General features: G+C 70.2%; 69 protein-coding genes and 11 pseudogenes. 46 read left to right on the top strand and 34 right to left on the bottom strand.

Annotated elements, in window-relative coordinates:
• Positions 1-427 precede the first annotated feature (427 nt).
• On the top strand, positions 428-1261 hold the full coding sequence (locus ACLZN2_RS20100; protein ID WP_416979908.1) for an alpha/beta fold hydrolase: 834 nt from the start codon (positions 428-430) through the stop codon (positions 1259-1261).
• A 172-nt stretch (positions 1262-1433) separates the two neighbouring features.
• A pseudogene (locus ACLZN2_RS20095) lies at positions 1434-1598 on the top strand ((4Fe-4S)-binding protein); the annotation flags it as partial.
• Positions 1599-1602: 4 nt separating this feature from the next.
• Here the strand turns inward: ACLZN2_RS20095 and ACLZN2_RS20090 are convergent.
• A pseudogene (locus tag ACLZN2_RS20090) lies at positions 1603-1881 on the bottom strand (NAD(P)-binding protein); the annotation flags it as partial.
• Between the two features lie 137 nt (positions 1882-2018).
• Here ACLZN2_RS20090 and ACLZN2_RS20085 point away from each other — a divergent pair.
• On the top strand, positions 2019-2645 hold the full coding sequence (locus tag ACLZN2_RS20085) for a TetR/AcrR family transcriptional regulator (protein ID WP_416979906.1): 627 nt from the start codon (positions 2019-2021) through the stop codon (positions 2643-2645).
• Positions 2646-2968: 323 nt separating this feature from the next.
• Here the strand turns inward: ACLZN2_RS20085 and ACLZN2_RS20080 are convergent, their stop codons facing one another.
• Positions 2969-4156 carry an MFS transporter gene (locus tag ACLZN2_RS20080; protein WP_416979904.1) on the bottom strand — a complete coding sequence of 396 codons (1188 nt, stop codon included), beginning with the start codon at positions 4154-4156 and terminating at the stop codon, positions 2969-2971.
• A 200-nt stretch (positions 4157-4356) separates the two neighbouring features.
• Positions 4357-7575, bottom strand: a complete 3219-nt coding sequence (locus ACLZN2_RS20075; RefSeq protein WP_416979902.1) for a bifunctional cytochrome P450/NADPH--P450 reductase — start codon at positions 7573-7575, stop codon at positions 4357-4359.
• A 379-nt stretch (positions 7576-7954) separates the two neighbouring features.
• On the opposite strand from ACLZN2_RS20075, the gene ACLZN2_RS20070 reads away from it, so the two are divergent.
• From ACLZN2_RS20070 to ACLZN2_RS20060, 3 genes are all read left to right on the top strand, one after another.
• The gene (locus ACLZN2_RS20070; RefSeq protein WP_416979900.1) at positions 7955-10300 is read left to right on the top strand and encodes an ATP-binding protein; all 2346 of its coding nucleotides are present in this window, start codon (positions 7955-7957) and stop codon (positions 10298-10300) included.
• Between the two features lie 655 nt (positions 10301-10955).
• Entirely contained in the window at positions 10956-12137 is a 1182-nt protein-coding gene (locus ACLZN2_RS20065; RefSeq protein ID WP_416979898.1) for a hypothetical protein, read from the top strand.
• A 98-nt stretch (positions 12138-12235) separates the two neighbouring features.
• Positions 12236-13618, top strand: coding sequence for a fructose-specific PTS transporter subunit EIIC (locus ACLZN2_RS20060; protein ID WP_416979896.1), 1383 nt, complete (start codon positions 12236-12238; stop codon positions 13616-13618).
• Positions 13619-13723: 105 nt separating this feature from the next.
• Here the strand turns inward: ACLZN2_RS20060 and ACLZN2_RS20055 are convergent, their stop codons facing one another.
• Positions 13724-14692 (bottom strand): alpha/beta hydrolase, encoded by a 969-nt coding sequence (locus ACLZN2_RS20055; RefSeq protein ID WP_416979894.1) that lies wholly within the window; start codon positions 14690-14692, stop codon positions 13724-13726.
• A gap of 366 nt (positions 14693-15058) precedes the next feature.
• A complete protein-coding gene (locus ACLZN2_RS20050; RefSeq protein WP_416979892.1) occupies positions 15059-16012 on the bottom strand; it encodes an alpha/beta hydrolase in 954 nt (317 codons plus the stop codon).
• A 263-nt stretch (positions 16013-16275) separates the two neighbouring features.
• On the opposite strand from ACLZN2_RS20050, the gene rhaI reads away from it, so the two are divergent.
• The 6 genes from rhaI to ACLZN2_RS20020 all read left to right on the top strand — a co-directional run bounded on the left by rhaI (position 16276) and on the right by ACLZN2_RS20020 (position 24001).
• The gene (gene rhaI, locus ACLZN2_RS20045) at positions 16276-17442 is read left to right on the top strand and encodes an L-rhamnose isomerase (RefSeq protein ID WP_416979890.1); all 1167 of its coding nucleotides are present in this window, start codon (positions 16276-16278) and stop codon (positions 17440-17442) included.
• Positions 17443-17496: 54 nt separating this feature from the next.
• Positions 17497-19533: a bifunctional aldolase/short-chain dehydrogenase gene (locus tag ACLZN2_RS20040; RefSeq protein WP_416979888.1), complete on the top strand. Its 2037-nt coding sequence runs from the start codon at positions 17497-17499 to the stop codon at positions 19531-19533.
• Between the two features lie 169 nt (positions 19534-19702).
• Positions 19703-21193, top strand: a complete 1491-nt coding sequence (locus tag ACLZN2_RS20035; RefSeq protein WP_416979922.1) for a rhamnulokinase — start codon at positions 19703-19705, stop codon at positions 21191-21193.
• Positions 21193-21948, top strand: coding sequence for a (Fe-S)-binding protein (locus ACLZN2_RS20030; protein ID WP_416979886.1), 756 nt, complete (start codon positions 21193-21195; stop codon positions 21946-21948). Before ACLZN2_RS20035 ends, ACLZN2_RS20030 begins: the two co-directional genes overlap by 1 nt.
• Entirely contained in the window at positions 21945-23372 is a 1428-nt protein-coding gene (locus tag ACLZN2_RS20025; protein WP_416979884.1) for a LutB/LldF family L-lactate oxidation iron-sulfur protein, read from the top strand. Before ACLZN2_RS20030 ends, ACLZN2_RS20025 begins: the two co-directional genes overlap by 4 nt.
• The gene (locus ACLZN2_RS20020) at positions 23369-24001 is read left to right on the top strand and encodes a LutC/YkgG family protein (RefSeq protein WP_416979882.1); all 633 of its coding nucleotides are present in this window, start codon (positions 23369-23371) and stop codon (positions 23999-24001) included. The genes ACLZN2_RS20025 and ACLZN2_RS20020 overlap by 4 nt, the downstream gene beginning before the upstream one ends.
• Positions 24002-24013: 12 nt before the next feature.
• Here ACLZN2_RS20020 and ACLZN2_RS20015 read toward each other — a convergent pair whose 3' ends face one another.
• The gene (locus ACLZN2_RS20015; RefSeq protein ID WP_416979880.1) at positions 24014-26269 is read right to left on the bottom strand and encodes an MMPL family transporter; all 2256 of its coding nucleotides are present in this window, start codon (positions 26267-26269) and stop codon (positions 24014-24016) included.
• A 193-nt stretch (positions 26270-26462) separates the two neighbouring features.
• On the opposite strand from ACLZN2_RS20015, the gene ACLZN2_RS20010 reads away from it, so the two are divergent.
• From ACLZN2_RS20010 to ACLZN2_RS20000, 3 genes are read left to right on the top strand one after another with little or no spacing between them, the layout of a single operon-like run.
• Positions 26463-27191, top strand: a complete 729-nt coding sequence (locus ACLZN2_RS20010; RefSeq protein ID WP_416979878.1) for a response regulator transcription factor — start codon at positions 26463-26465, stop codon at positions 27189-27191.
• Entirely contained in the window at positions 27185-28240 is a 1056-nt protein-coding gene (locus ACLZN2_RS20005; protein WP_416979876.1) for a sensor histidine kinase, read from the top strand. The genes ACLZN2_RS20010 and ACLZN2_RS20005 overlap by 7 nt, the downstream gene beginning before the upstream one ends.
• 28 nt (positions 28241-28268) lie before the next feature.
• The gene (locus ACLZN2_RS20000) at positions 28269-29099 is read left to right on the top strand and encodes an SDR family NAD(P)-dependent oxidoreductase (RefSeq protein WP_416979874.1); all 831 of its coding nucleotides are present in this window, start codon (positions 28269-28271) and stop codon (positions 29097-29099) included.
• Here ACLZN2_RS20000 and ACLZN2_RS19995 read toward each other — a convergent pair.
• On the bottom strand, positions 29053-31872 hold the full coding sequence (locus ACLZN2_RS19995) for a glycoside hydrolase family 78 protein (protein WP_416979872.1): 2820 nt from the start codon (positions 31870-31872) through the stop codon (positions 29053-29055). The genes ACLZN2_RS20000 and ACLZN2_RS19995 overlap by 47 nt on opposite strands.
• 609 nt (positions 31873-32481) lie before the next feature.
• On the opposite strand from ACLZN2_RS19995, the gene ACLZN2_RS19990 reads away from it, so the two are divergent.
• The 6 genes from ACLZN2_RS19990 to ACLZN2_RS19965 all read left to right on the top strand — a co-directional run bounded on the left by ACLZN2_RS19990 (position 32482) and on the right by ACLZN2_RS19965 (position 42024).
• Positions 32482-33900 carry an MFS transporter gene (locus ACLZN2_RS19990; protein WP_416979870.1) on the top strand — a complete coding sequence of 473 codons (1419 nt, stop codon included), beginning with the start codon at positions 32482-32484 and terminating at the stop codon, positions 33898-33900.
• A 94-nt stretch (positions 33901-33994) separates the two neighbouring features.
• Entirely contained in the window at positions 33995-36430 is a 2436-nt protein-coding gene (locus ACLZN2_RS19985) for a beta-glucosidase family protein (protein ID WP_416979867.1), read from the top strand.
• Between the two features lie 55 nt (positions 36431-36485).
• Positions 36486-37112: a TetR/AcrR family transcriptional regulator gene (locus ACLZN2_RS19980; protein WP_416979865.1), complete on the top strand. Its 627-nt coding sequence runs from the start codon at positions 36486-36488 to the stop codon at positions 37110-37112.
• A 297-nt stretch (positions 37113-37409) separates the two neighbouring features.
• On the top strand, positions 37410-38213 hold the full coding sequence (locus tag ACLZN2_RS19975; RefSeq protein WP_416979863.1) for an SGNH/GDSL hydrolase family protein: 804 nt from the start codon (positions 37410-37412) through the stop codon (positions 38211-38213).
• Between the two features lie 110 nt (positions 38214-38323).
• Positions 38324-40714 carry a SpoIIE family protein phosphatase gene (locus ACLZN2_RS19970; protein ID WP_416979861.1) on the top strand — a complete coding sequence of 797 codons (2391 nt, stop codon included), beginning with the start codon at positions 38324-38326 and terminating at the stop codon, positions 40712-40714.
• A 404-nt stretch (positions 40715-41118) separates the two neighbouring features.
• Positions 41119-42024, top strand: coding sequence for an IS481 family transposase (locus tag ACLZN2_RS19965; protein WP_416979920.1), 906 nt, complete (start codon positions 41119-41121; stop codon positions 42022-42024).
• 550 nt (positions 42025-42574) lie between these two features.
• Here the strand turns inward: ACLZN2_RS19965 and ACLZN2_RS19960 are convergent.
• Positions 42575-42973 (bottom strand): HAMP domain-containing protein, encoded by a 399-nt coding sequence (locus ACLZN2_RS19960; RefSeq protein WP_416979859.1) that lies wholly within the window; start codon positions 42971-42973, stop codon positions 42575-42577.
• A gap of 627 nt (positions 42974-43600) precedes the next feature.
• Here ACLZN2_RS19960 and ACLZN2_RS19955 point away from each other — a divergent pair.
• Both ACLZN2_RS19955 and ACLZN2_RS19950 read left to right on the top strand, forming a co-directional pair.
• On the top strand, positions 43601-44113 hold the full coding sequence (locus ACLZN2_RS19955) for a DUF6232 family protein (protein ID WP_416979857.1): 513 nt from the start codon (positions 43601-43603) through the stop codon (positions 44111-44113).
• A complete protein-coding gene (locus ACLZN2_RS19950) occupies positions 44110-44241 on the top strand; it encodes a hypothetical protein (protein ID WP_416979855.1) in 132 nt (43 codons plus the stop codon). The genes ACLZN2_RS19955 and ACLZN2_RS19950 overlap by 4 nt, the downstream gene beginning before the upstream one ends.
• Positions 44242-44450: 209 nt before the next feature.
• Here ACLZN2_RS19950 and ACLZN2_RS19945 read toward each other — a convergent pair.
• The 4 genes and pseudogenes from ACLZN2_RS19945 to ACLZN2_RS19930 form a co-directional block, all read right to left on the bottom strand.
• A pseudogene (locus tag ACLZN2_RS19945) lies at positions 44451-44585 on the bottom strand (IS256 family transposase); the annotation flags it as partial.
• Positions 44586-44621: 36 nt separating this feature from the next.
• Positions 44622-44921 carry a hypothetical protein gene (locus ACLZN2_RS19940; protein ID WP_416979853.1) on the bottom strand — a complete coding sequence of 100 codons (300 nt, stop codon included), beginning with the start codon at positions 44919-44921 and terminating at the stop codon, positions 44622-44624.
• 115 nt (positions 44922-45036) lie between these two features.
• A pseudogene (gene folE / locus ACLZN2_RS19935) lies at positions 45037-45373 on the bottom strand (GTP cyclohydrolase I); the annotation flags it as partial.
• A gap of 311 nt (positions 45374-45684) precedes the next feature.
• A complete protein-coding gene (locus ACLZN2_RS19930; RefSeq protein ID WP_416979851.1) occupies positions 45685-46383 on the bottom strand; it encodes a hypothetical protein in 699 nt (232 codons plus the stop codon).
• A 199-nt stretch (positions 46384-46582) separates the two neighbouring features.
• Between ACLZN2_RS19930 and ACLZN2_RS19925 the strand changes: the two are divergent.
• The 7 genes and pseudogenes from ACLZN2_RS19925 to ACLZN2_RS19895 all read left to right on the top strand — a co-directional run.
• A pseudogene (locus ACLZN2_RS19925) lies at positions 46583-47595 on the top strand (hydroxyacid dehydrogenase).
• A gap of 113 nt (positions 47596-47708) precedes the next feature.
• On the top strand, positions 47709-48824 hold the full coding sequence (locus ACLZN2_RS19920; protein ID WP_416979849.1) for a LacI family DNA-binding transcriptional regulator: 1116 nt from the start codon (positions 47709-47711) through the stop codon (positions 48822-48824).
• Between the two features lie 121 nt (positions 48825-48945).
• Positions 48946-49320 carry a helix-turn-helix domain-containing protein gene (locus ACLZN2_RS19915; RefSeq protein WP_416979847.1) on the top strand — a complete coding sequence of 125 codons (375 nt, stop codon included), beginning with the start codon at positions 48946-48948 and terminating at the stop codon, positions 49318-49320.
• 150 nt (positions 49321-49470) lie between these two features.
• Positions 49471-50943, top strand: a pseudogene (locus ACLZN2_RS19910) (aldehyde dehydrogenase family protein).
• 41 nt (positions 50944-50984) lie between these two features.
• The gene (locus tag ACLZN2_RS19905) at positions 50985-51260 is read left to right on the top strand and encodes a hypothetical protein (RefSeq protein WP_416979845.1); all 276 of its coding nucleotides are present in this window, start codon (positions 50985-50987) and stop codon (positions 51258-51260) included.
• Entirely contained in the window at positions 51199-51423 is a 225-nt protein-coding gene (locus tag ACLZN2_RS19900; protein WP_416979843.1) for a hypothetical protein, read from the top strand. The genes ACLZN2_RS19905 and ACLZN2_RS19900 overlap by 62 nt, the downstream gene beginning before the upstream one ends.
• Positions 51424-51793: 370 nt before the next feature.
• Positions 51794-51982, top strand: a pseudogene (locus ACLZN2_RS19895) (aldo/keto reductase); the annotation flags it as partial.
• A 44-nt stretch (positions 51983-52026) separates the two neighbouring features.
• Here the strand turns inward: ACLZN2_RS19895 and ACLZN2_RS19890 are convergent.
• Positions 52027-52629, bottom strand: a complete 603-nt coding sequence (locus ACLZN2_RS19890) for a TetR/AcrR family transcriptional regulator (protein ID WP_416979841.1) — start codon at positions 52627-52629, stop codon at positions 52027-52029.
• Positions 52562-53734 carry an ABC transporter substrate-binding protein gene (locus ACLZN2_RS19885; RefSeq protein ID WP_416979839.1) on the bottom strand — a complete coding sequence of 391 codons (1173 nt, stop codon included), beginning with the start codon at positions 53732-53734 and terminating at the stop codon, positions 52562-52564. Before ACLZN2_RS19885 ends, ACLZN2_RS19890 begins: the two co-directional genes overlap by 68 nt.
• Before the next feature lies 1 nt (position 53735).
• On the opposite strand from ACLZN2_RS19885, the gene ACLZN2_RS19880 reads away from it, so the two are divergent.
• Positions 53736-53921 carry a hypothetical protein gene (locus ACLZN2_RS19880; protein ID WP_416979837.1) on the top strand — a complete coding sequence of 62 codons (186 nt, stop codon included), beginning with the start codon at positions 53736-53738 and terminating at the stop codon, positions 53919-53921.
• Here the strand turns inward: ACLZN2_RS19880 and ACLZN2_RS19875 are convergent.
• From ACLZN2_RS19875 to ACLZN2_RS19860, 4 genes and pseudogenes are all read right to left on the bottom strand, one after another.
• Positions 53841-54008, bottom strand: a pseudogene (locus tag ACLZN2_RS19875) (FAD-binding protein); the annotation flags it as partial. The gene ACLZN2_RS19880 and the pseudogene ACLZN2_RS19875 overlap by 81 nt on opposite strands.
• Before the next feature lie 49 nt (positions 54009-54057).
• Entirely contained in the window at positions 54058-54198 is a 141-nt protein-coding gene (locus tag ACLZN2_RS19870) for a hypothetical protein (RefSeq protein ID WP_416979835.1), read from the bottom strand.
• A gap of 1147 nt (positions 54199-55345) precedes the next feature.
• Positions 55346-55546 (bottom strand): annotated as a pseudogene (locus ACLZN2_RS19865) (glutamine synthetase); the annotation flags it as partial.
• A 231-nt stretch (positions 55547-55777) separates the two neighbouring features.
• Positions 55778-56350: a MarR family winged helix-turn-helix transcriptional regulator gene (locus ACLZN2_RS19860; RefSeq protein ID WP_416979833.1), complete on the bottom strand. Its 573-nt coding sequence runs from the start codon at positions 56348-56350 to the stop codon at positions 55778-55780.
• 190 nt (positions 56351-56540) lie between these two features.
• On the opposite strand from ACLZN2_RS19860, the gene ACLZN2_RS19855 reads away from it, so the two are divergent.
• From ACLZN2_RS19855 to ACLZN2_RS19830, 6 genes and pseudogenes are all read left to right on the top strand, one after another.
• Entirely contained in the window at positions 56541-56729 is a 189-nt protein-coding gene (locus ACLZN2_RS19855; RefSeq protein ID WP_416979831.1) for a ferredoxin, read from the top strand.
• A 2-nt stretch (positions 56730-56731) separates the two neighbouring features.
• On the top strand, positions 56732-57940 hold the full coding sequence (locus ACLZN2_RS19850; protein WP_416979829.1) for an NAD(P)/FAD-dependent oxidoreductase: 1209 nt from the start codon (positions 56732-56734) through the stop codon (positions 57938-57940).
• Positions 57941-58107: 167 nt separating this feature from the next.
• Positions 58108-58701: pseudogene (locus ACLZN2_RS19845) on the top strand (amino acid permease); the annotation flags it as partial.
• 127 nt (positions 58702-58828) lie between these two features.
• Positions 58829-60335: pseudogene (locus tag ACLZN2_RS19840) on the top strand (aldehyde dehydrogenase).
• A gap of 11 nt (positions 60336-60346) precedes the next feature.
• Positions 60347-61060 (top strand): gamma-glutamyl-gamma-aminobutyrate hydrolase family protein, encoded by a 714-nt coding sequence (locus tag ACLZN2_RS19835; RefSeq protein WP_416979828.1) that lies wholly within the window; start codon positions 60347-60349, stop codon positions 61058-61060.
• A gap of 7 nt (positions 61061-61067) precedes the next feature.
• On the top strand, positions 61068-61973 hold the full coding sequence (locus ACLZN2_RS19830; RefSeq protein WP_416979827.1) for a hypothetical protein: 906 nt from the start codon (positions 61068-61070) through the stop codon (positions 61971-61973).
• 52 nt (positions 61974-62025) lie between these two features.
• Here the strand turns inward: ACLZN2_RS19830 and ACLZN2_RS19825 are convergent, their stop codons facing one another.
• Positions 62026-62718, bottom strand: a complete 693-nt coding sequence (locus tag ACLZN2_RS19825) for a bifunctional methylenetetrahydrofolate dehydrogenase/methenyltetrahydrofolate cyclohydrolase (protein WP_416979826.1) — start codon at positions 62716-62718, stop codon at positions 62026-62028.
• Positions 62719-62830: 112 nt separating this feature from the next.
• Between ACLZN2_RS19825 and ACLZN2_RS19820 the strand changes: the two genes are divergently transcribed.
• Both ACLZN2_RS19820 and ACLZN2_RS19815 read left to right on the top strand, forming a co-directional pair.
• Positions 62831-63112 (top strand): TetR family transcriptional regulator, encoded by a 282-nt coding sequence (locus tag ACLZN2_RS19820; protein WP_416979825.1) that lies wholly within the window; start codon positions 62831-62833, stop codon positions 63110-63112.
• Positions 63009-63428, top strand: a complete 420-nt coding sequence (locus ACLZN2_RS19815) for a hypothetical protein (protein ID WP_416979918.1) — start codon at positions 63009-63011, stop codon at positions 63426-63428. The genes ACLZN2_RS19820 and ACLZN2_RS19815 overlap by 104 nt, the downstream gene beginning before the upstream one ends.
• Positions 63429-63631: 203 nt before the next feature.
• Here ACLZN2_RS19815 and ACLZN2_RS19810 read toward each other — a convergent pair whose 3' ends face one another.
• The 5 genes from ACLZN2_RS19810 to ACLZN2_RS19790 all read right to left on the bottom strand — a co-directional run bounded on the left by ACLZN2_RS19810 (position 63632) and on the right by ACLZN2_RS19790 (position 69989).
• Positions 63632-65143 carry an aldehyde dehydrogenase family protein gene (locus tag ACLZN2_RS19810; RefSeq protein WP_416979824.1) on the bottom strand — a complete coding sequence of 504 codons (1512 nt, stop codon included), beginning with the start codon at positions 65141-65143 and terminating at the stop codon, positions 63632-63634.
• Positions 65127-66146 carry an ornithine cyclodeaminase family protein gene (locus ACLZN2_RS19805; protein ID WP_416979823.1) on the bottom strand — a complete coding sequence of 340 codons (1020 nt, stop codon included), beginning with the start codon at positions 66144-66146 and terminating at the stop codon, positions 65127-65129. The genes ACLZN2_RS19810 and ACLZN2_RS19805 overlap by 17 nt, the downstream gene beginning before the upstream one ends.
• A gap of 21 nt (positions 66147-66167) precedes the next feature.
• The gene (locus tag ACLZN2_RS19800) at positions 66168-67067 is read right to left on the bottom strand and encodes a dihydrodipicolinate synthase family protein (protein WP_416979822.1); all 900 of its coding nucleotides are present in this window, start codon (positions 67065-67067) and stop codon (positions 66168-66170) included.
• Positions 67068-67153: 86 nt separating this feature from the next.
• Positions 67154-68539: an NAD(P)/FAD-dependent oxidoreductase gene (locus ACLZN2_RS19795; RefSeq protein ID WP_416979821.1), complete on the bottom strand. Its 1386-nt coding sequence runs from the start codon at positions 68537-68539 to the stop codon at positions 67154-67156.
• A 106-nt stretch (positions 68540-68645) separates the two neighbouring features.
• Positions 68646-69989, bottom strand: a complete 1344-nt coding sequence (locus ACLZN2_RS19790) for an MFS transporter (RefSeq protein ID WP_416979820.1) — start codon at positions 69987-69989, stop codon at positions 68646-68648.
• A gap of 311 nt (positions 69990-70300) precedes the next feature.
• Here ACLZN2_RS19790 and ACLZN2_RS19785 point away from each other — a divergent pair, with 311 nt between their 5' ends.
• The 5 genes from ACLZN2_RS19785 (at position 70301) to ACLZN2_RS19765 (ending at position 75965) form a co-directional block, all read left to right on the top strand.
• Positions 70301-72154, top strand: coding sequence for a helix-turn-helix domain-containing protein (locus ACLZN2_RS19785; RefSeq protein ID WP_416979819.1), 1854 nt, complete (start codon positions 70301-70303; stop codon positions 72152-72154).
• Positions 72155-72202: 48 nt separating this feature from the next.
• A complete protein-coding gene (locus ACLZN2_RS19780; protein ID WP_416979818.1) occupies positions 72203-72874 on the top strand; it encodes a GntR family transcriptional regulator in 672 nt (223 codons plus the stop codon).
• Between the two features lie 340 nt (positions 72875-73214).
• Positions 73215-74144 carry an ABC transporter substrate-binding protein gene (locus tag ACLZN2_RS19775; RefSeq protein ID WP_416979817.1) on the top strand — a complete coding sequence of 310 codons (930 nt, stop codon included), beginning with the start codon at positions 73215-73217 and terminating at the stop codon, positions 74142-74144.
• Between the two features lie 35 nt (positions 74145-74179).
• Positions 74180-75136: an amino acid ABC transporter permease gene (locus ACLZN2_RS19770; RefSeq protein WP_416979816.1), complete on the top strand. Its 957-nt coding sequence runs from the start codon at positions 74180-74182 to the stop codon at positions 75134-75136.
• Between the two features lie 22 nt (positions 75137-75158).
• Positions 75159-75965: an amino acid ABC transporter ATP-binding protein gene (locus tag ACLZN2_RS19765; protein ID WP_416979815.1), complete on the top strand. Its 807-nt coding sequence runs from the start codon at positions 75159-75161 to the stop codon at positions 75963-75965.
• Positions 75966-75989: 24 nt separating this feature from the next.
• On the opposite strand, the gene ACLZN2_RS19760 is transcribed toward ACLZN2_RS19765, so the two are convergent.
• Together ACLZN2_RS19760 and ACLZN2_RS19755 are read right to left on the bottom strand one after the other, a co-directional pair.
• Positions 75990-77051 (bottom strand): maleylacetate reductase, encoded by a 1062-nt coding sequence (locus tag ACLZN2_RS19760; RefSeq protein WP_416979814.1) that lies wholly within the window; start codon positions 77049-77051, stop codon positions 75990-75992.
• On the bottom strand, positions 77048-77917 hold the full coding sequence (locus ACLZN2_RS19755; RefSeq protein WP_416979813.1) for a dioxygenase: 870 nt from the start codon (positions 77915-77917) through the stop codon (positions 77048-77050). The genes ACLZN2_RS19760 and ACLZN2_RS19755 overlap by 4 nt, the downstream gene beginning before the upstream one ends.
• Positions 77918-78287: 370 nt before the next feature.
• Between ACLZN2_RS19755 and ACLZN2_RS19750 the strand changes: the two genes are divergently transcribed.
• Positions 78288-81416: a GH92 family glycosyl hydrolase gene (locus tag ACLZN2_RS19750; protein ID WP_416979812.1), complete on the top strand. Its 3129-nt coding sequence runs from the start codon at positions 78288-78290 to the stop codon at positions 81414-81416.
• A gap of 89 nt (positions 81417-81505) precedes the next feature.
• Here the strand turns inward: ACLZN2_RS19750 and ACLZN2_RS19745 are convergent, their stop codons facing one another.
• The 3 genes from ACLZN2_RS19745 to ACLZN2_RS19735 all read right to left on the bottom strand — a co-directional run bounded on the left by ACLZN2_RS19745 (position 81506) and on the right by ACLZN2_RS19735 (position 86654).
• The gene (locus tag ACLZN2_RS19745) at positions 81506-84799 is read right to left on the bottom strand and encodes a GH92 family glycosyl hydrolase (RefSeq protein ID WP_416979811.1); all 3294 of its coding nucleotides are present in this window, start codon (positions 84797-84799) and stop codon (positions 81506-81508) included.
• Between the two features lie 161 nt (positions 84800-84960).
• A complete protein-coding gene (locus tag ACLZN2_RS19740; RefSeq protein WP_416979810.1) occupies positions 84961-85992 on the bottom strand; it encodes a hypothetical protein in 1032 nt (343 codons plus the stop codon).
• Between the two features lie 212 nt (positions 85993-86204).
• Positions 86205-86654, bottom strand: a complete 450-nt coding sequence (locus ACLZN2_RS19735) for a hypothetical protein (protein WP_416979809.1) — start codon at positions 86652-86654, stop codon at positions 86205-86207.
• Positions 86655-86965: 311 nt separating this feature from the next.
• On the opposite strand from ACLZN2_RS19735, the gene ACLZN2_RS19730 reads away from it, so the two are divergent.
• Complete coding sequence (locus tag ACLZN2_RS19730) at positions 86966-88648, top strand: helix-turn-helix domain-containing protein (protein ID WP_416979808.1); 1683 nt, start codon at positions 86966-86968, stop codon at positions 88646-88648.
• A gap of 328 nt (positions 88649-88976) precedes the next feature.
• On the opposite strand, the gene ACLZN2_RS19725 is transcribed toward ACLZN2_RS19730, so the two are convergent.
• The 5 genes from ACLZN2_RS19725 to ACLZN2_RS19705 form a co-directional block, all read right to left on the bottom strand.
• Positions 88977-89423 (bottom strand): hypothetical protein, encoded by a 447-nt coding sequence (locus ACLZN2_RS19725; protein ID WP_416979807.1) that lies wholly within the window; start codon positions 89421-89423, stop codon positions 88977-88979.
• Positions 89423-92092 (bottom strand): multicopper oxidase domain-containing protein, encoded by a 2670-nt coding sequence (locus tag ACLZN2_RS19720; protein ID WP_416979806.1) that lies wholly within the window; start codon positions 92090-92092, stop codon positions 89423-89425. Before ACLZN2_RS19720 ends, ACLZN2_RS19725 begins: the two co-directional genes overlap by 1 nt.
• Positions 92073-93374: a TIGR04053 family radical SAM/SPASM domain-containing protein gene (locus ACLZN2_RS19715; RefSeq protein ID WP_416979805.1), complete on the bottom strand. Its 1302-nt coding sequence runs from the start codon at positions 93372-93374 to the stop codon at positions 92073-92075. The genes ACLZN2_RS19720 and ACLZN2_RS19715 overlap by 20 nt, the downstream gene beginning before the upstream one ends.
• Before the next feature lie 380 nt (positions 93375-93754).
• The gene (locus tag ACLZN2_RS19710; protein WP_416979804.1) at positions 93755-94258 is read right to left on the bottom strand and encodes a hypothetical protein; all 504 of its coding nucleotides are present in this window, start codon (positions 94256-94258) and stop codon (positions 93755-93757) included.
• A gap of 89 nt (positions 94259-94347) precedes the next feature.
• On the bottom strand, positions 94348-94653 hold the full coding sequence (locus ACLZN2_RS19705; protein ID WP_416979803.1) for a DUF2249 domain-containing protein: 306 nt from the start codon (positions 94651-94653) through the stop codon (positions 94348-94350).
• Positions 94654-94990 lie beyond the last annotated feature (337 nt).

Here is a 94990-nt window from a genome sequence, read left to right as displayed (position 1 = left end):
CCCGCGGGGCCCGCTCCGATCACACACGTGTCGTACTGGATCTCACTCACCAGCCCGCCTCCTTGCAGCGATGTCCCGGGTATTGCATGGAACCTACGCAGGTCCGGACCGACGGGAACTGCCCCGCGCGGCCACGGAGGGGACCTCAACGGCCAGCGGAGTGCCCCTGCCGCTCCTGCCGGGCACTCCTGTCGAGACGGACAACAGCATCTGAAGACGGAGAGATCCCTGCCCGGTTCTCGTGGCCCGGCGCGGAGGACGAAGATCGATGATCTAGGCTCCGATCGACACCGGGACGGCGAGAACGGGACAGCCGAAGCAGAGCGAGTGACTCGGCCGCGTCCATCGCGAAGGAAGCGATGGACGCGCCATCCCGGGTCGGCTCGCCGGGGACAGACCCCGATTGATCCACAGGAAGGATTCACTCGTGATCGAGCTGAGCATCTCCACCGCTGCGGGCGCGTTCGACGCCCTCGTGGCAGGCCCGCCCGAGGGCCGCCCGGTCCTGCTGCTGCACGGTTTCCCGCAGACGGGACGTGCGTGGGAGCGGCAGATCGAGGCCCTTGCCGCACAGGGCCACCGCGTCGTCGCACCGGACCAGCGCGGCTACTCCCCCGGTGTGCGCCCCGAGCGGCCCGAGGACTACCGGCTCGACATCCTGGCCGACGACGTGGTCGCGATCACGGAGGAACTGGGCTGGGCGGCGTTCGACCTCGTCGGCCATGACTGGGGAGGCGCGGTCGCGTGGTGGGTCGCCGGTGCCCACCCCGGCCGTGTGCGCACTTTGGCGGTCGTCTCGACACCACACCCCGGCGCCCTGGCCGAGACCCTGAGCACCGACGAGGACCAGCGCAAGCGATCGCAGTACATGATCGACTGGCGCGAGGCACCGGCGACCGAGAACCGCATGCTCGCCGACGACGCCGCGGAGCTGCGCGCCGCCTACGCGGGCAGGATCCCGCAGGCAAGTGCCGACGCCCACGCCCGGCACCTGTCCCGGCCGGGTGCCCTCACCGCGGCACTGAACTGGTACCGGGCCGGCCGCCCCGACGGCGAGGTCGGCGTCATCGACGTCCCCACGCTCTACGTCTGGAGCACGGACGACGCCGTGTTCGGCCCGGTGGCGGCGCGGGACACCGGCCGGTGGGTCGGCGGGCCGTACCGCTTCGAGACCCTTGAGGGCGTCAGCCACTGGATCCCCGAGGAGGCACCCGAGACGCTGAGCAGCCTGCTCCTCGAACATCTGCGGGCGCACGGCTGACAGGGACGCGTCGCACGCCCCGCCGACCGTTTCCCGCGGCGCCCGGTTCGAGAGCCCCGGACCGGGCGCAGGTGCGGGATGTGCCCAGCCGGCGGCGGGCGTACCACCACGCCCCTGGTCGAAAGCGGCCAGGCAGTCGTCGAGCCCGGCCGGGAAGGGATCCTCAGGCCAGCGCGACCGGGGCGAGATCCAGGAGGTCTTCGAGCAGGAGACGAGCCAGTGGGGGCGCCCCGCATCCAAGGGCCTCACCGACACGCCCGCCGAACTCGCCGAGGCGGCCCGGCTCCATCCGCGTGAGAAGTTCCTGCGCGCCAAGGTCGGCGTCTCCGGCGCCAACTTACGAACGACGTCAGGCAGGACAGGACCTGCCGATGCGGCGGGTAGTCCGCGAAGTGGTCCGGCATGGGGTATCCGCCGAAGCCGGAGAGCGTCCTGCTGGAGATGAAGTGGGCCGACTCGTACATCGGGCTGCCGGGATTGTCGATGTCCCAGAGGCCACCGGGGCCCGTGTGCCGTTCGATGTGCGTGTACGGCAGATCCCGCTCGGCCAGCGCCCTGGCCACCGCGAGCCCCGCGGGGCCCGCTCCGATCACACACGTGTCGTACTGGATCTCACTCACCAGCCCGCCTCCTTGCAGCGATGTCCCGGGTATTGCATGGAACCCACGCAGATCCGGACCGACGGCAACCGATCCGCATTTTCACCCGAACTTGATCGATCGACTCAATCAGAGGACCAAGTCGCTATAATGTCCCCATGGCTCATGTGCCCGCGGCGGAGCGCCGCCCCCAGCTGATCAACGCGGCCATCGACCTCATGACCAGGGAGGGAGTAGCCGCCGGAAGCACCCGCGCCATCGCCGCCGAGCTGGGCGTGGCCCAGGCGACGGTGCACTACACATTCGGTACCAAGGAGGATCTGTACCGGGCCGTCATGGAGCAGTTGACCCATGATCTGATCGAGCAGGTGGAACACGCCGTACCGGAGGGCGCCGGTTTCGAGGAGACGGTGGCCGCCCTCGCCTCGGCGCTCTGGCGGACCCTGCGGGAGCAGCCGACCAGTCACCAACTCCTCACCGAACTGTCCATGTTCGCACTGCGTACGCCCCGCCTGCGGGAAGCCCTGGAAGGCCACTACCGCGAGGTCATGGCCGTGACGACGAAGCTCGTGACCGAGGCCGCCGAACGCACCGGACACCAGCTCGCCCAGTCCGCCGAGACCATCGCCCGGCTCTTCCTGGCGGGCTTCGACGGTCTGTCGGTGCAGCATCTCTCGCTGCGCGACGAGGAGGCCGAACTCGACTGTCTCCAAGCGCTGGTCTCGGCGGCCGTGGCCCTGGCCGGAGGCCGCCTGGAGCTGGTGGCACTGCCGGACGGCCCCTGACGGATCACACCGCGGCCCACCGGGACCCGGCGGGTGCTCCCGTTCGCCCCAGGCCACCCGAGCGGCCCGGCGTGGCGCACGCAGTCAGCCTCGAACGGCTCGTAGGGCTGCGCGGCGCGTCGCCTGACGGGCCACGCACGACACAGCAGGGCCACCCCGCACCGCACATGGCGGCACGGGGTGGCCCTGGCATACGAGACTCCGGCGTACGCGCTCCGAAGGGTGGGGCCGGTCGGACCCCGCGTGACGCGACCCGACCGCCTCGGCCTCGGTCCCTCCGCGGACGGCCCCTCTCCGGGGCCGGCCGACGTGGACGGCGTCGGTCACCCCACGGGCGAGGCCACCGACCGCCGGTCCTCCGCGGCCTTCGCGCTCGCCACCGTCATCCTCATCAGGGGGATCGAGGACACCATGGTTCCGCATGCCAGGACGAGGCTCAGTATGCCGGCGCCGGCGCCGTCGAGGATTCCTCCGACCACCAGAGGTCCGATGCCGGTGCCCAGGGCACCCGCCCCGCTCAGGGAGGCCACCAGACGTCCGGTCGGATCGATGAGCGCCGCGGCGGCGAGCATCTGCACCAGGACTGCCAGCTGACACGCCTGCCAGAGAACGGCCGCGACGACGAAGAGCACGGGATCGTGGGTGAAGGTCAGGAGCGCCATCGCGAGAGCCTGGGCCGTGACGAAGCCGGCCATGGACCGCATCCGCCCGAAGTGCCGGGCAGCGATGGGCCCCACGACGGCGCCGGCCAGCCCCACGACGCTGGAGCCGGCGAGGACGGCCGCGACGGCGGAGTGCGACATCCCGGTGTGCTGACGGCCCAGGACCGAGGCGTACGACCACGCGCCCTGGGTGACCGCCCACAGCAACGCGGTACCGACGAGCAGTACCACCGAGGGCCTGCCCGAGGCCGCCTCGGCCGTGCCGGAGGATTCCGGGCCCGGTGCCGGAGGGCCGTCGGGGAGCCGACGAACCAGGGGCCAGGCGAGCAGGCAGCACAGTGCCATGAGCAGGAATCCGGCACCCTCCGCCAGGTCGTTGTTGGCCACCGGAACACCCATGATCAGCAGAGCGGTCGCAGCTACCACGCCGCAGACCGTGACCGCGGACGCCTTGTCGGCGTCGTCGGTGGCGGCGAGTGCCGCGGTGGCCGCCGCGTAGACCGCGCCGAGCCCCGCGCCGAGGACCAGGTTGGCCAGGATCAGGGTCACCGGGTCGGTGGCCAACGCCGCCCCCAGGAAGCCCGCTCCCGACAGTGCCAGGCCCAGACGGGCCATCCGTACGCGCCCGGGGCGGGCGGCCCGCCGGGCCAGCAGCAGGGTGACGACCGCGGTGGCCATGAGCTGGGTCGCCGCCACAAGCCCGGCGCCGGAGTCCGACAGCGTGAAGCGCGAGGCGAAGTCGTCGACGAAGACGGGCATCACGTTCGCTCCGCCATTGCCCAGGGTCACTCCGGTGACAAGGGCCACCGCGACGCCGAAGGTCAGGGCGGCTCCGCCGCGGGCGCTCACCGGGTGCTCGCCTGCGAGGAGCGGGCGACGGCCGGCGATCCTCGGCGTGGTGCCGAACGTGCAACAGGCATGGGAACCTCACGAGTTCGAGAAGGAGCGGGACATGTGGCGGGAAAGGGGGCCACGGACGTGCCGCACGTCCGTGGCCCCGTCGGTCGGCGAGGCGGGTGCGAGGACCGGTGGCCGTCGCGCCCGGGGCGTCAGCCGGCCCAGACGTCCTCGACGTAGCGGCCGGACTCGATCATGGCGCTCAGCCAGGCGGTGGCCTCCTCGTCGTCGGCGCCGGTGTACTTGCGGTAGGTGGCCATGAACGCCTCCCGCACGGCGGGGGCCATGCGGCGGCCGTCACCGCAGATGTACACCCGTCCGTCGGCCTCCAGGGCCGCCCAGACCTCGTCGTTCTCCCTCGCGATGCGGTCCTGGACGAAACGGGCGCCGTCCTCAGGGGCGTGGGAGAAGGTGGGCCGCATGCTGACAGCCCCGGCAGCCTCCGCCGCCTCGAACTCCTCGCGGTGCAGGTAGTCGACGTCCGGGTGGTCGCAGCCGAAGTAGCACAGCAGGGTTCCGGTGGACCGCGTGTGGTGGCGGTCGAGCACGGCCCCGCGGAACGGCGCGAGCCCGGTCCCCGCGCTGACCAGGATCACGGGTACGGACGGGTCCTGCGGCAGACGGAAGTCCTCGTTGCAGGGCAGGACCCTGGCCTGGACGGTGTCGCCGGACCGGACGGTCCGCAGGTGGTGCGAGGCGATGCCGTGGAACGTGCCCTCTCCGCCGCGGTGCGGTGCGGCGAGCAGCGACACCATCAGGTCCACCTCATCGGGTGCCGCCGTCGCGGAGGAGGAGATCGAGTAGTGGCGAGGGCGCAGGACCGGCAGCAGTTCCAGGAAACGCTCGAAGGGCAGCTCGCAGGCACGGTAGCGCTCCAGCAGGTCCAGGACGCTGCGCCCGGCGGCCGTCACCTGCTCGCGGAAGCCCTCGGGGTCCATCGCCGCGAGTTCGGACAGGGGGCGCTTCTCGGGCGGGCAGGCGGTGTGCTCGGCGAGGACGGCTACCTGCTCCGGTGAGGCGGGGTCCTGCAGTTCGACGAAGTCGGTGAGCAGGCGGCGCAGGGTGAGCGGGCGGTCCACGGGCAGCGCGCCCCGGCTGCGTCGGCGGGCCCGCAGCCGGACGGTGCGGTCCAGGTCGAGTCCGAAGCGGTCGGCGACCCGCCGGACGAGGGAGGCCGGATTGCTGGGGAGGACGGCCATATGGTCGCCGGTACGGTAGGTGACGCCCTCGGGCAGCCGCAACCGCAGGAAGCGCTTCGAACGCCCCAGTTCATGCTCCATGTCGACCAGTTCGCGGGCTTCGAGTACTTCCATCGGCTGGACGCCGTGCCGTGCCGCCAGTCCACCGATGACGGAGTCCGTCGCGTCCTCCAACTCGTAGAGCCCCGTCTCCGCTCCGGTGTCCGGCTCCGTCGTGGCCGCCTCCCCGGTGGCGCCGTACCGCTCCAGCAGTACGGTCCACAGGTCGTCGGTCCACCGGTCCACCGTTCCGGCGAAGTCGCCGGAGGCGTCTGCGGCGCCACGCTCCAGCAGTGACGTCGCACCGGCCGCGGCGAGCCTCTCGTCGATGAGGGCCGGGACACGCTGGTAGGTGGCGGCCCAGTTGCGGTCGCCCACACCGAGGAGGGCGTAGTGGAGGCCGTCGAGCGAGCCGGGCTCAAGCCCCTCCAGCCACTCCATGAACTCGGCGGCGTCATCGGTGGGCCTGCCATTGTAGGAGGCCGCCACGATCACCACGGGTCCGCCGGCGGCCGGAAGCTTGCCCACGGCGTCGTTGAGCGAGGTCACTGACGGGGAGAAGCCTCGTTCGCCGCTGTCCGCCGCCAGGTCGTGTGCGATGCCCGCGCAGGTGCCCAGGTTGGAGCCGTGCAGCAGGGTCAGCGCGGTTCCTGTGGCACGCCGTGTCGTGGTCCGGTCGCCGGCCGCGGGAGCGCCGGCGGCGGTGGCCGCGGCGATGGGCAGGCGTCGCTCGCCGCTGGTGCGCCGGGCGAGGGTCAGCGTGAACTCGTCGGGCTTGAGGGTCAGCGACTGCTTGATCTTCAGCTGGTAGTCGGTGTGGTCGATCAGCCGGTAGCGATGGATCACCAATGCGAGGACCAGTGTCGCCTCGTGCAGCGCGAACTGGCGGCCGATGCAGGCGCGTTCACCGCTGCCGAACGGCTTGAACAGGTGCACCGGACGCTCCGCCTCCCGCTCGGGCAGGAAGCGGTCAGGGTCGAACAACTCGACGTTCTCGCCCCAGGCCGGGTCCCGGTGCAGCCGGGGGATGAGCACCTGGATCGACTCGCCCTTGCTCACGGCGTACTTCCCGCCGATGACCGTGTCCTCCAGCGGCTCCACCGCATAGGCGGGAGCCGTCGGCCACAGCCGCAGGCCCTCGTTGAGCACCTGACGGATGTACGTCAGCTTCCCGACGTCCCCGTAGTCCGGCTCGGGGGCGTCGGTGTCGCCCCACAGCGCGTCGACCTCCGCCTGCGCGCGGGCAAGGACCTCGGGGTGCTTGGTCAGGTAGTACAGGGCGAACGACAGGGCGCCGCTGGTGGTCTCGTGGCCGGCGATGAGGAACGTGATCGCCTGGTGGCGGATGTTGACGTCGTCCAGGGGTTCGCCCATCACCGCGTCACGGGTGTGCAGCATGCGGCCGAGCAGATCGTCGGTGGCGGTGTCCCCGGAGGCCCTGCGCTGCCGGATCACCTCGTCCACGAGGTCCCGCATCACCGTGACGTCGGCGCGGAACCGCTCGGCCTGCCGCCATTTGAACAGTTCCATACCGGGGATGGACTCCCCCTTCGCCTGGGCGAAGCCGAGCGCGCGCGTCAGCGCGGAGACGAAGGGGTGCGCCTCCTCCCGGCCGAACGACTCGAAGTCGTAGCCGAAGCCGCACAGCCCGATCGTGTCGAAGGTCAACCGCGTCATGTCCTCGGCAACGTCCACGGGCTCCGTCCCCGCCGCCCGGTCCCACTTCCCGATCAGCTCACGGGCCACCTTGAGCATCGTCGCGTGATAGCCGCGCATCGCGCCGAGGGAGAACGCCGGCATGAGAACGTCGTGCGCCTTGCGCCAGTTGGGCTCGTCGTTGAAGGCCGTGAACAGCCCGTCGCCACCGATCTCCCGCAGGATCACGAGGTCCGGATGCACGTTCTTGCGGAACCTGGTCTCGTCCGCCAGCTCGGTGACCAGGTCGAGGCCGGAGGCGAAGTTGATCTCATTGCCGAAGACGCGGAGTTTGAACAGGGGGCCGAGCTCCTTGGCCTCCTTCATCACGTAGAGCAGACCGTCGGCGCCACCAGGAATGTCGAAGGCGTGGCCCACCAGAGGCAGGGCGGGGCGCTGGGGGATCGGTTCCGTTCCGCGCACGTTCGCATGAGTCATGAGCTTGCCTTTCGTTCCGCGCAGGCTGTCGTGACCAACCATACAGGCGACATTGTCAGTTGACAATGTCGTACGATTTTATTGGTCGACACAGTCGATGATGGAACCCCAAGGAAACGGAAGACCGCCATTCGAACCGGCCTCGCGCACCCGCCCGCTCCCGGCCACCGGACAGCCGCCCTCGCGGCACGGGACCGCCGCCACCCGAGCCATCGACCGTCGTCGCGCGAGACAGGAAGCGGGGCCCGGCCGACGGCGACCAACGCAGACCTTCAACAAACCCCGAAATCACCCCTTACCGCCCGCAAGGTCAGCAACTGAGATCTATTAGCATCTGACCCTGTTTGCACGACACATCGAGAGGTGCAGCGTGACCGGCATGATCACAACCGCGGGCAATCTGCCCGCACCCCTCACGAGCTTCGCGGGCAGGCGCCGCGAGGTCGCCGAGATCCGACGCCTGCTCGGCGCGGTGCGGCTTCTGACACTCACGGGAGCCGGCGGGGTGGGCAAGACCCGGCTGGCCCTGGAAGCAGCCACCGGGTTGAGCAAGTCGTTTCCCGACGGCTTGTGGTTGATCGAACTGGCCCCGGTCCAGGACCCCTCGATGGTGGCGCCCACCATCGCGAGCACCCTCCGGCTACCAGATCTCGGCACCAGACCCGCCCTCGACCAGATCACGGATCACCTCACCCACAACCGGGCACTGATCGTCCTGGACAACTGCGAGCACGTGGTCGACGCATCCGCCGAGCTGGCGAAGAAGCTGCTCCTGGCCTGCCCGGGGCTGCGCGTCCTGGCCACGAGCCGTCAGACGCTCGGGGTCACGGGCGAGCACGTCCTCACCGTCCCCCCGCTTCCGATACCGGACGAGGCGATCGAACTGCTGCAGGAACGGGCCATCGCCGTCCGGCCGGACTTCCGCATCACCGACTCGAACCGCGCTCAGGCCGTCCGGCTGTGCACCCAGCTGGACGGGCTGCCCCTGGCCATCGAACTGGCCGCCTCCCGCCTGCGCACACTCCCCGTCGACCAGCTGACGGATCGTCTGCGAAACAGGTTCGCCCTGCTCAACGGCGGCTGCCGGACCACGCCCCCACGCCAGCGCACGTTGCACGGCATGATCGAGTGGAGCTACGACCTGTGCGCGCCGGCCGAGCGCCTGCTGTGGAACCGGCTGTCGGTCTTCGTCGGCGGCTTCGGCCTGGACGCCGCCGAGGAGGTCTGCGCGGGTGAGGGCATCGCGGAACACGAGGTTCTGGACCTGCTCGACCGGCTGGTGGCCCAGTCCGTCGTACTGGCGACCGAAGCCGAGGGGCTGCCCCGCTACCGTCTGCTGGAGACCATCAGGGAGTACGGAAGAGCTCGGCTCACCGAGTCGGGAGGAGAGCAGCGAGCGCTGCGGCGGCACCGGGATTTCTTCCTGGCCCTCGCAGAACGGACCGCAGCCGCGTGGTTCGGCCCGGGCCAGGAGGAGACCCTGGCCCGGCTGCGCGCCGAGCACAGCAATCTCCTGGCGGCACTGGACTTCCGCGGGTCGGCGGTCATGGAAGTGTCGGAACACCCACAGGCCCGGCCGGAACTCCCTGGACCGGAGGAAACGGAGCAGGTGGATCAGAATCAAGCAGACGCGCAAACCACACTCCGCCTGGCCACGGCGCTCCGCTTCCACTGGTGTGCCGACGGGTTCCTCGGCGAGGGGCGCCGTCAGTTCGAGCGACTGCTGGCGGCGGCACCCGAGCCGACCCCTGTCCGGGCGAGAGCGCTGTGGGCGGCCGCCTGGGTGGCACTGCTGCAAGGCGCTCTCGCGACGGCCGACCGGTGGCTGGACGAAGCCGAGGAGCTGAGTGAACGGCTCAACGATCCCTCCGTCCTGCCGTACGTGCACGGCTTCCGCGGTGCGTCGGCGGCGTTTCGGGGCCGGATGGCTGAGGCCATACCCCTCTACGAGGAGGCCCTGGCCGCCCACCGGGCGGCCGGCGAGGGGCCCGAGATGCTGTTCTGGCAATTCCAGGTGGCCATCACCCAGGCCCATCTCGGAGACCCGCGTTCGGCGGACACCAGCAGGCGTGCGGTGGAGGTCGCGAAGGCCCACGGGGAACGGCTCTACGGGTCCTACGCACTATGGGCGCTGGGTTACGCGCTGTGGGCGGACGGCGACACGGAAGAGGGCCTGTCGTTGACCCGGGCCGCGTTGGAGACCCTCCGAGGCTTCAACGACTACGCCGGGACCGCGGCGGCACTGGAGGTGTTCACCTGGATCACGGCGTCTCGCGGCAATCACGAGCGGGCGGCTCAGCTGCTGGGCTCCGTGTACGCACTGTCCCGGGAGATCGGCGCCTGCCCCGTCTCCACCCTGGGCAAGCATCGCGCACACTGCCGGGAGACGGTCCTCTCCGCACTGGGCGAGACCGGATACGACAAGGCCGTCGCGGAAGGCGCCAGGCACGACAGTCCGGCTCAGGCCATCGCCCTCGCTCTGGCCCCGGGAACCGACACCGGACAAGGAACCTCGGCCACGGCCACGAGCTCGCTGACCTGCCGGGAACGTGAAGTGGCCGCGCTGGTGGCCAAGGGCATGACCAACCGGAAGATAGCGACCGTGCTCAGTCTGTCTCCGCGCACCGCGGACCGCCACATCGAGAACATCAGGGCCAAGCTCGGCGTCAGTTCCCGCGCCCAGATAGCGGCCTGGTGGGTGGAGAGCCGGGGGTCCCTCTCGTAGGAGCAGCAGGGTGAAACTACCCATCCCGCCCGACGGGGGAAGTACCCATTGAGCCGCGGGAACCCTGCGGCGATGCTCCTCACATGAAACACACAGGCGGAGTCCGGAGGCGCGCCAGGCCTGCCTTCGGTCCGCGAGCGCCGACGAGGCGCGGCCACCGCCCTCAGCGGCGGCTCGTCGCGCAGGGCGCACCCCTGAGACGGTTCACCCGTGCCGGACCCCGCTCGGCGTCCGGCTGCGAGTCAGCGATCAACAGGCCCGGCGGATCCCGGACCTCACCGTCCGGGGACACGGACCGACCCGCAAACGTCCTGGGCGATCGCGATCCGATTTCGCGCTGAAATCCGCGGACGAACCCGCCGCCTCCCGCATGTGCGGCCGGTGCACGGCCGCACGGTGCACAGTGCCCGGGTGCGCGACCCCAGGTAACGCCCCGACCGCCCGCAGCGCTTCTTGGGAGCGCTCCCGCAGTTCGGTCAAGCAGGGAACAAATGCGCATGAAAATTCCTCCGATCCGGCCACCCCCTGCGGTGGAGGGTCGGAAATCTCCCGATACGAGACGGCTGACCGAAAGCCTCTTCCCCCTTCGGGAGAAACGACGGATCCCTGGTTCTCCACACGTCCAAAAAGGGGAAAAGTGAGAAGAAACACAAGAATGAAGCGTCTCATCGGAGTGACGCTCGCAAGCCTCATCGCATTCGCATTTCCGATGACGGCCGACGCCACGGCGGCGGCCTCCCCGGAAGTATCGCAGAAGGCACCGAGCCAGACGCAGCTGCAGCAGCTCGACAGGGTCGCCACCGCGCACTCCGCACTCGGCGTCTTCGGCGAGACCGGCACGTCCAACCCTCTGCTGGTGCTGCCCTCCGGGACATCTGCTGCCGAGAAGGCCCAGGTCAAGGCGAAGATCCCAGTCGGCTTGAAGGTCAGGATAAAGATCAGCAAACTCACCAGGAACGAGGTCTCCGGGGTCTTCAAGACCCTCAAGGAGGCCAAGTGGCACAAGGACGCGCGCAAGTACGGCGTCGGCTACGCCTATGACGGCGAGAAGGACAAGGTAGTCGTCAACCTCGAGGCACCCAGGTCCGCGGCCAGTTCCTTGCAGTCACGGTTCCCAAACTCGGTCGAAACGATGCCCGGCCGTTTCACACCGAACAACAACCGGTTCAACGACTACTCCCCCTTCTGGGGTGGAGGTGCGATCAACGGCGGTGGAATGACTTGCACGGCCGGCTTCACCGTCAAGCACAAGGTGGACGGCCAGAAGCAAATGATCACCGCGTCGCACTGTTTCGACTGGAACACAGAGGTCAGGACCCCGACCGGGAATTCGCTCGGCCGTGTCACGCGAATCCACCAGTGGATTGACGCCGAGGCAATCACGGGCAATAACTACACCGGGCGCATCTACACCGGGGGCTATGCCGCGAGCGAATCCAACGCCTGGGTCAGCAACTACACCGACTGGATGTACTGGGGCCGCAAGCTCTGTGTGAGCGGGCAGACCACCTTCAACCACTGTGGTCACCCGATCTCGTACTCCACTTACGGCTTCTGCTACATGTGGTTCGGCAGCTGGCACTGTGTCGACCAGAACGACGCCTTCCTCATGGACCGTGGAGGGACCAACAACCCCTGCTACTGCAACGGAAACTTCACCAAGCCCGGTGACTCGGGCGCGCCCGTCTACGAGCAGGGTGCCTGGGGAGACGCCATCATCGCGGGCATTCACCACGGCGCCGCGTGGAACTACAACGGCGCCGACCGCATGATCAACATCAGGGCGGCCACGATCCTTCGGTCGATGAACGCCGACATGGTGTACGGCGACAGCTGAGCCTGCGTGTCGGCCACGGGGTGGCCCCGGATCACCGCGGGCCACCGCGCGGCATCATCGCTTCAGCCTCTCGTCCCTGTCCGCAGGACAGCAAGCCCATGAAGGACGGCCTCTGGCCCGGGCCCGGTCACGACCAGGCCCGGGTCACCCTCCCTGCGGACACCGTCCCTGTCGCCGAGCGGCCCCGCATCTTTCCGGTCGCTCCCCAGCCGGTCGCCGACGCGAAGCGTCACCACTCCGTCGAACCTCCTGCCGGCCATGACACAGCAGCCGCCCGCAAGGCGCTGCCCCCACGCACCTGGAGTCTCACCATGAAACCCTCCGGCCGCCGAGCCACCACCCCATCGAGCGCCCGCACGGACCACGGTTCCGGCCACAGTGGACATGTCGGCATCCGGATCGGTGGATGGCTCGCCGCCAGCACGCCCTATGTGGCGCCCCTGGCCGCCATCGGCGGGCTGCTGACCGTCCTCGCCTTCGCCATCGGCGGCCCCGACATCACCACGACGATGTCCACGCTCCTGAACGACGGTTCGTGGACGGACCCCGACACCTGGGCCGCGCTGCTGCTGCAGACCGGCGTCAGCGCACTGGCCCTCTTCGCACCGCTCGTCGCCGGGTACGTCGCCTACGGCATGGCCGGACTGCCGGCGCTGGCCCCCGGTGTCATCGGCGGCATGGTCGCCATGAACTTCCAGTCCGGCTATCTCGGCGGTCTGGCCGCCGGCGTGACAGCGGGCACGGTCACCCTGCTTCTCCAGCGGATCACCGTGCCCTCCTCACTACGGAACGCCGCGTCCATGGTGGTCTGCCCGTTCCTCTGCACAGTGGTCACCACGGCGGCGGTCTATGTGGTCGCCGGACCGCAGATCGCCTCCCTCGCACAGTGGCTGAACCACGAACTGCCGCCACTGACCTGGGGAAGCACCGCCGTGTGTGGCATGGTGCTCGGTCTGATGGTCACCTTCGACCTCAGCGGAACCATCAGCAAAACGGCCATCACCTTCGCTGTCGCAGGCATCGAGACCGCGCCGAACAGCCTCAACTTCACCCTCATGGCGACGGTGGTGGCGTCCGCCATGGTCCCGCCACTGGCCCTGTCCCTCGCCACCCTGGTGCGCGGTTCCCTGTTCACTCCGGCCGAGCGGACCTACGGAAAGGGCGCCTGGCTGTTCGGGGCGGCCTTCGTCCCGGAGGGGGCCATCCCGTTCGCGCTGGCCGACCCGTTGCGCGTGATCCCGGCCTCCATGGTGGGCGGCGGCGCCGCCGGCGCCCTGACGATGACCTTCGGCAGTACCCTGACGGTGCCCTACGGCGGCGTCTTCGCCGCAGGGCACCTCGGCGGGCCCTTGCTCTTCCTGGCGGCCGTGGTGGTGGGCGTGCTCGTGACGACAGCCCTCGTGCTCGTCCTCAAGGGTCTGCCACGTACGGCGGCCGGGACAGTCCCCGTCGTCCGCGCGAAGGTCGGGGCGGCACGCTGACCACTTCCACCTTCAGCCCGGCCGAGTGCGGTCCGCACGCGGCCGGGCGAGTCGTCCGCGCGGCCCGGAGCCACTCCCCCGCCGGCGCGGCCCTTCGCCCCGGGCTCAGCCGGCGGTGGCGTGCGACCGCCAGAACGCGACCGCGTCGTCGAGCCAGCCGTCGGCGGGCGTACCGACGCCGAGACCGTATCCATGTCCTCCGGAATCGGTCCTGTGGTAGTCCACCGCGACACCGCTGGCGCGCAGGTCGTCGACAAGACGATCGACCTCGGGCACCGAGATCACCTCGTCGTCCGCGGCGACGGTGACGAAGTACGGCGGAAAGGACGCCGAGCAGGGTCCGAACGGGGTACCCGGATATGCGGTGATGATGGCGGCGGGAGGGTGGAACCCGTGCGCCCTGGCGCCCAGCGGTCCGTCGGTGCCCCAGCTCGACACGAGCCGTCCCCCGGCCGAACTGCCCCAGACCGAGTAGTCGTCCAGGCTGAGACCCCATGCGTCCGCGTGTTCGGCGAGCAGGATCATGGCCCGGGCCATGTCCTCGTTCGCGCGTGCCAACGGCACCGAGACGTCGTCGTTGCCTTCCTTGCCGACGCGGTACTTGAGAACGGCGACGTTGTATCCGAGCGCGTGCAGGGCCTTGGCGTGGGGGAAGGCTTCCTGGATCGAGGCGACCGAGGTGAATCCGCCGCCGGCGGCGACGAACGCGAGCGGTCCGCCCGGGACACCGGGGACGAAGAACAGACCTGCCGCCGCCTTGTCCGGTTCGGCGGCGATCTCGTCCCCGCTGTAGAGGGGACGGAAGATGGTCCTGCCCTGGTTGACCTGGTCGATGAGGAAGTTGAGACCGTCGACCATGGTCTGGGGATCCCAGGCACCCAGGTGCGGTGCAAGTGCCTCGATGGTGAGCGGGCGGGTGATCTCGGCGTACTCGCCGGACTCCCAGGGCACCATGTAGTCGCCGAAGCCCGCGAACGCCGGGTGGTTGACGATGTCCGCGAAGGTCGAGTCGGTCGACAGCTGCGCGAACGAGCGGGCGCTTCCGGTTGGGGGTGCGACGTCAGGGTTGGTCATTGAGGTCCTCCAGGTCGTAGACGCGTCGTACCACACGGCGGGCTCGTGCGATGTGTGGGGTGTCAGAGGTCGTGAGACCCGGCGAACACGGGCCGAGCCGCGGGGGCCATGCCTCGTGAAGAGCCCTTCGTCTGGGCAACGGCTGGTTGCGACATGCCGACACACCCCGTCACGGGCTCCGTGAACAAGGTCTCGGCTGTCCGCCGTTCGCGATGCCTCGCAGCGGGCGGCCGTTCTGCGGCACTCGGCCGGCCGCGCTGTCGGCGGCGGCACCAGGTATGAATGGCACCGCGGTGTCCTTCGAACGCCGGTCGCGGGGGAACCCGAAGTGCCTCGGCTCGCGATCTCAGGCCGGGCGAGCCGCCCTCACAGAACTTCTTCGAGGCTCGCCGGACCGCCCAGCAGAGCCGGCCCGTCGACGAAGCGGCCGTCGGCGACACGCCGCACGAATGCGGCGGTACGGTCCACCGCCTCGGTCGCCTCGGGCAGGAACCCGGTCCCCGCCTGCCACACGTGGAACATCTTCGGCCACACCTGCAGTTCGACCTCCACACCCTCCCGTGCCGCGCGGTCGGCCACCGTCAGCGAGTCGTCGAGGAGGCGCTCGGCGCCGGAGACCTGGAGGAACAACGGCGGCAGACCAGTCATGTCGGCGAGGACGGGACTGACCAGGGGGTCGTCAGCGGAGTGCCCGGCCAGGTAGTCGTCGTGCATGGCCTGGCCGAGCTCGTCCGGCAGCAGCGGGTCGGAGTCCGCGTTGTCGGCCCAGCTCCCCTGGGAGAACCGTTCTTTTCGCAGGTCGAAAACGCCGCCGTAGAGCACTCCGGCGAGGATGCCGGGGTGGTTCTCCGACGAGCGGCTCAGCAGAACCTCGAGCGCGAGGTTGGCGCCCGCGGACTCCCCGGCCACCACAACCCTCGGCGCCAGCGAAGCGGCATGGTCGAACGCGGCCAGGCAGTCGTCGAGTCCCGCCGGGAAGGGGTCCTCGGGAGCCAGCCGGTACTCGGGCAGCAGCACCCGCGCCTTGGTCCCCAATGCCAGGTGCGCCGCGAGCCCGCGTGATCCCCGGGCCAGCCCGGAGCGGAACCCGCCGCCGTGGATGAAGAGGATCACCAGGTCGTCGCGTGCACCGTCCGGAGTCATCAGGTACGAGCCTGCCCGGAGCACCTCGGCGGACTCTTCGACAACGCCCGGCACCGGGCGGTACATGTCCGCGAGGCCGGCTGCCTGCTCGCGCTCCGCCGTGAGATCCATGGGCCCACGCTGGGCCGCGGACTGGTAGAACCAGCCCTTCATCAGGGCATAGGTGGCACTGGGCATGACGGACGGCTCCTTGTCGGCACCCCTGGCGGGGTATCCCTGTCGTCACATCGGTGGTGACGTCGTACAGAAGGGATCGTATCCTTGAATCCCGAATAGGAGTAGGTTTTCATTGCCGGGGGCACGCCGGAACACTCCGGTCGCAAGGCCGACCGAAGGGCGCACGGCCACAAGGGGCTACTTTCACCACAGCAATGAATCGATTCAACATTTCGCAAATCCACCGGTCCCGTTCCGGGGCCGTGTCGCATCCCGAGGTTGACATGCCTGACATCTCTGCAGTGAAGGCCGCACTCACCGGCCAGCGGATCGAGACGCCGTCCTGGGGGTACGGCAACTCCGGCACCCGCTTCAAGGTCTTCGCCCAGACCGGCGTCCCCAGGACGCCCTACGAGAAACTGGACGACGCCTCGCGGGTCCACGCGTTCACGGGAGTGGCGCCCAAGGTGTCACTGCACATCCCCTGGGACAAGGTCGACGACTACGGCGCGCTGGCCAAGTACGCGCAGGAGCGGGGCCTGGGGTTGGGCGCGATCAACTCGAACACCTTCCAGGACGACGACTACAAGCTGGGCAGCGTCTGCCACCCGGACTCGAAAGTACGGCGGAAAGCCGTTGACCACCTGCTGGAGTGTGTCGACATCATGGACGCGACCGGCTCGACCGACCTCAAGCTATGGTTCGCCGACGGCACCAACTACCCGGGCCAGGACGACATCGTGGCCCGGCAGGACCGGCTGGCCGAGGCTCTGGCGGCGGTGTACGAGCGGCTGGGAGACGAGCAGCGGATGCTGCTGGAGTACAAGTTCTTCGAACCCGCTTTCTACACCACGGATGTCCCGGACTGGGGCACGGCGTACGCGCACTGCCTCAAGCTCGGGCCGAAGGCGCAGGTCGTGGTCGACACCGGGCACCACGCGCCCGGGACCAACATCGAGTTCATCGTCGCGACGCTGTTGCGGGAGGGGAAGCTCGGCGCGTTCGACTTCAACTCACGCTTCTACGCCGATGACGACCTGATGGTCGGCTCTGCGGACCCGTTCCAGCTGTTCCGGATCCTGTACGAGGTCTCCCGGAACGGCGGCTTCGAGACCCGGACGAACCTGGCGTTCATGCTCGACCAGTGCCACAACATCGAGGCGAAGATCCCTGCGGTCATCCGGTCGGTCATGAACGTCCAGGAGGCCACGGCCAAGGCTCTGCTGGTCGACCGGGAGGCGCTGCGTGCCGCGCAGCAGGCGGGTGACGTGCTGGAAGCGAACGCGGTACTGATGGACGCCTACAACACCGACGTACGACCGCTCCTCGCCCAAGTCCGCGAGGACGCCGACCTGGACCCCGACCCCGTTGCCGCCTACCGGGCCTCGGGGTGGCAGGAGCAGATCGCCGCCGAACGCGTCGGCGGTACCCAGGCCGGCTGGGGCGCCTGACTTCCCCGCCCCCGCACACCCGCAACGTCCCCTATGCAAGGAAGACACCCGCTCATGGCTATCCATCCTGAAGCCGCTGCCCTGCTCGCCCGGTCTCGTCGGCTCGGTGCTGACCCCCGTAATACGAACTACGCGGGTGGTAATACGTCCGCCAAGGGGACCGACACCGACCCCGTCACCGGGGGTGATGTCGAGCTGATGTGGGTCAAGGGGTCCGGGGGCGACCTGGGAACCCTGACCGAGGGTGGGCTGGCCGTGCTGCGGCTCGACCGGTTGAACGCGCTCAAGGGTGTGTATGGGGTGGAGCGCGAGGACGAGATGGTTGCCGCGTTCGACTACTGCCTGCACGGCAAGGGTGGGGCGGCGCCTTCGATCGACACCGCCATGCACGGGCTGGTCGACGCCACGCACGTGGATCACCTCCACCCCGACTCCGGGATCGCACTGGCCTGTGCCGCCGACGGGGAGACGCTGACCGCCGAGTGCTTCGGGGACAGCGTGGTGTGGGTGCCGTGGCGGCGGCCCGGATTCCAGCTCGGGCTGGACATCGCCGCCGTGAAGGCCGCGAACCCGCAGGCCGTCGGCTGCATCCTTGGCGGACACGGCATCACCGCATGGGGCGACACCGCAGAGGAGTGCGAACGCAACTCGCTGCACATCATCCGTACCGCCGAGGCGTTCCTCGCCGAGCGGGGGAAGGCCGAGCCCTTCGGGCCGGTCATCGAGGGGTACGCCGCCCTCACGCCCGAGGAGCGGCGTGAGCGCGCCGCCGCGCTCGCCCCTTACGTTCGCGCCATCGCCTCACAGGACAAGCCTCAGGTCGGGCACTTCACCGACGCGGACGTCGTGCTCGACTTCGTGTCGCGTGCCGAGCACCCCCGGCTCGCCGCGCTCGGTACCTCCTGCCCCGACCACTTCCTGCGCACCAAGGTCCGGCCGCTCGTCCTCGACCTCCCGGCGTCCGCTCCCCTCGACGAGGCGATCGCGCGACTCAAGGAGCTGCACGCCGGGTACCGCGAGGAGTACGCCGCCTACTACGGACGCAACGCCCTGCCCGACTCCCCCGCGATACGCGGCGCCGACCCGGCGATCGTGCTGATCCCGGGCGTCGGCATGTTCAGCTTCGGCAAGGACAAACAGACCGCGCGGGTCGCGGGCGAGTTCTACGTCAACGCGATCAACGTGATGCGCGGGGCCGAGGCGGTCTCGACGTACGCGCCGATCGAGGAGTCGGAGAAGTTCTGGATCGAGTACTGGGCCCTTGAGGAGGCCAAGCTCCAGCGGATGCCCAAGCCGAAGGCGCTGGCCACGCGGGTCGCGCTGGTGACCGGTGCGGGCAGCGGGATCGGGAAGGCCATCGCCGAGCGGCTGGTCGCCGAGGGGGCGTGTGTCGTCGTCGCCGATCTCAACGCGGAGAACGCCGCCCAGGTGGCACAGGAGCTGGGCGGGCCCGACAAGGCCGTCGCCGTGACCGTCGACGTCACGTCCGAGGAGCAGATCGCCGCGTCCTTCAAGGAGGCGCTGCTGGCCTTCGGCGGTGTGGACCTCGTCGTCAACAACGCGGGCGTCTCCATCTCCAAGCCGCTGCTGGAGACCTCGGCCAGGGACTGGGACCTCCAGCACGACATCATGGCCCGGGGATCGTTCCTGGTGTCGCGGGAAGCGGCCCGGGTGATGATCGCCCAGAAGCTCGGCGGGGACATCGTGTACATCGCCTCGAAGAACGCCGTGTTCGCCGGGCCGAACAACATCGCGTACTCCGCCACCAAGGCCGACCAGGCCCACCAGGTCCGGCTGCTCGCCACCGAACTGGGCGAGCACGGGATCCGCGTCAACGGCGTCAACCCGGACGGTGTGGTGCGGGGCTCGGGCATCTTCGCCGGCGGGTGGGGCGCCCAGCGGGCCGCCACGTACGGCATCGAGGAGAACAAGCTCGGAGAGTTCTACGCCCAGCGGACCATCCTCAAGCGGGAGGTGCTGCCCGAGCACGTGGCGAACGCGGTGTTCGCGCTGACGGGCGGGGAACTCACCCACACCACCGGGCTGCACGTACCGGTCGACGCCGGCGTCGCGGCCGCGTTCCTGCGCTGACGGTCGCCGTCGGCGCCCACGCCGCCACCCCACGCCGACGGTCGGCCCGGGCGGGAGACCTCCACCACCGGACACCTTCACCTTGCCTCGCTCCCCACCCTGTTCGCCCCACTCTCCTTGTCCTCCTCAACCGACCGTGCACACCGCAGAGGTACCCCACGTGAGCACCATCCCGCCGTCCTCCGCCTTCCCCTCCGCGTTCGCTGCCGTCGACCTCGGGGCGACCAGCGGTCGGGTCATCCTCGGCCGGGTCGGACCGGACAACCTCGACCTGACCGAGTCCCACCGGTTCGCCAACACCCCCGTCCAGCTGCCCGACGGACTGCGCTGGGACGTCCTCGCCCTGTTCCAGGGCATGCTCGACGGACTACGCGAGGCCGCCCGCGCCGGCGGCGTCAGCTCCGTCGGGGTGGACAGCTGGGCCGTGGACTACGGACTCCTCGACGCCTTCGGTTCGCCGGTCGGCCACCCCTTCCACTACCGCGACAGCCGCACCGACGGGGTCGCCGAACGCGTCTGGTCCAGGGTCGGGCCCGCGGAGCTGTACGAGATCACCGGCCTGCAGCATCTGCCGTTCAACACCGTCTTCCAGCTCGCCGCCGAAGGAGGAGGTGCGCGACTCGCCTCGGCACGCTCCCTGTTGCTCATTCCGGATCTGTTGATCCACTGGCTGACGGGATCGATCGGGGCGGAGGAGACCAACGCCTCCACGACCGGGCTCTTCGACGCCAGAGCCGGTACCTGGTCCAAGGACCTGCTCGAACGTCTCTCCATCGACCCCAGTCTGCTGCCGCCGCTGCGGGCGCCGGGCGACCCGGCCGGGGTCCTCCTGCCGCACGTCGCCGCCTACACCGGGCTCGACGCGAGCACGCCCGTCACCACCGTCGCCTCGCACGACACCGCGTCCGCGGTCGTCGCCGTGCCGGCCACGGAGCCCGCCTTCGCCTACATCTCGTGCGGCACCTGGTCGCTGGCCGGGCTCGAACTCGACAGCCCGGTCCTGACCTCGGCCTCCCGGGCCGCGAACTTCACCAATGAGCGTGGAGTCGACGGCACCGTCCGCTACCTGCGGAACATCATGGGCATGTGGCTGCTGGAGGAGTGCCGCCGCACATGGACCGGGCAGGGCCTGCCCTCGTACATCCCGAGCCTGCTCGCCGACGCGGGCCGTGCCGAGCCGTTCGCGGCGGTCATCGACCCGGACAGCCCCGAGTTCCTCCCTCCGGGCGACATGCCGAAACGCATCCGGGACTACTGCCGCCGCACGGGCCAACCCATCCCCGGCGATCAGGGAGCTGTGGTCCGCTGCATCCTGGAGAGCCTGGCCCTGGCCCACCGCCGCACACTCCGTCAGGCCGCCGAGCTCGCCGACCGTGACATCACCCATGTCCACCTCGTGGGCGGTGCCTCCCGCAACGACCTGCTCTGTCAGCTCACCGCCGACGCCACCGGCCTTCCCGTGATCGCCGGCCCGACCGAGGCCACCGCGCTGGGTAACATCCTCGTGCAGGCCAGGGCCGCCGGCCTGGTCGGTGACCTGCCCGCGATGCGCCGGCTCGTCGCCGACACCCAGCACCTGCGGCGGTACGCCCCTCGGGGCGACACGGCCGTCTGGGACGCCGCCGAGGCCAGGCTCACGCCCACCGGAAAGGACTCGTGATGCGCGTCGCGCTCTTCGCCACCTGTGTCAACGACGCCGTCTACCCGTCCACCGCCATCGCCACCGTCAAGCTGCTCGAACGACTCGGCGTGGAGGTGGATTTCCCCTCCACACAGACCTGCTGCGGTCAGCCGCAGTTCAACACCGGCTACCGCCGGGAGACCGAGCCGCTGGTCCGCCGCATGGTCCGCGCCTTCGAGGGTTACGACCACGTGGTCACCCCGTCGGGGTCCTGCGCCGCGATGGTGCGGGACAACTACCCGCGCATCGGCGCCAGGGCGGCCGGGGAAGGACGCGGTGGAGAACTCGCCGACGGTGCCGCGTCACTCGTGCCGCGGACATACGAACTGACCGAGTTCCTGGTGGACGTGCTGGGCGTGACCGATGTCGGAGCCTACTTCCCGCACACGGTCACCTACCACCCGTCCTGCCACGGCCTGCGCATCCTGGGGTTGGGCAACCGGCCGCGCAGGCTGCTCCAGGCCGTCAAGGGGCTGGAGCTGCGCGAGCTGCCCGGGTCCGACGAGTGCTGTGGCTTCGGCGGTACGTTCGCGCTCAAGAACTCCGATGTATCGGCGGCGATGGGCGCCGACAAGGTGCGCAGCGCCGAGTCGACGGGCGCGGAGGTGCTGTGCGCCGCCGACAACTCGTGTCTCATGCACATCGGCGGCACCATGACCCGGCTGAGCACCGGGATGCGGCCGGTGCACATCGCGGAGATCCTGGCGAGCACGGAAAAGGAGCCCCTGGCATGAGCGGCGGGACGTTCGTCGGGATGCCGGCCTTCCCCAAGGCGGCCCACGAGGCGGTCAACAACCAGACCCTGCGGGGAAACCTGCGCCACGCCACCCACACCATCCGCGGGAAGCGGGCGAAGGCCGTCGGCGAGATGTCCGACTGGGCCGAGCTGCGGGAGGCCGGCAAGCGGATCAAGGACCACACGCTCCGTCATCTCGACCGGTATCTCGTGCAGTTGGAGGAGTCGGTCACGGCGGCGGGCGGGACCGTGCACTGGGCGGCCGACGCCGAGGAGGCCAACCGGATCGTGGCCGATCTGGTGAAGGCGACCGGTGAGTCCGAGGTCGTCAAGGTCAAGTCCATGGCCACCCAGGAGATCGGGCTCAACGAAGCCCTCGAGGCCGAGGGCATCCGTGCCTACGAGACCGATCTCGCCGAGCTGATCGTGCAGTTGGGCAAGGACCGGCCCTCGCACATCCTCGTCCCAGCCATCCACCGCAACCGGGGCGAGATCCGGGACATCTTCGCGAGGGAGATGGGCGAGTGGGGGCGCGCGGCGCCCGAGGGGCTCACCGACACGCCCGCCGAGCTGGCGGAGGCGGCCCGGCTGCATCTGCGGGAGAAGTTCCTGCGGGCCAAGGTGGGCATCTCCGGCGCCAACTTCATGGTCGCCGAGACGGGCACCCTGGTGGTCGTCGAGTCCGAGGGCAACGGGCGGATGTGCCTGACCCTGCCCGAGACCCTGATCTCCGTCGTGGGCATCGAGAAGATCGTGCCGACCTGGCGGGACCTGGAGGTCTTCCTCCAGACCCTGCCCCGCTCCTCGACCGCCGAGCGCATGAACCCGTACACCTCGACCTGGACCGGCACGACGGACGAGGACGGTCCGCACCACTTCCATCTGGTGCTGCTGGACAACGGCCGCACCGACACCCTCGCCGACGAGGTCGGCCGCCAGGCCCTGCGCTGCATCCGCTGCTCGGCCTGTCTGAACGTCTGCCCGGTCTACGAGCGGGCCGGCGGGCACGCCTACGGCTCCGTCTACCCCGGCCCGATCGGCGCCATCCTCAGTCCCCAACTGCGGGGCACACAGAGCGAGATCGACGCCTCGCTGCCGTACGCCTCCTCGCTGTGCGGCGCCTGCTACGAGGTCTGCCCGGTCGCCATCGACATCCCCGAGGTGCTGGTGCACCTGCGCGAGCGCGTCGCGGATCAGGGCGGGGGCGGACACCGGCTGGAGAAGGCCGCGATCAAGGCCGCAGGTTGGATCCTCGACCGTCCGGCCGTGCTCGCGGCCGGTGAGCGGCTCGCGTCCAGGACCCGCGGAGTGCACCCCAACCGGCTTCCGGGCCCGGGCGCCCGTCAGTGGACCGAGAGCCGCGATCTGCCGAAGATGCCTGCCGAACCGTTCCGCGACTGGTGGAGGAAGAACCGCTCATGACCACCTCCCGTGACCGAGTCCTGGCTCGGGTACGACGCGCGCTCGCCGACGCGCCCGATGTCCCCGAGGTATCCCGCGACTACCTCGTCAGCCATACTCCGGACGCGCCCGCCGCGATCCTCGACCTCCTGCACGAGAACCTCGCCGACTACCGGGCCGTGGTCCACCGCAGCGCGGAGGACCAACTCCCGGCCCTGATCGGTCGCCTGCTCGCCAAGGACGGGGTCGGCAGCGTCGCCGTCCCACCGGGGCTGCCCGCCGCGTGGCTGACGGACACCGACGCCGAACAGTGTCCCGACGACGGTGCGTTGTCCCCGTACGAACTCGACGGCATCGACGCCGTGGTCACCAGTTGTGCACTGGCCATCGCCGAGACCGGGACCATCGTCCTGGACGGCGGTCCCGGTCAGGGCCGCCGTGCCCTGACCCTCGTCCCCGACCTCCATGTGTGCGTCGTCCGCGCGGCCGACCAGGTCGTGGCGTCCGTGCCCCAGGCACTGCCCCGTCTCGACCCCACCCGCCCGCTGACATGGATCTCCGGACCTTCCGCGACCAGCGACATCGAACTCCACCGGGTCGAAGGCGTACACGGCCCACGAACCCTGCAAGTGATCATCGTGACCGGCTGAGCGGGGCGGCGGCTACGCGTCGCCTCCGCCGGTGCGGACCGTGATGCGCTCCGCACCTGCCTGTCGCGGCAGCGTGGCCGGAGTCGAGCCCCCACCGGTCATCCCGCGGGTCAGTCGCTCCCCCTCGATGTCCACGTCGGGCAGGACGCGGTTCAGGAACCTCGGCAGCCACCACGCCCGGTCGCCGAGAACGGCCATCACCGCCGGTACGAGCGTCATCCGGACGACGAACGCGTCGAGCAGCACCCCGACACCGAGGGCGAATCCCATCCCCTTGATGACCTGCATGTCGGCGAGGACGAAGGAGCCGAAGACGGCGATCATGATCAGGGCGGCGGCGGTGACGACCTTGGAGCCGTGCCCGAAGCCCCGGATCATGGCGTCGGTCGCCGGTCGCCCGTGGGCGTACTCCTCACGCATCCGCGAGACGAGGAACACCTCGTAGTCCATCGCCAGGCCGAAGAGGATCCCGACGAGGAGCATCGGCAGGAAGCTCAGGACCGGTCCGGTCTCCTTGATCCCGAGGAGACCGGAGAGCCAGCCCCACTGGAAGACTGCGACCAGCGCGCCCAGGGAGGCACCCAGCGACAGCAGGAAGCCCAGGGCCGCCTTCAGCGGTACCGCAATCGCGCGGAAGACCACGATCAGCAGGACGAGGGCCAGGCCCATCACCAGCAGGCAGTACACGGGCAGGGCGGCGGAGAGTTTGTCCGCCACGTCGATGTTGACCGCGGTGGTGCCGGTGACGTCGATTGCCGTGTCGGTGCGGTCCTCGACGGCGTCGCGAGCATGCCGGATCTCGGCCAGGACCCGCTGGGTGGCCTCCGTCTCGGGGCCGCTGGACGGGGTGACGCTGATCAGGGCCGCGTCTCCCGACTTCGCGGGCACCACGGGGGACACGGCGGCCACACCCGGCAGCCCCTTCACGGTCAAGGTGACTTCCTCTGCCGCGGACGCCACCGCCTTCTTCCCGCCTTGGACGAGGACGACCAGGGTGCCGCTGTAACCGGGACCGAAGCCGTCGTCGACGAGCTTCTGGGCGCGGGCCGAGGAGGTGTCGGCGTCCTGTGTGCCGCCGAGCCCGAGCCGCAGGTCGGCCGCCGGAACGGCGAGGATTCCCAGGCCGAGCAGGGACACGACGAGGACGGTCCAGCGGCGCCGCGCCACCAGGCCGGCCCAGCGCACACCCGTGGCGGGGCGGTCCTTCCGAAGGGCGGCGCGTTCGGTGGAGCGCCTCAGCACCGGCACCGAACTGGTGGCGATCCTCCGGCCGATCAGGCCGAGCACGGCGGGGAGCAGGGTGACGGCGATCAGTACGGAGACCACCACGGTTGCCGCGGCGCCGAGGCCCATCACCGTGAGGAACGGGATGTGGACCACGGAAAGCGCGGCCAGCGCGATCACGACCGTGGCGCCCGCGAACACGACCGCGCCGCCCGCCGTGGCGGTCGCGAGCCCCGCGGACTCCTCGGGATCCATGCCGCCCCGGACCTGCGTCTGGTGGCGGGAGACGATGAAGAGGGCGTAGTCGATGCCCACGGCGAGCCCGAGCATCACGGCGAGGATGATCGACGTGCTGTCCATCGTGACGACGCTCGTCAGGGACATCAGGCCCAGGACGCCGACGGCCACACCGACGAGCGCGGTGGCCACCGGGACGACCGCGGCGCGCAGGGAGCGGAAGAACAAGACCAGCACACCGAGGGCGATCAGCACGCCCACCGCTTCCCCGGGCCCCATCACCTCGACCTTGGCCTGGGAGAACGCGTCACCGCCGAGTTCCACGGTCAGCCCGGCCCGGCGGGCACCCGATGCGGCCATCTCGACGCCCGCCTTGGTGGCCTCGGGCAGGGTGTCGCCCTTCTTGGCGGAGAAGGTCAGCTGGGCGATGCCCGTCCTGCCGTCGGCCGACACCGTTCCCGCCTTCACGTCCGGGGCGGTGGCCGCTGTCACGCCCGGGACGTCGGCGATCCGGTCGACGGTCCGGCGCACGGTCTTCGCGCTGTCCCCAGTGATGACGGCCGCGCCGTGCGGCGTCCGGAACACGATCTTCCCGGTCGTGTGCCGGTCGTCCGTGGGGAACTTGGACCGCACCACGTCGAGTGTGCGCTGGGCCTCGGTGCCCGGAATGGTGGTGGCGGAGGCGAACGGCCTCATCAGACCGAGCGCGGCCACGACCGCCATGAGAAGGAGGACGGACCATGCGCCGATGACGGACCATTTACGCCGGTAGGCGAAACGGCCCAGGCGGTACAGAAGCGTGGACACGCGAGAACTCCCGGATGCCAGGAACGGAGAAGGGATCTGTGTGATCCACGCTAGGAACGCGGCGCCCGCTTCCCCGCCGATACGGCCTCCGAGAGCCGGTCTTCACACACAACTCCCATGAACGGAGGCACGGCGATCCGACATGATCGAACAACACCACGGGGTGCGGTGCGCGCGACGGGAGACAAGCGACATGAGTGACCGGACGTCCACTGACGACGCCGCGTCGCCGCCGCGACTCGGACGGCTTCTGCTGGTCGACGACGAGCCGGCGATCCTGGACTCCGTCGGGCGGTTCCTGCGGTTCATCGGGTACGACGTCCGCACCGCCGCCACGGCGAAGGAGGCCCTGACGGCCGCGCGGGACTTCCTGCCCGAACTGATCCTGCTCGACGTGATGCTGCCGGACGGCGACGGTTTCGAGGTGATGCGGCGCCTGCGCGCGGACGGTCTGCCGCACGCCGTCGTCTTCCTCACCGCCCGGGACACCCGGCAGGACCTGGTCAGGGGCCTCACGGCAGGCGGTGACGACTACATCACGAAGCCCTTCGGCCTGGACGAGGTGGCCGCCCGGATCGGTGCCGTGCTGCGCCGTACCCGGCGTACCGGCCGAGAGGACCCGGTCCTGCGGGTGGCGGACCTGGAACTGGACCAGGCCACGTACACCGTGCGGCGCGCCGGGGCCGCCATCGACCTGTCCCCCACGGAGTTCCGGCTGCTGCGCTACCTGATGCTGCACAGCGGACGGGTGGTCCCTCGTGCCCAGCTCCTCGAGCACGTCTGGTCGTACGACTTCAACGGAGATGACACCGTGGTCGCCACCTACGTCAGTTATCTGCGCCGCAAGCTCGACCCGCTGGGCCCCCCGCTGATCCACACGCAGCGCGGCGTCGGCTACAGCGTCCGGGAGCCGGGGTGCTGAACCGTATCCGGCGGTGGCCGCTGCGGACCCGGCTCGGCACGCTCGTCACCGCCCTGTGCGCGTGTGCCATGGCCGCAACCGCGTTCGCCTGGGTCGTCAGCGGGGACGCGGCCGTCATCGTGACCGTCGAACTGGCCGGGCTGACCGGCGTGGCAGTGGTCAGCACCGCGGTGGTGCGCCGCGAACTGCGCCCCCTGGAGCGGGCCGCGGACACCGCCGACGCGATCGCGGCCGGCGGTTTCGGCCACCGGCTCACCGTGGCCGCCACGGACCCGACCACCGAGGTCGGCCGGCTCACCGAGGCGCTGAACGGCATGCTCGAACAGATCCAGGCCGCCCTCAGCGCACGCGAGCGGTCGGAAGAGCGGATGCGCCAGTTCGTGGCCGACGCCTCGCACGAGCTGCGCACCCCGCTGCAGTCCCTGCGCGGCTACGCCGAGCTCTACCAGCGGGGCGCGCTGCCGGACACGGCCGCGGTCGACGAGGCCGTGGAACGCATGCTGTCCGAGATCCACCGGATGACACGGCTGGTCGAGTCCCTGCTGACGCTGGCCCGGTTCGACGTGGAGGACGCGGCGGACCTGGAGCCGGTCAACCTCAGCCGGATCGCCCACGACTCCTGCCGTGACGCCGCCGCGGTGGAACCAGAACGTCCGTTCCGGTTGGCCATCGAGGCCGAAGTGGTCGTCCTCGGCGACGAGGCACAACTGCGGAGCCTGCTGGCCAACCTCCTCGGCAACGTCCGTATGCACACGCCCGCCGACACGCCCTGTCGCGTCGAGGTGCGTACGACGGGAGACGAGGTACTGCTCCGGGTGGAGGACGAGGGACCGGGCATCCCCGAGGACGCCGTCGCCCACGTCTTCGACCGCTTCTACCGTGCCGACAAGGGGCGCAGCCGCACCCGCGGGGGCAGCGGGCTCGGTCTGGCCATCGTCGCCGCCGTGTCGGAACTGCACGGCGGCCGGATCCACCTCGACAGCGGCCCCGGCCGCGGCACCCGGCTGGATGTCGTGCTGCCCCTCGTCGATGACCGACACTTCCCGTGAACGCCATCCCTGCGAACAAAGGAACACCATGGCCAGGATCACGGACAGGACGGTCCTGATCGTCGGGGCCTCGTCGGGAATCGGCGCGGAAGTGGCGCGCCTGCTCGCCCCCGGCGGGAACCGGTTCGTCCTCACGGCACGGCGCGCCACCGAACTCGCCGCGGTGGCGGATGAGGTGCGTGCGGCGGGCAGCGCCTGTCTGGACCTCCCCGCCGACGCCCTGGACCCTCGGGCGGCCGCCGAAGTGGTGAAGGCAGCGGTCGCGGAGTTCGGCGCCGTCGACGTCGCGCTGCTCAACGCCGGCCAGGGCCCGGACATGCCGATGGACCAGGTGTCCGTTGCCGACGTCTCGCGGATCATGGCACTCAACTACGACGTGGTGGTCAACTACCTCGTCCCGCTGGTCGGGCAGATGGGAGGCCAGCCGGCCGGAGGCCTGATCGCGCACACCAACTCGCTGGCGGGTCTGATGGGCCTTCCCCGTCAGGGTCCGTACTCGGCGGCGAAGGCAGCCGCGCGCACGCTCCTCGACGCGGCGCGGGTCGAACTGGAGCCCCGGGGCATCCGGTTCACCTCGATCCACCCCGGCTTCGTCGCCACCGACCGGATCAGTGGGGACGGCTTGCCCAAGCCGTTCCAGATCAGCCAGGAGCGAGCGGCACGACACGTCGTACGGGCCCTGGAGAGGGAACCGGTGCAGGCCTGCTTCCCGTGGCCCACAGCGGCGTTGGTACGCACGCTGCGAGCTCTGCCCACGCCGGTGTCCGCGCTCCTGCTCAGGAGGTTGGCCTCCGGCCAGGAACGCGGCGCCGTCAGGCGTGTCCCTCCAGTTCGGCGAACTTCGCCTCCAGGTCGCTGAGGAACTTCTCGCTGTTCGGGATCATTCCCGCGATCGTCCGGACCGTGGTGCCGGCGGGGGCGGGCCCCGATCCGCCCTCGATGAACTCGGCCGCCTCCGGGATGTAGGAGATCAGCAGGTCCTTGAAGACACGGGCGGCCTCCTCGCGGTCCATCAGGGCGTCGATGTCCATGTCCACCGACAGCGGGGGCAGTTCGGCCGCCTCGGAATCGAGCGTCACCGTCCAGCTGTAGCGGCCCGATCCGACCCCGACGATCTCGTCGCCGTCCGGCAGGAGGACCTCGGCGGTGGTGTTGGGCGGCACGAGCGCTTCGACGGTCAGTTCCGTCCCGGTCAGGGTCCAGGAGACCGCGGCCTCACCGTACGGGGTGCGCAGCTTCGCGCCCGCGTGGGTGAGGTCGCCGCCCGGGCGGGGCTGGATGCGCAGGCGCCGGTAGCCGGGGGCGGCGGGGGCCAGGCCGGCGACGGTGCGATGCAGCCAGTCGGCGACGGCGCCGAGGGCGTAGTGGTTGAAGGAGGTCATCCCGCTGGGGTTGACCGTACCGTCGGGCAGCAGGCTGTCCCAGCGCTCCCAGATCGTGGTCGCGCCCATGGTGACGGGATACAGCCAGGACGGGCACTCCTTCTGCAGGAGCAGGCGGTACGCGGTGTCCGTGTGGCCGGTGCGGGTCAGGGCGTCGCAGATCAGCGGGGTGCCGACGAAGCCCGTGGCGATCTTGTGGCCGTGGCCGCGGACCAGCTTCGCGAGCCGCTCGCCGACGCGGGCGCGCTGGGCCTCGGAGTCCAGCAGCTCGAAGCAGATCGCCAGGGCGTATGCGGTCGGCGCGTCGGACATCATCCGGCCCGCGCCGGTGACGTACTCCCGCTGGAACGCCGTCCTCACCTCGCCGGCCAGGGCGCGGTAGCGTTCGGCGTCCGCGGTGTGGCCCAGGATCCCGGCGGTGCGGGCGAGGAGTTCGGCGGAGCGGGCGAAGTACGCCGTGGCGACCAGCTCGCCCGGGGTCGCGGCGCCGTCGGGCCGCCCGGCGGGGGCCGTCGGGTCGAGCCAGTCACCGAACTGGAAGCCGCTGTCCCACAGCCGGCTGTCACCGGCGAGCGAGGCCACGTGCTCCACCCAGGCCCGCATCGAGCCGTACTGGGCGGCCAGCACACCGGTGTCGCCATAGCGCTCGTGGAGCACCCAGGGCACGAACACGGCCGCGTCGCCCCAGGCCGCGGTGGGGGTGTCGGCACCGGCCACCCCCACTCGGGGCACCACGAACGGCACCACGCCGTCCGCGCCCTGCTCGACGGCGAGATCGGCGAGCCACGAGCCGAGGAAGCCGGCGCTGTCGTACAGGTACGAGGCGGTCGGCGAGAAGACCTGGATGTCGCCGGTCCAGCCCAGCCGCTCGTCACGCTGCGGACAGTCGGTCGGAACGTCCAGGAAGTTGCCCCGCATGCCCCACACCACGTTCTCGTGCAGGCGGTCGACGAGCTCGTCGGAGCACTCGAACGATCCCGTGCGCTCCAGATCCGAGTGCACCACCACGGCGCGTACCGCCGAGGGATCGAAGCCGTCCGGCTGTCCCGTGATCTCGGCGTACCGGAAGCCGTGGAAGGTGAAACGGGGTTCGAAGACCTCCTCGCCCTCCCCGCGCAGGACGTAGCTGTCGGTCGCGGCTGCCGTGCGCAGCGGTCTGGTGCACAGTTCCCCGTCCTCCAGAATCTCCGCGTGCCGCAGGGTGACACGGGTGCCGCCCTCTCCGGTCACGGTCAGCCGCAACCGGCCCACGAGGTTCTGGCCGAAGTCGAGGAGCGTCCTGCCGGCGGGGGTGGACGTCACGGAGACCGGGGCGATCTCCTCGATCCGGCGCACCGGAGGGCCGTCGGGCGCCACGAGGGTGCCGAGGTCGCGTTCCAGGACGCGCACCCCGCCCCAGCCGGACTCGTCATGGCCGGGCCGCGACCAGCCGGAGCGCTCCAGCCGGGCGTCGTACACCTCGCCGTCGTAGATGCTGGAGGAGAGGAGCGGACCGGTCGCCGCGCGCCAGGACCCGTCGGTCGTGACCCGCTCGGTCGTACCGTCGGCGTACTCCACCTCCAGCTGGGCCAGCAGGGCGAGGCGGTCGCCGTAGACCGCCCGGGTCTTGCCGTCGAAGCCGATGCGGCCCCGGAACCACCCGTCGCCCAGGACCGCGCCGATCGCGTTGCGACCCGGCCGGAGCAGGTCGGTGACGTCGTGGGTCTGGTAGCGCAGGCGCTTGTCGTACGCCGTCCAGCCCGGGGCGAGAACCTCCTCGCCCACCGTGGTGCCGTTGATCTCCGCCTCGTACACGCCGAGCGCGGTGGCGTACAGGCGTGCCCTGCGCACGGGGCCGCGCAGCTCGAACTCGCGGCGCAGGTACGGTGAAGGCTGGTCCGCCTGCGGGTCCTCGTCCCAGTCCGGTGTGACGAAGACGGCCGACCAGTCGCCCGGAGCGAGCAGCCCGGCCTCGACCGGCGCCGAACCGCTCCACTGGGAGACCTCGCCGTCGGAGCCGGTGACGCGGACCCGGACGGCGGCCCTGCCGCGCGCCGGGAGCGGGTCGAACGGCCAGGGCACGAGCACGGAGTCGGCCGACTCGACCCGCGCCGTGACGGCGGGATCGTCGCCGTCGGGCACGCTCAGCTCGATCTCGTACGCCGTCTGGGTCCAGTCCGGGACCTCGGTGAGCGTGGTCCACGACAGCCGGGGGCGTCCGGTTCCGAGACCGAGCGCATCACGCACGTGCTCGAACCGGACGTCGCTCACGACACCCGTCCGGTCAAGGGCTACCTGACTCACAGTGGTCCTCACTCTCGTGCCTGGCACGACCGCGTGCCTGTATACAACGTAAGCCGCCGCATTGAATCGATTCAAGACTCGCGGGCGAGGACAGGCCGCCCGACAGGGGTGGCCATAAAGATCCAGACAGCGACTCAAAAAGTTATGGACGAAACCCTAGCCATGAATCCCGAACGTAGCTAGGTTTCCGCCATGTGAACTTCTCGTTCACGCTAAATCCCACCGGCTCAGAGGCCTACGGGAGCCGCACCCGCCCTCTTGTCCGCCCCGCCCTCGCCTCACAGCAGAACAGCCGAGACGAGACAGGTTGACAAGCCGAGATGCCACTCCCAGCATGACCGCCACGGAATTGAAAGGTTCCAACCAGCGGGCACGTTTGCGCCGCTGCCCACCCCTCGGACGCGTCGTTCGTCCCGTACGAACCTCCCCCACCGTCACGACGAGGTCCCCCAGGCCCCACCGCCGCTCACCACCCTCCCTCCGAAGAGAGGCCACATCGCCGTGCCTTCCTCCACCACGCCCTCGCCATCACCCGCGACCACACCGGCACCAGCGGCCAAGACCCCCCGAGCCGGCATGGGCGCCCGTCTCGCTCTCGTCGCCCTCGCGCTGATGTGGCCCACCCAGCTGCTGTCGCTGGCCGGCCTGCTCGGCGGCAACGCCCAGGCCTCGGTGGCGATCCACTTCCGCACGACCGAAATCGCCTGGTTCATCCTGGTCAACGCGCTGGTCGGCACCGTGATCGCGCCGTTCGTCGTGAAGCTCTCCGACTTCTACGGCAAGCGCAACGTCATGATCGTCATCACCGTCGTCGGTCTCGTCGGCGACATCATCGCGGCTCTGGCCACCAACTACACCACGCTGCTCGTCGGCCGTGGCATCGCCGGCTTCTACGCCCCCATCGCGGCCCTGGCCTACGCGTCCGTCCGTGAGCTGTTCCCGCCCAAGCACGTGGGCGCGGCCAGCGGCATGATCGGCAGCGGCATCGCCTTCGTCGCGATCGGCGGCCCCTTCCTCACCGGCTGGGTCATCGACACCTTCGGGTGGCGGGGTGTCATGTGGTCGCTGGCCATCGCCACGGCCATCGGTCTGGTGCTCCTGCTCACGATGGTCCCGGAGACCCCGCACCGCGCGGAACGGACCAAGGTGAACTGGCTGGGCGGCGTCCTCCTCGGCGGCGGCGCGGCGGCACTCACGTACGGCATCGGCAGGGGGGGCGAGTGGGGCTGGACCGATTCCAGCACCCTGTCCTACATGTTCGGGGGCGTCGCGGCGATCCTGCTCTACGTCGTCTCCGACCTCAAGGTCGCCCACCCGCTCTTCGACCTGACGATGGCGTCCCGTCGTGGCGTCTGGTCCGTCTTCCTGGCCACCGCGCTGATCGGCGCGACCATCTTCGGCACCGGCATCATCGGCCAGCTTCTCGTGCTCTACCCGAAGATCCCCCAGGTCTCCGACGGGCTCGGCATGACCGCCACGCACTACGCGGTGATCGGCATCCCCGCCAGCATCCTCATCCTGGTCGTCGGCTTCGGCACCGGTGTCGCACTGCGCAAGATCGACGCCCGCCTGCCGCTGGCGCTCGGTGCCGCGTTCGCCGCCGTCGGGTTCCTGCTCCAGCGGAACTGGCACTACACCAGCGTCCAGCTCATGCTGCTCGGGGTCTTCTCCGCGATCGCCATGGGCCTGATGGTGTCCTCCATCCCGGTCCTGATCATCGAGGCGGTCAGCCCCGAGGAGCAGGCCACCGCCAACGGACTGCAGAGCATGGCCCAGGGCGTATTGACGACCATCGTCACCCAGATCGTCTACGTGATCCTCGCCAAGGACAGCACGGTGCTCCAGGGCACCCGCTTCTACCAGGACGCCGGCTACAAGAACGCGATGCTGTTCGGTGCCGTCCTGGCCGTGGTCGGACTGCTCTCCGTCGCCCTGGTCCCGAAGCTCAGGCGTGCCGAGGAGGTCGAGGCGGGCGAGGCCGTGGCCGCCGCCTGAACACGTCCCCCTCTCCGGGGCCGCCGCCCGACCACTGCCCCGTCGCGGCGGCCCCGGATCCCCCACCCGCCCGCCCGAAAGGCAGGAACGGCCCATGACCCGTCGACAGACGGTGGACGAAGCGGACCTCACCCGGCGCCTCGACGCCATGTCCCTCAAAGAGAAGGTGACCCTGCTCACCGGCGGCGACGCCTGGACCCTGACACCGGTCGTCGCCGCCGGCCTCGCTTCCCTCGCCCTGTCCGACGGACCCGCGGGCCCCCGCGGTACCGCCTTCGGTGACGCCGTGACCCCCTCTCTCCTCTTCCCCAGCCCCACCTCCCTCTCCGCCGCCTGGGACGAGGAGACCGCGTACGAGGCTGGTCGGCTGATGGGGCTCAAGGCCCGGCAGATGGGCATCCACGTCCTGCTCACCCCCACGGTCAACCTGCACCGCTCGCCCCTGGGCGGACGGCACTTCGAGTGCTACTCGGAGGACCCGCTCCTCACCGCCCGCACCGCGGTGGGCTTCGTCAGGGGCCTGCAGGCGACCGGCGTGGCCGCCACCGTCAAGCACTTCGTGGGCAACGACTCCGAGACCGAACGGACGACGTATGACGCCCGGATCGACGAGAAGACCCTGCGCGAGACGTATCTGGCTCCCTTCGAGGCCGCCGTGAAGGAGGCCGGCGCGTGGGTGGTGATGGCCGCCTACAACGCGGTCAACGGCACGACGATGACCGAGAACGAGGAACTGCTGAACGGCCTGCTGAAGGAGGAGTGGGGCTTCGACGGCGTCGTCGTCTCCGACTGGCAGGCCACCGGCTCCACCGAGGCCTCGGCCCTGGCCGGTCTCGACCTGGTCATGCCGGGGCCCGACGGGCCGTGGGGCACCGCGCTGCTGGCCGCCGTGGAAGACGGGCGGGTTCCCGAAGCCGTGATCGACGACAAGGTCCGGCGCATCCTGCGGCTGGCCGCCCGGGTCGGCGCGCTGGACGGCGTGGACGCGCCGGAGTCCGCGCCCGTGCCCGAGGACGTCCGCTCCCGCATACGGGATCTCGCGGTCCGCGGTTCCGTGCTGCTGCGCAACGACGGACTGCTGCCCCTGCGCCCGGACGCCCTGCGCAAGGTCGCCCTGATCGGTCCCAACGCCGTCCGTTTCGCCGCGCAGGGCGGCGGCAGCGCCCACGTGACCCCCGAACACGTCGTCACCCCGCTCGAAGGGCTGCGCCGTGCGCTGGGAGACGGCGTCGAGATCACCGTCCACCAGGGCGCGTTCCCGCATGCGAGGCTCCTGCCGCTGGGGGGTGGCACCGCCACCGACCCGGTCAACGGTGAGCCCGGTGTACGGCTGGAGTACCGGTCGGCCGACGGGACCGTCCTGTCCGAGGAGCACAAGGCCCCGGCAGCCAACTGGTTCCCGCTCCTGCTCGCCGACGAGGTGACGGAACTGTTCGTACGGACCCGGCTCACGCTCCGGGAGTCCGGCGTCCACCGGCTGTCGGTCATCGGCCCCGGCCACATCACGCTGCACGTCCCGGGGCACGCACCGCAGACCCACGAACAGCTCCAGGACGACGACGACATCGTCTCCCTGGCGCTCCGCCCGCCGGCTCACACCTTCGCCTTCCCCGCGAGCAGGGGCGAGACCGAGATCCTGGTGCGCTTCCGGCCGCAGCGTCACCTGCCGTACCCGATCACCCTGCTGGGCCTCGGGTACGACACCCCTCGCGGTACCGACGAGGAGGAACTGGACGCGGCCGTCACCGCGGCCGCCTCGGCCGATGCCGTCATTCTGATGGTCGGCAGCGACGCCGACACCGAGACCGAGAGCGTCGACCGCGCGACCCTCGCCCTGCGCGGCCGACAGAACGACCTCGTGGAACGAGTCTGCGCCGCCAACCCGCGCACCGCTGTCGTCGTGAACGCCGGCGCGCCCTACCTGCTCCCCTGGGCCGACCGGCCCGCCGCCCTGCTCTGGTCCTGGTTCCCCGGCCAGGAGGGAGGGGACGCCATCGCCGACGTCCTCACCGGCTCCGAGCCCGGCGGCCGTCTGCCCACCACCTTCCCCGCCGCCGAAGCCGACGTACCGGTCCTGTCGACGCGGCCGGTGGACGGAACGCTGGACTACTCGGAAGCCGACCTGATCGGCTACCGCGCCTACGCCGCGCGCGGCACCACGCCCCTCTTCCCCTTCGGCCATGGTCTGTCGTACACGACCTGGGACTACCAGGACTTCGTCGTGACCGGAGACATGGAACGCGGCCTCTCGATCCGCGTCACGCTCCGCAACACCGGGACACGTGCGGGCCGCGAGGTCGTCCAGGCATACCTTGCCCCGGCCGACGACGAGCCGCAGCGTCTCATCGGTTTCGCCGCGGTCGAGGCGGCGCCGAGCGAGGCCGTGATCGCCACGATCACCGTGCCGGCCAAGGCCCTCACCGTCTGGAGCGCGGCCGGCCGGGTTCCGCGTTCCGGGCCGCACCGGCTGCGCGTCGGGCGTTCGGCGGCCGACCTGCGACTGACCGCCGCCGTACCTCGCGCGTCGTGATCACGATCGGCTCCCCGGCGAACCCCCGCACCCATGAGTGAAGTACGGTCTGACCGTGAGCACACCACGCAAACCCAGGGGCCCCTATCGCAAGGGACTGGAGCGTCGCAAGCAGATTCTGCGGGCGGCTCTGGAGGTCTACAGCGAGCAGGGCGACCGCGGCTCGTCACTCAAGGAGATCGCCGACCGTGTGGGCATGTCCCAGGCAGGTGTGCTGCACTACTTCGACTCCCGGGAGGACCTGCTGCTGGCTGTGCTGGCCGAGCGGGACGCCCTGGACACCGAAGCGGTCGTCGATGTGATGTCGCCGGGCGAGGCGGTGGCCCGGACCGTCGGTCACAACGCCCGGCAACCAGGTCTGGTCGACCTGTTCGTGACCCTGTCGGCCGCCGCGTCGGACCCGGAGCATCCCGCCCACGCGTTCTTCAAGCGGCGGTACACGGAGCTGAGCGCGCAGATCCAGAACGGCCTGGATCACGGGCAGCAGCAAGGACGGATCCGCGGGGACGTCGACTCCGAGCTCATGGCACGACTGCTGCTCGCGGTGTCCGACGGCATCCAACTGCAGTGGCTCCTGGACCCGGGCGTGGACATGACCGTGTTGGTCGAGGCGTTCAACCGGATGTGCGCCCCCGACGTGGGCAAGAGCCCGGGCAGCGAGCCGGTCGGCGAGGACGGCTGACACGCGCGTCTGTCCGTACGGGGAGAACAGCCGCGCCGACGTCGACTCGGCGATGCCTCAAGCACCTACGCCCTCCGCGGCGCCCCCTCCACCCTGCCGGGGGTGGTCATGCCACATCCGCGACCACCGGTCAGCCAACGCGGTCGCACGCACGCAGCGCCGAGCATGGCGGTACCTTTCCGTACCTGGGCATGCGACGCGAGCGAAGAACGCCCGCCACGAGGCCGTTCCGGGCGGTCCGCCGACGAGGTCGAGCGAGCCGCACACCATGAGCACGCGCATCACAGACGAGGAACAATGAGCTCGCACTTCCGCCATCTCGCGGCTCTCGGGAGCTCGTTCGCCGCAGGCCCCGGGATCGAACCGATCGCGAACCGAGCGGCAGGGCGCTCGGCACGCAACTATCCTCACCTGGTCGCCCGGCGGCTCGGCGCCGAGCTGACCGACCTGACGGTGTCGGGAGCGACGACCGAAAACGTCCTGGACGCTCCGCAGCGCCGTATGCGGAGGGAATTCCCGCCGCAGCTCGAAGGGGTGCCCTCAGATGCGGATCTGGTGACGATCACGGTGGGTGGCAACGACCTCGACTACATCGGCAGCATGTTCATGCTCGGCATCGCGGGCCGGCTGTCGTCCTCCCCCTGGACCCGGCCGCTGCGGGCGGTGCTGCTGCCCGGACCCGACGTGCCGAACCCGACGGCCGAGACAATCGAGCGGGCCACCGCCCGCCTCTGCCAGGTGGTCGAGGCGGCGCGTGGCCGGACACCCGGCGCCCGGATCCTCCTCGTCGACTACCTGAAGGTCATCGGGCCCGGCACCCGTCCCAGCCGTGCGGCGCCTTTCGACGAGGCCGGCATCGACGCACTGAGGCGGCTGGGAGAGACGGTCTCCCAGATCTTCGGGGCCGCCGCATCCCGGTCGGGTGCGGAGCTCGTGCGGATGGGGGAACTCAGCCGTGGGCATGCACTGGGGTCCGCGGATCCATGGGTGAGCGGACTGCCGGACCGTCTCCGTCATCTCGGGAAAGTGGCGCCGTTCCACCCGACCGCGGAGGGCATGCGGTCTGTAGCGGACGCCGTCGTCGAGCACCTGAAGACGTGAACGCCGTCGCCGGGAGGTCCGTGCTCGGCGAGAACGAGCTGTTCGGGTCCCTTATCGAAAACACCATACTGAAATAAAGCACTCCAACCGGTTCAGAGCGGACATCGGCCATGCCCCTTCTCTCATCCAACAACCGGCCGTCCGCCTTCGACGGCCTGGCCGCAGCCGTACTCGATGACAAGGGGACGATTCTGCGCTGGACCGACTCCGCGGCGGCTCTCACGGGGCTCACCACCGACGAGGCCTGCGGCCACCCGGTGTGGGACCTTCTGGTCCGCGCCCACGGCACCCCGGCGCGACGCCTGCGCGGAGGGTCCGCGATTCCGCCTCGCGGCTGGGCGCGCATCCGGCAATCATCCGGCGCCGTCGTCGAGGTCGCCTTCCGCACGACACGTTTGACAGGCTCACCCGACTTGCTGGTCCTGGCAACCCCCTCACGGGACGTGACCGACCGTGACCGGGGTGTTGCACTCCTCGACGCGCTTGTTTCCCAGAACAGCATCGGGATCACTCTGTACGACACCGACCTCTCGATCGTGCAGACCAACGCGTCCTCCGATGTCCTCGGCGGCCCCGGCGTCCCGATCGGCAGCCCCGCGGACGATGTGGTGTCCTGGGATGACGCCAAGGACATCGAGTACACGCTTCGCCAGGTTCTGGCCACCGGCAAACCAGCGTTCGACGGCGAGCGATGGGTGCGGCTACAGCACGATCCGGCACTCCGGCGACGCCTGTCGCTCCATGCCTTCCGGCTGCAGGACTCCCAGGGCAACCCCACCGGCGTGGCGGTGATGCACATGGACACAACCGAGGAACTGCTCGCCCGTCGGCGACTGGGCCTCTCCCACGAGGCGGCCGTACGCGTCGGGGCCTCGCTGGACGTCCGGCGCACCGCGCAGGATCTGGCGGACGTGCTCGTGCCGGCCCTCGGCGACCTCGCGGGGGTCGAACTGGCGCAGGCCGTGTTCGACGGCGCCGACCCTCCGCGAGGACTGGGCGGGGGAGATCTTCACCTGCGCCACGCCGCGCTGGCACCGGCCGCGGTCGGGCCTCTGACCGGCATCGACCTCGGTGACGAGCTTCCGCCGGTCCCCGACAGCCCTCTGCTGCGCGGCCTCCAGCAGGGCAGGACAGTCGTCCTCGGACGTGAGGAACTCATCGCCATGCTCGGAGATCCCCAGCTGGTCGAGCTTCTCCTCCCCAAGTCCTTCCGCTGGGTGATGCTGGCACCCCTCTGGGCACGCGGTTCCCTGCTGGGTGACGTGACGGTCTGGCGCATCGACCGGTCCGATCCCTTCACCCCGGAGGACGCGGACCTCCTGACCGAGGTCGCCTCGCGCGCCGCGCTCGCCCTCGACAACGCCCGGCGGTACACCCGCGAACACCGTGCGGCGGTCGCCCTGCAGGAACGCATGCTTCCCCCGGCCACCACCGACACCCCCGCCGCCGAGACCGCCGGCGCCTACCTTCCCGCAGGCGACGGGGCGGACATAGGAGGCGACTGGTTCGACGCTCTGACCCTGCCCTCTTTCAGGGTCGCTCTCGTCATCGGCGACGTGGTCGGCCACGGCATGCACGCGACCGCCGGCATGGGGCGGCTTCGCGCCGCCATCCAGACTCTGGCCGATCTCGAACTGGAACCGGAGGAAGTACTCACCCGAACAGCGGACCTGGTCCAGCGTCTCACGGCGGAGGCACCGCCCGCGGAGCAGGACGGCGTCGGGGCCACCTGCCTGTACGCGATCTACGACCCGGTCACCGGGCGCTGCACCATGGCCAGTGCCGGTCACCCGCCCCCCGTGGTCATCCACCCCGACGGGACCGCGCACATCGTCGCGGTCTCCGCGGGACCTCCGCTCACCGTCGGCGGCATGCCGTACGAGACGACCACGATCGACATCGAGCCCGGTAGCGTCCTCGCCCTCTACACGGACGGCCTGATGGATCGAGACAGCCGGGACCTCGATGAGGCGCTGCGCCGGCTCACCGCCCGTCTCGTCTCGTCATGCGGTCCGGAAGCCGTCCTGGCGGACGCCGGCCACGCCCTGCTCGCCGACCTCGCGGTCCAGCCGCGACGCGACGACATGGCCCTCCTGCTGGCCCGAACACGGTCGATCCCGAAGGAGGCAACCGCTGTGTGGGAGTTCCGGGGCGATCCCACCGTAGTGTCCGAAGCCCGGAAGCTGACGGCCCGCCAACTCACCGCGTGGGGGCTGCAGGATCTTGTTTTCACCACCGAGCTCATCGTCAGCGAGCTGGTGACCAACGCGATCCGCTACGCGGGCGGACCGGTGGGGCTGCGACTGATCCGCCACGACGTCCTGGTGTGCGAGGTGACCGACCCCAGCAACACCCAGCCCCGCCTGCGGCGTGCCCGCACGACCGACGAGGGAGGGCGCGGCTTGTTCCTCGTCGCTCAGCTCACCGCGCGCTGGGGCTGTCGATACGGCCAGAACGGGAAGACGATCTGGGCCGAACAGCCCATCGACAACGCCCGCTGAGGCGTCCTCCCCACACCGGCCACACGACGCCGGGGCTCGCCGGTGAACCACGTACGGGGGCGGCCGAGATGAGACGCTCCGGTCTTGACGGAGTCGGTTTGCCGCACAACTGACCTTCCGCAGCCGATCGCATCCCATGAAGTGGTGCAGCGGGATGTTGGCCATGAGCCTTGATCGTGGACACACCAGCGGCTGGATCCTGAGGATCTGGGAACGGACATCTGGTGGTCGTGAAGTACTATCCGCCGCAGTTCAAGGTGGACGTATGACGGCGGAAGTGCAAAGCTCCCCGCAGTATAAAACTGCCGATCATCATTGACACCTGGGTCTCCGATCACTACGGAGATCCACATGCCGAAGTCCACCCCACCACCCCGCCGCTTGACCGTGAGGCCAAGCGGCGCCTGGCCGTCATACGCCACGTCGAAGAGGTCACCGGGAACGTCGCGATGTCCTGCCGGTACTTCGGGATCAGCCGGCAGGCGTACTACACCTGGTACCGCCGCTACCAGGCCGAAGGCGTCGAGGGCCTGCGCACCCGCTCCAAGGCGCCGAAGACCTGCCCGAACGCGACCCACGTCGAGGTGGTCGGGAAGATCATCTACCTGCGGCAGAACTACCACTTCGGCCCCGAGAAGATCGCCATGTACCTCAAGCGGTACCACGACGTCACCATCAGCAAGTCCGGCGTCTGGCGCATCCTCAACCGCCTGGACATGGGCCGCCTGCCAGCCTCACAGCGCTACAAGCGCCACGACCGCCGGTGGAAGCGCTACGAGAAGCAGCTGCCCGGCCACCGGGTCCAGATCGACGTGAAGTTCATCGAGCCCCTCGCCTCGATGCCACAAGGGCGCCGCGGCGGCCGCAACAAGTACTTCCAGTTCACCGCCATCGACGACTGCACACGGCTGCGCGTCCTGCGGATCTACCCGACGCTGAACCAGGCCACCGCCATCCAGTTCCTCGACTACGTCATCCAGCGCCTGCCGTTCCAGGTCGAGGTCATCCAGACCGACAACGGCGCCGAATTCCAGTCCGCCTTCCACTGGCACGTCCTCGACAAAGGCATCGCCCACACCTACATCAAGCCCCGCACCCCACGCCTGAACGGCAAGGTCGAACGCTCCCACCGCATCGACGCCGAGGAGTTCTACCAGCTCCTCGACGGCGTCATCATCGACGACGCCGAGGTCTTCAACGACAAACTGCGCGAGTGGGAGGACTATTACAACTACCATCGCCCCCACGGCGGCCTCGGCGGCCAGACCCCCTACGAACGCCTCAAGCAGAAGACCACGGCCCAGGCGTAACCGGTGATCGTCAGTGGCACATTGACAGACGCAGTCGCGCTGTACAAAGGCTGGGCAGCGGGTGATGCGGGAGCCACCGGACTTCACGGCCTGATGGAGGTCGGTTACTCGGGAGCCCCTAGTTGAGCAGACCGTAGACGATGCTGCTCGTGGCAGTGGTAACGGCCGGAAAGCCCCACTCCAGACCAAGATCCGGACCATACCCGGGCCAGCGCTTCGAAAACTCCGTCGCCACAAGCTGTTTCAGCTGGTCAGGCGCATGGAAAGCCGGTACCACCAGCAGACGAAGAACCTCCTGGTGTCGTACTCGCCGAAGAAGCTGGGCTTCTTCTAGACACAGACAAAGGGCGCCTGACCTGGGCAGATGCCCGCCAGGCGCCCTTATCGACCCACGCCTGGGCCATGAGTCGAAGAGCGGCCTTACTCCCGATATCTCCCACCGGTATCCCAGCTCTGACCAGCTGTTCCGCGGCATTTCCGGGCCAAGGTCCCGTTAACGCGTTCTCCGCGCCGTCCACCGGCTCCTCCCACCGCCGCATGGATTCCTCGATCAGGTTGTTGGCGCGGTTCCGGGCCTCGGCCAGGAACTTGGCGTAGTAGCGGAAGAGGGATTCCTGTGCGTCGGGATCCGGTTGGTGTCGGCCGTGGTCGCGAGCACCTCCACGACGATGCGCGCCATCGTGTTCATCGACTGCTGCAAGGACTCGGCCATCTCGTTCACGGTCAGGCTCAACTGGGCCAGCTCGTCGGCACCGATCCGGGGTGACCGTGCGTCGAGGTCGCCGTCGGCCAAGCGGCGTGCGGTGTCGCGCAGTTCACGCACCGGCCGCAGCACGCTGCGCGCGGCCAGCAGCGCCGCCAGCGGCAGCGCCAGCGCGGCGGTTCGGGCGGCGGAAGCGGTCAGGTCGTCGATCTGTTGATGCCGTGGTTGGCGCTGGCGCCGGAGCATGCAGGGCAGAGGACCAGAGGACCAGCACGGTGACGTGGGAGCGTGCGTTATCTGGGGTTGTCAAGCGTTCTTGCAGTACAGAGGTGTGGGACCACGCAAGGCATGTTAGGCCTGTGTGAGCCCGGGCGGTCGGCCAGGGGCGACGGGCAATGTCAATGTCCGAAGTTGCTTGCACTGATGTCCGAACTCATCCGCACCGGCATGATTCGGTGCGTCGCATCCGGTTGGGCACACCCCACCACTCCATGCGTCACCCTCCCCGCAATGAGCGTCAGCCCGGCGCCTGCGCCTGGGTGTCGCCGATACGGCTAACTCGACCGTAATGTAGGCGACTTCGAGGTATCCGGAGAGGCCACAGTCCCCTGCACTTGACGACGAACCCCCAGCTCACCCGTGCAGGAGCAAAGCAAATTGGCCGTATCTCGTCTGCCGTCCCACGACCCCACACAGGCTTAATGATGCTCCCGCGCCACGCACTGCACGCCGCGCGGGTGGTTGTGACGACAGCACGGGGGGACCATGGATCACACAGGCGGCGTGGGCGTACCACCTCCCGGGACACCTCCCGGGCCTCCGCCACAGCTTCCGCCCCGGCCCCCGTCTCAGCCGCCTCCTCAGATACCGCCGATGCCGCTGCCTCCCCGCAGGGGAAAGCCGCTGGAACTCCGGGTCCGTCGGCAGATCCTGTGGGTGGGGTCGGCGGCGGTTCCGTTGCGCAATGTCAGCTGGGTCGAAGTGTTCAGGCTGAAGCCCGCCTGGGGCAAGGCCGGCGTCCACTTCCTGCTGTTGGTGGTCTTCGCCTTCTTGGTCTCCGCCTGGCGCGACTCCACGGACGGGGGCGGCGGGGGCGGCGGCCCTGCCCCGGGCATCCTGACCCTGTTCACCCTGGTCGTTGTCTGCGCCGTCCTGCTCTGGTCGAGGAAGCCGGTGCTGGTCGTTGAGCTGAACAGCGGTTCCAGGGTGGTCCTGACCCTGCCGACCATGGATGAACTGCGGGCGATCGCCGGGCAGATCGTGTACGCGATCGACCACCCGGAATACGAGTTCTCCGCCGTCCTTGAGCAGTACAACACCACGAACAACTTCGGTTCCGTCGTCAACATGAACGGCGGCAGGGGAAACACGGGGATCAGACTATGAGCGACACATCGAACTACTACGGGGACGTCGTCAACGTGAACAGCGGCGAAAAGGTCATCGGCATCAACCACGGCACCGTCGTCCACGACGACGGCACCGCTCAGGACACCGAGCTCCAAGCGCCGTGACGGACCTCACCTGCCTCCTCAAGGACCTGCGCCCGGAGCTCACCCGGACCAGGCCCAGACCGTGGAGAACGCGCTGCCCGCGCTCACCCCGACCGGGCCCTGCGTGAGCGCGGCATGATCCTGGCGTCCGTCTCGCAGATCGCGGCGACCGTGGGCGAGGTGGGTACGGTCATGGCCTACGCCGTAGGCAAAGCAGCGAACCCGGCCCTTGAGATGGCGGCCGAGTACTGGTTGACTTCGGCTTCCAGGGCGCCGGCGAGCATCCGGCGGGCGCCCTCGCGTACGATCTCGTCGCTCAGGGAGCCGGACTCGGTGGAGCCCTCGTCGGTGACTACGCTGAGCACGAGCGTGCCTCCCCGCCCCGCGCTGCGAACGCGGGCCTACCCGGTGACCATCACAGGATCGTTCGGATAGGTACGCCCTCCGCGTCCCTCCCACGGGCTGATCCACGGATCTTGAGCATTGCTCTTGACCGCCACCGCGAGCTGTTCGACGGCAGCATCCAGATCCACGGCGGTCGCCTCGGCCCGGTTGGCGTGAAACTCCTTCCCGGCCATGTAGGACCCTGCCAGGCCCAGCAGCACCGTCGTCACCACCTGTTGTTCAGCCGCCCCACGCAGCACAGGCACGCAGCCTCGCGCCGGCACACCGATCGGCACCCGCGAGACCAACAACGACATCCACCGGCCCGGCTTGGCATGTCGGGCTCACAAACAGGCACTGACGTGCAGGGCAATGGCTGGCACCGCGGCGAGCAGAAACTGCTTCGAGCCGGCCACGTCGACCACGTACGTGTCAGCGCGCCAGAATCAGGCTCATCGCTTCCGCACGCGTCGCTGGTCTGCGGAGCTGCCCGCGCACGGCTGAAGTCGTCGTCCGTGCGCCGGGCTTGCGGATGCCGCGTGCTGACATGCACATGTGCTCCGCTTCGACCACCACGATGGCGCCGCGCGCCCAGTATGCGCATCAGCGCGTCGGCGATCTGCCCGGTGAGCCGTTCCTGGACCTGAAGCCTGCGTGCGTATACCTCCACCAGCCGGGCCAGCTTGGACAGCCCGGTGACTCTGCCATGCTCAGCGGGGATGTAGCCGACATGCGCCGTGCCGCGGAATACCAGGAGATGATGCTCGCAGCGAAGCCGGTGTACACGACTCGGGTCGGGCCGAAGCCGAGGCCGGTGCTCTTCTTCTCGTGCAGGCTCTGGCTGAAGGCGTAGCCGATCGGCACAACGTAGGTGGCCAGGAAGCCGAGCAGGAAGGGCAGTGTGAACAGCAGCCCCTTGTAGGCTCCCCGGCTCCCGGTCCGGCGGGGGGAGGACCGCCGGACCGGGGAGTCGGTCGCGACCTTCGCGGGTCGCGTGAGGGTGGACACGGGTGTCTCCAAGTGAGAAGTGAGTCGGCTGTCTCCTGAGGCGCGGGGATCCGCTGCCCCGCTCGAGGGGCGTCAGCTGCCCGCGACCGCCTTGATGCCCTTGCCGTTGAGGTCGTCGACGGTCCACTTCTGGATGCTGGTCAGCATGTCCTCGACCGTGAGCTCCTTCTTCATGACCTTGCCCCACTGCTTCTGCATCTCGGAGTACATGGCCGCGTAGTTCGGGCCGTACTGCCACTGCTCACCGACCCGCGAGGCGGCGGTCGTGATCACGTTCGCGCTGTCGGACTTGCCGTTGAACATCTCGGTGGGGATGATCTTGTCAACGTACGGGGAGACGTCGGTGACCGCCGGGAAGAGACCGGACTTGGAGGCGGGGTCGGTGAGCGTGGTCAGCGACTCCTTGCTGCTGGACAGCCAGGTGGCGAACTGGGCGGCACGGTCCGGGTACTTGCAGCCCTTGAGCACGGCCAGGACGTCGAAGTTGCTGGAGGTCTGCGGCTTGGCGGTGTCGAAGACGGGCGAGTCCGCGAGCTGCCACTGGCCCCGGGACTTCGGGAAGTTGGTGCTGTAGATCGGCAGCTGCCAGGTCGAGGTCGTCATCGCGATGGTCGTACCGAGGTCCCACGTCTTGAAGACACCCGGGTCGGCGTACGAGGCGTTGGAGGCGAGGTCGTTGTCGACCAGCTGCTGGACGATGTCCCCGGCCTTCAGCGCCTCGGGCGAGGTGAAGTCGACGACCCAGTGGTCGCCGTCCACCTTGGATGGCAAGGGATGCGATGTTCGCTTCCCGAAGGACGGTAACCGTTTGCTGTGGACCGTAGGACGTGAGTGGCCGGAACCACAAGAGGGTGTAACCAGTGACGCTCGATTGCGCGTTGACCTGCGGGGCAATGGCTCCTTAGTGTGGAATACGTTTACTCGGAGGTCTTCCGGCCCCCTTCGCCCCCTTGCCCGAAGCAGGAGCGCCATGCCCACGCCACCGCTGCCCCCTGCCGTGTTCGCGATGAACCCGGTGCATCTGCCCGAGTTGTTCCCGCCTCGTCTCATGACGCGGCTACGGCAACTCGTGGCGATCCATCCCGGAGTCGTCCTGCAGGACTTCACCGATCCGGAGCGGCCAGGTCGCTGGCCCAGGCCGAGGTGCTGATCACCGGCTGGGGCTGTCCGCACCTCGGCGCGGAGGTCCTGGACGCGGCTCCCCGGCTGCGTACCGTGCTGCACGCGGCCGGCAGCGTGCGCAGCCTGATCGGCGACGCGTTCTGGGAGCGGGGACTCACCATCTCCAGCGCCGTCAGGGCCAACGCGCTTCCCGTAGCCGAGTACACGCTCGCCGCGATCCTGTTCGCCGGCAAGGACGCCTTCGGACTCCGGGAGCGTTTCCGGACCCAGCACGTCTACCCCGCTCCGGACGAGTACGCGGCGGTGGGCAACCTCGGCCGGCGGGTCGGGCTCATCGGCGCCTCGCGCGTGGGCCGCCGGGTGCTGGAACTGCTGCAGCCCTTCGACCTGTCGGTCAGCCTGTACGACCCGTACCTGGACGACGCCGAGGCGAAGGCGCTCGGTGCGATACCACTGCCCCTCGATGAACTGCTGCGCACCAGCGACATCGTCAGCGTGCACGCCCCCGACATCCCGGAGACCCACCGGATGCTCAACCGCGAACGGCTCGCGCTGATCCCCGACGGTGGCGTACTGATCAACACCTCGCGAGGCGCCCTCGTGGACCCTGACGCCCTCACCGACGAGCTGGTCGCCGGCCGGATCAGCGCGGTGCTCGACGTCACCGAACCGGAGCCGCTCCCCGCCGACTCACCCCTCTACCGGCTGCCCAACGTCTTCCTCACCCCGCACATAGCAGGCTCCCTCGGCAACGAGCTGGCACGCCTCGGGGGCACCGTCATGGAGGAACTCGAACGGCTCGCCACCGGACAGCCACCCGCGTACGGGCTCCGCCGCACGGAACTCGTGACCAGCGCCTGACAGCACCTGACCCTCGCGTCCGACCCCAAGAGGGGGAAACGATTACTGTTCCGGGGCGGCGGTTCCGGCCCTCCCCTACCCACAAGAGGCTCTCCATGCAGTAACGTCGAGCTGTGACGGTCAACGGAAGCGGTCCTCGAACGACCATCGAACCCAAGCGGTCCAAGCGGCGACGGAACAACACCGACGGTGGCGACCGGCCCAGCACGATTCGCGACGTCGCCGCGAAGGCGGGCGTCTCGGTGGCAACCGTTTCCCGCGCTCTCGCCGGCAACTACCCGGTCTCCGAGACCACCCGGGCCCGGGTCATGGCGGCCGTGGAGTCGCTGCACTATGCCGTGAACGTCCATGCCAAGGCGCTGTCCGGCCGGGTGGCGGGCCCCATCGGGCTGGTCATCCGGGACATCACCGGGCCGTCGCTGGCCCATGTCGCCGCCGGGGTGGAGCAGGAAGCGGCGGACCGGGGCAGGCTGAGCCTGGTCTGCGCCACTCACGACGACCCGGACCGCGAGGGCGACCTGGTGCGATTGATGCGCGAACAGCACGCGGGCGCGGTTCTCCTGGTCGGCGGAGCGGTACAGGACGACAGGTATCACGAGCGCATGGTCGAGTACGCCAGAGCCCTGGACGCCGCGGGCTCCCGGCTGGTGCTGGTCGGCCGTCCACCGCTGCCCGACAGCTCTGCGGTGACGGTCGTCGAGTACGACAACCGCGGGGGCGCCTTCCAGGCCGCCGACCACCTGCTCACCGTCGGCCACAGGCGCATTCTCTTCCTGGGTGGCGCCCCCTTGCTGAGCACCGCCGTGCAGCGCAGGGACGGCTATCTGCACGCGCTGCGCGCCCACGGCGTGCCCTACTCGGAAGAACTCGACGTGCCCGGCCCGTACACCCGCGTCTCGGGCTACCAGCGCACCCGGGAGGTACTGGAGGCCGGCGTGGACTTCACGGCGGTCTTCGCGGGCACCGACGTGGTGGCGACGGGCGCACTGGCCGCCCTGCGCGAGGCCGGTCTCGATGTTCCCGGTGACATTTCGCTCGTGGGCTTCGACGACGTCCCCTTCGCCGCGGACCTCAGCCCCGCCCTCACCACGGTCCGGGTTCCGTACGAGGACTTGGGCCGCACCGCGGTCCGACTGGCACTGGAACGCGAGGAACGCCTGGCGGCCGACGACCATGTCGTGCTGAGCACCCAGTTGGTGATCCGGCAGTCGGTACGAACGCTGCGGTGACGGTGTACGAATGACGCAGCATGTACGGTCGCCCGCACGCCGACGCCCTGCACAGGCGGACTGCCCTTCGCATCGGCCGAGGTCGAGCTGCCCGAAGGAAGTGTGCTCGCCCCGTACACCGATGGCCTGGGTGACCGGGCTGCGGCGCAGCGCCCTGGACTACGTGGAGCGCCATCTCGGCGACCCGGACCTCGGACCGGTCACCGTCGCCGCCGCCCACCACGTGTCCGTTCGGCAGTTGCAGCGCGCCTTCGAGGAGGCCGGACAGACACTGACCGCCGTGATCCGCTCGCGCAGGCTCGCCGCCGCCCGGGCCGCCCTCGCCGATCCCGCGCGCGCCGAGGAGACGATCACCGACATCGCCGTCCAGTACGGGATGACCGACCTTGCCGGCTTCAGCCGGCGCTTCCGCGCCGAGTTCGGCGTCGCACCCCGCGAGTTCCGTCGGCGAAGCCGGGGCCCTTCCCCGGGCGCCGTCGCCAAGTGGCCGGCGTGAACTGACGGACGCGACATACCCGTCGCGAACCGACAAGCCGCACGACGTGTGCGGACAAGACGCCTTTCGCCGCAGGTCTGACACTTCTCGACAGGTCGCGCGCCACCAGCGCGCGCTCGACGAGGAGGCACGCGCGTGCGCACTGACCTACTGGCGGACCCACAGTGGTCCGGACGGATCTTCTCGGGCGGCTGGGTCCGCGGAAGCGGCGAGGACATCGCCGTGACCGAACCCGCCACCGGCGCCCTCCTGGCCCGGGTCGGATCAGCGACGCCCGCGGACGTCGCGAAGGCCGCGGAGCGCGCGGCGCAGGCCCAGCGGGAGTGGGCGCCCGGCCGCACACCGACCGCGCCGCGGTCCTGCGCCGCGCCGCGGCGCTGTTCGAACAGCACCAGGAGGAGATCGAGACCTGGCTCGTGCGCGAGTCCGGCGCCATTCGCCCCTTCGCCACCTTCCAGACCCTCGGAGGTGGTGCCGCTGAGTGTCACGAGGCCGCCGCCCTCGCGTCGGCGCCCTATGGCGAGCTGCTGCGCTCCGGACAGCAACGGCTGTCCTTCTCCCGCCGGGTCCCGGTCGGCGTCGTCGGGGTCATCGCCCCTTTCAACGCCCCGCTCATCCTGGCCGTACGCGCCGTCGCCCCGGCACTCGCCCTGGGCAACGCCGTGATCCTCAAGCCGGACCCGCGGACCGCTGTGTCAGGCGGTGTCGTGTTCGCCCGGATCTTCGAAGTGGCCGGGCTGCCCGACGGGCTGCTGCACATGCTGCCCGGAGGCGCCGAGACCGGGGCCGCCCTGGTCGAGGATCCACAGATCCCGGTCATCGCGTTCACCGGCTCGACCCGCGCCGGACGGGCCATCGCCGCCGCGGCGGCGACCCGGCTCAAGCGCGTGCACCTCGAGCTCGGCGGGAACTCGGCGCTGATCGTGTGCGCCGATGTCGACATCGACAAGGCCGCCTCCGTCGGCGCGTACGGCTCCTTCAACCACGCCGGGCAGATCTGTATGGCCAGCGGCCGGCACCTGGTCGACGCGCGGATCGCGGACGAGTACGCGGCCGCACTGGCCCGGCACGCCACCGCGCTGCCGGTGGGCGACCCCGCGGGCGGGGACATCGCCGTCGGCACCGTCATCGACCGGAACCAGCTCGCCGGAATCGACGGCGTCGTGCGGGACACCGTCGACGCGGGCGCACGCATCGCGGCCGGCGGCACCTACGAAGGGCTCTTCTACCACCCGACCGTGCTGGCCGACGTCCCGGTGACCTCCAGGGCGTACACCGAGGAGATCTTCGGTCCGGTCGCGCCCGTGGTTCCCTTCGCCGACCTCGAGGAGGCGGTCCGGCTGGCTGCGGACTCCGCGTACGGGCTCTCCCTCGGCATCCTCACTCGCGACGTCATGCGGGGCCTCGAACTCGCCGAGCGCATCCCGAGCGGGCTGGTGCACATCAACGACCAGACCGTGAACGACGAGGCCACCGCCCCCTTCGGCGGGGTCGGCGACTCCGGGACCGGCTCCCGGCACGGCGGCGCCATGGCCAACCTCGAGGCCTTCACCGAACAGCTGGGGGTGCCCCCTCTGGGGGAGGGGCACCGTGCGCGGGGACCTGCCCGACTACCCCTTCTGACCGCCTCCCGATCCGGCTCACCCCACGACAAAGGAGTCCCCGTGCCAAGAACGAAGCGCTGCTACAAGTGGGTCGACCGGGCCATGCGCAAGCTGGACCCGGAGACCGAGTACGAGCAGATCATCCGGCTGATGGGCGACTACCAGCTCAACCCCACGGTCCTCGACCTGGTCGTCTCGGCCAGCACCATCCACAACATCGTCCATCCCCGCGGCTCTGAGACCCTCGCCCACACCGGGAAGGTCGTGCACCGGCGTGACAAACGCGCCGAGGAAGACCCAGATACGGCTGCAGAAGTTCCTGCCCGACCCGCGTGAGGCGGCGTCGGAGAAGTACTTCCGTGAGCGGACCGCGCTGATCGAGAAGCGCAAAGCCGAACGACTCGCCACGCACGGCAAGGCGGGCACGGAGTCGAGCGAGGAGGGCTCGCCGGGCGCCGCGCTGTGCCCCGTCCCGCACACCGACCGCACGCCGACCTGACCACGGCCGGCGGGCAGGCCGTGAGGAGTACGTCGAGGAACAGACCGAAGCGGGGCATCGGACCGTTGCGATCGTGGGCGGTCTCCACGCGCCGATCCAGTGCACCAGCCCAGGCCAACTCGGCCGACCTGCCTTGCGATCGCGCTCGCCGCGCTGGTCGGCACGGCTCGACTGCCGACCGCCATAGTGGTCGTCCTGCGTCGATCGGCGGCTCGATTGGGCTGAGGGCATGCCAGTTCCGCCGCCCATGGTCAGGGCGCGTCGAAGGCGGCCGCCTGCGGAAGTCCGGGCATCTTGCCGATGTCGGCCGGGTTCGGCGGCCGTACAACCATTTCGGGGTTCCCAGCTCGGCGAAGCCGAGAGGGGGGAGGTCTGCGGGACGGCCGGCAGCCAGGCCGGCATGAACCGGTCGGCCGTGCTCGCGCGCTTCCTGCGCGAGACCGCCGCCGACGTGGTGATGCTGGCCGGGCGGTACACGCTCCTCGACCAGTCGGCGCTGGACGACGTGCTGCCTGCCGCGCGCGACGCGAGCACGGCTACCCTGCCCATCGCCGCCTGGGAACTCGCTGTCGGCACCTGCATGCTCGTCCAGACGGCCGCCCATCACCTCTCCTGCGCGGCTCGAGCCGAGTCGCGGAACGACTTGAGCACGTGTCGCACCATCTGACCGGCGGTATTGGCGCGAAGGAATCCCGAGATACCGCCGTAGGTGAGTTCGAGTACGATTCCACCCATGTCGAGGGCGTTGATTCTTCCGTCGCGGCCCAGGGCGAGTTTATCGAGAAGTAGATTCCCGATCTCTTCCCACTGGCTCACGAAAAGCTGCCGTTGCCGCATTCCCAGAGTTCCGTCGCGCTGCGCGCGCCGCAGGAATTCGATGGCGATGATTCCCCACTTCTGTTCAGCGGCACGGGTGTCGGACCAATGGGCGACGATTTCGATGACAGCGTCCGGGTCGGTGACATCGCGCAGAAACTCGGAGAGTTCCTCGACGTCGTGCCCCGCGTTGCCCTCCAGGAGCTGCTGGAGAACGTCCTGCTTGGAGGAGAAGTTCGAGTAGAACGCGCCCTTCGAGAAGCCGGCCTCGTCCGCGATGCGTTCGACGGAGGCACCCTCGTAACCCTCGCGCGCGACCACGTCACGTGCCGCGTTCAGGAGCTTCTCCCGCGTGAGCGCCTGACTCTGCTCTCGCGTCAGCCTCGCCATGATGATGCTCTCCCCACTGCATTCGCTCACAAACGGCGGAACAGCCCGGTGTCGAACCGCGCGCCAGTGTATCGTGCCGGAACTCGCGCCCCTGGACCGGAGTAAACCCGCTGAGTGGGTTCTCGTCCGGTCCGGTCACAGCGCGACGACTCAGCCGGATATTCCGTTCTGCGACACATTGACGATGGAGCCCTGCGGCACCCAGCTGGTGCCGTTGAACTCGTGGAGCCGGTACTCGTGCACCAGTCGGCCGTCGGATTCTCCGGTCAGGTTCACTCCGTCGACAAGGAGCGGGTCCTCCACCGCGGACAGGGAGTCCCACGAGGCCAGGAATCCCCTGCTGGTGACCTCCTCGGCGCCTTTGAGGGCCGAGACGACGGCCGCGGCCAGTCCGTAACCGGTCAGCGCGAACGACTGGCCGGCGTCCGCCTCGGGCGTACTTCGCCATGTCGGCGCGGTACTGCACCAGCGCCTTCTCGTTGTGCACCGCGGGGTTCTGCGGGTCCAACCACTGGTGGGAGAAGGCGCCCTTGACGTTGGCGGCGCCGGCGGGCTTGACCGTGCTGGCGAAGTCCGCGTACGGGCTGCCGATGAAGACCTGGGGGTGGTAGTCGATCTGGCCCATGTAGGACAGCAGCGCGCCCAGGGTCGGCGGGCCGAGCGTCACGACCAGGGTGTCGACCTTGGCCGCCTTGAGTTCCGTGACCTGAGAGGCGATGTCTCCCTGCCCAGGCGGGAGTCTGAGTGCCTTGACCGGCTTGACGCCGGCCTTGGCCAGGCCGGCGAGCCGGCTGTCGGCGAGTTCGTTGTTGAAGCCCATGAAGCCGACGACGCCCTCGGGGATCTTCTCCTTGATGTAGCGGCCCTGGAGTTCGCCCTCCCAGGAGGTGTCGGGGACGAACGCGCGGGAGTCGGGGAACTTCTTGACGTCGCTCAGCACGGTCTCGCCGCCCTGCACGATCTGGGCCACGCCCGCCGTGTTGAGCTGGGGCCGGGCCGCGACCGCGATGCCGCCGAAGTTGATGACGACCGTCGCGTGGTCCTTGGTGACGAACTCGGTGTTGTTGGACACCAGTCGGGCGGGGTCGAAGGCGTCGTCCTTCACCTTGAAGTCGATCTTCCGGCCGTTGATGCCGCCCGCGGCGTTGACGGCCGCCCGCTCGTACGGCGTGGTGCAGGTCGAACCAGGTCATGCCCGGCTCGACGACGGCGTAGGCGAGTTCCGCGTCGATCTCCAGGATGCGGTTCATCTTCTGGAAGCCGATCTGGATCGAGCCGCGCACGCGCGGTGACGCGCCGCCGTGTCCGAGGTTGCGGCCCTGGCTGTGCGGCCACACGGGGACCCGGTACCGGCCGGCCAGGCGGACGATCTCCCGCACCTGCGCCGTGGAGACGGGCTGTACGACCGCCAAGGCGGCGTAGGTCTCGTCACCGGGGATCCAGTAGGCGTCCTTGAAACTCGTCGACCTTGGTCCGCTCGATGTGGAGGGAGTCGTCACCGACGACCGCGACGAGCTCGCGGACCAAGTCGTCCGGGAGGGTGGGCAGATGCGTCGTCGCATCGGTCATCGTCATCTCATTTCGGGGAGTGACTGATCAGGAGCGCCGCCCCGGGTGGTGTTTCAGATACCGATCGGTCTTTGAATTCCGGACCGTATGCCCCACCCGGACGGCTGTCAACGGATCGGAGACAGATCTTTATGTACCGACAGAGCGGGGAAACAGCGACCATGAACACGCGGAACTTGCCGACGTCCGACGTATTGACACCGTGACGGAGGCACTCAAATACTCATCGGAATCCTAAGTCAGAACGGAATCCGGATTGGATCAGCCCGTGATGTCTGCGCTGGAACTCAATGGCGAGAACCTGTACAGGGACCCCTATCCCGTCTACGCCCGCTTGCGCGAGGAAGCCCCCGTCGCCTTCTTCGAGCCCATGAATATCTGGTCACCCGCTTCGAGGACTGCCGCGCGGTAGGAGCGAACGACCGCGTGTTCGGACCGTCCGGCAGCCCGGACCGACCGGAGGCCCGGGTGATGGGCATGCCGAACGTGCTGTCCATGACCGGCGAGGACCATCAGCTGCTCCGACTGGGCATCGACGAGAACCTCACCCTGGAGCGGGTCTGCGGCTATGTCGAGGCCCTGACCCATCCGGTCGTCGAGCGCTGTCTCGCGGAGCTGACGCCCCGCGGGTCGGCGAACCTCACCGCCGACCTCTTCGAACCCGTCTCGGTGCGCTGTATCGGCGACGTCATCGGACTGACCGACACCCCGAACGAGACGCTCGTCGAGTGGTTCCACGCGATGAGCGCCGGTCTACAGAACGTCAGCGACGACCCGGCCGTGTGGCAGCGGCTCGACCGCGCGCTGGCCGAGATCGACACGTCGCTCGGAGCGCTGTACGAGCGGGTGGCCGCCAAACCCGACCACACCCTGATGAGCCACGTGGTGCACGGCGGCCTGCCCGACGGCGAGATGCGCGCCTTCGCCGAGGTGCTGCCCACCATGAAAGTGATCATCCTGGGCGGTCTGCAGGAACCCGGCCACGCCGCCGCGAACGCCTGCGCGGGACTGCTGCTCGACCCCGACCAGGCGCAGACCGTCGCCGACGCCCCGCAGGAGCACGCGCTGCGCGCCTTCGACGAGGGCCTGCGGTGGATCGCCCCCATCGGCGTCACCCCGCGCGTCGCCGCCGAGGACGTCGTCGTGGCCGCAGCAGGTCGCGCGGCGACTCGGGAGCGGGCGACCCGGTGGCCGGGTCGGTCACGTCCCCGAGACAGGCGGCGACTTTGGGCTCCCAGGGCAGCGCGACCAGTGTGCTGAGGTCGGGACGTATCGAAATGTCCGGCAGTCCCGCGTCCATACCGCCGCTGACCGGGACCACCTCACCTTGCGGGCTGGTGTGGGTCTGGTCGCCCCGGTCCTGGGCGCGCCGGGGATCGCCGGCGTCATCCGGCTCGTCATCGAGAACTTCACCACGCTCATCGGCGGCGACCGGACCACCGCCGTCCGGCTGGAGCCTGTCCCCGTGGTGATGATCCTCGGGTTCGTCGCCGCCTGGCTGACCCGCAGCAGGGCAGGGGTGGAGAGCCGAGGCACCGCGTCACGGTGCGGCCCGCCGGGCCGCACCGTGATGCCCTGCTCAGGCCTTCGGGCGGCGTCCGCTCCGGCGTGGTGCCGGTGCGGCACCGTCGAGGAGAGCGAGGCGGCGCTCCTCACCGTGCTTCTCCACCTGGAGTACGACCCGTCGCAGTCCCTCCGCGACGCTGCGGCATTCCGCGGCGCTGAGCCGCCCGGCCACGAAGGCCTCCTCCTCGTTGAACGCCGGGAACACGCGCTGCATCAGTTCCTCGCCCTCCTCGGTGAGGCTGAGCAGCACGAGCCTCCCGTCGGAGGGATGTCCCGTGCGCAGGACGAGCCCCCGCTTCTCCAACGTCCGCGAGACCCCCGTCAGCGTCCCCTTGGAAATGCCGGCTTCCTCCGCCACGTGCCGGGTCTCCGACTCTCCCCAGATCCAGATGACCCACAGGACGACGAACGCCGTCCAGGTCAGATCGGCGCCGCGCAGGACGGAGTTCTCCAGGTGCTGCCGGACCGCGGAGGCGGCACGGTAGATGTTGGCGACCACGGCCATCTGTTCGTGATGGACGCGAGTGCCGCCGAGTTTCGCCTCGGCCAGCTTCTCGGCTTCGGTGATGGACCGGTGACCGGGCACGGACACACTCCTTCGGGACTGCGAGGACACGTCGCACAGCAGGCGTCGTTCGGGCTCAAATTATAGAAACACCGGGCTCGGCGGCCCAGCGGGTGGACAGGTATTGACCCGGGGAGTGACGTCTCCCCATCCTGTTTGAAGCCAAACGAATTGGCCTTGCTCCGACGCCCTCACCATCTGCAGGACCGCCATGAAGGTCGTCGTCGACATGCACAAGTGCCAGGACCACGGACAGTGCGTCTTCGCCGCTCCCGACGTCTTCTCGATGGACGACGACGGCCACCTGGCCCATGTCTCCGACCCGGACGAAGCGCTGCGCGACGAGGTCGAGGAGGCCGCGGACGTGTGTCCGCTGCAGGCCATCCGGATCGAGGCCTGATCATGAGCGCCCGCATCCTCGTGGCCGGCGCGTCCATGGCCGGCCTGCGCGCCGCCGAGCAACTGCGCGCCGCCGGCTGGGCCGAAACGATCACGCTCGTCGGCGACGAGCCCCACATGCCCTACAACCGGCCTCCGCTGTCCAAGGAGGTGCTGGCCGGGAAGGCACCCTTCGGGTCCCTGACCTTCCGCCCCCGCGCCAGCGTGACGGACGTCGAGTGGCGCCTCGGCACCAAGGTGGTCGCGGCCCGTCTCGGCGACCGGATCGTCGAACTCGACGACGGCGAGGCGTTGTCGTACGACGGACTCGTCGTCGCCACGGGCATGCGCCCCCGCCGGCTGAACTGTCCGGGACCACTCGCCGGCCGGCACACCGTGCGCACCCTTGACGACGCCCAAGGGCTGCGCGAGGCACTGACCCGCCCCGGCGCCCGGGTCGTCGTGGTCGGCGGCGGCTTCATCGGCTGCGAGGTCGCCGCGACGGCAGTGGGCCTGGGCGTCACCGAGGTCACCGTCGTCGACCCGCTGCCCCTGCCCATGGTCGGCCCCCTCGGGGAGCTGCTGGGACGCGCCCTGCTGAAGCGGCACCAGGAACGCGGAGTGCGTTTCGTGCTGGGCACGGGTGTGTCCGGTTTCGAGGGCGCGGACCACGTCACCGGTGTCGTCCTGTCCGACGGCACCGTGCTGCCCGCCGACGTGGTCGTGGAATCGGTCGGCTCCGTCGCCAACACCGAGTGGCTGGACGGCAACGGCCTCGACCTGGCCGACGGCGTGCTCACCGACGGGCAGTTGCGCGCCGGAGGCCGGCCGGAGGTCGTCGTGGTCGGTGACCTCGCCCGCTTCCCCAACGCCCGCTACGACGGTGTTCCACGCCGCGTCGAGCACTGGTGCATCCCCACCGACACGGCCAAGCACGCCGCCAAGGCACTCGTCGCACACCTCTCCGGTGCGGCTGCGCAGCCGGCGCCGTTCGCGCCGCTGCCCACCTTCTGGAGCGACCAGCACGAGTTCCGTCTGCAGTCCTTCGGCTCACCGGTCCTCGGCAAGGACGACGTCCGGGTGCTCGACGGCGACCTCGACGGCGATGTCGTCGCCGGATACCACGTCGGGGGGCGGCTCGTCGGCGTCGTCGCTCTGGGCGGACACGCCGCCGCGTCCGCCGCAGCCCGTTACCGCACCGAACTCCTGAAGCAGCCCTCCCTCACCGCGTAAGGAACGACCTGACCATGACGACCGTCCGCGGATTCCTCCACCCCAAGACGGCCGGCGGCGCCTCGTCGCTGATCCCGTCGCCGCCCTGGCGCTACTCCGGCGACCTGCTGACCGTCGAGTACCGCACCGACCCCTCGCGGGTGCGTGAACTGCTGCCCGAGCCACTGGACGCCACCTCGTTCGTCTTCGCTCCGATCACCGAGCTGTTCGGCGGCTGGGCGGGCGACGTGCTGCCGATCCTGCTGGCCACCTCCCTCTTCGCAGGCATCCTCGCCTTCCACAACTCCGCCAACCGCTACCTCTTCTCCCTCGGCCGCGAGGGGTTGCTGCCCCACGGGCTGACCTCCATCAACCGGCGTCGTTCGCCGTGGGTGGCCGGTGCCGTGCAGACCGCGATCTCCGTGCTTCTGGTGATGCCGTTCGCGGTCCTGGGCAAGGATCCGGTGCTGACCCTCTTCTCCTGGTTCAGCGGCGTCGCGGTCCTCGGCGTCATGCTCCTCTACTTCCTGATCTCGGTGTCCGTGGTCGTGTTCTTCCGCCGCTCGGGTGCCGACACCCGGCCCTGGAACACGCTGATCGCCCCGGTGCTGGGTGCGCTCGGCACAGCGGGTGCCATCTGGCTGATCGTCGAGAACTTCACCACGTTGATCGGCGGCGACCGGACCACGGCCGTCTGGCTCCAGGTCACGGTTCCGGCGGTGCTGGTCCTCGGCGTCGTCGCCGCCCGCGTGACGCGCGGCAGGACGGCGACCGGGGCCTGAGACCCCGCCCCCACGGTGCGGCCGGCCCGGTTCCCGCTCCCCCGGGACCCGGTCGGCCGCGCCCGATCCCCACAGCGCCCTTGTGACGGCTTCAGCGGGCACCATACCGTTTGGATTCAAATAATCCATCTGGAGGTCCCACACGCCGGACATCACCCACGAGGAGTGGCTGCTCCGCGCCAAGGCACTTGACCTGACCGGTGCGCATCACATCGGCGGCGTCGACGAGGGCGGGGGCGGGGCCGCCTTCGCCGCCGTCTCGCCCCGCGACGACCGGGTACTGACGCAGGTGGCCGACGGGGGCACGGACGAGGTGGACGCGGCCGTGGCCGCCGCCCGCCGGGCCTTCGACTCCGGTCCCTGGCCGCGCCTCGCGCCCGCCGACCGCGGCCGGATCCTGTCGCGCATCGCCGAACTGCTCGAAGAGCACCGTGCGGAACTGGCGTTGACCGTCAGCCTGGAGATGGGCAAGCCGGTCACCGACGCGTACGGGATCGAACTGCGTGCCGCGATCAACACCTTCCGCTGGTGCGGACAACTCGCCGACAAACTCACCGACGAGTCCCCGCACACCGCGCCGGACGCGCTCGCCCTGGTCACCCGGGAGCCGGCCGGTGTCGTAGGTGCCGTGGTGCCCTGGAACTTCCCGCTCACGCTGGCGAGTTGGAAGGTCGCGCCGGCACTCGCCGCCGGCTGCGCGGTCGTACTGAAGCCGTCGGAGAACTCCCCCGCTCTCCGCCCTCCTGCTCGGCCGACTCGCCACCGAGGCCGGGCTGCCGCCGGGCGTGCTCAACGTGGTCAACGGCAACGGTCCGGTGGCCGGACGGGCCATCGGCCTGCACCCCGACGTCGACGTCCTGGCCTTCACCGGCTCCACGGCTGTCGGGCGTCACTTCCTGCGCTACGCGGCCGACTCCAACCTCAAACGGGTCTGGCTCGAACTCGGCGGCAAGTCGCCCAACATCGTCCTCCCCGACGCGCCCGACCTGGACCGCGCCGCGGCCACCGCCGCCTGGGGCGTCTTCTTCAACCAGGGCGAGATGTGCACCGCGCCCTCCCGGCTGCTGGTCCACTCGTCGATCGCCGAACAGGTCACCGAAGCGGTCGTGGCGCGGGCCCGCGAGCTGAGGGTCGGCGATCCGCTCGACCCTGCCACCGAGATGGGCGCGATGGTCGGCGAGAACCACCTCCACCGGGTCCTGGAGCACGTGGGCGCAGGCCTGGACGAGGGCGCCCGGCTGCGCGTGGGCGGCGGCCGGGCGCTGACCGAGAGCGGCGGCAGCTTCCTTCGGCCCACGGTCTTCGACCGGGTGGACCCCGGCATGCGCCTGGCCCGGGAGGAGATCTTCGGCCCGGTCCTGTCCGTCCTCACCTTCGACGACGTCGAGGAGGCGGTACGGCTGGCCAACGCCACCGAGTACGGCCTCGCCGCCGGCCTGTGGACCTCCGACCTGTCCACCGCCCACAGGGTCTCCCGCGCCCTCAAGGCCGGGACGGTCTGGGTCAACTCCTACGAGGAGGGCGACCTGACCGTGCCCTTCGGCGGCGTGAAGCAGTCCGGCAACGGCCGCGACAAGTCCGTCCACGCGATCGAGAAGTACACCGAGCTGAAGACCACCTGGATCCAGCTGTGAGCCGTACGACCATGCCTACGCGACCCCTGATCGCGATTCCCGCCCGGTTCTCCGCCACCACCTCCGCCCTGCGGTACGCCGCGGAGGTGAACGCACGTGCTCTGATCGAGGCCGTGTGGCGGGCCGGCGGCGAGCCGGTGAGCGTCCACCTGGCGGACCCCGCCCGAGGCGACGTGGCCGCTCGGCTGGTCCGCTTCGACGGAGTGCTGCTCCCGGGCGGCGGCGACCTCGCCCCGCACCGCTACGGCGCCACCGACATCCACTCCGGCGTCTACGACGTCGACGACCTCCAGGACGCCTTCGACCTCGAAGTCGCCCGCCAGGCGCTGGAGTCGGGCACACCTCTCCTGGCGATCTGCCGCGGCCTGCAGGTCGTGAACATCGTCCTCGGCGGCAGCCTGGAGCAGGACATGGGCGGCCCGGAGCGCGAGCACCGTCATGTGGTGCATCCGGTCGCGATCCAGCGCGGCACCCTGCTCGAACGGGCCACCGGCGCCGAGAAGACGGAGGCGTCCTGCTACCACCACCAGCGGGTCGACCGCACCGGCACGGGACTCGCCGTCACCGCGCGGGCCGCCGACGGCACCGTCGAGGGACTCGAACTGCCCGGGCGTTCCGCCTGGTTCACGGCCGTGCAGTGGCACCCCGAGGACACCGCGGAGCACGACCCGGCCCAGCAGGGCCTCTTCGACGCCCTTGTCCGGGCCGCCCAGGACAGACGCTGACACGGCCATGGCGCTCTTCGGCCGCGGACAACACGAACCCCGTCTCGCCCCCGAACTGGACGACGTGCCGCTGGGCCGGGTGCTGAGAAGCGTCACCTCGGCCCGCGGCATCGGTCCGCAGGATCTCGCCGTCGCCCAGGTGGAGCGGCTCCTGAGGGACACGGGAGAGGACTGGGACCGCCGCTGCCACCGGATCGGCGTTCTCGCGCACACGGTGCCCGCGCTGGCCCGTGCCTGGCGTGAGCACCGGCCGAGCGATCCGGACGCCCTGGTCCTGGCGGCCTGGTCGGAGCTGGCCACCGATCCGTGGGGCGCCATGGCGACCTGCCGCCTCGCCGCCGAGGCGCGCCCGGGCGATCCGACTCCCTGGGTGGGCGCGCTGGCAGCGGCCCGGACCCTGGGGCGGCCCACCTCCGAACTCACCCCCATCTGGAAGGGGATCCACGCGCGCGATCCGTGGCGCAGAGAGGCGCATCCGCAGATTCTGGGCTACCTCTCCCCGGAGGAGCAGGGAAGTCAGGCCGCGCTGCGGGACTTCCTCGACGACGTCGTCGCGGTCATGCCGTCGGACGCCCCCACGGCGTGCCTGCCGTCGGCCGCCGCGGTACGGCAGTACCACCGGGACCTGGACGCCGGTGGAACGCGGACGCTGGGGATCAGCCAGTACTGGACACAGCCGCACACCGGCCGGCTGCTGGACCACGCCCTGGCCCACTGGATGCCCCCCGGCCGTCTGCGCCACGCGGCTGCGGTCGCCGACCTGGGGCTGCTCGCCCACGCCCTGAGCAGGGCGGGCCGAACGCGTGAAGCCGGCCCCGTCTTCTCCGCCGTGGACGGGCTGGTCACGCCCTGGCCCTGGGGACACGAGGGTGACCCGGTGGAGTGCTACGCGCACTGCGCCGGCCGTTCGTAGCGCGGAACACGGCTTCGGGCCGGGCCTCTTCGGCTCGGCCCGAAGCCGTGCGTCATGTGGAGCCGCGCTCGGCGGCCTCGACGATGTTGGTCAGCAGCATGGCGCGGGTCATCGGCCCCACCCCGCCGACCGGCGGGGCGACGGATCCGGCGACCTGGTCGACGCCCGGGTGGACGTCCCCGAGAACACTCTCCGCGGTCCGGGTGATCCCCACGGACAGGACCGTGGCGGCCGGCTTGATCCAGTCCGGCTTGACCAGATGGGCCACGCCGGCCGCGGCCACGACCACGTCGGCGACCCGGGCGTGGGCCGCGGTGTCCTGGGTGGCCTCGTGGCACAGGGTCACGGTCGCGTGCTCGGTGCTGCGGGTGGGCATCAGGCCGAGCGGGCGGCCCACGGTGATCCCGCAGCCGATGACGCAGAACTGCCGTCCGGTGATGGGCACTCGGTTGCGCCGCAGCAGTTCGGCCTCCGCGTCCGGCTTGGTGTCACGGGTGACGGGGAGGTGGACGAACGGGATCCCGTACCGCTGTGTGATGGGCGCGAGGTCGGGGTGGTCGGAGACGACGAGCGGGATGTCGACGGGCAGTTCGCCCAGGTCCCAGCGGTAGAGCAGTCGACGAGGCAGTGGTCGAACTTCGACACCATCAGCGGCGGCGTTGCCGTAGACGTCGATCCACTCCTCGACGCGGTCGGCGTAGCGGGGAGCGAACCGGGTGGTGCTCAGTCCTTCGGGGACGGCCATGGGGACTCCTGTGGCGAGAGGGCGTGCGCTACAGCGAGAATCTATCCAGATGGATAACTTGCCAATAGGATAGATTGGGTGGCAGGGAGCGCACGGACACAGGGGAGAACGAGTGGCCACCACGGCGGGAGCGGACGGTGAGGCGGGGCAGGACACCAGGCTTGGCTACGGCGAAGGACGTGACGCGCTGCTCATCGCGGCCGTCAGAGTGGTGGCCCGTGACGGCCTGCGGAAACTGACCTATCGTGCCGTCGCCGCCGAAGCCGGTGTCACGCACGGGCTGGTCGCCCATCACTTCGGTCCCGCGGGACACCCTGCTCGAAGAGGCACTGCGGTGGTGCGTCACCCGCAGCATCGAGACCTCTTCACTGGTTCCGGCCAGCGGAAGTCTTGAGGACTTCGCCGCGACTCTGGCCGACTTCATCGCGGACGACCCCGATCTGCAGGCGTTCCAGTACGAGCTCAAGCTCGAATCGAACCGGCGCCCGGAGTTGCGCCGCCACGTCGACATGCTCTACGACGCCTACCGCGACGCGGTCCGCGAGGCGCTGGCCTGCTTCGAGGTGCCCCAGGAGATGACGGAGATCGTCTTCGCGACCCTCGACGGCCTGGTCTTCCACCAGGTCACCTCCGACGGGCCGGCCCGTACCGAGGAGGGCGTCGACGCCCTGCGGCGACTGCTCGCGGCGTATCGCGCTCAGAGCTTCTGACCAGGAACGAGCCCGTTCTCGTTCCGGACCGTCGACCGGGGCTCGCGGGCGAGGAGTTCCGGTCGGCGCCGGGAATCCGGGGTGCCGCGGGATCGCCGCCGGTCGCGACGATCACGCGTCGCATGACTGGTCGAGCGGCATCGGCGCTTCGACATGCGTGTTCATCTCACCCACCCCGACACGCCGATGCGCTTCGTGCGGCGTCAGCGCTCGTGGTTGTGCATGACGTGCTTGGTGCGCGAGTAGTCGTCCAGTGCGTAGATCGACAGGTCGCGGCCGTAGCCGGAGCCCTTGAAGCCACCCCAGGGGACTTCACTGGCCAGCACGAGGTGGGAGTTGACCCAGACCGTTCCGAAGTCGAGGCGGGCGGCGATGTCGTGGCTGCGGCGGGCGTTCTCGGTCCACACCGATGCCGAGAGGCCGAGGGGGACGTCGTTGGCGCGGCGTACCGCTTCGTCCTCGTCGGTGAAGGTCTCGACCGTGATCACGGGGCCGAAGATCTCCTCACGGGCGGCTTCGGCGCCTTCGGGGACGTCGACCAGGACGGTCGGGGCGACGAAGTAGCCGGGACCGTCCAGCGCCCCACCGCCCGTCGCCACGCGGACGCCGTCCTTCTTCGCCCGCTCCAGGTACCCGGTGACCCGGTCGAAGTGCGCCTTGGAGACCATGGGGCCGACCTCGACGTCCTCGCCGGCCTGCGGCTCACCGACGACCAACGCCTGGACTTCGCCGACGAGTTGCCCGACGAACCGCTCGGCGACCGACTCGTGGACGAGGACGCGGCAGGCGGCTCCGCACTCCTGACCCGAGTTCCAGAAGCCCGCGACGCGCAACGCCGAGGCGGCCGCGGTGAGATCGGCGTCCGGGAAGACGACCACCGGTGCCTTGCCGCCGAGTTCGAGGTGCACCCGCTTGAGGGTGTCGGCGGCGGCCCGGGCCACGGCACGGCCGCTGTTGACCGAGCCGGTCAGGGCGATCATGTTCAGGTCCGGGTGCTCGGCGAGCCGGGCGCCCACGGGCGAGCCGTATCCGTTGACCACGTTCAGTACGCCGGGCGGCAGGAGGTCGGCGACGAGTTCGGCGAACTTCAGGGTGGTCAGCGGGGTCTGCTCGGACGGCTTGATGACCAGGGTGTTGCCCGCGGCGAGGATGGGGGCGATCTTCCAGACCGCCATGAGCAGGGGGTAGTTCCACGGGGTGATCACGCCGATCACGCCGAGCGGTTCGCGCAGGATGACCGAGAGGTGGTTCTCGGCGTAGTCGCCGGCGGCCAGGGAGGTCGTCGCGCGTACCGCGCCGGCCATGAAGCGGAAGGTGTCGACGGCCTGGCCGACGTCGTCGGTCGAGACCGCGAGGGGCTTGCCGGTGTTCGCCGACTCCAGCCTGCTGAACAACTCGGTGTTCTCGACCAGTCGGTCGGCGATGGCGTGCAGCAGTTCGGAGCGCTCCCGGGGAAGCCGCCCCGCCCACTCGTTCTTGGCGGCGACGGCGGCGGCGACCGCCCGGTCGACGTCCTCGGCGGTCCCCTCGGGAATCCGCGCGATCACAGCCTCGCTGCTCGGGTCGACCACGTCGATGACGCGCTCGGTCGATCCCTCGACGAAGGCTCCGTCGACGAAATGGCGGGCCGGAGGAAGGTCGGCCTCGGCGATGAGCGGCCGTGCCTGTGCCGCGCGTCGGACTCCGGCCGTCGTGAGGTCAGCGGAAGTGGTCATGATCGGTGACTCCTTGAGCGTGGTCGTGTGGGACAGTGGGCCGGTCGGCACGTCGGCCGACGCCGTGTGCCTCGGCCTGCTGGTAGATGTGCCAGGCCGCTGCCGCGTCCTGGACGCCGAGGCCGGCGCTGATGTAGGTCACGATGTCGTCGTCGCCACGACGACCTGTCGCCGCGCCGGTCAGGACATGGCCGAGTTCGAGCAGTTCCAGGTCGGCCTCCGCCCGGGCGGCGACGACCGGACCGCAGGTGTGTCGTGCCGTCGGCTCGTGGTCGACGACGACCCGGCGGCTTGCGCGCAGGACGTCGGGCCCGATCTCGCAACGGTGCCGTTCGAAGGAACCGACGGTCACGACGGTGGTACCGGGCGACAGTTGGTGTGCGGAGAAGAGTGGCTCGGTGGCGAGGGTGGCGCAGACGACGACGTCCGCCCGGGCCAGCGCGTCGCTCAGGGAGTCCACCGGTTCGACGTCGTGTCCCTGCTCGCGCAGGTGGCCGACGGAGGCGTCGAGCGAGGAACGGCGTGGTGACCACATGCCGGTCCAGGCGTAGGCCTTGTTCCGTGACAGTGCCTCGATGTGCGCCCGCCCCTGGACACCGGATCCCAGGACGAGGAGCCGGGCTGCCTCGCTCCGGGCCAGTGCGCCGACCGCGACCGCGCTCGCGGCGGCTGTGCGCAGCGTGGTGAGCGCGGTGCCGTCCATGAAGGCGAGCGGGACGCCGGTGTGCGGGTCGAGCACGGTGACCACGGCGTTGATGGTCGGCAGACGCCTGCCCGCGTTTCCGGGGTTGACGCTCCCGAACTTGCAGACGGGGCCGCTCGTGCGGTCGAGGCGCGCCGCGTAACAGAAGACGGTGTCGGGGTCGTCGGCGTGGCCGCCGATGATCTTCTCGGGCTGCCACGCCTCGCCCCGCGCGAGGGCGAGGAACGCCGCTCGTTGCGAGGCGGTCGCGGTGTCGATGTCGAACAGGGTTCGGACGTCGTGCCCGTCGAGGAATCTCATGGCTGCCGCGCCGTCCGTCCCTCAGCTCGCCGCGTTCAGCTGAGGCAGCGCCTCGACGAGGGCGGTGATCCGGGCGGTCGTGGCGGCGTCGAGGCCGAGCAGCGGCTCACGGGGCTCGCCGGCCGGGATCCCGGCCGCGTTCAGGCCGGCCTTGACCGCCTGGATGAAGGGGGCGGACATGATCGCGTCCATCAGCGGGTAGATCCGGTCCCATTCGGCCCGCGCGCGGTCGAGGTCGCCGGCGCGCAGCGCCCGGTGGACGGAGACCAGGTGGGCCGGCATGACGTTCGCGGTCCCGGCCATGACACCGGCCGCGCCCTCGGAGATCGCCTGGAGGAGGAGGCTGTCCCAGCCGACGAAGGTGGAGATGACGTCGCCGTGGTTGTGGATCAGCTGCCCGGCCTGGGCCATGTCGGCGCTGGTGTCCTTGATGTACTGGATGTTCTCGACCTCGCGGGCGAGCTTGCCGACGATGTCCGGGGTGAGGTTGACGCCGGTGGCCCCGGGCAGGTTGTAGAGCATGATCGGGATGTCCACGGCGTCGGCGACGCTGCGCAGGTAGTGCAGGGTCTCGTCGAGCGTGAGCGGCTCGTAGTACGGGGCGACCACCATCAGGACGGAGGCGCCGGCGGCCTCCGCGTGGCGGGACAGTTCGACCGCTTCCCTGGTGCTCAGCGCGCCGGTCTGCGCGACGACCGGTACCCGTCCGGCCGTCTGGTCGATGACGGTCTCGACGACGAGGCGCCGCTCCGCTCCGCTCATCGCCGCGAACTCACCGGTGGAGCCGCAGGCGACGACGCCGTCGACCCCACCGTCGATGCTGCGGTCGACCACACGGCGCAGGACCTTCTCGTCGATCTGGCCGTCCGCCGCGAAGGGGATGGCGAGTGCGGTCAGGACACCGCTCAGCTGTGCCGACATGGTGGATCTCCTCAGGTGAAGCTTCAGAAAAGCGGGTGTGCGGTGGAGCTCTCGGAGCTCCGGCCAGGGGTGGGGATGAGGGTGTGCTACGCGTTCCGTGCCGCCGCCAGGTCGCGCGCGGTGCTCTGCCGGTCGGTGGCCAGCAGGCTGCGCACCTCGTGGGCAGCTGTCAGGCCGGTCTGGATCGCGGTCTCGGTGTAGAGGGTGCCGAGGTAGTCACCGGCCAGGAACACCCGGCCGCCACGCCGGGTCAGGGTCTGCTGGAGCTTGCCGCGGCCGGGGAAGCAGTAGGGCGCGCCCGTGGGCCAGCGCTGGATCTCGGCCTCCACGACGTTGTCGGCGAAGCCCGGCAGCACCTGGTCCAGGTCGTCGAGGTAGATCCGGCGGATCTTGTCGTCGTCGTGCTCCAGCAGTTCGCGGGCGAGGCTGCCCGGCGAGAAGGTCATGATGCTGCTGCCGGGGCGGCGTTCGGCGGAGTAGCCGTGGACGACGTTCGACATGTTCAGCGCGACGTTGAAGGACCGCTTCGGGGTCGCGATGCCGTAGGCGTCGTCCCAGACCTGGGGGCCGGTCTCGTCGCTGAGGAACGCGGCGCTGACGTAAGGCCCGTAGATGATCTTCGACAGGGCCTCTCGGACGTCGCGGTCGAGGTCGACCGCGACGCGGTGGCTGACGGTCGCGGGAGTGGCGAGGACCACGTAACGCGCCTCGACCTCCCGCTCGACGCCGTCCCGGCGGTAGCGGACGACGACCGAGTCCTTCTTGTGGACGATCTCGTCGACGGACGCGTTCAGCCGTACCCGGTCCGACAGGGCCGCGGCGATGGACTCGGTGAGGGTGGACGGTCCACCGAGGATGCTCTGCGAGAGACCGCCTCCGATGCCCCAGACCAGGCTGAAGTAGCCGACGCCCGCGCCTGCCGAGAGCTGGTCCATGTCCGCGGACGAGCGCGTCACCGTGGGCTTGAACAACGCCTCGGCGTCCTCGGGGAGATCGCCGATGAAGTCCTGGAAGGAGCGGTCGTTCATGAAGTCGTAGATCCGCTGCTGGTGCTGCGCCGCGGTCTCGCCCCGCCGCCGTTGCACGATGCGTGCGTAACGCGCCACGTGCATCGCGACCTTGGCGCCCGCCGTGACCATGGCGACCCGCGCCGCCATCGGCATCGGAATGCGGAACGGGTACGTCTCCACGCGCCCCTTGAGCAGCAGCTTGCCGTTCATGGCCAGCCCGGCGAGCGAGCCCGGCACCGGAGCGGACTCGACCCCGGTGTTGTCCAGCAGCCAGGACGTCGCGGAGTTCCCGCCGGCGTAGACGTGACCGCCCCAGTTCATCCAGTACGGGCCCCGGCGCTCGGACCGGATGCGTCCCCCGACCCGTCCCTCGGATTCGAGCAGGAGCGTGTCCCAGTGCCGCAGTCGCCAGCCGGCGGCCAGGCCTGCGATGCCGCCGCCTACGATCACGACGTCTTTCATGGGGAACCTCCTGAACAAGTGCGGGTGAAGAGTGCGAACCGCCCGGCCCGCGGGCGCGAGCTGCCCCGGGCCCCCACCAGGTGGGGGCCCGTCGCGACGGTGAGGGTCAGACCGCGGCGGGGCGGGCGGCGGATTCCGGCCTGGGCGTCAGCGCGGCGGCCTCGTGCAGGGCCATGCCGCGCGTCTCGGGCGCCCAGAAGACGGAGACGACGGCTCCCACGGCGTTGATGACGGCGGCGGCGAGCATGGTGCCGCCGATGCCCCAGCTGGTCAGCGCCATGGGGACGAGGTAGGTGCCGACGGCGGCGCCGATCCGGCTGGCGGACGAGGCCAGGCCCACGGCGGAGCCGCGCACCTCGGTCGGGAACAGTTCGTTCGGGTAGATCCACTGGAGGATCTGGGTGCCGCCGATGATGAGCGCGTACCCGGAGAAGAGCACCATGATCACGGCCGCGGGCGCGTCGGGGAAGACACCGAGCAGCAGCAGCGCCAGGCCCGACCAGACGAAGCTGTGGATGACCAGGGGGCGCCGCCCCATGCGGTTCACGAACAGCAGGGCGACCACACAGCCGATGAGGAACATGACGGTGATCAGGGCGGAGCCGACGTTGGCCAGCGAGCCTTCCAGCTTCAGCGCGCCCAGGATCTTCGGGCCGAAGGCGTAGATGGCGAAGAGCGGGACGATGGAACAGGTCCAGAAGACCGAGATGTAGAGCATCCGGCCGCCGTAGCCGGCGCGCAGGATCGCCTTGAGGTCGACGTTCTCGCGCTCTTCCTGCTCCTCCGGCAGGTCGGCGATGGTCGCCTCGGGGCCGTAGACCTTCTTCAGGACGGCCTCGGCCTCGTCGACACGTCCCTTGTTCGCCAGCCAGCGAGGGGACTCGGGGGTACCGAGGCGCAGCAGCACGATGACCGTCGCGGGCAGCGCCGCGCTGGCAAGCATCCACCGCCAGGCGTCGTCGCCGGTCTGCAGGAGCAGCTCGCCCACGATGTACGCCACCGCGGCACCGACGAACCACATGACGACCAGGCCGCCCAGCAGCGGACCCCGGTAACGGCGCGGGGTGAACTCGGCCAGCAGCGAGGTGGCGATGGGGTAGTCCGCGCCGACCGCCATGCCGATCAGCAGTCGCAGGACGAACAGCCACACCGGGTCGGTGGCCCAGAACTGGGCGACGGAACAGCCGATGATGGCGACCAGGTCGATCGTGTAGAGGACCTGGCGGCCGAACCTGTCCGTCAGCCAGCCGCCCACGAACGCGCCGAGGAAGATGCCGATCAGCGCGGACGCGCCGATCAGTCCCTCGGCGGAGGACGAAAGATCCAGCTGCGGCGAGATCTGCACCATGGCGACGCCGATGATGCTCAGGACATAGCCGTCGAGGAACGGCCCCCCGGAGGAGTACAGCGCCAGCTTCTTGTGGAAGCGCGACAGGGGCGCGTCATCCACTCGGTTTCCTGCGGTTACTGTCATCACAGCCTCCGGGAGCGGAACCCGGACATGCCCGTTTCAGGGCAGGTCCGGGCCAGGTCGGGGTTGTTGTGCTGGTGCGGGAGCTCGTGTGCCGCCCGCCCGGCGGGTGGGGGCGGGGTCGGCCGGGCTCGCCGATCGTGGAGAACTCGCGGTTTCGTGGGGACGCCGGCGGTGTGACCACCGGATGGCAACGAAGTATGTGAAGGCCGGGGGCCGCCAACAATGCCCGTGGTGCGGCACCCTGTCCCTGGGTGTGTTCGAGTCAGAAGTTCGGCTACGGTTGCCGTATGGCCGGTCGTCCCCGCGATGCCGTCGTCCTCACCGAGGACGAACGCACCGAACTGCTGCTGTGGACCCGCAGCCGCACCTGCTCACAGGCTCGTGCCCTGCGCGCCCGGATCGTGCTCGCCTGCGCGGACGAGCCCACCAACACCGCCGTCGCCGAACGCCTCGGCGTCTCCCGCGACATGGTGACCAAATGGCGCGCCCGTTTCCTCGCCGACCGGCTGGCCGGCCTGGACGAGCAGCCCCGCGCCGGCCGCCCGCCCACGGCCGACGACGACGCCGTCGCACATGTCCTCGTCCGCACCCTCACCCCGCCGCCGCCCGGCGCCCGGCGCGGCTGGTCGACCCGCTCGATGGCGGCCGAGACCGGCCTCAGCCAGTCCACGGTGAGCCGGATCTGGCGCACCTACCGCACCCGGCCGGGAGAGCGGGTCGCGGCCGGCCCGCGCCGGGCCTGGTCCCTGCCGGGCCACGCCGAGGAGGTGATCGGCCTGTTCGTCGCCCCGCCGGTGTGCGTGCTCGCCGTGACGGGCCGGGCCGGGCGCGGTGGCGCCGGGCGCCCCTCGGGCACGACCGCTGCGGGCCGGCTGTTCGGGCCCGACCACGAGGCGGCCCACGTCCTGTCCGTGGCCTGCGCCTTCGCCGCTCTGCGGGGCGGGAGGCACATCGGGGCGGACGACCCCGTGCTGCGCGCGTTCGTGGAGCAGGTCAGGTCGGCGGCCGGTGCCGGGGCGAGCGTGCATCTGCTGGCCCACGGCGTACCGGAGGACGGCACGGGTGGCCCCGACCGGCCCGACCCGGCCGTGCCCTCGTACCCGCGCTGGCACCGCGCGCCCGGCTCCGAGGCCTGGACCGAGGAAGCCCACCGCTTCCTCGCCGACGACGACCGGCTCCCCCATGAGGCGTCGTCCGACCTGCCCCGCCTCCGAGACGCGCTGCTGACCTGGTCCACCACCTGGACCCCGTCCGCCGCGCCGTTCGCCCGCGTCGCCACTCCGCGACCGTCGTACGCCGCCCCGGCCATCTGCGGCCCTGCAAACGACTCGATCGTCCCGGAACCGCGCGCACTCGACCACACGACCGCGAGCTCAGCGGTGCAGGTCACTTCCCCGGGCGCCCCGATCACCACCGACCCTGTCGTCGGCATGCTGCGTGAAGCGCTCCTCACCGGCGGCTACCGGTCCGGCGACCGCGTCCGGGAGACGCCGCTCGCGGTGCGGCTCGACCTCTCCCGCCGGAGCGTGCGCGCGGGTCTGCACGCGCTGGTCGAGGAGGGCATGCTCGACCTGCTGCCGGGCGGTGCGACCGCGATCCCGGCCGTCACGGCGAAGGACGTACTGGACCTCTACGCCCTGCGGGCCAGCCTGGGCGCGCTGCTCATGCGCCGTATCGCGATGCTGGGCCGCGAGAATCTGGCCCCGGCCTCGGCGGCGCTGGCGGAGGTACGGGGGGCCGCGCGGGACAACGATCATCTGCGGATCCGGGAAGTGGACCTGCGGTATCAGGACGCGCTCGCGCGGATCGCGGACCTGCCGCAGGCCGCCGGCACGTTCGAGCGGCTCACGGCACGTCTGCGGATGTTCGTGACGGTCCTGGACATGGACTACAGCCAGGCCTGCGACACCATCGCCGACGAGGACAGCGCCGTCCATCAAGCGCTGCTCGACGCCGACGGGAACGAGGCCGCGCGGCTGTGGCGGGTCAAGATCGAGCGCTGTGTGCGCTACATGATCGCCCAGTTGTCCGAGGACGACGTCGCCCCGTACCTGTGGACCACCCTGGCGGGCAGGCCACGCATGCGGCCCGCGGATCCACGGGCCGCTGACGCCCAGGGAACCCGCAACCTTATGATGTGATCACAAAGTGTCCCGGGGGTTTCCAAAGGTTGGGGAGGAGTCGTGCGCATGTCCAAGCGTGTCGAGCCGGCGGCCTCGTTGACCGACCAGGTGTACGCGGTTCTGCACGAGGCGATCACCAGCGGCGAGTACCCGGCCGGCTACCGCTTGCGCATCCGTGACATCGCCGCCGAGGTCGGAACCAGCGTGATGCCGGTGCGCGAGGCGATCCGGCGCCTCGAGGAGTCCGGCTTCGCCGAACGGGTCCCGCACAAGGGCTCGGTGGTGAAGGGGCTGCACCTCGCCGAACTGCTGCACGTCTACGAAACGCGTCGCCTCCTGGAGGTCGAGGCCGCGCGTCGCGGTGCCGCGCTGATCGGCAAGGAAGACGTGGCCCGCATGCGTCACGAGTACGAGCTGATGCGCCAGGCACTCGTCGAGGGTGCCATCGTCCCGTACCTCGATCACGACGAGGCCCTCCTCGCCATCCTCTACGAGGCGGGTGGCAACCCGGTGATGCTCAACATCATCCGCACCCTGTGGCAGCACTGTCGCGCCTACAAGATCGTCGGCGCACGGGGGGCCCTCGGCACGCAGAGCTACGACACCCTGTGGCAGTACCAGGAACGCCTGGTCGCGGCCGTTGACAGCAACGACGTCGAGGCGGCCGTCACGGCCAACGACGAGTCGATCCTCGCCGCCTCCGACCGGATCAAGGCGCAGCTCGAAGCCCTGAGCTGAGCGGAAAGGGGGGCCGGCCACGCCGGTCCACCCGCCCGGGAACCGTCTCACCCATCACCTGCCGTGGCTGATTCGCCACGTTCCGAGGCCGCCCCGACCACCGGCGCGCCGCCTTCGCGATCTTCACCATCGCCCGCACTCGCTCCCGTGTTTTTACCGAAGCGATATTTGCCCAGGTCACAGCCGGTATAAAAGATAACGAAGCAAAAAGATCTGTGATCACATCTTGTCAGGCCTTGCAGAAGGTGCCAAGTTACGAGCCACCACCGAGCCCTGGGTCGTTTGCGAGCAAGGTCCTGTTGCTGCCGATCCGCTCTGGCCCATCAGTCAAGGGAGAGTCATGACACGTGTGCGCGTTTCACGGCTGATTCGTTTCGGATCGATCGTCGGTTCCATCGCCCTGATCGGGTCGACCGCGGCATGCGGTTCGTCCGATGCGGAGTCCGCCGGGTCCGGGTCGGACAAGGCGTCGAACAAGGTCGCCTCGATCGCCGCCATGGTCCCCAAGTCGATAGCTCAGAAGGGGACGTTGACCATCGCGGCCGCCACCTACCCGCCCGCGGTGATCGAGCCCGCCAACGGTGCGACGCCCACCGGCTGGGACGTCGAGAACGTGCGGCAGATCGCCGCGGTCCTGGGTCTGAAGGTCAACGTCAAGATCGTGCCGTTCAACGGCATCATCGCCGGCCTCCAGGCGGGCCGTTACGACGCCGCGACCGGGGAGATCTACGCGACGGACGAGCGCCTGGAGACGGTCACGTTCGTCACCAACCACTCCTCGGACGACGCCCTCATGGTGCCCGCCGACAGCAAGATCACCAGCGCCGAGGCCAACACCGATCTCTGCGGTCTCACCGTGGCCGCGTCGCTCGGCTCCGCCGAGGCCGCTCTGGCCCAGAAGGTCGCCGGGGAGTGCAAGAGCGCGGGCAAGGCCGCGCTCACCGTCAAGACCTTCGATTCGCAGGCGAACGTCAACCTCGCCCTGAAGGGAGGCCGGGTCGACGCGGCGGTGAGCAGCGCGAGCCAGATCGCCTACGTCATGAGCCAGTCCAAGAACCAGTTCAAGCTCGTCGACCTGCCCTGGGCCCCGAAGTACAAGACCGGCCTGGTCCTGCCGCGCAACGACGACACGGCGAAGTTCGCCGAAGCGGTCAGGCTGGCCACCGATCATCTGATCGGGAACGGCCGGCTGCAGAAGATCCTCGACAAGTGGAACGGCGGCAAGGGTCTGATCCGGGGCGCCGAGATCCTTCCGGCCTCCGCCGGCTGACCGAGGGAAGTCGACTCATGAAACATGCTGCCACCATGGACTCCACTCACGTGGATCCGTCCGCCGTCCCACCCTCGGACATCGTGCCCATGCGCTACCAGGGCCGGCGTCTGGCCGCCCTGCTCGTCCTCCTCGTCGCGGCCGACCTGGCCTACTCCGTGACGACCAACGACAACTTCGACTGGCCGACGGTCGGCGAGTATCTGTTCAACCCCGAGATCATGAAGGGCCTGGGCACCACGCTGATCCTCACGGCGGTGTCCATGACCCTCGGCATCATCCTCGGCATCGTGCTCGCCGCGTGCCGGATGTCGGAGAACCGGGTGCTGTCGTACCTCTCGGGTGCGTATCTCTGGTTCTTCCGGGGCACACCGCTCCTCGTCCAGCTGATCTTCTGGTTCAACCTCTCGGCCCTCTACCCGAGGCTGTCGCTCAGCGTGCCGTTCGGCGGCCCCGAGCTCCTCGGCGCACCCACCAACAGCCTGCTCACACTGTGGCCCGTGGCCATCATCGGCCTGACCCTCAACGAATCGGCCTACATGGCGGAGATCGTGCGCGGCGGCCTGCTCTCGGTGCCCAGGCACCAGACGGAGGCGGCCCTCGCGCTCGGCATGAACCGATGGCTGACCTTCTACCGGGTCGTCCTGCCCCAGGCCCTGCGGGTGATCGTCCCGCCCACCGGCAACCAGGTCATCGGGATGCTGAAGCACACCTCGCTGGTGAGCATCATCGCCCTCGCCGACCTGCTGTACTCGGCGCAGCTGATCTACTCGCAGAACTTCCGCACGATCCCGCTGCTCGTGGTGATCTCTTTCTGGTACCTGCTGTGCACCACGGTTCTGTCCTACGCCCAGAGCCACATCGAGCGTCACTACGGGCGAGGCGTCCAGATCGCGGCACACCGGCCGAGCGGATTCGCGAAGTTCCGGTCGCGCACCTCTTCCCGGCGCCCACGGCCGTCCCGGTCGAACGACAACCCGACTCCGGCGTGAGACAAGGACCGGTGAAGCTCCCATGAACGCAACAGAGTCCACAACCCACGTCACCGAGGCCCCGAAGGGCGATCCGATCGTCCGGATCATCGACCTCCACAAGAGCTTCGGCGCCGTCGAAGTCCTCAAGGGCGTCGACCTGGAGGTGCACCGCGGCCAGGTGGTCGTCCTCCTGGGACGGTCCGGCTCCGGCAAGAGCACCATGCTGCGGTGCATCAATCACCTCGAACGGCCCTCCAGCGGCACGGTCATCGTCGAGGGCGAGGTGATCGGCCACCGCATCAAGGGCGACAAGCTGCACGAACTGCCGCCCTCGGCCATCGCCAGGCAGCGCACCAAGACCGGCATGGTCTTCCAGTCGTACAACCTCTTCCCGCACATGACGGTGATGGAGAACCTCATCGAGGCGCCACGCCGGGTCAAGGGGGTGGACAAGGGCCAGGCCATGGCGGATGCCCTGGAGGCGCTGGAGGAAGTGGGCATGGCCCACAAGGCCGACGTCTATCCGAGCACACTCTCCGGCGGCCAGCAGCAGCGCGTGGCGATCGCCCGCGCCCTGGTCATGAAGCCCAGCGTCATGCTCTTCGACGAGCCGACCTCGGCGCTGGACCCCGAGTTGGTCGGTGAGGTGCTGGGCGTCATGAAGCGGCTGGCCACCACGGGCATGACGATGATCGTGGTCACCCACGAGATCGGCTTCGCCCGCGGTGTCGCCGACGAGGTCGTCTTCATGTCCGAGGGCCGGCTCGTCGAACAGGGGCCGCCGTCCCAGGTCATCGACGCCCCCGTCCACGAGGCGACGCGGACCTTCATCTCCAGCATCCTGTGACGGTGATCCCCGGTGGGCGGGTCTTCACGATCCGGGGGCGAGAGTGCCGTGCAACGCGTCCGTGAGCAGGGAACGTACGGCTTCGGCCGTCACCGGGCGAGGGTTCGCGTACGGCTGCCCCACCGCCTGCCCGACGATCTCGTCCACGTGCTCCTCGGCGAGACCGATCTCGGCGAGGGAACGAGGGGCACCGAGCCCGACGGAGGTACGGGCCAGGTGCAGGGACACATCGGTGGTGGCCAGGGCGCGGCGCAGCGCCTGGTCGGCCTCCGGTGCCGCCGGGAGGTTGAAGGCGGCGACGTACGGGAGCAGGACCGTGTGGGTCTCGGCGTGCGGCAGGTCGAAGGTGCCGCCGAGGATGTGGCAGAGCTTGTGGTGCAGCGACATCGTGGTGGCGCCGAGGCAGGCCCCGCACAGCCAGGCCCCGCGCAGGGCCTCCGTCCTGGCCGGGAGGTCATGGGGGTCCTTGACGACGGCGGGCAGCGCGGCCGCCAGTGAACGGACGCCTTCCTCGGCCATCAGGGAGACGATCGGGGAGATGTCCGGGGCGTACAGCGCTTCGACGGCATGGGCGATGGCGTTGAAGCCGCTGGTCACCGACGCGCCGACCGGGAGCCGGAGGGTGAGTTCGGGGTCGTAGACCACACTGCGCGGCAGGACGGCACGGTCGCGGCCGGTGCGCTTGCGGCCGTTCTCGGTGAGGCCCCAGACGGGCGTCATCTCGGAGCCGGCATAGGTGGTGGGGACACTGATGACGGGCAGTCCCGTCTCCAGGGCGATCGCCTTGCCCAGGCCGATCGTGGAGCCGCCCCCGACGGCCAGGCAACCGTCGGCGCGGGTCTCACGTGCGGTCTTGACGGCCGCCGCGGCGATGTCGGCCGGTACGTGCATCCGGGCGTCGGTGAAGCGGCCCACGCAGGCGTCCCCGAGCAGCGCCGCAATGCGCTCGGCGAGCCCCCGCCGAGTCGGCGTCGACAGCACGAGCAGCCGGCGCAGCCCCAACCGCTCTGCTTCCTGAGGGACTTGGGCGAGACTCCCGGCGCCGAAGACCACCCGCATGGGCAGGGCCTCGTAGGTGAAGCTCATCGCGTTGCCCTCTTCTCCTGCGCCAGAACGATGTCGAACCGGGCGTGGGTGAAGGGCGCGGTCACTCCGAAGCGGTCGGCGTCCTCGGTGTCGTACGACTCGGCGAAGTCGGTGATGAGGCCGCGCTTCACGGCGAAGACGGCGTCGGAGTCGATGTAGGGGCTGCCCGCGACGAACGCGTGGGTGGTGACCGGCCGGTGGCCGTCGGCGCTCGCGATGAAGTGGATGTGGGCGGGCCGGTACGCGTGGCGCCCGGTGGCCCGGAGCAGGCCGCCGACCGGGCCGTCGGTGGGGATCGGGTAGTGGGAGGGGATCACGCCGCGGAACCAGTAGCGGCCCTCCTCGTCCGTGCGGAACAGGCCCCGCCCGTTGCCGGGCGGCTGGACGTCGGGCTGCTGGACGTCGTAGAAGCCGTCCTCGGTGCACTGCCAGACGTCGAGTTCGGCGCCGGGCAGGGGCGTGCCGTCGGTACTGGTCACCCGGCCGGAGGTCACGCACGGCCGGCCGGTGCCCAACAGGTCGATGGAGTCGCCGAGTTCACGGCGCGGGGAGACGGTCATGTGGAAGGGGCCCAGGACCGTGCTCTCGGTGCCGTGTTCGTCGCCGTTCAGGGTCTCCACGAGCATGGAGACGCCCAGGACGTCGGAGAGAAGGACGAACTCCTGCCGTGTGTCGTCGCATTGCTTTCCGACGGCGGTGAGGAAACCGATCGCGGCCTCCCACTCCTCCAGCGTGGGTTCGATGTCCCGGACGAAGTCGTGCAGATGACGGGTCAGGCTCTCCAGCACCCGCCGCAGCCGCGGATCCCCGGTGTTCCTGAAGCTTTCCACGACCGCGGCGGTGGCGGTCTCGACGGTGAAGTCCATGCAGGTGCCCAACTGTTGGTACGGAGGTGGCCGGTGAACCAGTCCGCGGTGAAGGCGTCGCGTTCCACGGCGTGGTGGTAGAGAGTGTGCTCGCCGTCGGGCCGGATGCGCAGGTTCGACATCCCGGGGGTGGCCGCGCGCAGGAAGGGTTCCTGGTCCTCGTGGCGGGCGAGCCGACCTGTGCGTACGGCCTTGACCTTGGCGTGGACATGCTTGACCGTGTGTGGTCGAGACGTCGTCGCACAGGAGGCGCACAGTGGAACGCTTCAGAACGAAAGTCGCAGCCGTCACCGCATGCGTGGCAGTACTGGCGGCGGGATCCGCTGCGCCCGCCTCCGCTCTGACATCGTTATCAAGGTCTACGACAACGTTGTCCACACACCAGGCGGAACTGGTGGAGGATCCAGCCGACTACGTGGACCCGCTCATCGGCACCGGCAGGGGCGGCGAGTCGGTGGGAGAGATCAACAACTTCCCAGGTCCGTCGACCCCGTTCGGCATGATGCAGTTCTCCCCCGACACCGAGGGCTCCTACGCCGGGTACCAGTACCACAGCGAAAGGATCAAGGGCTTCAGCCTCGATCACGCATCGGTCGGCTGCACCGCGTTCGGTGACGTGCCGCTGCTGCCGGTCGTCGGCGACGTCGGTGCCTCGCCGTGGGCCCGCACCGAGAAGTTCACGCACACCGACGAGCAGGCGGAGGCCGGCTACTACGCCGTGACCACCGGCGACGACGCGAGGACACGCACCGAGCTGACCGCCACCACCCGCACCGGGCTCGCCGCGTTCACCTTCCCCGCACAGGCGGCAGGCAAGGCGCAGGTACTGGTCAAGGGCGGCGGCAGCCTGGCCGGCGACAAGGAGGCCGAGCTGCGGATCAACGGCGACCGTGAGGTCACCGGCTCCGCGACCACGGGCGACTTCTGCGGCAAGGGCAACGAGTACACCGTCCACTACGCGATCACCTTCGACCGCCCCTTCACCGCCCACGGCACCTGGGACGGCAGGACGGTGACCGAGGGCGGCGATGCGGTCGACGCCCCCAAAGCGGGCGCCTACCTGACCTTCGACACGTCGAACGAACGCACGGTCCGCGCCAAGGTCTCCATGTCGTACGTCTCGGTCGACGGCGCCAAGGCCAACATGGCCGCGGAGATGCCCGGTTGGAGCCTGGACGAGGTGCGCAAGCAGACCAGGTCCGAGTGGACCGAGGCACTGCGCAAGATCCGGATCGCGGGCGGCGAAACCGGTGAGCGGAAGATGTTCTACACGTTCCTCTACCACTCGCTGATGCACCCGAACACCTTCAACGACGCCGACGGCCGCTACATCGGCTTCGACGACAAGATCCGAACGCTGCCCGAGGGCCGTACCCAGTACGCCAACTTCTCCGACTGGGACACCTACCGCAGCCTCGCCCCGCTCCAGGCGATGCTGTTCCCCGAGCAGGCGAGCGACATGGCGCAGTCGCTCGTCAACGACGCCGAGCAGGGCGGCTGGTGGCCGCGCTGGCCGCTCGCGAACGACTACACCGGCCAGATGACCGGTGACAGCTCCGTGGCGCTGATCGCGAACCTGTACGCCTACGGCGCCCGCGACTTCGACCTGAAGACCGCGCTGAAGTACCTGGTCAAGGGCGCGACCTCGGTGGACGGCACACCCGGTGCGTATCAGGAGCGGCCAGGTGTGGAGGAGTACGTGGAGCGCGGATACGCGAACAACAGCGTCGTGCGCGGCGACCACGCCCGCGTCGGCGCCTCGGTCACCCTCGAATGGGCGATCGACGACTTCGGCATCGCCCAACTGGCGAAGGCGGCGGGCGACAAGGACACGGCACACGCCTTCACGCGCCGCGGTCAGAACTGGCAGAACATCCTCAACCCGGCCACCGGCTACCTCTCCCCGCGCGGCGAGGACGGCCGCTTCCCCGACGGGCCCGGCTACCAGCCGCCGGCACAGGGCAGGTTCGGCCAGGACGGCTTCGACGAGGGCAACGCGGCGCAGTACAACTGGCTGGTGCCGCAGAACACGGCCGGCCTGATCCAGGCGATGGGCGGCCGCGCGACCACGGCGAAGCGTCTCGACACCTTCTTCACCAAGCTCAACGCCGGGCCGAACGAGCCGTACATGTGGGCCGGCAACGAGGTGAACTTCGGCGTCCCGTGGATCTACAACCACGTCGGACAGCCCTGGAAGACCCAGGAGACGGTCCGCAGGATCGCCACCACCCTCTTCAGCCCGACCCCGGACGGCGAACCGGGCAACGACGACCTCGGCGCCCAGTCCTCCTGGTACGTCTGGGCCGCCCTCGGCCTCTACCCCGCCACCCCGGGCACCTCCGACCTGTCGGTGCACAGCCCGCTGTTCCCGCGTGCGGTCCTGGATCTGCCGGGCACCGGGCGCGACCTGGACATCCGTGCTCCGAAGGCCGCGGCGGGCACGCCGTACGTGCACGGGCTGCGGCTGGGCGGCCACGACTGGGAGCGCACCCACCTGCCGCGGTCCGCGGTCACGAAGGGCGGCCGGCTGGACTTCGACCTGTCCGGGACGCCGGACAGGTCCTGGGCGACATCGGCGAGGGCGGAGCCGCCGTCGTACCGGGAGGGCGAGCAGGACTTCCTGGCGTACGCGACACCGAACCAGGTGATCGCCGCCCCGGGCGGTGACGGCGCGAAGCTCACGGTGCACGCGCAGCGGCTCGGCGGACACGACCGCAGACTGACGGTCACCGCGAACGCCCCGGCCGGACTGACGGTGTCCGGCGCAGGCGTCGCCCTCGACCCGCGCACGGGCTCCGGCACCGCGGACCTGACGGTGACGGCGGCGGCCGGCATCGACCCCGGCTACTACGAGCTGCCGCTCACCGTCCGAGGGAGCGGCAGCGCCGTGCACCGCACCGCGATCGTGCTGGTCGCCGAGGACGGCGGTGTCACCGCGGCCCTCGCCGGCGCGTACTCGGGCACGGGCGTGTCGAACGACGGCAGAACAGCCGAGGCCGACTACGACGGCGCCGGGAACAGCTACTCGCGGCAGGCTCTGGCGGCCGCCGGACTTGTGGGCGGTGCCCACATGGAGGCCTCGGGCACGACCTTCGTCTGGCCCGGCCCGCCCGCCACCCGGCCGGACAACATCACGGCGAACGGCCAGACGCTCGACATCGCGGCCGACGCCAAGGACGCGAAGCGGCTCCTGTTCGTCGGCTCGGCCACGAACGGCGATCAGAAGGGGAGCGCCGCGGTCACGTTCACCGACGGCACCACGGCGCAGGCCGACCTGTCCTTCGGCGACTGGACCCTGCCGGGCGGCGGCTCGGATCCGGTCTACGGCAACACCGTCGTGGCGAAGACGCAGTACCGCAACACACCGAACGGTAAGGGCGCACCGGTGTACGTGTTCGCGACCCAGCCGTACGAAGTGCCGGAGGGCAAGCGGATCGCGTCCGTCACGCTGCCGAAGGAAGGAGATCTGCACGTGTTCTCGGTGGCGCTCGGCGACTGACGGAGCCGGCTCCTCTCCAGCCGTCGGCCGGAGAGGAGCCAGTCGCGGATGCTCGGGACGGCTTTTGGCGCCCCGCCTCCGGGAGTCGCCTACGACAGCGTGATCGCGTACACCTCCACACGCGCGTCGTCCGGCAGCACCAGCGAGCGCATCACCTTGGCGTCGTCCAACTCCAGGGAATGGCCGAACAGCCGTACCGGCGGCCCGTCGACGCCTTGGCCGGACTTGATCCGGTGGGGCATGTCGAGGACGACGGTGCTGCCGTCGGGGGCCTGTCCGGCCCAGTCGCCGACCTGGAGCGGGACCTCGGCGCTGGTGCCGTCGGCGTACCGGACGGTCAGCCGGGTGGTCACCGGCCCGTTGTGCGACGCCGCCACCAGGCGCAGGGTGCCATGGCTGCGGGCGGGCAGCAGCAGTGTCTGGCCACGGGCCTCGACGAAGTTCGCCGCGGTGCCGGCCGGATCCGGGGCGTCGTACGTCACGCCGTCCCACGTGACGGGACCGGCGGGCGGAAGCAGCCGGGCGTCGTAGCTCCAGCCGCCGCCGTCGAAGTCGCCCTGGCCGGACTCCTCCGCGGTCGCCGTCCCGTCGTGCCGCATGTCCCCGCTCAGGTCCACCGCGCAACTCTCGTCCGCGGTCGTCGCACACTCCGCTGCCGGGCGCACCTCGACGGTGGCCTCCCGGGTGACGCGGCCGACTCCCTTCGCCTCGACCGTGACGCGCACCGGGTAGGACCCGGTGGCGGTGCCGGGCGGCACGGTCACCGCCAGCTCGACGGTCTTCTGTACGGGCAGGCGCTGGGACCGGATCCGCAGTGGTGAGCGCGGAGTCGTCTTCACCTGCCAGCCGGTCGGCGCCTCGGCCGTCACCGCGACGCGCAGCTCACCAGGGGCCTGGCCGAGGACGTCCAGGGTCAGGTGGGCGGTCTGGGCCGTGTCACCGGCCGGAACGATGTCGGCGGAGGTCCGCAGGGACGCGTCGAGGTGCCGGCGTCCGTCGGCGGCCGCCCGGTCGACCGACGGTGGTTCGGCGCCCGCGCCGGTGCCCCAGGCGGACGGCGCCGTACCGAGCCGGTGGGCCAGGGTGCCGCCGTGCGCGACCTTGTCCCAGTCCAGCCAGGTGCGCCGTACGTCCCGGCCGTCGAACGACACCTGCTGGACGTACCGGTTGGTGTCGCTCGCCCCCGGCGCGCTGATCGTCAGCGTGCCGCCCTGGCGCTTCCCGTACCGGCCGATGGTGACCGTCGCCGACTCGAACTGCGGGCTGGACAGCGCCAGGAAGCCGCCGCCGCTCATCGTCGGGTACAGGCCGAGCGAGGAGAACACGTACCAGGCCGACATGGTGCCCAGGTCGTCGTTCCCGGTCATGCCGTCGGGCCCGTTGGTGAACAGCGTCATCGCGGCGCGCACGACGGTCGCCGTCTTCGCCGGCGCGCCCGCCCACAGATACATGTACGGCGCGAGGAGATCGGGCTCGTTGTTCGGGTTGTAGGTCGGCTTGCCGTAGTAGTCGTAGGGCTGGGAGATCCAGTCCTCACGCGCCGTGCCCGCCGGGTCGCCGAGCAGCTTGTCGTAGGCGAAGAAGGAGTCGAGCCGCTTCTCGGTGGCCTTCCGGCCGCCCATCAGATCGACGAGACCGGCGGGGTCCTGCGGCACGAGCCACTGGTACTGGTACGCGCCGCCCTCGTGGAACTGGTGGCCCGCTTCGACCGGGTCGTACGGCGTCAGCCACGTCCCCGCGGTCGTACGGGGCCGGAACTGGCCGGTCGAGGAGTCCCAGAGGTTGCGGTACCACTGGCCGCGGGCCGCGAACTTCCGTGCGTCGGAGTCGTGTCCGAGCCCTCTGGCCATCAGGGCCAGGGACGCGTCCGCCGCCGCGTACTCCAGGGTGGCGGAAGCCGGGTGATCGCAGTCGCTGTCGCCGCCCTTGTCCGCGCAGTCCTTGCCCCGCTCCAGGCCGGACGGGACGTATCCGCGCTTGGCGTAATAGTCCACCGCGGAGCGGCCGTTGTACGGGGAGTCGGCGGGTGGGGTGCTGGTCGCGTTCTTCCTCAGCAGGGCGTAGGCCTCGTCCTCGTACCCGGCCAGCAGGCCCTTCGACCACGCTTCGACGAGGAACGGCGTCACCGGGTCGCCGGTCATGATGTTGGTCTCGCTGTTGGCCAGGGCCCACCGGGGCAGCCAGCCACCGTCCCTGCCGATCGCGACGACCGACAACGCGACGTCCCGGGCGACGCGCGGCTGAAGCATTTCCAGGAGCTGGTTCTGCGGCCGGTAGGTGTCCCACAGGGACAGGTTCTGATACGGCGTGAAACCGGCGGCGGTGTGTGCCTTGCCGTCGAAGCCCATGTAGCGGCCGTCGACGTCACCGGCCAGGTTCGGGTGCAACTGGGCGTGGTAGAGGGCGCTGTAGAACACCTTCTGCCGCTCCGGAGACCCACCGCCGATCCTGATCGAGGAGAGCTGTTTCTCCCAGTCGGCGCGTAGCGCGGCGCGCGTGGCGTCGAAGTCGTACGACTCCCCGGTCTCCTCCGCCAGGTTCTTCCGGGCACCGTCCGGGCCGGTGTACGACAGCCCCACCTTCACGACGACGTCTCGGTCGGCGGTGGCGTCGAAGGTCACCCAGGCACCGTTGCCGCCCTCTCCTTCCGCGTCGCGTGTGCCGGGCTCGGGTGTTGAACCGCGCCAGGTGCCGTGGTCCTTGAAGGGGCGGTCGAAGGTGGCGGTGAAGTAGACGGTGTGCCTGTCCTGTCCGGCGCAGAACTCTCCGGCGCGCACCCGTCCCTCCACGGTGCGGTCGCCGACCACGTGCACCTCGGAGTCGAACACCTTCTGGTTGGCCTTGCCGGTGTTGAACAGCACGTTCGCCGCACCGGTGGCCGGGAAGGTGTACCGCTGCCAGCCGGTGCGCGCGGTGGCGGTCAGCTCGGCGTCGATGTCGTACGTCGTCAACCCCACCCGGTAGTAACCGGGGGTGGCTTCCTCGTCGTCGTGTGTGTACGTGGAGCGGTAGGTGTCGGGGTTCACGCTGTCGACCGCGCCGGTGGTCGGCATGACGGGCAGCTCTCCGGCGACACCGCAGCCGACTCCGGAGAGGTGGGTCTGGCTGAATCCGTGGATCTTGTTCTGCTGGTAGTCGTATCCGCCCTGGCCGCCGGTGTCGGGGCTGACCTGGACCATGCCGAACGGGGCGCTCGCCCCGGGGAAGGTGTTTCCGAAGTTCTGGGTGCCGATGAACGGATTCACCAGCGCGGCCGGGTCGGAGACCGGCTCCGCGGCGGCCTCGGCCGACGGGAGCGCACCCCCCAACAGCAGGCCCGGTAAGAGCAGGCCGACGCCCACAGCGGTCGCGCGGGCCGTTATCCGTCTGAGGGACAGCCCCATCGGACAGACCTCCTTGACAACGTTGTCTCAGTTGGGGTCAGACGAGAACCTGTCATGTCGGCCCGATCGCTGTCAATGGCCCAAGCGCCGCCGTATGCGGCCGAGTTGGCCTGCTTCGAGTTGCCTTCGGAGGTGTCCGGGTCTCACGGGGACACAGGCTCTCAGTCGTCGTACTTGGTGTTCTCGCGCGGCAGGAACGCCTGGCGTGCCCAGAGGAGCAGCAGGGCCGTCCCGCCGACCATCAGCGGCACCGGGTCACGGGCGGGAGGCGCCAGGACATACCCCAGCACCATGGCCGTGCAGACCGTCAGGGGAATGAACGCCGCCGCTCCCTCCATCCCCCATCGCAACGCCCGCTGAGTGGTGCCCAGGGCGCTCGCCCCGCCAGGCACCCAGGGGCCGACAGCGGCCACGAGCAGTCCCGCGGTGACGCAGGCGTCGACCAGCCGACAGGACATCGCCTCGGGGCTGTGCGGGCCGACCGTCCACAGGCGCAGGGTGTCGCCGGCGAGCATGAGGGACAGCCCGGCGATCCCCACCCACAACGTCGCTCTCCGGTCGCTCCCCACGACACGGCTCAGAGCGAACAGAAAGCTGAGGAACACGACTTCCGCGGTCCAAAGGACACCGACCATCCCTGTCTCCAGCCGCCAGCCCTCACCGGTCCCCCGCAGCAGCACCCACAGGGTCATGAGCACGGCCCCGGCTGTGACGACCCCGTCCAGCACGCGCCGCAGCAACGCCTGCCGACCTGTGCCGTCATCGGCTGCGACCACCAGACCGACCATCCCCAGGCCGACCGTCAGCGTCACTCCGGTGACCACCATCGAACCCAGCACCGATCGCGCGCCCCGTTCCGAGGCCGGGGAGTGGCCCGAGAGCACGCTGACCGTCCCCCGGTACACACCCCCGGCTGCCGCGGAACCCCCCAACAGCAGCAGACGCGTCCGCACCCGTCCGCTCGCCCCCCACGCACGGAGCATCAGCGAGGCCGCCAGCCCCCAGCAGCCGGTGGACGGCGCGGATGCCACCATCCGCGCCGCGACACCTCCGGCCGCCCACGGCCCGCTGAGAGACAGCACCGTTCCCACGAGACATGCCACGCCCACCGCGCCCCAGGCCCGCACCCCGGTCCGACGGCCGCGGCCCGCCCGAACCCCGCGCAGGTCCGGCGACTTCTCCAACCCCGACATCAGGTGCGCCTTTCAACCCGTCCCCCGCTCACAGGGCCTCCCCTGCAGCCCCGGATGCATGCAAAGAACGTAGGAGACTCCCCACCAGCCCCGAACGGAACAAGCACCTCATTCACCCGTACTGCGTAACAGCTCGGAACCTTCCCTTCCACCAGGACGGTGGAAGGGAAGGTTCCGGCGGCCCCGTCACCGCGCGCCCTCCGCCGCGGATGTCACCCGTAGGAGACGTAGCAGTTGACGCCGTCGGACTCGCGGTAGCAGTGCGCGTTCTCGTGGTCCTGGATCTTGGTGTAGACGTTCGCGTTGACGTGCCGCCAGGAGCCGTGCATGTTCAGCCAGTAGCTCTCGTACTGCAGCGTGAAGGCGTCGGTGTCGTTCCACAGGGTCCAGCTGTACGTGCGTCCGTTCATGCTGGCGGTCCTGCAGTTGCCTCCGCCCTGGACCCAGTTCCAGGTGTTCCCGCCGCCCCAGTTCCAGATCGAGCAGTTCCCTCCGTAGCCGGCGTTGTAGTTCCGGATGTCCTTGGCGATGACGAGGTTCTGGATGCTGTCGTGGCGGATGACGTCGCCTCCGGTCACGGCGTGGGCCGGGCCGGCGTTGGCGAGGAGCAACGCGGCTCCCGCGGCGAGTGCCGCGGTGATACCCCGGGTTGATGGACGCATGATCTTCCCCCTGTGTGGTCGGTGGGATGGCGATTGATTCGGGCCGCCGAAGCAGGCGGTCCTTCCACGGCCCGACCGGTGATCAGATCGTGGGGGCAGGGATCAGCGCTCAGCAAGACCGGAGCCCGAAGATGGAACGCCTGGAACGCCGACCACGTCTCTACCTGGGGGGTTCAGGCGTTTCTGGAACACCGGCGCCCCACCGATCGCGCGGCGGGCACGGTGTCCGGCGAGGGGGCGGCGGCTGAGAGGGCTCGGTCGCGGGACCCGGACACCGTCGCCTTCCCGCCAGACAGCGACTCGAGGGGGCCATGGCCGAGACACCGGGCGACAAGGAGTTCAGCGCTGCTCTGGAGGAGCTCAAGCGACGCAGCGGACGCAGTTACCATTGGATCGGGCAGCAGGTCAACGCGAGCAAGTCCACGGTCTACCGCTACTGCGCCGGGCACAGCGTCCCGAGGGACTTCGCCACCGTCGAGCGCTTGGCCAAGGCGTGTCAGGCCGACAGGGCCGAGACGGCGGCGCTGTGCAGGTTGTGGATGCGCGCCGTTGAAACCGCCGAGGCGCCCGGCCGACCCGAGGAGACACAGGTCCTGTCCGCCGTCGGCTCCGTCGACCAGTCCGCGGACGTCCCTGTCCCGCGGCCGCCTACGCGGCCGAAGAAGAGGGAAGGCGGTAGGCGAAGACGCGTCTTCACCTACCTGGTCGCCGCCGTGGTGACCGGCCTGCTCCTGGGCACGACCGCGGCCAGTGCCGGTCCGCCACGACTGCGTGAGCTGCAGCTGCGTCACTCGGCGCAGTGGATACCGGGACCGGACTGGGTCAGTTCCCCGACTCCGGTTCCATCGACCCACTTCGGGGTCACGATCAACAGCACCACGGGCACCATGCCGTCGTTCCGGACCGGCGCTGTGCGGCTGTGGGACAGCGGCACACGCTGGGCCAACCTTGAACCGCAGCGTGGCGAATTCGACTGGTCCGTCCTCGACAGGCTGGTCGGCGGAGCCCGGCGGGCAGGCCTGCCCGCTCTCTTCGTGCTGGGCGGCACTCCGCGGTGGGCCAGTCCGAACGGCCCGGTCGGGCCCTACGACGACGACTCCCGAGCCGCACCACCGGATCGACTGGCCGACTGGGACGCCTTCGTGCGTGCCCTGGTCCACAGATACCGGGGGCGGATCGAGGCCTACGAACTGTGGGTGCTGGCCAACGACGCCCGCTTCTACAACGGCAGTGTCGAAACGCTCATCGAGATGACGCGCAGGGCCGGCCGGATCATCCGCGCCGCGGACCCGCAGGCCACCGTGGTCTGTCCGGGTATGGGCCGCCTGTGGGATCCCGACGGGATGGACGTACTGCGCCGTTTCGCCGAACTCGGCGGGTACCGCCATTGCGACGTCGCGGGCGTCAAGCTCTACCAACGCACCGCCTCCGACCCGCCGGAGACGATGCTCGACCTCACCCACAAGGTGGACGAGGTCCTGCACGGCGCCGGCGTTCACCCGCCTGTCTGGAACACGGGGACCATGTACGAGATCCCGCTGCAGGACCCTCTGGACAGCCGTCGTGCCACCAACTACGCCGTGCGTTTCTATCTCGTGGGCCTTTACGCACGCAAGGTCAACATCGAGCGCATGTACTTCTACAACTGGGGCGGGACCAGGATTCCCATCGTCCTACAGGCGGAAGGCGGATCCCCCACCGGGGCGGCACTGGCTGTCGAGCAGCTGCAGCGCTGGCTCGGCCACGCTCGGATCCGCTCCTGCTCCCATGGCCTTCCCGCCGGCCTTCCGAGCAATGTCTGGGAGTGCGAGTTCACCGTCACCGAGTCGCAGCGCGATCACCAGGCCACGATTCGGTGGACCGACACCGGTACCGCCACCACCACCGCGGGGCCGGACGTCCGGGCAGTGCGTCGGCTCAACGGCAGCACGGTCCTGGTCCAGCCCGGCGACCCCGTCACGATCACCGGAGAGCCTGTCCTCATCGAACAGTGACCGCCGCGGCGCCGTCCGACGGTGCGGCGCGTGGCTCAGAGCCTGTGTCATATCCCCGGTCGGATCAGCGCGCGGCGTCATGGGGCCCCTCCCGCGCGAGCGGAGCCGAGAGTGGGGGAGCGTGCGATCGCAAGGCGCCGGAGTGCCCTCGATGGGGGTGCCCCCGCGCGAGCGAAGCCGAGCGTGGGGGAGGAGCCACGTGGGCGTTTCGGCAACGCGGCTGGGGGTCCCCCCTCCGGGGGTGGGGGTGCCCCCTCTGGGGGTGGGGGTCCCCCCTCTGGGGGAGTGCCAGGCGTCGCGCGCCCGGCCGGGGATATGACACAGGCTCTCAGGTGGCGGGCAGGGCCGTGGCGAGCAGGACGACGCCGAGGGAGCCGACGAGGGAGACGACCGCCAAGGCGCGCGCCAGGTCGGAGCGGCCCTTGGCGTGGGCGATGCCGTGTCCGGCCGCGGCGAGCATCACCACCACGAACAGGGCGAGTTTGGTCGCGAGCGTGCGTCCGTAGCCGGGTTCGGCGAGGGAGGCCCAGGTGACTCCCCTGTGCCAGGCCATGGCCCAGCCGGTGGCCAGCTGCACGGGCAGGAACACCGCTCCGGTCAGCATCCCGAACCGGCGGCCGGCCGCGGCGGTGAAGGTGTCCTTGGCCTCCGGGGCGAGGAGGTGGCGGGCCAGCGGCAGGATCACCAGGGAGAGGGCCAGTTGACCGCCGACCCACAGGGCGGCACCGGCCACGTGCGCGAACCGCACCAGGGACCACCAGCCGACGGTGTCCACTACTCGCTCACCTCCACCATGCCGTGCGCTCCCGCCTCGGCGTGCCGCATGTCGTGGTCGACGAAGGCGTAGTGGCCGGCCTCGGGGAACGTCGTCTCGACGAACCCGCCCTGCGCCGTGGCCAGGTCCAGCACCTGTGCGCCGCCCGGGTCACCGGGCTTCAACAGGTAGGCGCCCTCCTTGTACACGGTGTCGAAGACCGTCCCGACCACGTGGAAGGCGATGCCGTCGCTCGGACCGGCCGCGACCACCCAGAAACGGGCCCGCTCACCGGCCTTCACCTTCAGGGGCTGCTGGGAGTACTGGTTGGCGACCCCGTTGAACACCCAGGCGTCCGGGGTGTTCTGACGCATCTTCGTCACCTGGGCGGTACTGCCGGGTGTGCCGAGGTAGAGCTCGGAGGACACCAGGACGTATTCGTGGTCGACCTTCGCCAGGCCCGGCGGGTCGATGACGACGGCGCCGTACATGCCGTTGCCGATGTGCTGGAGCATCGGTGACGTGCTGCAGTGGTACAGCCAGGCTCCGGCGTTCTCGGCGCGGAAGCGGTAGACGAGGCGCTCGCCGGGCTGGATCGTGCGCATGGGCTTGTCGGGGGCGAGGGATCCGGCGTGGAAGTCGATGCCGTGGCCCATGCCCTCGTCGTCGTTGACGAGGGTGATCTCGAAGACGTCGCCGACCTTGCCGTGCAGGGTGGGGCCGGGTGCCGTGCCGCCGAAGGTCCACATCTGCTGCTTCACGCCCGGGGCCACCTCCACCGTCGTGTGGGCGGCGTGCAGTTCGACCTTGTGGACCGTACCGCCGGGCGCGGGGGCCAGGTCGGCGTCGCGTGCCTGCCAGCCGGTGGAGAAGTCGGCGGAGAGGTCCAGACCGGTGTCGTCAGTGGTGCCGTCGGCGGCGGAGGTGTGTCCCTCGTGTCCGCCGCTGTCGGTCGCCGTGTCCTCGTTCACGACGATGTCCATCGTCATCCCGGCGGCCCGGTGGCCCGGCAGGGTGCACCATGCCTCGCGGTCCTCGGTGACGGTACCGAGGTCGAGTACGCGGGTGGCGCCCTTGGCGAGCATCGGGGTGGAGGGGCCGTCCTCGACCTTGAGGTCGTGGCGCTGGGCATCGGTGTTGGTGATCTTCAGCCGCAGTGCGGTGCCCGCGTCGACCTCGATCCGGGCCGGGCGGATGCGCATGTCGGCCAGGGTGACGGCGACCGTGCGGGAGGTGCCGGCGCCCGCACCCGTCGTCCCGGCGGCGCTCGCCCCGCCGCTCGTGTCCCCGCCGCTGTTCGCCACGAGCACGGCCAGCACGGTCACCACGGCGCCCGCGACGGTGCCCCACAGGACGGGGCGACGCGACGTACCGGACACCCCGGCCTGAACCGTGCCCTGAACCGTGCCCTGATCCGTGTCCTGATCCGTGTCCTGGAGGAGACCCCGTCCGCCGCGGACCAGCACACGCACCACCAGGGCGAGGAACGCGACCCCGCCCGCCCCGGCCGACAGCATGCCCGCCGTGCCGAAGGAGCCGGGCAGCGGAAGCGCGAGCAGGGCCACGCCGAGGTTGAGGACGACGAGCCGTGGCACCCAGAACCGTTCGAGCACCGCCCGCAGCGCGGCCCGTTCCTCGGGACCGGTGGAGAGCACGATGGGCAGCAGGTAGGTGAGGGCCCCGATGAGGACCTGCGCCACGAGCCCGACGAGCAGGACCGGAACCAGGGACCCGATGTCGTCGACGCTCTCGGCGAGCGGCCGGGCCGCCAGCAGCACCAGGTCCACGACCACGCCGACGACCAGCCATCCCGCGGCGGCGGCCAGCGTCCATGCGGCGGCCGCCGAGATCGCGGGCCGTCGGCGAACCGTCCGGACGAACAGGTGCGCGGCGACGGCCACACCCACCGCATAGCCCGCGACACCGGTGACGGCGGCGGGACGCCATCCGGCCGACAGCCCGGCGACGGCGGTCAGCAGGCCGCCCCCGGTCAGCACCAGCACCCATCGCGCCAGCCGGGTGGTGCGCTCGGCCATGCGCACGCCCAGCACGGTGGGCCAGAGCATGAACAGCGTGCCCAGCACGGGCAGTCCGATCCAGCCGAGGAGGGTGACGTGCACATGGGCCAGCTTCAGTCCGGTGTGGTGCCCGGGTCCGGCCCTGCCGGTGGCCAGGAGCCAGCCCAGCACGGCGCCGACGACCAGTGCCGCCGCCGCGGCCCGGTAGTAGTCGGCGATGGGGGCGAGCCGTCCGCCCAGCGCTCCCCGGCCCATCCGGACCAGGACCACCAGGTGCGCGCCGATCGCGGTGACCAGCAGCGCGCACCCGACGCCGGTCAGAGCGGTCCGGTCGGCCCACACACCGGTGAACACGCCCACGGCTCCGGCGTTGACGCCGGCCAGCCGGGCGTCGCTCCAGCGCCGGTCGGGCAGCGGGGCGTGGAGCATGGCCACGGCGAAGTGCTCGCTCCACACCACGATGGCGGTGGTGGCGGCGCCCAGCAGGAAGAGGTGGATGGCCAGCCAGCGGGCCACCGGCGTCTCCTGGGCGACGGCCGCCAGGAGCGCGAGCACCGCCCAGGCCGCGACCAGGAGGTGGGCGGTCAGGTGCCGGCCGCGCAGGCCGGACGCCTTGAACCGGTTGGGCGGAGCGCCACCGCCGACGGCCGGGTCATCGTGCTTGCGGTACATGGTGCTCCTTGCCGCCCGCGGCGGCGGTCGGGCAGGGACGAGCGGGCGGCTCGGTGTCGGTGCCGCCGCCCAGCAGCGCGGCCAGTTCCCGCCGGCGGGGGAAGGAGCCGGGGACGTAACCGCACCACGGCTCCTCGGCGTACGGGTCGCCGGTGACGCCGTACGCCCGGGACCGCGAGCCGCCGCAGACCCGGCGGAACTCGCACGCACCGCACCGGCCGCCCAGCCGGTCGGGGTCCCGCAGGCCGGTGAACAGCTCCGAGGTGCGGTAGATCTCCGTCAGCGGTGTCTCGCGCACGCTTCCGGCGCCCAGGGGCAGGAAGCCGCTCGGGTGCACGGTGCCGGTGTGCGAGACGAAGACGAAGCCGCGGCCGGCGTTGACGTCCAGGGGCGGGCGCCGCACCCGGCGCGCTCCGGCGTCCAGCCCCAGTTCGGCGGCCCGCTCGCGCAACTCCCGGTACAGCGGGCCGAGTCCGAGCACCGCCACGTGGTCGTCGCCGGCGGCGGCGAGGATCTGGCGCTGCATCGCGACGCGGCGGAAGTGGTGGGCCTCGGTGGTCTTGGCGGGCACGGTCAGGCCGACGTCGTAGACGAAGTTGAGGACGTCCTCCACCTCACCCGCGGTCAACACGCCCAGGCTGCGGCCCCGGCCCGTGGGCACGAGGAAGAAGGCGCTCCACAGCATCGCCCCGTGCTCGGCGACCAGGCGGACGACGTCGGGGAGGTCGTGCAGGTTGTGCCGCGCGACCGTGGTGTTGATCTGCACCTTCATACCGAGGGCGCGGGCGGTGTCCCAGGCGTCCAGGGTCCAGCGGAACACCCCCGGCACGCCGCGGAAGGTGTCGTGGACCTCGGCGGTGGAGCCGTCCAGGCTCAGCGAGAGCCCGACCGCGCCCGCCGCGTGCACGTCCCGCAGCCGCCCGGCGGTGAGCGTCGGGGTACCGGACGGGGACACCGCGACCCGGACCCCTGCCTCGCGGCCGTGAGCGATGAGTTCGGTCAGGTCGGGACGCTGGAACGGGTCGCCACCGGTGATCACGAACAGCGGGGCGGGCTGCCCGAAGGCGGCCACCTGGTGCAGCAGGTCCTTGGCCGCGGCGGTGTCCAGCTCACGCGGGTCGCGCGCGGGCACGGCCTCGGCGCGGCAGTGCAGGCAGGCCAGCGGGCAGGCCCGGGTGGACTCCCAGATGACGATGAACGGCCGTTCCCCGGCGTCGTGCCGCTGGCGTCGGATGGCATGGACGGCCTGGCTCGTCGCGCCGACCGGTACGGCGGCGCTCATCGCCCGGCTCTTCCCAGCGCCCGCGGGCTGTGTCCGGCCGCCCTGGAGTCGGGGCAGACGAGGCGGGCGGCCGGGCGGTGTCCGGGCCGAGGGACCAGGGCCCTGGCCGTGCGCGGCGCCCACCGCGAGCGGCAGCGGTGGAATCGGCCTTGTGGGCGGTCGACGTGGTCGTGCACGGGGGTACCTCCGGATCGGTCGCCGTCAGCCTCCACCGGCGGTGGTGGTCGGCGCGGCGGCCGGTGGTCTTCTTCAACAGGGCCGACGGTCCCTTTTCGCGGCGCGGCGCCGGGGCCGGACGGGTCCTCGGAAAGGCGACGCCGCGCGTGGGATCCCCTGCGGCAGACGGGAGTCCAGGCCCGTCCGGGTGCGTCGCCGCACGGTCAGGAGCGGCTCGGCGCGCGGGGAGTCAGGGCGTCCGCGGTGGCCACCAGGGCGACACCCAGGCCGGTCAGCGCGGTGCCCAGGCCGGTGACCAGGGTCGTGAGGTGCCATGCCTGGTAGGCGGACATCAGTGAGCCGCGCAGGGACTGGCCCATGAACGCGGTCTGACGCAGCTTCGCGAGCTTCTCGTCGTCACCGCCGGTGGCGTGCAGCTCCGCGGTGATCTCGGCGTAGGTGCGGCCGCCGGTGGCAAGTGCGAGGTTGCCCTTGATGAACTCGGCGTAGGCGTGCGCCTCGGGGCCGGTCTCCACGGGTCGGCCGGCGTAGGCGGCGAGGTCGGCGGGCAGGCCGTGATGGGGGAAGGTGATCTTCTGGGCGGCCAGTTCGGTGCGGATCTCCTTCCTGCCGCTACGGCCGCGGTACACCATGACCGGTCCGGCGACTGCGAGGGCCGTACCGACCGTCCCGAGCAGAGTGCCGGCCAGGCGGTGCGATCCGTCCATGACGTGTCTTCCTTCTTTCCTGATGTGTGTGCGGGTACCGCGGCGAACTTCGGACGAGCGGTCGGGCTTCGGAGCCGTCGGGCTTCGGATCAGTGGTGGCTGAGCCGCAGCCGCCAGCTCTCGGGGCCGCGTTCCAGGTACTCCACGGCGAAGGCTCCCGGGCTGCGCTGTTCGATCTGCGCGAGCAGGGGCAGCGGGTCGTGCGGGGCGACCAGCACCATCGCCGTTCCCACCGGTACGGCGTCCAGGGCGCCGAAGACCGTGGCGTGGCGCAGCGCGTGCGGAACCTCCCGCACATCCAGCTCGGGTTCGGCGGTCTCCTCCGCGCCGCCGCAGCCGCAGACCCCGCCGCAGCCGCCCGTCTCCTCGATCTCCTCGATCTGTCCTTCGCGCATGTCCTGTCCTTCCTCGGTGTCCTGATCTTCCGGGGCGCCCCCGCTGCCCGTACCGCTGCCCGGGGCGTCGGCGACTCCCTGCGTCGAAACCCCGGTCTTCAGGAGCTTGTGCAAGACCGTGGGCGGCACACCGTCCCTTCGCTGGTAACCCCAGGCGGCAACGGGCCGTGAAGCAGAAAGCCCGACCCGTGAGGGAAGGAATCCCCGTCGTTCACGGCAGGGGAAGAGGTCAAGGCGGTGTCTCCAGCGGGTCGCGGTCGGCTCGGCCGACCGGTGCGGGTGTAGGGCGTCTCAGGTGTCGGCACCGGAGAGGGGACGCTGGGCGTCCGGCCGCGAG

Source organism: Streptomyces sp. T028 (assembly GCF_048159505.1).
Classification (GTDB): Bacteria; Actinomycetota; Actinomycetes; order Streptomycetales; family Streptomycetaceae; genus Streptomyces.
The sequence above is the reverse complement of the archived record's forward strand: the minus strand, read 5'-3'. Positions and strand labels throughout refer to the sequence as shown.

Coding starts and splice junctions, on each gene's coding strand:
- ACLZN2_RS19730 (WP_416979808.1), top strand. CDS start 86,966: ATGGCCGAGACACCGGGCGACAAGGAGTTCAGCGCTGCTCTGGAGGAG.
- ACLZN2_RS19950 (WP_416979855.1), top strand. CDS start 44,110: ATGAGCGACACATCGAACTACTACGGGGACGTCGTCAACGTGAACAGC.
- ACLZN2_RS19850 (WP_416979829.1), top strand. CDS start 56,732: ATGAGCGCCCGCATCCTCGTGGCCGGCGCGTCCATGGCCGGCCTGCGC.
- ACLZN2_RS19720 (WP_416979806.1), bottom strand. CDS start 92,092: ATGTACCGCAAGCACGATGACCCGGCCGTCGGCGGTGGCGCTCCGCCC.
- ACLZN2_RS19705 (WP_416979803.1), bottom strand. CDS start 94,653: ATGCGCGAAGGACAGATCGAGGAGATCGAGGAGACGGGCGGCTGCGGC.
- ACLZN2_RS19870 (WP_416979835.1), bottom strand. CDS start 54,198: ATGACCGATGCGACGACGCATCTGCCCACCCTCCCGGACGACTTGGTC.
- ACLZN2_RS20025 (WP_416979884.1), top strand. CDS start 21,945: ATGAGCGGCGGGACGTTCGTCGGGATGCCGGCCTTCCCCAAGGCGGCC.
- ACLZN2_RS20020 (WP_416979882.1), top strand. CDS start 23,369: ATGACCACCTCCCGTGACCGAGTCCTGGCTCGGGTACGACGCGCGCTC.
- ACLZN2_RS20085 (WP_416979906.1), top strand. CDS start 2,019: ATGGCTCATGTGCCCGCGGCGGAGCGCCGCCCCCAGCTGATCAACGCG.
- ACLZN2_RS19890 (WP_416979841.1), bottom strand. CDS start 52,629: ATGGCGAGGCTGACGCGAGAGCAGAGTCAGGCGCTCACGCGGGAGAAG.
- ACLZN2_RS20065 (WP_416979898.1), top strand. CDS start 10,956: ATGAAGCGTCTCATCGGAGTGACGCTCGCAAGCCTCATCGCATTCGCA.
- ACLZN2_RS19835 (WP_416979828.1), top strand. CDS start 60,347: ATGCCTACGCGACCCCTGATCGCGATTCCCGCCCGGTTCTCCGCCACC.
- ACLZN2_RS19960 (WP_416979859.1), bottom strand. CDS start 42,973: ATGCTCCGGCGCCAGCGCCAACCACGGCATCAACAGATCGACGACCTG.
- ACLZN2_RS19795 (WP_416979821.1), bottom strand. CDS start 68,539: ATGAAAGACGTCGTGATCGTAGGCGGCGGCATCGCAGGCCTGGCCGCC.
- ACLZN2_RS19975 (WP_416979863.1), top strand. CDS start 37,410: ATGAGCTCGCACTTCCGCCATCTCGCGGCTCTCGGGAGCTCGTTCGCC.
- ACLZN2_RS19825 (WP_416979826.1), bottom strand. CDS start 62,718: ATGGCCGTCCCCGAAGGACTGAGCACCACCCGGTTCGCTCCCCGCTAC.
- ACLZN2_RS19915 (WP_416979847.1), top strand. CDS start 48,946: ATGGCCTGGGTGACCGGGCTGCGGCGCAGCGCCCTGGACTACGTGGAG.
- ACLZN2_RS20000 (WP_416979874.1), top strand. CDS start 28,269: ATGGCCAGGATCACGGACAGGACGGTCCTGATCGTCGGGGCCTCGTCG.
- ACLZN2_RS20075 (WP_416979902.1), bottom strand. CDS start 7,575: ATGACTCATGCGAACGTGCGCGGAACGGAACCGATCCCCCAGCGCCCC.
- ACLZN2_RS19775 (WP_416979817.1), top strand. CDS start 73,215: ATGACACGTGTGCGCGTTTCACGGCTGATTCGTTTCGGATCGATCGTC.
- ACLZN2_RS19970 (WP_416979861.1), top strand. CDS start 38,324: ATGCCCCTTCTCTCATCCAACAACCGGCCGTCCGCCTTCGACGGCCTG.
- ACLZN2_RS19785 (WP_416979819.1), top strand. CDS start 70,301: ATGGCCGGTCGTCCCCGCGATGCCGTCGTCCTCACCGAGGACGAACGC.
- ACLZN2_RS19735 (WP_416979809.1), bottom strand. CDS start 86,654: ATGCGTCCATCAACCCGGGGTATCACCGCGGCACTCGCCGCGGGAGCC.
- ACLZN2_RS19710 (WP_416979804.1), bottom strand. CDS start 94,258: ATGGACGGATCGCACCGCCTGGCCGGCACTCTGCTCGGGACGGTCGGT.
- ACLZN2_RS20070 (WP_416979900.1), top strand. CDS start 7,955: ATGATCACAACCGCGGGCAATCTGCCCGCACCCCTCACGAGCTTCGCG.
- ACLZN2_RS20010 (WP_416979878.1), top strand. CDS start 26,463: ATGAGTGACCGGACGTCCACTGACGACGCCGCGTCGCCGCCGCGACTC.
- ACLZN2_RS19780 (WP_416979818.1), top strand. CDS start 72,203: ATGTCCAAGCGTGTCGAGCCGGCGGCCTCGTTGACCGACCAGGTGTAC.
- ACLZN2_RS20060 (WP_416979896.1), top strand. CDS start 12,236: ATGAAGGACGGCCTCTGGCCCGGGCCCGGTCACGACCAGGCCCGGGTC.
- ACLZN2_RS19715 (WP_416979805.1), bottom strand. CDS start 93,374: ATGAGCGCCGCCGTACCGGTCGGCGCGACGAGCCAGGCCGTCCATGCC.
- ACLZN2_RS20040 (WP_416979888.1), top strand. CDS start 17,497: ATGGCTATCCATCCTGAAGCCGCTGCCCTGCTCGCCCGGTCTCGTCGG.
- ACLZN2_RS19990 (WP_416979870.1), top strand. CDS start 32,482: ATGGGCGCCCGTCTCGCTCTCGTCGCCCTCGCGCTGATGTGGCCCACC.
- ACLZN2_RS19770 (WP_416979816.1), top strand. CDS start 74,180: ATGGACTCCACTCACGTGGATCCGTCCGCCGTCCCACCCTCGGACATC.
- ACLZN2_RS19830 (WP_416979827.1), top strand. CDS start 61,068: ATGGCGCTCTTCGGCCGCGGACAACACGAACCCCGTCTCGCCCCCGAA.
- ACLZN2_RS19755 (WP_416979813.1), bottom strand. CDS start 77,917: ATGGACTTCACCGTCGAGACCGCCACCGCCGCGGTCGTGGAAAGCTTC.
- rhaI (WP_416979890.1), top strand. CDS start 16,276: ATGCCTGACATCTCTGCAGTGAAGGCCGCACTCACCGGCCAGCGGATC.
- ACLZN2_RS19940 (WP_416979853.1), bottom strand. CDS start 44,921: ATGTCGTTGTTGGTCTCGCGGGTGCCGATCGGTGTGCCGGCGCGAGGC.
- ACLZN2_RS19805 (WP_416979823.1), bottom strand. CDS start 66,146: ATGAGATTCCTCGACGGGCACGACGTCCGAACCCTGTTCGACATCGAC.
- ACLZN2_RS20030 (WP_416979886.1), top strand. CDS start 21,193: ATGCGCGTCGCGCTCTTCGCCACCTGTGTCAACGACGCCGTCTACCCG.
- ACLZN2_RS19765 (WP_416979815.1), top strand. CDS start 75,159: ATGAACGCAACAGAGTCCACAACCCACGTCACCGAGGCCCCGAAGGGC.
- ACLZN2_RS19740 (WP_416979810.1), bottom strand. CDS start 85,992: ATGTCGGGGTTGGAGAAGTCGCCGGACCTGCGCGGGGTTCGGGCGGGC.
- ACLZN2_RS19810 (WP_416979824.1), bottom strand. CDS start 65,143: ATGACCACTTCCGCTGACCTCACGACGGCCGGAGTCCGACGCGCGGCA.
- ACLZN2_RS19745 (WP_416979811.1), bottom strand. CDS start 84,799: ATGGGGCTGTCCCTCAGACGGATAACGGCCCGCGCGACCGCTGTGGGC.
- ACLZN2_RS20050 (WP_416979892.1), bottom strand. CDS start 16,012: ATGCCCAGTGCCACCTATGCCCTGATGAAGGGCTGGTTCTACCAGTCC.
- ACLZN2_RS19985 (WP_416979867.1), top strand. CDS start 33,995: ATGACCCGTCGACAGACGGTGGACGAAGCGGACCTCACCCGGCGCCTC.
- ACLZN2_RS19955 (WP_416979857.1), top strand. CDS start 43,601: ATGCCGCTGCCTCCCCGCAGGGGAAAGCCGCTGGAACTCCGGGTCCGT.
- ACLZN2_RS19855 (WP_416979831.1), top strand. CDS start 56,541: ATGAAGGTCGTCGTCGACATGCACAAGTGCCAGGACCACGGACAGTGC.
- ACLZN2_RS19760 (WP_416979814.1), bottom strand. CDS start 77,051: ATGAGCTTCACCTACGAGGCCCTGCCCATGCGGGTGGTCTTCGGCGCC.
- ACLZN2_RS19800 (WP_416979822.1), bottom strand. CDS start 67,067: ATGTCGGCACAGCTGAGCGGTGTCCTGACCGCACTCGCCATCCCCTTC.
- ACLZN2_RS20055 (WP_416979894.1), bottom strand. CDS start 14,692: ATGACCAACCCTGACGTCGCACCCCCAACCGGAAGCGCCCGCTCGTTC.